This window comes from Gluconobacter vitians (genome assembly GCF_015244565.1).
GTDB classification, from domain to species: domain Bacteria; phylum Pseudomonadota; class Alphaproteobacteria; order Acetobacterales; family Acetobacteraceae; genus Gluconobacter; species Gluconobacter vitians.
In genome coordinates this window covers 1-115343 of record NZ_JABCQG010000004.1, presented here as the reverse complement: position 1 = coordinate 115343, position 115343 = coordinate 1, and the positions used below count along the sequence as shown (strand labels likewise).

Sequence of the window (115343 nt, the reverse complement as noted above, 5' to 3'; positions counted from 1 at the left end):
AAGCCGTTCTCTATCGGTGTGCGGATCGAGCATCCGCAGTCGGTGATCGACGTAGCCCGTTTTGGGGCGAGCGCCGGGCATGAAATGCTCGGAGCTGCGGATTACAAGCTCGTCCATCATGCGTCGAATGGCCGTGCGGTCTATTCGTTCTGCATGTGTCCAGGAGGGCAGGTCGTGGCGGCGACATCCGAGGAAGGACAGGTCGTCACCAACGGCATGAGCCAGTATTCGCGGGCCGAGCGCAATGCCAATAGCGGCATCGTCGTCGAGGTGAAGCCGGAACTGGATTTTCCGGACGATGTTCTGGGTGGTGTGGCTTTTCAGCGGAAATGGGAAAAAGCGGCGTTCGTCGCGGGCGGCAGCAACTACAACGCGCCGGCCCAGAGGGTCGGGGATTTTCTGGCGGGCCGTCCCTCCACGTCTCTTGGGGCTGTTGTGCCGTCATACCAACCGGGTGTGACGCCGACGGATCTGACGCAATGCCTGCCGGCTTTCGTGACGGATGCCATCCGCGAGGCCCTGCCGCAGTTCGAGCGCAAGCTGCGCGGATTTTCGATGGAAGATGCGGTCATGACCGGCGTGGAAACGCGGACGTCGTCTCCGATCCGCCTGCGTCGTGACCGTGAGGGGCAGAACCCGACACTGCGCGGTCTGTTTCCGGCCGGTGAGGGCGCAGGATATGCCGGAGGCATCGTTTCCGCCGGGATTGATGGCATCCGGGCGGCGGAGTGGCTGGCAGCCTCCCTTTAAGAGGCCGTTTCGTCGCCTTCCATGTGTTCGCCCGGAAGTTCTTTCGGGCGGATGAGGGCGATGGCGCCAGTCACAAGGCTGGTGCCCAGCACGAAGATCTCGGCTGACAGCGGCAGGGTGAGGGCTGTGGGCCCGAACATGGGCACGAATTTCTGTGCCATACCCTGCCCGATGGAGCCGAGCGCATAGCCCAGCCCCATACCGAAGCTGCGTGTGTCGGACGGGAAGCGCTGGGCCAGATAATACGGGACAAGGGCAAAGATACCCGAAGCGGCTCCTCCCATGACGAAGGCGGCGACCAGCAGCATGGTCCAGCCCGGTGCGCTCAGGAATGGCCAGATCGCCAGCATCACCACGACCAGCGCACTGATCATGACGCGAAGCTCGCCGAACCGCTCGGCCAGCCAGCCGCAGAGCACCTTTCCGCTGAATGATCCGAGGCAATAGAGCGTAACCGGCCAGAACACCGCCTGCTGTGTCAGGTGATGGCTGCCGCGCAGGATCGTTGGGTAATAGGTGTAGATCGCTGCTTTCTGAAATTCGAGAAAGCTCATGAATGCGATGGCCTGAAGCGCGGCCCCTGTCAGGCGGAATTTCGGACGCAGCTTTGGCTGGACATGTTGCTGACGCCCCTGTGCCAGCCGGACTTCGCGGTTGCGGAGCCAGACCGGGCTTTCCGGCACGCCGATCCGGACGAACAGTGCCAGCAGGGCCGGGGCCAGACCGATGAAGAACAGCACGCGCCATCCATAATGCGGTAGCACCAGAGCCTGTACGCCGGCTGCGACAAAATACCCGACTTCATAGCCGGACATCATGAGTGCGGAGGCCATGGGGCGCGTCCAGGCGGGCACACTTTCCATCAGAAGCGCGGCCGAGGCGGTCCATTCTCCGCCAAAACCAATTCCGAACATGAACTGCACGGCCATGAGCACATAAAAGTGATGGGACAGGCCTGTCAGGGCGGAAAAGAGCGCAAACCACACCACGCCGAGCATGAAAGCCGGCTTGCGACCATAGCGGTCGGCCAGCCAACCCCAGCCGGTATTGCCGACGGCCCGGCCGATGGACTGGCCCATCAGGACGGCCCCCAGATCGGCGATCGTGCACCCGAAATCATGGGCGATATCCGGCAACGTGAACATGAGCGTCGTCTGGTCGAAAGCATCCAGGAACCAGCCCAGAAAAGACGCAAAAGTGACCTGCCAGTAGGGCAGGAGAGCACGCAGGGAACCTTGGGAAGAGGGCGATACGGCGGAGCGGGTCGCAGCATCCGTCATGCAGAATGGTCCTGTCCCGGCCACGGAAAAAAAGCCGCGCCGAAGGGGTGTCACAGGCCCGGAAGAATGTCCGGACACGAAACCGTAACAGCTTTGTCCAAATTGATCGAACGAAGAGTTTGAACGGAAAGGCCAGAATAGGCCGGGCGGGTATGAGACGGCGTCTGCCGTTCAAAGCACATCAGAAAAACCTGCCGCTATTAAGGAAAAATTAGGCTGTTGGCCGCCATTGTCCCTGTCATGAAGAACGGAGGTGTCCGCATTGGATGATCTAGGACAGGGAGCGACTTCGGTGCCGGCAGCCCCTCAGAACCTGCATGCCGGCCGGACAGTCATGGCAGATGGGCTGTCCGAACTGCCAGAAAGCAGCACCGGCTACGCTACGCCCATGAGCGCGTCGAGTGCAGGAATGTTTGCCACGACACTGCGAAGCCGGAGGGCGCGCCAGAAGAGCGCGCTGCCGCCGTTGCGATGGCTGCCACGTTTTATGGTGGGCCGCGGTGGCATGGACAAGGTGATCGGGGCGCAGGTGGATATGAGCCAGCTCTGGCTCTCGGTGCCACGACGGACCCTGCGCAAAAGCCGGCGTAAGAGTCTCGGTCAGCAGCAGCGGGAGTTTGACTCGGATCTGTTGGGGAATGCCTGTTCGCAGGCGGTGACCTGGCCGGACGGTATGCGTCTGATGGTGTCTCTGGAAGACGATCAGGCACCGGATGGCGATTTCAATGGCCGCCTCAATGCTGTTCTTCAGACCAGCGGTTTTCCGGTCAGCCGGCTTGATCTTGTCTTTCAGGAAAGCGGACTGGCGCAGGACGACAAGGAAACCTGCTACACCCTGTCCGCACTGCGTGATCAGGGATGCCAGATTTTTCTTGGAGGATTTGGCAGTGCGCCATCCAGCCTGAGTCTGCTGCGCGAGCGGGCCATGGGTGGTCTGCTGGATGGGGTCCAGTTTGACGTCTCCATGCTGGCACCGTCTGGCATGTCTTGGCAGCAGTCCGGGAATGCGCCGCTTCTCGATGAAAGCGCCATGCTTTTTTATCGGGCGGCTCTGGAAGCGGTCAAAGCGCTGGGACTCAAGGTCCGGGGCATAGGGGTGGACTCGCCTGATCTTCTGGCCTTCGTGCAGAAGGCTGGATGCGTCGAGGCTTCAGGAACGGTTCTTGCCACGCCTGAGACGACGGCACAGATTACCGAGCGTTTCGAAGAGACGGCAGGACGCCCACGTCGCCGACGCATGGCAAGAACGGCGGAAGGCCTCTAGAGGGGCTTTCCGCCGTTTCCATAAGGGTGATCTGGCATCGGCCGTTCAGTTGATCTTACACTGATAACTGAAAAGTCGTTCCGGATTTTCCCGAAGCATGGAGGCGAGCATCGGAAGAACCTCGGTCAGCGCATTCTCGACCGCCTCGGGCGACTGACCGGTTTCTTCACAGATATGGTTCAGGCGCCTTTCTCCCATCAGGTCTTCGACCTGTTCCGGTGAAAGGGGGGTGGAGGGGGGAAGCCGGATTTCACTGATCGCCGTGGCCAGCTGGCAGTCTTCTTTCATCATCTTGATGGTGACTTCTGTCATGCCGGAACGATCCGTACTTGCACCACTCAGCCAGTCGCCGAAACGGATAAAAACGGATGTTGCAGCCTGGGCTTCGGTCTGGCCGGTGCCAGAGGCCGGAGACTTGGATGTGAATGTGTTCTGAGCGGTCATTGTCAGGCTCCTTTCGTCAGGAGAAAACGGGCCTCTGCCGGGCTGGTGGCCCTGCATCCAGAACGTTTTTCCTGACCAAAGGGTGCCGGCATCTGGCAACACCTTTCTGTGTTGTTTGTCACAGGAAATGGGCGTGTTGTCACACTTCTGATGCAGGCCCGGTTCAACGCAAAGCGGCGCTTTCCACCAGAACAATTTCTGCATCTTCCCGCGCGGTGAGGGTAATGCTTTCCACGTCGCTCAGGGCCGCGCCGTCCCTGTGTCCGACGATCTGACCATCGATCTCCACGCTGCCGGTCGCCGGAACGAGATAGGAGAACATGCTCCGGTCCGTCTCGAAGGTCAGCGTTTCACCGGCCTTGAGGGTCGCGCCCAGAACGCGGCCACGGGTTCGGATGGGCAGGGCGTTGTCTTCCGGGAAACCTGATGCGAGCGGGACGAACCGGCCGTTGCGTTCATGGCGCGGAAACGGACGTGTACCCCAGGACGGCTTGCCGCCTGTGCCATCTGGGATCAGCCAGATCTGGAACAGTGTTGTGGCGTCATCATCCCTGTTGAACTCGGAATGGACGATGCCGCTGCCTGCGGACATGACCTGCACGTCGCCCGCTTCGGTCCGGCCACGGTTGCCGAGGCTGTCCTCATGCGTGATGGCGCCGGTGCGGACATAGGTGATGATTTCCATGTCGCGATGGGGATGGGCGCCAAAGCCGTTATGGGGTGCGATGCGGTCGTCATTCCAGACGCGCAGGCGGCCCCAGTGCATACGGTTGCGATCGTGATAATCCGAGAAGGAAAAATGATAATGGGCGTCGAGCCAGCCGTGATCGGCATGGCCGAGAGAAGCGAACGGTCTGATGTCCAGCATGGGATCATGCTCCTGAATTGATGTCTTGTTGCAGATAATGGGGTAGGGAGGTCATGAAGAAAATGGAAAGGATGGAAATGTGAAGTTTCCAGAAACCACATGACCGGTCTGCCTGATCTGGAAGGCTGGGCTGTGTTTGCGCGGGTGGCGGAAAGCGGTTCCTTTGCCGCGGCTGCACGTTCTCTCGGGCTTTCGGCGCCGACTGTTTCCAAGATCATGGGGCGTCTCGAGCATCGGCTTGGGACGACGCTGTTCCAGCGCAGTGCGCGCCATCTTTCCCTGACGGCAGAGGGGGCGGAATGTCTTGAGCGAGCGCGCCGCATCCTTTCGGAAGGTGAAGGACTGGAAGCCGAATTGCGGGAAGGAACGGCCACGCCGCGTGGTCTGATCCGGCTGGCGGCGCCCATGACGTTTGGGCATGAGGTGCTCGGGCCCGCCTTGCCCGGATTTCTGGAACGCTATCCGGATATCACGCTGGATATGGATCTGGATGACGGGGTTGTGGATCTGCTAGCGGGGCGGTTTGAAGCGGCTGTCCGGATTACGTCCGGGTTGCTTCGCCCGGCCGTATCGGGGCAGGCGTTTCTGCTGTGCCGGTCCGTGACGCGGCTTGTCTGTTCGCGGCAGTTCCACGGGACGCTGACGCAGGTGGACAGTCCCGAGGATCTGGCCGGACAGCCGGGGCTTCTTTATGCCAATGCGCCAGTTCCCGATTTTCTGCGTCTGAAACATGAAGACGGCCGGCAGGCTTCTGTAAGACTGAAAGGGCGTGTGACCGCCAATAGCGGGGATATGCTCCTGCCCGCCATTCGATCGGGTCTGGGGATCGCGCTTCTGCCGGAGTTCATGCTGCGGCCGGATCTGGAAAGTGGTCGGATCGTGGAAGTGCTGCCCGGCTGGACAGGGGCCGAGCTGTCCGTCTGGTTCATTGTCACGGGGTGTGGGGCCACGCGGACGCAGATGTCAGCCCGGCTGCGGGTTCTGCTGGCTTATCTGGAGAGAGTGCTTGGCGAGATCGTGTCACAGGATTACAGTGCCGGGCAGGAGAAAACGCGATGAACTATGATGCGATGTTTCAGTCCGCCCTTGACGGTCTGCATGCGGATGGCAGCTACCGTTATTTTGCGGATCTGGAACGCCGGGCCGGTAACTTCCCCAAGGCTTTCCATCATGGCCTGGGCCGTGATGTCACGGTCTGGTGCTCGAACGACTATCTTGGCATGGGGCAGCACCCCGAAGTCCTGACAGCCATGCATACGGCACTGGACGAAACGGGCGCCGGAGCAGGCGGAACCCGCAATATTTCGGGCACCAACCACTATCATGTGGAGCTGGAAAAAGAGCTCGCCTCCCTGCATGGCAAGGAAAGCGCGCTGCTCTTCAATTCCGGTTACCTGTCGAACTGGGTGACGCTCGGGACCATCGCGGGGCGTCTGCGCAACTGCGTTGTGCTGTCCGACGAGCTCAATCATGCGTCCATGATCGAGGGCATCCGTCATTCCCGCGCCGAGAAGCAGATCTTCCGTCATAACGATGTTGAGGATCTGGAGCGTCGTCTGAAGGAGCTGCCGGCGGATGTTCCGAAGATCATCGCTTTCGAGTCTGTCTATTCGATGGACGGCGATATCGCCCCGATCGAAGCCTTCTGTGATCTGGCCGACAAATATGGCGCCATGACCTATCTCGACGAGGTTCATGCCGTTGGCATGTATGGCGATCATGGTGCCGGTGTGGCCGAGAAGCTGGGCCTATCCCATCGCCTTACGGTGATCGAGGGCACGCTGGGCAAGGGCTATGGCGTTGTGGGTGGCTATATTGCTGCATCTGCCGCGCTCTGCGACTTCGTCCGTTCCTTCGGGTCCGGCTTCATTTTCTCCACGGCGCTTCCGCCGATGATTGCGGCTGGTGCCCTCGCCAGCGTGCGGTACCTGCGGAACAGCAGTGCCGAGCGTGAAGGCCAGCAGCGGGCCGTGGCCTATCTGCGGCAGGCTCTGGACAAGGCCGGCATCCCGCATGTCATGAACCCGAGCCATATCGTCCCGGTCATGGTGGGTGAGGCGGAACTGTGCCGCAATCTGTCTGACGAACTGCTGAACCGGTTTGGCAACTACATCCAGCCGATCAATTTCCCGACTGTCCCGCGTGGCACGGAGCGTCTGCGTATTACGCCGACGCCGCTGCACACGAACGGGATGATCGACGAACTGGTCGAGGCTTTGGCAACCTTGTGGCAGGAGCGTCAGCTCAAGACGTCCAAGTCCGCCGCAGCCTGAGAAGGGGGAGCTTTAACGGCTCCCGTCATCTCTGCTGCAAAGCGAATAAAAAAGGCAGACCCTTTTCGGGGCCTGCCTTTTTTAGTGTCGGTCTACTGTGCAGACAGTGCTCAGGCCGCAGCTTTTGTCTGAACGCCGTGAGCGAGGATCTGGAGGCTGAGAATGCCGCCGGATGTTTTCAGCAGTGAACCAAGGTCGAGGCGGGCATTGCCGCCGGTCCAGCGCGCATGGCTGCTTTCGATGTTCCACCATCCATCGGCATACGGGTCCGAAAGATGATCCGAAAGACGATGCGTCCGCTCACCGGACCAGAGGGTGGCTTCACCGACCAGGAGGCCGAGTTTGCGGCGATCATCCACGAAGGGGCCGATCTGGTCTGTCGGACGTGCGGCGGAGCTCATGATCCGGACAGACTGGCAGTCTTCGGGAAGCATGAAGACGAACTGCTCGCCGCTGGTGCGGATCGGCTGCAGGGCCGTGCCGTCTTTCAGCAGAAGATGGATGTCGCTGCCTGTTGCCGATACCGGCGCCTCGGTTTCCGGACGGGTGTAGCCAAGGTCAGCGGCCCTGAGCGCCAGTGCTGCAAACAGGGGCTCGACATGGGCGCGGTCCGTCACGAGCGGAACAGCTGCATCCTTCTCCCAGGTGAGGGCGTGCAGACGGGCCAGCGCGTTGCCCTGCATGAGGGCATCGGAGCGATGGCCGGCATCCAGGAAGCTTTCTGACAGGGCTCCATTGGCGACCAGAACGGAATGCTGTTCGGTTTCCACATGGTAATAGTCATAGGCCGTGATCGAATGGTCATAGGCAATGGTCATGCCATTGACGAGCATCCGGACCGGAATGAACGTGCCTTCGAGCATCATGCAGTGCTCGGGTGTGACCAGCAGATCGCGGTTCGGAATACCGTCAGCCAGAGCGTTGGCGCGGATGCGGACAGGAACGGAGTCCAGATCCGGCGCGCCGGTTTTCCCGGTTGTGGCATGGGCATGGCCGACGCGCGTGATCGTGCGCGTGGTGGTCGTGCCGTTTTCATAGACCGTGACCAGATCACCAGGCTCGAGCGTTTCAATGGCGCGTTCGCCGTCTGGCGTAAGCAGCATGGTGCCTGCAAGGTAGCAGATCAGTTTGGAGCCGTTGATAACACTCCAGCTTCCATCTGCATTCTGCACGACTGTTGGGGTGCCTGCTTCATAGTTCGTGCCGAAAGTGATGTTTGAAAGCTGGATTTTGTTCCACGGGTCGAACATGATGTTCAGCGAATAGGTTCCATCGCCATTGCTCTGGAAACTGGCGCTGATCGGCGCGCCCTGCTGCTTCTGGCCCGCAATGGTGATCACGGAGGTTGCGTCATAACCCGTGATCTTCGTGCTGACCGTCTGGTCGTAGTCCTGCAGAATGATCTGGTTATAGGCGCCATTTGCAGCATCGCTGCCGAAGACGATTTCCTTACCGGCAACGGCGTTGTTGACGTACAGGGACGCCCCGTTCTGCAGCACGGTCTTCAGCGACGAACCCATCTGGAACCAGGCGTTCGTGCTGCCCAGTGCTGATCCGTCCAAGATCAGGGTGCCGCTGCCGTCCATATTGTGGCTGCTGATCGCGATGGCCGGATTGCCACTGATCTGCAGGGTTCCGTTGACAACTGTATTGCTGCCGAGGTCCACGGCGCCGGACGTGGCGACGTTCATCGTCCCGCCCTGGTTGACCGTCAGCTGGTTGGTTCTGAAAACCGTGGCGCCGGCGTCAGAGGAGGTTGCCGTGACGTTGAGCGTGGCATTGGCATTGACTGTCAGCGTGCCGAAATTTGTTGCATTCGCCTGTGCAGCAGTGATCGTGACCGTCCTGTTATCGGACGTGCCGGCCACCACATTGTCCCAGCCATAGTTCTGGGGGACTTTGGTTTCGCTCCAGTTTGCGGCAGCGAACCAGTCGCCAGTTGCGCCACCTGCCCAGTAGTTTGTCATTTCTTTGAGTCCTGATGAGGCAAGAAGCCGTTCCCCCGGAAAGGCGGAGCGTTTCATGACCTGACTTGTGACGCGTTGTCTCACGTGAAGAGTTAATTATTAGGTAATTTGAGTGCAAGATCATTCGCGTTTCAGAAATGAAAACGTCCATGACAAAATATTAAACTGTTGTTCTGCAATGACTTGCCGGAACGTGGTTTGCAGTTCCCGAATATGTGAATCGGTACTGCAGAGGTGTTTTTCAAGAATAGAGACGTCAGGACCGTGTCAGGAAAAGATGGGGCCACCGGGTTGCCTGTCAACGGTCTTCCGCCCATCATGTTGCGATGGCATCACAGGAAAAATCGGTTCCTTTCCGGAAGAACCGGAAAGCCACGAAGCTTTCACAGCGACTGGGGGTCGCCGGAGCCTCCTGTGTGCTTGATGTCATGATCAATGACCGGCCGGCCCTTGTGCGGGACAGTGCAGCGTTCATTGTGTTTCTGGAAAGAATCTGGAAGGCGCGCGATATCGATGCCACGCTTGTCTGGGAAGAACTCGACGAGCGTATCCGTCTGGCGGACGAGTTGCGCGCCAATGGCATCCGTCCCTACAAGGGGGGCCGTTTCCGCTCGACGAAGCTGCCGTGACATGCCGCCCCTGCCAGACCTGTCCCATATCAACCCCGACGATCTGACCCGTCTCGACATCGCAGCCCTGGTCATCATGGGGCTTTCGGCGCTGTGGGGATTGACTCGGGGTTTTGCGACCGAACTGGCCGGACTGCTGGCCTGGGTCGGGGCGATTGTCCTGACCTACCGGTTCCATGGACTGCTCGAACCCTATCTGGAGCCTTATCTGCATCAGGCCGCGCTGGCTGGCAGCGCGAGTACGGCGATTCTGTTCGTGATTGTGCTTCTGGTCTTCACCATGATTGGCGCGCGGGTCGGTACGGCGGCGCGGGGTGTACTGTTCGGGGGCGTGGACCGTATTCTGGGTGCCGTGTTTGGGGTGGCGCGCGGTTATGTGGCCCTGATCGTGCTTTATCTTCTGGCGGGGTCTTTTTTCGGGTCCTGGATGACCTATGTGATGCAGGGAAGCCTCATTGGGCCTTACATCGCCGCCGGGGCGACCCATCTGACAGGTTATCTGCCTCATTTCCTGCAACCACATCTTGCGTCTCCGGCCACAAGCGGCCATGACGCGTCCTTGTAAAACCAGTCCGGAAAGGCCGCAGCCGCATGACCCAGTCCGACAGTCTCAACCGCCCGTACGAAGAGTGTGGGGTTTTTGGCGTCTGGGGTGTGCCTGATGCATCGGCCCTGACAGCTCTGGGCCTGCATGCCCTGCAGCACCGCGGACAGGAAGCCGCCGGTATCGTCAGTTTCGATGGCGAACGGTTCCACCAGCACAAGGGTCTGGGGCTGGTCGGCGATGTGTTCGGGGACAGCCGCGTCATGGCGACGCTGCCCGGCACGGTGGCCATCGGTCACAACCGCTATGCCACGACGGGCGGCACGCATGTCCGCAATGTGCAGCCGCTTTATGCCGATTATGAGTTCGGCGGTCTGGCTGTCGCGCATAACGGCAACCTCACCAATTCCGCGACGCTCAAGCAGGCGCTGGTCAAGCGTGGATGCATTTTCCATTCCTCAACGGATACGGAAGTCTTCATCCATCTGATCGCGATTTCGCTCTACACGACCGTACTCGATCGCTTCATCGACGCCGTTAAGCAGGTGAAGGGCGCGTATTCGCTCATCACGCTGACGCCGGATGACGGCCTGATCGGCATGCGCGATCCGCTGGGTGTGCGTCCGCTCGTTCTCGGCCGGATGCCGGGGTATGAACACGGGAATGGCGGCTGGGTGCTGGCGAGCGAGACCTGTGCGCTTGATATCATTGGTGCGGATTATGTCCGGGATATCGAGCCCGGCGAGATTGTCGTCATCAATAATGACGGCCTGCGTTCCCTTCGGCCTTTCGGGGACAAGGGCGGCCGGTTCTGCGTCTTTGAATATATTTACTTTGCGCGGCCTGATTCCGTGCTCGAAGGGCAGCCGGTTTATGAAGCCCGGCGGCAGATTGGCTGCGAACTGGCACGGGAAAGTGCGGTCGAGGCTGATGTTGTCGTGCCGGTGCCGGATTCCGGCGTGCCGTCTGCGATCGGCTATGCGGCTGAGAGCGGGATTCCGTTCGAGCTTGGGATCATCCGCAACCATTACGTGGGCCGGACCTTCATCGAACCGACCGACCAGATCCGCAATCTTGGCGTGAAGATGAAGCATTCCGCCAACCGGCCGGTTCTGGCGGGCAAGCGCGTCATTCTGGTGGATGATTCGATCGTCCGTGGCACGACGTCACGTAAGATTGTGGACATGGTGCGTGCGGCCGGGGCGACGGAAGTGCACATGCGCATCACGTCTCCGCCGACGAAACATGCGTGTTTCTATGGCATCGACACGCCGGAAGAGAGCAAGCTGATGGCGGCGACGCATACGCTTGAGGAAATGGCGCAAGCGATTGGTGCGGACAGTCTGGCCTTCGTCAGCTTTGACGGGCTTTACCGGGCGCTGGGTCATGCTAACCGGGCCGAGGGTGCGCGCCGTTACTGCGATGCCTGCTTTACCGGGGATTATCCGATTGAACTGGTGGACAAGGAAGGCAATCTGGTCGCGTAAGGCCGCTTCCTGATCGGGATATGAAAAAAGGCGCCGGACCAGAGGTCGGGCGCCTTTTTTGTATCCGAAGACCAAAAGTGTCTCAGGGATACGGGTAGGGGATCTGGGACAGTGCGGCTTCCGTACTGGCATCGGCTTCCGTGGGAAGCACTGAGTCCAGCGGCAGGGTCATGACGGCTTCGAGGCCCGGGTTCAGGGTTGTGTAGGTAAGTGTGCCGGCGAGACTGCTGACCACGGCATTCATCATGCGTGTGCCAAAGCCCGTTCCCTTGAGCTGGGGCGTGCATTCTCCCTGGTCCGAGACTGTCAGGATCAGGCGGTCGCTGGTCTGGCCCAGGCCGACATGGAGCGGGCCGGCCTTGCCGTCATAGGCGTACTTGCTGGCATTGATGACCAGTTCAGTCAGGACGAGGCCGATATTGATCGCACGGTCTGCTGAAATCATGATCGGGAAGAGAGCGAGATGCAGCTGCTCGTGCCAGTCCTCGCCGAGCGATGAGCACAGCTCTTCCATCAGTTCTTCAAGATAACGCCCGAGATCCACGACACCGAAATGTTCGTCGCGGTACAGGCGACGGTGCACGAGACCGATGGCCGCGATACGGTGCTGCGCTTCGGTCAGCGCGGTTGTGGTTTCCTCGTTTGCGGCACTCCGGGCCTGGAGCTTGAGGAAGGAGGCAACCATCTGCAGGGAGTTCTGCACGCGGTGATTGACCTCCCGGATCAGGAAATCCTTCTGGCGCAGCAGATTTTCGCGCTCTTCCAGCGTGGCGGCCAGTGTGGCGTTGAGTTCGCGCAGCTGCTGGGTCTGGTAATCCGCGATCAGGACGCGGCGCAGGCGACGGGCGGCCTGTTTCTGTTCATTGGTCCAGCGCAGGCTGTGACCGCGGATGGTCTGTTCCCAGGTCTTGAACGAGGTCCGTGGACGCAGCACGCCGTCGTCATCCTCATCGCCCTTGTGCGGATTGCCGGCCCATTCGATGGTCTGGATGATTTCGACCCGGCTCCAGATAAGGCACATCGGTGTCCGGAAGGGGAGCGTAATAGCCAGGATACCGGCAGAGCGTTCAGGCCAGTCAGCCGCGGGCGGGTAGTCCTTGCCCAGCATGGCGCTGGTGAAAATGCCACCATTGGTGCCCATTCTCAGCCAGTCATGCAGCTTGTGCAGGTTCTCGCTGTCCGGCAGGACACCGGTAGCCGTGATGGTCTCTCCGCTGATGACGGCAAAGCCGTTACAGGAGAACAGGGACTGCAATTCGCCCATGAAGCTGCGCAGATTGCTCTCGATGGGGTGGCGCACGTCGAAATGGGACGTGACGAACTCCATCGTATTGCGCAGGCGCAGACGCTCCTGATAGGTGACCAGCTCTTCCTTGTTCCGCAGCTGGCGTGACATGACGCCCGCCAGCGTGCGGCAGGCGGCGCGGACGTCCTCGGAGAGGCGACGCGGCGTCGCATTGTGGCAGGCGATCAGGCCCCACAGGACACCATCCACGACCAGCGAGACGGAGGCCGAGGCCCGCACGCCCATATTGGCCATGTATTGCAGATGGATCGGCGAGACGCTGCGGAGCTGGACGTCGCTGAGGTTGAGCCCCGCAAGCCCGGCTTCGGGCGGGCGGATGGGGGCGGCCTCGTAGTTGATGTCCGGGATGACGCGGATGCGGTTGCGCAGATAGAGCGCCCGGGCCTGCGCGGGGATGTCGCTGGCCGGGAAATGATGGTTCATCAGGGATGGGAAGGCGTCGTTGCGGCTTTCTCCGACAACGCGGCCGGTGCCATCCTCCATGAAGCGATAAACCAGAACCCGGTCGAAACCGGTGAGGCGCTGGAAGATCGCGGCGCCCTGACGGCAGACGGATGCCGTATCGGGGCAGCGTTCGAAACGGTCGGCCGTGCGGTCGATCTCGCCGAAAATATCCCAGGTCAGCAGGTTATGCGGTTCGACCGGTTCGAGTTCGATGAGAATATGCGTGTCCTGATCATGTCGCAGGACGCTGAAGGTCTCGCCTTTCAGGCCCGGTACGCGCAGATCGGACAGGGAGGGGTGTTTTTCGTCGTGAAAACGGCTTGTCGGGACTTCCAGGATCGCGGGGAGCGGACGTCCCAGCCAGTCGGGTGCAAGGCGCCCTTCGATATCGCCTGCGCCACCGATGATGGTCAGGGTCGTGCTGTCTGCGATCAGCAGCAGGCCATAAGGCTGGATGGCATCAGGACGGTGGATCGGCTCACGGTCACAGGAAGTTGTGACGGCGTGTTCCAGCGAGTAGCCCGGCTCGGAGGCGGCAGTGCGCTGGACGGTCAAGAGGAGGTCCGCCTGAAAGAGGAAGAGACTGTCCGCAGGGCAGACTGTCTGCAATCAGCAGGGGCAGTTTGAAGAGCAGCGGACATAGGGGGCACTCGGTTTGTGGATGCCTTGCGTGCTCGGGCAGGCCCGACCAGCGGAGGTCCAGATATCGTTCTGTCCATTATCTGTTCCTCCACCGGGGCTGTCAATTTATGACGTTCTGTTTCAGGGCTGTCGGCTGTCAGCCTGGATCCAGGAGGCGACATCCGCAGAGAGGGCATGGCGGCTGGCCGGGCGCGTATAGAGCATGTGGCCACCCTGATAGAGATGCAGGGACACGCGATCCGCACCCACCGTCAGGTGATCCTTCATCCAGCGTGCGGTTCCGAAGGGGCAGGCCACGTCGTAATAGCCATTGGCCACAAAGACGCGCAGGCCGGGATCGAGCGCCAGCAGGCGGTTCAGGACCGGGATCTGGTGGATTGGCGAGGGGCCACCCGAACTCCACTTCCAGCTTCCGTTCACCTTAAGGGAGAGCAAGTCGTAGGTCAGCGGGGTCTTGAAGCCGAGTTCATTGGCCGCGTAGCCGGAGAAGGCGTTGCCATAGGCGCGGCCGAAGCCGAACAGCGTCGGATCGGGACTTTCGTCCAGACCGTCGGCCGCGGGGTCGGCGATGGACTGGGTGAAGTCGTACAGCCCGTACAGGCGGCCGTCACGGGACATGATGTCATGTGAGCCGATGGCCGGGATACCGTGCTGGCGGGCGATCACGTCCTGCGGCAGGCCGGTCCGCTGGGCGATTTCGGCATAGAGCGCCTGACCTTCTGTACCGGACGGGAGCTTGCCGGCGATTTTCGGCAGATAGGTGTTCAGGGACCACTGATAGGCGTCTTCGGCGGTCTTTTCCGTCACGTTCGGGCTCTGATGCGATGTGATCAGGCTCGGCATCATGAGGGCGGCGGAGAGCGGGTTTTCGTCCGTGTCGAGCAGGGGCATCTCGATGGCCGGGGAGATCATCACGATGCCGTTGAGCAGGATGCCCTGTTCCATCTGCAGCGCATTGGCGACCTGGATGGAGCGGATACCGCCATAGCTTTCGCCCACGAGATAATGCGGCGAGGCTTCACGACCGTTTGCCGACGTCCACAGGCCAATAGCCTTGGCGAAGGCGCTGGCGTCCTGCTTGACGCCGTAGAACTGGTCGCCGGCCTTGGCCGTGTCGGCGGGGCGGGAATAGCCCGTTCCCACGGCGTCGATGAAGACCATGTCGGTGACGGGGAGCCAACTGTCGGGGTTGTCACCCATCGTGGCGTGCGTGCCGTCCGTCGGGTCTTTGGCGGGCATGGTCAGGGCCTTGGGACCAGCAGCACCGAGGTTCAGATAGGCCGTGGCCGCACCCGGACCGCCATTGAAGAAATACGAGACCGGGCGGGTTCCGGCCGGAACGCCGTCCTTCGTGTAGGACACGTAGAACATGCGGGCAGTCGGTTTGCCGTCATGGTCGCGCAGGATGAGCGTGCCTGCATGGGCGGTATAGGCGATGCCGCCCAGATGATGATGCGTAACGGAATCCGCGGGAAGGAGCGCTGCTTCGCCGGTCAGGGTATCGGACGGCTTGGCAGTTTCGGTCTTGGGAGCGTCGGCCGCCGCGGCCGTACAGACGGGGGAGAGGAGCGTTAAAGCGAGCAGGGCTGCGCGGCGGGTCATCATCTGACGGGCATCTCCGGGAAAAGAAACAGGAATATTCCGCCGTATCAGTCCTGAGACGCAACGGCTACCGCTGCCGCATGAAGTTTTCGTCATGCGGCAGCGCGAGAGGCCCAAGACCGGTCAGGCTTTGGGCGGCGTGATGTTGGGGCGCAGCATCAGGCGCGGATCGGCGAAGCGGTCATACTCTTCAGATGTCATGAAGCCGAGTTCCAGCGCGGCTTCACGGGGGCTCAGCCCCTTTTCCATGGCGTGATGCGCAACCTTCGAGGCGCGGTCATAGCCGATGGCGGGGGACAGGGCCGTGACGAGGACGAGCGAGCGTTCCAGATCCTGCTTCAGCTTGTCGGTATTGGCCTTCGTGCCCTCGACGAGGAAGCGGCGAAAGTTCTCCGAACCGTCATGCAGAAGGGTGATGCCCTGCATGATGTTGTGGATCATAAGCGGCTTGTAGACGTTCATGTCCAGCATGCCGGCAGCACCGCCAAGGCCGACGGCGACATCGTTGCTCATGACCTGAAGGGCGAGCATGGCCAGTGCTTCGGCCTGGGTCGGGTTGATCTTGCCCGGCATGATGGAAGAGCCGGGCTCGTTTTCCGGCAGGTGCAGTTCGCCCAGACCGGCGCGCGGGCCGCAGGCGAGCAGGCGGATGTCGTTGGCGATCTTGAACAGGCTGCCTGCTGTCGTCCGCAGTGCGCCGGACAGATGCACCAGCGCGTCATGGGCACCCTGAAGCGCGAACTTGTTCTCGCCTGCCGTGAAGCCGAGGCCGGTCAGGCGGGCGATTTCCGCGCAGGCGCGACGGTCGAAGCCTTCATCCGTGCTGACGCCGGTGCCGAGTGCCGTGCCACCGAGGGCGAGGGGAAACAGACCATCGCGGGCCTGTTCCAGCCGGGCGATATTGTCCGTCAGCATGCCGGCATAGCCGTGCCATTCCTGACCCAGCGTGATGGGAACGGCGTCCTGAAGATGGGTGCGGCCGACCTTGACCAGATCGCGCCATTCCTCGGCCTTGGCCACCATGGCGTCACGCAGGCGCGTCAGGGCGGGGATGAGGCGGCGATGCGTGCCGAGGACGGCCGCGATGTGCATGGCGGTCGGGAAGTTGCAGTTGGTGGACTGCGACATGTTGACGTGATCGTTCGGGTGCAGCGGTGTCTTGCTGCCGAGCGGATTGCCGGTGATCTGGCAGCCGCGGTTCGCAATGACCTCGTTGACGTTCATGTTGAACTGCGTGCCCGAGCCCGTCATCCAGACATGAAGCGGGAACATCCGGTCATGCTCGCCCTTCGTGATTTCGTCGCAGACGGTGTGGATCAGATCCGCGCGCTCCTGCGACAGACGGCCGCTGGCAGCGTTGGCCGTGGCACAGGCGCGCTTCATGATCGCATAGGCTTCGATCATTTCATGTGGCATCAGTTCGCGGCCGATGCTGAAATATTTTAGGGAACGCTGGGTCTGCGCGCCCCACAGCACATCGTTAGCAACTTCGATCGGGCCCATGCCATCGGTTTCGGTACGGCTCATTGTCTGTTTTCGGCTTTCCTGCGGGTGATCCGGCTCATTCCACGGGGGAAATTATCGCACAATCGCCGCGGGACAAAGGAAGACAGCCATAGAAAATCCGGATGCCGTCACAGGGAGAATGCCGTTCAGGATTCAACAGTTTGGGCGACAGGATGGCGTCCGTAAGTGTTGGTCAGGATCACGCCCGCCATCACGATTGCCCCGCCGAGCAATGTGCGCAGGGATGGGACTTCGCTGGTGAGGATATAAGCCAGAACCATTGTGACGGGCGGCAGAAGATAGAGCAGGGCGGCTCCCCGGGATGCGCCGAGATGGCCGATTACGAAGCCCCAGGCGGCGTAGCCGAAAGCGGCCGGGAAGATGCCGAGTTCGAGCACGGAAACCTGTCCCTGCCATGAGGCGTGCGCGAAGCTTTCCAGACCCTGTGGAAGCCAGGGCGCAAGAAAAACTGCGCCGGAAATCAGCACATAGGCAATTGTGGGGAGTGCGCCGTAACGGTGAATCAGGCGTTTTTGCAGGATCGTGTAGAACGCTGCGCAGACGGCGGCGCCGAAGACCAGTGTTGCGCCTGAACCAAAGGCCAGGCCGCCGCTCTGTCCCATGGCGATCAGGGCAACTCCGCTGAAACTCAGGAGTGATCCGACCCAGCCCCATGGCGACATGCGCTCTCCGAGAAACACCATCGCCAGAAGCCCGGCCATCAATGGCGCGGCACTGATGACGAAGCTGGCAGCGGCGGAGGAGACGGTCATTTCGCCGCAGTTGAAAAGGATATTGTAGAGCGTGATCCCCAAGATTCCACAGACGAGGATTTGCGGAATATCCCGGGTCTGCGGGAGTGGCGGGCGTTTCCAGCACAGCCACAGGGCGGCCATGACCGCTGCCACCGCATAGCGCAGCGCCGCCAGTGGGATGGGTGCCAGATCATGCAGCGCAATCCGGACGACAGGGTAGGCGCTCGCCCATGACAGGATGGCCACGGCGACGAAGAACGGCAGGAAACGCCCGGAAGAATGTGTCATGACTGCCCATTATCAGGAATATTTCCCGAACGGGAGACGGAGTTTATGCGGGGCTTCAGAATGTATGTTCGAAGGCCAGCGTCCCGATGACCTGACGGGTTGTGTCGCGGCCTGAAAGGGTCAGTCCGACGCCGCCGAGAATGGAGGTGCTGGCGTTCCAGTTATATTCGATGGCCGGTGCGGCGAACCAGTCGTCTTCCGCGGGTGTGTTGAATGACAGGTTCTGGGCGGCTGGTGCAGTCTGGAGGATCTGGCGTCCCTGCACATGGGAGCCGCTGGACCAGTCCCGGATCATGTCCAAGGCGAAAACGAGGTGACGGGTCAGGGAAAATTCGACCGAACCGCCGAAATTGCCGAAGGCTTCGGCATGGGCGCGACCGGAAAATCTCGTGCCGGTCCCATAGACGCTCTGTCCGTTCAGGGATGTCGATGCGACGGGCTGGATTCCGGTGGCCCAGAGGCGGACGCGAAAGGGGCGCATATGGCCGAATTTGAATCCTGTCTGGTCGATCAGGCCATAGCGGAAGGAATAGACGCCCGATCCGCTACTATCCTGCGGCCGCGACAGCCGGTCATGGCTTCCCGTTGGAAAGTTCATGCCGAGATCGACGGTCAGGGTCGTGTGCTGCCAGCTTCCGGGCCAGAGCCTGCTTTGTCGATCCAGTGCCACGCCTTGCAGCACGAATGGCAGATCCGTGAATTTTAGACCGGACGGTGTTGCGGAGCGCTGCCAGGAATACTGGACCTGTGGCGTGATGTAGACCGAGATGCGGTTGGTGATGCCGTATTTCAGGATGACGAGTGAGCTGACGGAGCGCTGGACGCCGGGTAGGGGGTGATAGTCACCCTGTGAGCCGAACTGTCCGATGGGCGAGCCGACATAGAGATAGGGTTCGACATAGAATGCGCCGGCTTTTGGCAGTGGCGTGGGCGGTGAGAACAGGGAGCCTGAATAGGCCTGTTCATCTCCCGGAACGGCATGGGCACGGGAAATGGGTAGCAGTACGGCCGCGGTTATGGGCAGGCACAGGACAAGATCCAGCGGAAAGCGCACGGCTTCACAGACTTCCAGACAGTGACGGATGAAAGGGAAACGATCGTTTTCCCTTTCGGGTTCACCGAATCTGGTCGTCTGTTTCTGTCTGGATGTCTGGTGTAACCCCTGATCCGGGGCTGACGGGAGGCTATTTCAGCCAGCGATCGCCGCTGAAACGGTTGTGGGAGAACAGGAAACCGGCCACGAGCCCGATGGCGGCGAACAGGATGGTCCACAGCGAAATCGGCAGCAGCAGGGTCGAGATTGCTGCAAGCAGGACCATGCCGGCAAAGGCGCAGACGGCGGATTCGATGATCCTTGGGCCGTAATGACGCTCGGCACCGCAGTTCGGGCATTTCTCCGATGTCGGACGCATGGGCTGGCGGCAGACGGGGCACAGCGCAATGGCGTTGGCTTCGGGTTTTCTCACTGGCCGTTATTCTCCTGATGTTCGCCAACGGCGATACGCGCTTCTACAGCCATGCGCCAGGGCGCGTCAGCCGGTGCCGCAGCCAGGGCACGGCGATAGAGGTCAAGGCTTTCACCAGAGATATGGCTGCCGTTGCGACTTTCAAGCTCGGCGAGGCGGATGGCAAGCTCGGGCTCGAAATGGGTGCTCAGGGCGGCCTTCCAGTCCCGGATCGCAGCATCCGTCATGCCGGATTTTGCTTCGACCTGTCCCAGCAGGAAATGTCCGGTCGCATAGGTCTGCGATCCGGGAGGAATGGTGGCCACTTCGGTCTGGAGTTTGTGGATCATCTGCAGACCCTTTGCGTCCGGCCCGGCCTGACGCTGGCTCAGGGGCTGGGGCGGCAGAGACGGATGACCGTTGACGATATAGAGCGCAAAGGCGAGCACCGGGATACCAAGCCCAACGGCTGCGACCGGCAGAACGCGGTTGCGCTTTGGGGGCTCTGCGTTCAGATCCTCGACGGCGGCTTCACCATCCGTGGCCAGCAGGCGGCGCTGAACTTCCAGACGGGCGGCCTGATATTCCTCGTCATTGATGAGGGCGAGAGCGTGGTCGCGCTCCAGATCGCCAAGCTGTCCGCGATAGAGGGTGAGGGCGGAGTCACGGGCGTTCACACGCCGGCGCAGGGTACGCAGCCCCAGAAATGCGGGACACAGGGCCACCGCCGCGATTATCAGGATTCCCAACCAGAACAAAAAGTCTACTCCCGGCCCGAAAGGGCATCCAGACGCGCGCGCTCGTCATCCGTGAGCGGCGCAGGCGTGACGACGGTGCGGCGTCTGGTCGCACGCCATGCAATGACAAGTCCGGCCACCAGAGCGAACGCCGGCATCAGCCAGAGCAGGGCGGTGGACCATGAAAACTGTGGGGCCAGACGGATGAATTCGCCGTAGCGTTCGGTCATCCAGTCCATGATCTGCTGATCGGATTTTCCGGCCGAGACCTGCTCGCGCACGACCTTGCGCAGATCGCGGGCGAGGGGCGCGCTGCTGTCCTCGATGCTCTCGTTCTGACAGACGAGGCAGCGCAGATGGGCACCGATGGCTTCGGCGCGCTTTTCCTGTGCCGGGTTTGGCAGCATCTCGGCTGGATCGTCCACGGCGAGGGCTACGCCGCCGCCGATCAGACCAGCGGCGAGCAGCAGCGCTGGAAAGCGTCTGGACACCTTCATAGTCCGGCCAGCCTCGGGCGGATTTCCGCCTCGTAGATCTGGGGATCGAGGGCAGCACTTCCATGCCAGATGATGCGTCCGCCGGGAGCGACCAGAAAGCTCTCGGGTACGCCGGTCACGCCCCAGTCGATCGCAACACGGCCATGACGGTCGGAGGCGACGCGGGCATAGGGGGACCCGTCGCGCTGGATGAAGGCGCTGGCGTTCTCGGGCTTGTCCTCATAGGCGATGCCCCAGATCGGCATGTTGCGCGAGATGGCGCGCAGGCCGGGCATTTCCGCCACGCAGGGGATGCACCATGAGGCAAAGAAATTGACCAGAACCGGTCGGTGCTGGGCCTTGAGTTCCGCATCGGTGAAGCCGTCGCCGAGGCCGGGAAGGCCGGGCATCGCGAAGCCCGGGATGGGCTTGCCGACATTGGGGTTCTTGATGGCGCGTGGGTCGAAGGCGCCGCTGCGCATGTCGCTCAGCATCCGCCAGAAGCCGACGCCGAGAACACCTGCGCCGATGATGGGAACGGCCGTGAGGATGCCGCGTCGTGTTACGTTCATGTCCCTCTCTCCTCAGGCACGGGCCATGTTGCGGGCAGCGGCGCGCTTGGGGGCCCCAATCCGCATCCGGCGGTCAGACAGCGAGAACGCGCCGCCAATCGCCATGACCAGTCCGCCCAGCCACATCCAGGGTGCGAGCGGGTTGCGGTGCAGGCGCAGGACATAGGTCGTGTCCTTGCCCGTGCCGTGCCGGTCACCGATCACGCCGTACAGATCGGTGATGAAATTGGTGTGGATGGCGACTTCGGTCGTGGTCTGGCTCTGCGTTGTGAAGTCGCGCTTTTCGGGGTGCAGGATCGTCACGAGCTTGCCGTTGTGACGGATGGCGATGTCAGCCTGCATGGCCTTGTAGTTCGGGCCGATATAGTCGTGCACATCCAGCAGGGTCCAGTCGTCGCCGGCCAGCGAGCGCGTCTCGCCGATATGGACTTCGACGATGGCGTGCTGTGCCTGAGACATGCCGCACAGGCCAAGCACGGTGATGCCTGCGCCGATATGGGCGAGGGCGGCGCCCCAGCTTGAGCGCGGCAGGTGCTTCATGCGCTCCCATACGCCCTGTGCGGAGGTATGGCCAATGCCGATCCGGCGCAGAACGTCGGAAGCGGATGCTGCGATGACCCAGATGGCGAGCGCACCGCAGGCGATGGGCAGGACGCCGGAGAGCTTCCAGAAGCACAGAACCAGTCCGATCGCGGCGATGCCGGCGGCGGCATAGAGATGCGAGAAGGTCCGGGCGAGCTGCGCACGTTTCCACGGCAGGGCGGTGCCGACACCCATGGCCAGCAGGAGCGGCAGGGTCAGCGGGATCGTGGCGGCGTCGAAGAACGGCTTGCCGACGGAAATGGTGCGTCCGGCCAGAAGCTGCATGAAGGGCGGGTACATCGTGCCCGTCACGACCACGGCGCAGATCGAACAGAGCAGGATATTGTTCAGGACCAGTGAGCCTTCACGCGAAATCGGCGAGAACAGGCCGGTCGAGGTGAGGGACGGGGCACGCCATGCGAACAGGGCGAGCGAGCCGCCGATGACGATGGCAAGCAGGGCCAGAATGAACACGCCGCGTGCGGGATCGTTGGCGAAGGCGTGGACCGAGTTCAGGATGCCCGAGCGCACGAGGAAGGTGCCGGACAGCGAGAACGAAAACGTCGCGATGGCCAGCAGGACCGTCCAGATTTTCAGGCCTTCGCGCTTTTCCACGACGATGGCGGAATGCACGAGCGCCGTGCCCGTCAGCCAGGGGATGAGGGACGCGTTTTCCACCGGGTCCCAGAACCAGTAACCGCCCCAGCCCAGCACATAATAGGACCACCACGAGCCGAGCGCGATGCCGCAGGTCAGGAAGCACCAGGCCGCCACGGCCCAGGGACGGACCCAGCGGCCCCATGCAGCATCGACGCGGCCTTCGATCAGGGCGGCGACGGCGAAGGCGAAGGGGACGGCGAAACCGACATAGCCGGTGTAGAGAATGGGCGGATGGAAGGCGAGGCCCGGGTCCTGAAGGAGCGGGTTCATGCCCTGACCGTCCATCGGCGCGGGGAAGACGCGGTCGAACGGATCGGATGTCAGAAGGCAGAACATCTGGAACCCGGCGGAGACGCCGCCGAGAATGGCCAGAACCCGTCCGCGCAGGATGTCCGGCAGGTTGCGGCCGAACAGCGAGACCGCGCCGCCGCAGACGGCGAGGATCAGCGTCCAGAGCAGGACGGAGCCTTCATGGTTTCCCCAGACGCCTGTGATTTTATACAGGAGCGGCTTGGAGACTGCGGAGTTGGCTGCGACGTTCTGGACCGAGAAATCGTCGCTGACGGCGCACATGACGAGGCACAGGAACGAATAGCCCAGTGCAATGAGTTGCGAGACCGCGAGATAGGGGGCGAGCCCCACGAGACGGGCATCGCGGCGGTTTGCACCCCAGAGCGGGACAGCGAACTGCACGAGGGCAAGCACGCAGGCGAGAGCCAGGGCGAAATGGCCCTGTTCAGGTCCGAACATCAGGCGGTCAGCCCCCTGCTTTCTTTGCGGTCATGGTGTCCCAGCTCGATGCGTCCGGAGCCTTGCCGAAGCGCGGGTCCCATTTGCCGGTGCGCTTGAGCTCGTCCGCGACTTCCTTGGGCATGTAGGTCTCGTCATGCTTGGCGAGGACTTCGCTGGCTGTGAAGCCACCGTTCTTCTGAACGGTGCCGAGGGCCACGACGCTCTGCCCTTCGCGGAACAGGTCGGGGAGGATGCCGGTGTAATGGACCTCGACGGCGGCCTGTCCGTCCGTGACTTCGAAGGCGTTCACGGGGGTGCCGTTCTCGTTGATGCGGTGCAGGCTGCCGGCCATGACCATGCCACCGAGGCGGATGGTGCGATCGGATGAGGGCGGATTGGCCTTCACCTGCGACGGCGCCATGAAGAACACGATGTTGGACGAGAACGCCCGCAGGGTCAGGGCGGCGGCGGAGCCGACACAGGCCAGACAGGCGATGACGATCCAGAGGCGACGGGTCTTGCGGGTCATAATGCTGACCTTTCACGACGGCGGGCATGGCCTTCAACGGCGGCCAGACGGGCCTTGGATTTCCGCAGGCGCAGGGCGGCACCGATACCAAGGATGAGCGAGCAGCCCAGCGTCAGGCCGTATGAGGCCGCGATGTAGGGCCAGTGGTTCGGAAGATGCATCATGCGACTTGGCTGTCCCTGCGGTCGAGGCGCGAACGGGCCAGAAGCTGGCGCGCGCGGCTTTCATGGATGGCGGCGCTGAGCCGGGTGAAGATGACGGCCGCGACACCGAGCGTGAAGCCGATCGTGCAGATCAGCAGCGGCCAGAGCATCATCATGGACATGGTGGGGGCGCCGGTCAGGGTGATGCTGTCGGGCTGGTGCAGGGTATTCCACCACTGGACGCTGAACTTGATGATCGGCAGGTCGATCACGCCGGCCAGGGCGAGGATCGCGGCGGCGCGCTGGCCCCGGGCCGGTTCATCGAAGGCACGGATCAGGGCGATATGGCCCAGATACAGGAAGAACAGGACCAGCATCGAGGTCAGGCGCGCGTCCCACACCCACCACGTGCCCCACATGGGCTCACCCCAGAGCGAACCGGTAATCAGGCAGAGGGCTGCGGCGCAGGCGCCGACGGGGCCGATCTCGATGGCGGCGAGATCCGCCAGCGGATGGCGCCAGACCAGTGAGAGCACGCCGCAGACTGCAAGGCCCAGGTAGCAGGACGAGGCCAGCCAGGCCATCGGGACATGCACATACATGATGCGGACGGTGTCACCCTGCTGCCAGTCGGCCGGAGCGATGAACAGGCCCCAGATGACGCCGACAGTCAGAAACAGGATGGCGCCGCTGCTCAGCCAGGGCAGGAGCGCATGCGCCAGACGCAGGAACTGCCCCGGATTGGCATAGCGATGGAGCAGGTTGGGGGTAGGGCGCACAGGGACACGGACCTCGGCAGATTGGTAACGCGGCGATTAGTTCCCTATTGAAATAGTCCGAAGCAATCATATTCGGAAGAGGCGCGTTGTCCCATTGTTCCGATCACTGTTATCACGTTTCACGGAATTGAGCGTTAAATGCCCATGCGGCAGGAGTGGACCGTGGCGTACTGGCTGGTGAAATCGGAGCCCGAAGCGTTTTCGTGGGCGGAGCAGGTCCGGAACGGCGTCGAGCCCTGGACCGGGGTGCGTAACTATCAGGCGCGCAACAATCTCTCGGCCATGAAGACCGGCGATCTGGCGCTTTTCTACCATTCGGTGAGCGAAAAACGCATCGTGGGCGTGGTGGAGATTGTGCGGGAAGCCTATCCGGACCCAACGGCGGATGATCCGCGCTGGGTCTGTGTGGATGTGAAGGCGAGGGGGGCGTTTGCCCATCCCGTAAGCCTGGCGGACATCAAGGCTGATCCGGCTCTGGCGGAGATGGCGCTGCTGAAACATTCCCGACTGTCCGTGGCGCCGGTGACGGATGCGGAGTTCCGCCACCTGACAGGGATCGGAGGGTGGACGCGCCCATGAGAACGCGTGTCGTCAGTGGATGGCGGAGGAGTCGCCGTTCACGAGCATGTTGGTCTGGCCGTTGACCGGATGGCCGGCATAGCTCGTCGGGGAATCTTCGTCTTCATAGGGTGACTGGACCGGTGCGTTGAACTTCACCGGCATGCCGAAGATCGAGAAATGGGACGGCAGGTTGTTGGGGCCGTTGGTCTTCTGCTGGGCGTTGGTGCCGGGCATGCCGACCGGAAGATGGGTACGGACGCGGTCGCTGTAGCTGGCGAGGGCGGCTTCCGAGTCTTCCACTTCCGTATAGCCATGTGGCGGCGGTGGTGCGCCTTCGTCTGGCAGGGCGGCCTGCTGAGCCGGGGTCAAGGGTTTGGCAGGTGCGCCGACGATCTGGCCTGCGCTCGGGCCCATCTGCGGAAGATTGGCCGTGCCGTGCGATGCGTGATGGCGGGTATGGGTCGTGGCGGCATGGGCCGAAAAACCGGCCGGGATGAGGAGGCTGGCTGCCAGCGGAGCAGACAGGATCCAGCGCGATAATACGGTCATTGTTGTAATTCTCCTCACCCTACCAGTGGCCTCATGGAGCCGATATCCCCATGATGGCGCCATGTTAGGATATGAAACCTGCTATCCGGTAAACGGTTTCGGGTCTTACGAACAGGAGTTTTGATCGTCATGACCGCAGTGAATGACACGCAGCTTCCGACCAGCGAATTCGCTTCGATGGCGCTGGACGGGGATTCCCTTGCCCAGCTTCAGTCGGTTCTCGAAAAGGTGGAACAGGGCCGCGGCGTGCTCGTGCGTCTTGCAGACCTGATGGGCGGCGCCGTCGGACAGGCCACGCGACTCGGTATGCAGGGGCTGGGACTTGCGCCTTCGGTTCAGGAGAAGTTCCACAAGACGGCGGAAGTCGCGATCGAACGCGCTTTCAAGGTCGCCATCCTGGGGATCGACAATGATGCGCCCGCCGTCCGCGATCCGTTACGTGAGAATATGGGGCAGGCTGCCGTGGCCGTCTCCGGTGCGCTGGGCGGGTTCGGAGGGATCTTCGGTCTGGCGCCGGATGTCGGCTTCACCACGCTGACGATCATGCGCGAAATCGCGCGCATTGCCCGTGAGGAAGGCGAGGACCTTCGAAACGAAGATACGCGTCGCGCCTGTCTGGAAGTCTTTGCGCTGCGCAGCTTCCCGGCGCGTCAGAATGATGATGAAGGCGAACTTGGGTTCTTCTCGGCGCGGGCGCTGCTGCGGGGACGGCCGATCGTGATGCTGATGGCCGAGGTGGCTTCGCATTACGGGATCGGACTGTCGCGCAAGTTCGCGCTGCAGATGGTGCCGGTGGCGGGTGCGCTGTGTGGGGCGTCGCTCAACGCCGCGTTCCTTGCACATTATCGTGCGCTGGCGCGGGCACATTTCACGATCCGCCGTCTGGAACGCACGCATGGACTGGCCGTTAAGGAAGCGGCCGCCGACCTGCGTGCAGGGGGAACAGGCACATCTGAAACATTTTCCTGATTTTCAGGAACTTCCGGGGAAAAGCCCATGCCGATTGGTCTTGTCTGGCTTGGATGGACACTGGTGCTGGCAGTTGTCCAGCTTTTCCTGACCGCCGCGGCCTGCCGCCAGCAGGACGGTCTGCAATGGGCGAGCAGCAACCGCGACGGTGATCCCCCACGCTATACGGGGATGGCGGCGCGTCTGAAGCGTGCGCAGGCCAATCTGGCGGAGACGCTGCCGATCTTCATAGGCGCCGTGCTTCTGGCCTGGGTATCGGGCCATTACAGTCCGCTGACGGGCTGGGGGGCGGGGATCTATTTCCTGGCCCGCGCCATTTATATCCCGGCCTATGCGTTCGGCTGGGGCCCAATCCGCAGCCTGATCTGGGGCATTTCTATGGCTGGGCTTCTGCTGGTGCTGATCAGTCTGCTGTAAACGAGGCCTCTGTCATGGACGGAGGCTCGCTTCCTTCGCGCATCATCCACAGATCCACGAGTGCCGAGATCACGAGACAGGTGGCGCTGATCTTGGCCAGGATCATCAGAAGGCCATGTGCTTCCGGCATCGCAAGGCGCAGGACGCCAAGGATGGCAAGAATAATGACGTAAATGAAGGCTAGCGGCACTGGCGGTCTCCCTGTCGATGGTCCACGTCTATCATGTCCGCTACCAGTGCGGCCATGTTTTCCCCTGCGGTTTCGCATCAGGCTCCACGTAAAGACTGTACCATCATGGACGAGATAACTCCGGATCTTCTGCTTCAGGCCTATGCCGCGGGGATCTTTCCCATGGCGCCCGATGCCAAAAGCACGGAACTGGCCTGGTATCTGCCGGAAGAGCGCGGGATCATGCCGCTCGACGGGATGCATGTTCCAAAGAAACTGATGCGACTGGTCATGTCGGGGCGGATGATTGTGACGGCGGACCAGGCTTTTGATGAGGTCATGCTGGCCTGCGCCGAGCCTGCGCCGGGGCGGGAGACGACCTGGATCAGCGAGCGGATCCGCAGGCTTTACGGTGCGCTTCACCGGCAGGGAAACGCTCATTCCATCGAGGTCCGGGATGGCGGAAGGCTGGTTGGCGGGTTGTATGGTGTGTCCCTGCGGGGGGCTTTTTTCGGCGAGAGCATGTTTTCGCGCGAACGTGATGCTTCTAAGGTGGCGCTGGTCCATCTTATCGCGGGGTTGCGCAAGGGGCGGTACACGCTGCTGGATACACAATACACGACGCCCCATCTGACGGGGCTGGGCGGTATCGGGATTCCGGCGGCGAACTATCAGTCCCTGCTTCATCAGGCGCTGACCGTGCGCGCGGTCTGGCCTGAGAATTTCAGCCTTCAGGCCCTGCGTGAGTCCATTGCGTCAATGCGCGCGCCTGCCGGAGATCCGCCATGACTGTTTTCTCGCGCCCCGCTTTCCTACACGCCGCGCTTGCCGTGCCACTGGCCGCGGGGCTGTGGGCGGGGGCTTTGCCGGAACAGGCCCATGCGGACGATCATCCTCGTCTGACGCCGACGCGGGATGTCACGGTCGTCTATCAGCTTTCCACGCCGTCGAACACGACCAGGGGTGGTCCCGATACGGTAAAGGTCGCGTTCTCGGGCGCGGGTGATCTGCTGCGGATCGACTCGCAGGATGGCAATGGCGTGACCATTCTCGATCGTCCGGCGCAGCAGGTGACGCTCGTGATGATGAAGCAGCAGGTTTATACGCGCCTGCACCCCAACCATGGGCTGCATAATCCGTTCATGCTTGATCTGGACATGCAGTACACGGCGGCAGGTCATGAAACCGTGGCGGGCGTGGCCTGCGAACGCTGGAACATCCAGAGCAGTCACGGCAAGGCGACTGCCTGTGTGACGGATGACGGCGTTATTCTGGCGGAAAATGGTGTGGATGCCGATGGTGTCGAAGGCTCCATCAAGGCCGTTTCGGTGACCTATCAGGACATCCCGGCCTCGACGTTCGAGCCGCCAGCGGGGTTCCATGTACTGGAACCGAAAGCCCGTCCCGCCCATCAGAGCGAAGCGGGCAGTGCAACGCCGTCTCCTGTTCCGGAGGCCTCAAGCAGCGATACGAAGACCACGACGCCTGCGCCGACATCGCCTGACAATTCGGACACCGATAATTCTGTCATCGGCAGCCACGACACGCCAGCACCCGAAACGGCAATGCCGGGTCCTGCCGCGCCTCTGCCGGGCCAGCCTGTGCAGCCGGATACGACGCAGCCTTCCGTTCCGAACGATTCTTCGGGAGATGGGTCCGTGTCTGCTCCGGATCAGCCGCCTAGTGGCCCTGCGGATGGAAACCGGAAGTGAAGATGCCGTTTGTGCGTGTCGTTGGTGGTGCGGTCTGTGTTCTGCTGGGCGCCGTCTGCGGACCTGCGGCGAAAGCGGATGTGCCGTCAGTGACGCCGCCTCCGGTTCAGGCTCCGCTCGTAACACCGCTGCATGACGCCGATATCGTCTATGTTCTGACGGGACCTAACGGGCAGCATCTGCATCAGCGGATGCGCTGGACCTCCGCGTTGTGGCGTCAGCGGGTGGAGCCGGAAGGCTCGGCGACGATCATGCTGACGGATTACCGCACGCATACCCTTATGGTGCTGGACAGTACGAACCATACGGCGACCGTCACAGCCGCACCGGGCAGCGAAAGCTTTGCAACACCCGGCACGCCTGCTGCCGGGTTCTGGCGCAATCTGGGGCAGGGCAGGATTGCGGGGGAGGCCTGCACGATCTGGGAAAGTGCGGACAGCGACAGCCAGACGACTGCTTTCTGTTACACGGATGACGGGCTGATGCTGGGTGCGACGCATGGTGGCCGACCGGTCCTGGAGGCGGTGTCCGTCAGCCGCGCGCCGCAGCCCATCGAGATTTTCGATCCGCCGCCGGGCTATCACCGGGTCGATCCGCCACGCTGAAATCAGCGGGCGGGAATGTTACCGGGCGCTGTTACAATTTGTCCGCCTCCTGCCATGATTGACGCCTCTTGCTGCCATTTTCAGCGGGCATGATCTTTCTCATGGACGAAAGGAGTTCCTGTTCGCGGGGGCTTCTGGTCCATGTGTTTTGAGGAGAAAGATGCCATGCGTCGCATCACACGTGCAGTTCTTATGGCCGCTCCCCTGCTGATCGGCTCCGCCATTGTTCCAAATGCCATTGTGCCGCAGGCACAGGCGCACTGGCATGGGGGCGGGCGTGGTCCGGGATATGGATACGGCGGTCCGCGCGGAGGCTGGCATGGCGGGTACCGCGATCATTCCGGCGCGATTGTCGGCGGGATTCTCGGTGGGCTGGCACTCGGGGCCGTGGGTGGTGCGCTTCTGACGCAGCCTTATGCCCCTCCGCCGCCGCCGCCGCCTCCGCAGGTGGTTTATGCTCCGCCGCCTGTTGTTTACGCGCCCCAGCCGCGGGTGGTTTACGGCCCGCCGCAGCCGGTTCCGGCCTATCCGGGCATGTATCCGGGGTACTGATCTCGGGATACTGAACGGTTTCCGTCCGGTTTGCCTTGATCGTGCCGGACGGGTCAGGCAATCATGCCGCTCATGACAGCCACTTCCCAGCCATCGGGCCTTCAGCCGGGCGATCGCGCGCCAGATTTTACGCTTCCAGCTTCGGGTGGCCGCACTGTCAGCAGCGCGGAGCTGAGTGGGAAGCCTTATCTGCTGTATTTCTATCCGAAGGCGGATACACCGGGCTGCACGACGCAGGCTTGCGGGTTGCAGGAGGTTCTGCCGAAGTTCGAGGCGGATGGCCTGTCCATTATCGGTGTCAGCCCCGACCCGGTGGCGAAGATCGAGAAATTCGCCACGAAATACGGTCTGGAGTTTCCGCTGGCCTCGGACGAGGACCATGCCGTGGCCGAGGCTTACGGAACATGGGTTGAGAAATCCATGTATGGGCGGACCTATATGGGGATGGAGCGCAGTTCGTTCCTGGTCGATGGCGAGGGCATCATCCGGCATGTGTGGCGCAAGGTGAAGCCTGCGACCCATGCCGAACTGGTGGCGGAAGCTTTCCGGGATCTCTCTTCAAAAGCCTGACGGCTTCATCTGAAAACTTTTTACGAGGGAGACTGGCCGGAAACGCGCCGATGACCGTCTATGGCCGTCCCCGACTTCCCGCGCCCTCCTCACAGGCGTTTTCGTCCGTTCCGGCCGGGGCCCCACATGCCCCGGCATTTCCATATCGCGCGCTGGGTTGCGCTGGTCTGCATGACGCCCGTTGCACTCGCGGCTGCTGCGGGCAGCGTGTTTCTGTGGGAGCTGGCGCATGGACCGGTGGATATCACCCGCGTCTCCCGCCTTGTGGAGCCTGTGGCGATTGCGGCGGGCAAGCGTCCGGGGCATCCGGCCGGTCGGCTGAGCTGGGAGACGCTGCGCATCCAGTGGCAGCCTTCGGCCGGAGGCGTGCCTGCCGGGCTGGTGCTGATGGCGCGCGGGCTGAAAGTGACCCGATACGATAACCTGATTGCAGAGCGGGCTGACGAGGCCGATGCCGTCCTGTCGCTGAGCGCCCTGTTCAAAGGGGTGATCGCGCCCCACACGCTGCGGCTTGAGAACGCCACGCTGGCCCTGCGACGCCTGCCTGATGGCGATGTGGACATGGACCTGCCGGAGCAGAAGCGCGGTGGGCGTGGTGTTCCGACACGGCTCGATCGTCTCCGCGCTGTTGATGTTCATAACGTCGCCATCACGCTTGCCGGTCTGCCACAGGACCGGACCGCCGTGATCGGGCCCGTGGAAATGCATGCGCGCCGCCTGCGTATGGCGCCGCATGGACAGGATTTCGTCTGGACGGGAACGGGGCAGGCCGGTGTCATGCTCGACGGTTTCCAGACCACGCTAACGGCGCAGGCACGGCAGGTCAGAAAACTCGGCGAACTGCATCTGAACAGCACGCCGTTCGAGCCCGCACAGCTTGGTGCTTTCAATCCGCTGGCTGCGGACTGGCATGTTCCGGTGGCGCTCGACGCGCGGGCGATATTCGTGCCTCAGGGTATGGACGAGCAGCCTTCGGACCTCGTGCTCAAGCTGTCACTGGGTGAGGGGCAGGTTTTCCAGAAAACCGCCGATCCGATCCATCTTCATGCGGGGCAGGCGACAATGCATCTGCGGATGGACCGTCCGGGTGTGCAGGGGGGCGCCACGGTTGAGGTACCGTCCGCCGGGCTTGATGTGGCCGATAGCGGGGGGGCTCTGACGCATGTTCATGCCTCGGCCAGTCTGAGGCTGGACGATTTGCAGAAGCCCAAGGTCATGGACGGGGATGCCGAGGCCGGGCTGGATGGCATCCGCTTTGCCACGCTGGGTTCCATCTGGCCGGCTGCCATCATCAAGGGTGGCCGGCGCTGGATCTCGAAGAACATCACGGACGGGACAGGGCGCGATCTTGAGGTCAAGGCCCATCTGCATAGCGATAAGGGTCCGGATGGAATCATGCCGGTCTCGGTTCAGGGGCAACTGAGTGGACATGGCCTGACGGTGCACTGGCTGCGGCCCGTTCCGCCTGCGACAGGGCTGGAGGCATCGCTGCATTTCGATGGGCCGGATACGCTGGTCATTGATCTGGGCAAGGGCGTGCAGTCTACGGGCGTGAAGGAAAACGTGCTGCTTCCGGATGGGGAGATCCGGATTGGCGATCTGTATGCCAAGGACCAGACCGGGGATATTTCCACGCATCTGACGGGGCCGTTACAAGGGTTCATGTCCGCGCTGGCGCATCCGCGGCTGCATCTTCTGGCGCGGCATCCGCTGCCGTTCACGCAGCCTTCGGGCATGGTGGACGCGCATGTCCGTATGACGCTGCCGCTGGTCGCCAATATTCCGGACGGGGCGCTGCATGTCTGGACGCAGGCTGCCTTTTCCGGCGTGCATCTGGGGAATGTGCTGATGGGGCAGCCGGTGGACGGGGCGTCGGGGACGATGTCCGCCACCGAGGATGCGCTGGATCTGACGGGGGACGGGCGCCTTGCGGGGATTCCCACGCATGTCGTGCTGCATGAAAACTTCGAGGGCGGGGCGCCGTCTCGGGTGTTGCAGACGATTGATGCGCGCTCGGTTCTGGACCCGGTGTCTGCTGCGAAGGCCCGGATTGCGCCGGGCGGCCTGTTTGACGGGCACGCGGTTCTGAATGCGCATTTCGTGCAGCAGGCCAATGAGACGTCCGATCTGAAGCTGTCGCTGGATATGGCCCAGGCGGCACTGACCGTGCCGATCTGGGCCAAGCCGCTGGGTGAGCCTGCAACGGCCATGGCGCATATCGGCTTTCAGAACGGCCGGATGGCGGTTCTGGACGGATTGCAGGCGCATGGGACCGGGCTTTCGGTCGCGGGACGCGGTGTCACACGCGCGGGCAAGCTGACGGGGATTGTGCTTGAGGGCTTCCGGATCGGCCGGACGGAGGGCGATGCTCGGATTGCTCTGCCGCAGAGTGTGGAGCAGCCGATCGGAGTGACGGTCGATGCCGATCCGCTGGATCTGGCGCCGATGTTCGCACCGCATCCCCAGACAGCGGCAACACCTGTACCGCCGGGCGGTGCGAAGGCAAAGGGCGCGTCGATGGGAGACAACTGGTCCATCAGCCTGAATGCGCCGCATGTCTATTATGGGCCCAAAGCGCAGGTCGGGGGTGTCGTCTCGCAGATCGAACTGCGGAACGGGCATCTGACATCGGGGCGCTTTGCGCTGGATGCACCGACGCGGGTCCGGGCCGTTCTGGCCGATACGGGACGTGAGCATCCGTTCGTGCTGGATATTGATAATCTGGGAACGCTGCTTGAGGGTCTGGGGCTGTATGACCGTATCCGGGGCGGACAGACGCATCTGGACGGGGTGTTCACGCCGGATGAGACGACAGTGCGGAAGATTCCGGAAGGACGGAATACGAAATCGGCCGGGCTGTGGGGCGGGCTGCCACCATTCCGCGGGCATGTGGAAATGGGACCGTCGCAGTTCCTGCGGCCGCCGCTGAGCCTGACGGCGGTGTCGGACCTGTCGCCGCTGCACTGGCTGACCAATCATCTGGACCGGTTCGAGATCGGTCATCTGGCCACCCGGCTCAGTCTGGCGGGGAACCTGCTGGTGCTGCATGACGGGGTGATCGGCAATCAGGCGCTCGGGGCCACGATGGAAGGGCCGATTGACCTGACGACGTCTAAACTGAACCTGAACGGGACGATCGTCCCGCTGTTCGGGCTCAATGCGCTGCCGGGACGGCTGCCGGTTCTGGGGCATCTGCTGTCTCCCGAGAAGGGTGGCGGGCTGCTGGCGGCGACGTTTGAACTGCACGGGACGGTCGAGAAGCCGGATCTGTCGGTCAATCCGCTATCGATGCTGCTGCCGGGCGTGCTGCGGCGTATCCTTCATTAAGGCCGCGGCCGGGGTTATGCTCCGGGAACGTGAAGCCGGGGATTTTCCTGACCGGCCGGGCTCCCTATCTTGGAGGGGCAGACCTTCTGATGATGGACCGGGGAGCGGGAGACGCCAGTGACCGACATGACAGATCTTTTCGGCGGCGCTCCGGAAGCGAACCGTGCTCCGGGACAGGCTTCAGGTCGTGGGCCGTCCCGTGCGCCGGAGAACATGCGGCAGCAACGCCCGATTGAGGCACCTCAGGTGCAGCGTCGGCCGCCGTCGCGGACACAGCCTCTGGCGGACCGTCTGCGGCCGAAGCGGCTGGAAGACGTGCGGGGGCAGGATCATCTGCTCGGGCCTGAGGGCACGCTCACGCGGATGCTGGCGCGGGGCACGCTGTCCAGCCTGATTCTCTGGGGCGGTCCGGGATGCGGCAAGACGACGATCGCGCGGCTTCTCGCCGGGCAGGCAGGGCTGTTCTATTCGCAGATTTCGGCCGTTTTTTCCGGTGTTGCGGATCTGCGGCGGGCGTTTGAGGAAGCGGACAAGAAACAGGCCGCGACGGGCAAGGGGACGCTGCTGTTCGTGGACGAGATCCATCGTTTCAACCGGGCGCAGCAGGACGGGTTTCTGCCCTATGTGGAGCGCGGGACGGTGGTTCTGGTGGGCGCGACCACGGAGAACCCGTCCTTTGCGCTGAATGCGGCGCTGTTGTCGCGGTGTCAGGTTCTGGTGCTGAACCGGCTGGATGATGCGAGCCTTGAGAGCCTGCTGGTGCATGCGGAAGAGGAAGTCGGTCGTCCTCTCCCGCTCGACCCGGAAGCACGGGCCAGTCTGCGGGCCATGGCGGATGGGGACGGGCGGTATCTGCTGAATATGGTCGAGCAGCTTGTGGCGCTTGATCCGTCAAAAGTTCTGACACCGCGTGATCTGGCGGCGATCCTGTCGCGTCGGGCGATCCTGTATGACCGGGATCGGGAAGAGCATTACAATCTCATTTCCGCTCTGCACAAATCGCTGCGGGGCAGTGATCCGGATGCGGCCCTGTACTGGTTCGCGCGGATGCTGGAGGGCGGGGAAGACCCGCGCTACATCGCTCGGCGTCTGACGCGGTTTGCGGCCGAGGATGTGGGGCAGGCCGATCCGTCCGCACTGCCGATGGCCGTGGCAGGATGGCAGACCTATGAACGTCTGGGTTCTCCGGAAGGGGAGCTGGCGCTGGCTCAGGTTGTAGTGCATCTGGCGACTGCGCCGAAATCCAATGCGGTCTATACGGCCTATAAAGCGGCCCGGGCTCTGGCGCGCGATACCGGAAGCCTGATGCCGCCGTCGCATATCCTGAATGCGCCGACGTCTCTGATGAAGGATATTGGGTACGGCAAGGGCTATGAATACGACCACGACAGCGAGGATGCGTTTTCGGGTCAGAATTACTTTCCGGACGGGATGCCCAGAGCATCCCTTTATCATCCCACGGACCGCGGACATGAGGGGCGTATCAGAAAACTTCTGGACATGCGGGCCGCCAAGAGGGCATCCCGCGAACCATGACAGTTACCAACCGCATCGTGACCGAGGATGAGGCCGATATTCGCCTCGACCGCTGGTTCAGACGTCACTACCCCAATCTGACGCAGGGCGCGCTCCAGAAACTGTGCCGCAAGGGACAGATCCGCGTGGAGGGAGGGCGTGTGCAGACCAATACGCGTCTGATCCCCGGGCAGAGCGTTCGCATCCCGCCGCTGCCGGACGTGGACAAGCCCGCGCCCCTGCCGCCGCCGGATCCGATACTGGCGCGCGAGATCCAGAAGATGGTGATTTACGAGGACGAGCATCTGCTGGTTCTCGACAAGCCATCGGGCCTTGCGACGCAGGGCGGTCCGGGCATTACCAAGCACGTGGACATGATGCTCGATGGTCTGCGGACCGAGGGCGGGGACCGGCCGCGTCTGGTGCATCGGATCGACCGTGATACGTCGGGCATTCTGCTGATTGCGCGGACGCCGGGTGTGGCGGCGAAGCTTGCGGCGGCGTTCCGTGGGCGCGATGTGGAGAAGACGTACTGGGCCGTGGTCGTCGGGCGGCCTTCGCCGGAATCCGGCATTATCGATCAGCCTCTGGCAAAGATCGGTGCGGGTGGCGCGGCTCTGGTGATTGCGGCGTCACGTGATGAGGAAGATGCGGCTTCGGCCAAGACGGAATATGAGACGCTCGATGCGGCCGGCAAGAAGCTGAGCTGGCTGAAGCTGTCTCCGCTGACCGGGCGGACGCATCAGCTTCGCGTGCATACCGAATCCATCGGGACACCGATCGTCGGTGATCCGCGCTATGGCGGGAAGGCCGCGCATCCGGAAGGGTTCATCGACCGGCTGCATCTGCATGCGCGCCAGCTTGATATTCCGCATCCTGCAGGCGGACGCCTGATCGTAACCGCACCGCTGCCGCCGCATATGCGCGAGACATTCCGCACGCTGGGTTTCGTGCCGGGTGAGACGCCGGCGCCCAAACGTGTCCGGGGTGGAAGCAGCAGCAAGGGCCGGGGGCCTGCAAAATGAAGAAGCTGACCGGCGTTCTGATTGCCGTCATCGTTGCCATTGTGGGTGTGAGTGTGGCCACGCATGTCCTGATCGATCAGGACGCGCTGCGCGAGCGTGTGGCTGTGGCGCTGAAGCACCAGACGGGGCTTACGATGCAGGTCCGTCATTCGTCGGTGCAGCTTCTGCCCTGGCCGGCGTTCGAGGCCTCCGACGTCGTGCTGACACGCGATGGGCAGACGCCGGTTCTCAAGGCTCATACGATCCATGCCGGGATCGCTGTTTTTGCCCTGCTGCATCGTGAGGTCCGGTTTCAGGATTTCGTGGTCGAAGGGGCGACAGTCAGTCTGGTGCGCGGTCTGGATGGGCAGGCGAACTGGTCCCTGACGCCGGATCGTGAGAACGAGGATGCGTCCCTACCGGTGCATGGTCAGAGCGGGCAGCGGATTCAGGCGCACTGGGATCTGTCGCTGGACGGGCTGCATGTCGCGCAGGCTGCGGTGATCTGGAACGATCGTCTGACCCGCACGAGCGGTTCGTTCGGTCTGGATACGCTGGATCTGGCAGGGCTGCGCAGTTCCAGCCCGTGGATCAGCCTTCAGGGCCATCATGCGGGCACGCCGTTCACGCTCAAGGGGCATGTCGGCAATCTGTCGCAGATCCGTGGGACAGAACCCTGGGCGTTCAGCATCGGGACGACGCTGGGCGATGGCGAAAAGCGCGACTGGCTGAATCTGGACGGGCGGATCGGCAATCCGTCGCGGATGGAAAACGTGGTGCTGACGGCGCAGGGTGAGTGGCCCAACCTTCAGGACGCGCATCGCCTGTTCCCGCATGCCAATCTTCCGAATGTCCCGGCACTTGGCGGGGATGTTGCAGTTCAGGGCAGTCCCGGGCCGCTGACAGGGCTGACCGGAGATGCGCTGCTGCATCAGGTTCTGGGCAGCATGACGCCGACGCGGGTACATCTGCATGCCGGCTATGTCGGGCTGCGGCAGGGCGCGTTGCAGAACCTGCATGTCGATGCGACGGGGCCGGATGCGGCACTGACCGTCACGGCGGACACGCAGTGGCGGGACACGGCCTGGCATGTTGAAGGCGGAGCGGGGACGATGCAGCAGGCGCTTGTGGCCTGGCGCGACGGGTTGAAGACCGCTGTTCCGCTGACGGTGCAGCTGCGGAGTCAGACGACGCTTCTGTCCGGTGCGCCTGCGCTCAATGCGCAGGACAGCGCGCGTTTTGCTCTTTCGGGGACGATCGGTGCGGAGAACGGGCATCTCGTGGCGGAAGGGAGCAGCAAAACGCTCCATCTGCCGGGTGCGGTTCTGCATGACGTCAGTCTGCATGGCACGCTGGACGGACATGACCGCGAGAACATGACGCTCGACGGGTTGCAGTTCAGCAGTCAGGAAGTGGCGCTGGACGGCGCTCTGGCGCTGGTTCTGGGACATGACGTGCCACCGGTTGTGAGCGGGAAGCTGCATTCTGCGCGGATGGATCTGGATGCGCTCAAGGGGCTGTGGCTCCAGCCTGCGCCATCAGCCATGCCGGCTCCTGCAGCGCCAGCGGCACTTCCGGGAGCGGGCATTGCCGTGCCAAAGCCTGTGTCGCCGCAGGATGATAGCGCGGTTCCAAGCACGCCGGATCATTCGTCCGTCGCACCGGGCGCTGCAGCCAATCCTGATCTGACACCGTCCTGGGTCCGGCGGCTTCGGGCGCAGGATCTGAACCTGAATCTTTCGGCGGACAGGGTGGTCTATGCGGGCCGTGAATACACTGATCTTGCAACACGCCTGACGCTGTCGGGCGGGCATCTGCGTCTGGACCCGATTTCAGGTCAGGCGCAGGGGCTGCCACTTTCGGGTATGGCGGAACTGGATGCCAGCGCGCTTCCGGTGACGGGCAGCGTAACGTTCCAGCCGCTGATGCTGCCGGCCGGGCTGCTGGAGAAACAGCTGGGGATGCCGCAGCTGCTTCAGGGGCCTGTGCAGATCGTGGGGCAGCTTTCAGCCAGGGGAAACAGTTCCGACGAGCTGCGTCGGTCACTGGACGGGCATCTGGGTGTGTCGCTTGTGGATGGTCAGGTGCAGAGCGAGCTGCTCGGGCAGCTGGCCGGGTCTGCGGCGAGTGTGGTGCTGGGGAAAGGCGCGCGGTCGCTCCGCTGTCTTGGGCTGCATATGAATATTGCCGACGATGTGGCGCATCTCGATACTCTTGGGCTTCAGTCCGGCCGGTTCTCCACATCGGGGAGTGGCACGGTGGGGCTTGGGACGCAGGCTCTGGACCTGCACCTTCTGCCGGTGGTGGATTTTGAAGGCGCCGGGGCCTCCACGCCGGTTGTGGTCACGGGGACGCTGGATGCGCCGCATGTCGAACAGGATCGTGATGCGGGCGGGCGCTTTCATGTGACAATCGGCGGGGACAGCAATGCGGCCGATCCCTGCACCGCGCCACTGGCTGCGGCACGGGAAGGGCAGGCGGGTCCGGCTCCTGCGGCGGTCAAGGTTCATCATTCGAAGGCCGGGGATATCCTTCGGGCTCTGGGAGTTCTGCATTGAGCGGGCACAAGCGTTTCTGGAAAGCGGTTTCGGTCGCGCAGGAGAACGGGCTGTTCGAGCCGCGTCTGGATGGCCGTCCGATCCGGCTGCCGCAGGGAAAGGTCCTTGCCGTGCGTTCTTCTGCGCTGGCCGAGGCCATTGCGGGGGAGTGGGGGCAGATCGCGGAAGGGGCATCCTTCACGCCGGACTCGCTGCCTCTGACCCGGATGGCCGGGACGATGATCGAGCGGATTGCGCCTGATCCGCAGACCACGCGGGACATGCTTCTCGGATTCGGGGTTGATGACGGTCTGTGCTACTGCGCTGACGGCATCAACCCGGTTGCAGAGCAGGTTTTTGCCTGGCTTTCGGGTTACGGGATCCACCCGAGTGTAACGGATGGTCTCATGCCGGTTGTGCAGCCTGAGGGCTATCTGGAGGCTGTAGGGCAGCTTCTGGCGACGCAGGGCGATCTGGACCTCGCGGTTCTGGGCGTTCTGGCGCAGGCGACGGGCAGTCTGCTTCTGTCGCTTGCGGTCGTGGGCGGGGCTGTCAGCCTCGTGGATGCGGTGCTCTGGGCCAATAATGATGAAAAATCCCAGCTTGCAACCTGGGGGCAGGACGATGAACTCGTCCGCACCATGGAAAATCGCGAGAAGGATATTCTCGATGCAGGCATGTTTCTGACACTGGGGCGGCAGGTTTCGATCTGAGAGGAAAATGCCCTGAATGGGGCATGATCTTGCCATATTCGGGGATCATTGAAGCTCCTGCCATGTGACAGAACGAGATGATTGGTGACTCGCCCCGGCCGGGGATCGGGCGCTATCTCCGGATCTGTCGAACACTGTCAGATTCGAGGAAGATATGTCCGTATCCGTTCGTAAGCCCCTGCTGCGTCACATGGGTACCCGTGTTGTGAAGACCTGCTCCATCGGGGCATGGCTCTTTCTGGCTGCAACGCCACTGATCGTAGTGGTCTGCGCCATTCACGGCTGAGCCTCGGCATCATCAGACATGAAAAAGCCCGGCCTCCTTTGGGAGTGCCGGGCTTTTTTGTGTCTTCAGAGCTGGAATGTTCAGTTCCGGGGGCTGAGTGCGGGTTCGGGAAGGATCGGGGTGGCCCGGTCCGGAGAGGTCAGCCAGTTCTGCCAGAGTTCGTAGGTTCGCTCTTCCGTAAGTTTCAGGCGGCAGGACAGTTCCATGGACGTCCTGATCGTCCCGTCTGACCAGCGGTCTGCAACCGCCTTGCACTCTGCCTCACGGAAAGCCCACCAGGCTGATTCGGCTTTGTGGAAGTCCGTCTGTGTCCGGGCCGCGATGCCCGGACCCTGCATCCGCCGCAGCGCCGCTTCCGTATAGCGCTTCAGTTGCGCCTCGGCCTGGGCCAGACGGGAGCTGAAGCAGGACTGGATTTCTGGCGTTGTTTTGCCGGAGCAGACCGGGGCCGCCAATGCCGGCTGGGCCAGCAGCAGGGCCGTGACGCAACAGACGGGCAGGTGGCGGATCCTCATGGCGGTGCTCCGCATATGGGCATTGAAATGAAGGTCAGGCTTCTCCGGTATCGGGAACCATAATGCTCACTGTGGCGGTGGCGGCAATCCCTTCTTCGCGGCCCGTGAAGCCCAGACGTTCGGAGGTCGTGGCCTTGACCGAGATGCGGCTGACGCTGACCTTGAGAAGTTCGGCGAGGCGGTTGCGCATGGCTTCGGCGTGCGGGCCGATCTTGGGACGTTCGCAGATCAGCGTGACGTCGGCGTTCACGAGGAAGCCGCCGCGCTCGCGGATGCGCTCGCCGGCATGGACCAGGAAGCGGGCCGAATCCATGTCCTTCCATTCGTTGTCGGAAGGCGGGAAGTGGCGGCCGATATCGCCTTCGGCCAGCGCGCCGTAAATGGCGTCGCACAGCGTGTGGATGCCCACATCGGCGTCGGAATGTCCGGCGAGGCCCTTCGTATGGGGCACCTCGATGCCGCACAGGATCAGTTTGCGGCCTTCCTCGAAGGCATGGACGTCATAGCCCAGTCCGACGCGGGGCAGCAGGTTCCGGTCAATCACACCTTCAAGACGCATCAGGTCCTCCGCAACAGTCAGTTTGATATTGTCTTCCGACCCTTCGACGATCGCAACCGGATGGCCAGCCTGTTCGAGCAGGGCGGCATCGTCGGTGCGGGCATCGCGATGGGTGCGGTGAAGTTCGAGCAGGGTGCCGAAGCGGAAACCCTGCGGGGTCTGGGCGCGCCACAGCCCGTCACGCGGGACGGTATCGACGATGATGCCGTCTTTGGCCTTCTTGATCGTGTCGATGACGGCGACGGCCGGAATCACGCCCTCATGAGTTTTCAGCGCGTTGATGACGTTCTGCACCACTTCAGCCGGGACGCAGGGGCGGGCGCCGTCATGGACCAGCACCAGATCGGGCGGTTCAGGCAGTTTCGCCAGGGCTTCGAGGCCGTTGCGCACGCTGTCGTGACGTTCCGCGCCACCGCTGACGGGCGGCAGGATATCCAGTCCTTCGAGGCTGTCGGCCAGCAGGGGATCATCCCCGACCGGCAGGAGCACATCGACATGCGGCAGGAGGGCTTCGGCAGCGCGGCGGATGACGGGTTTGCCCCGCAGCATCCGGAACTGCTTGGAAGAATTTTCCCCGCTCTGCGAGGAGGCGTCAAAGCGCCGGCCACGACCGGCAGCAAGAAGGAGGGCAGCGATACGCATGGGGGAGGAATGGGCCGGGACGGCGGGAACGTCAAGCTTGTGTGACGGTTCCTCTGCCTGTCCGTGCGGCCCGCCCACGGCCGGTCAGTGCACCAGTGTGCTGTCGTGGGGGCTGTCGAGGCTGAAAACGGGGATGCTGACGTCGAAGCGGTGGCCCGAGCGGGGCTCGACCATGTGATAGGTGCCGCGCATGAAGCCGGTCGGCGTCGTGAGCATGGCGCCGGACGTGTAGTCGAACTGTTCGTTAGGCGCGATCACGGGCTGTTCGCCGACGACGCCATCGCCGTGGACGTGTTCTTTCCGTCCAAGCCCGTCCACGATTTCCCAGCTGCGTGAGAGAAGCTGGAACGTGTCTTTCCGCTCGTTCTCGATGCTGATGTGATAGGCCCAGGTGTATTGATGGTCTTCGGGATGGGACTGGTCGTCCAGCCAGAAGGTCCGGACCGTGACCGTCACGTCGTCCGTGGTTTCGCTGAAGCGGGGTGCGCTTTCCATGGCTTCGGCGAGTGCCGTCTCGGGATCGGCGTGCAGATGGGGGTGGGATGACTTGTCAGGCATGATGCCATTGTAAAGCCATCCCGGGGATTTGTCAGGAAAACTTATGCGAGGGCCGCGACAGCTGCCGCACCGCGCTTGAGATCGTCGATCAGGTCTGCCGGATCTTCCAGACCGACGGAGAGGCGGATGGCGCCATCGGTGATGCCGAGACGGGCGCGCTCCTCCTCGCTGACGCGCATATGTGTTGTCGTGGCGGGGTGGGTCGCGAGGCTGCGGGCGTCACCGAGATTGTTGGAAATCGCGATGATTTTGAAGGCATTCATAAAGGCGAATGCACCCTCACGGCCCTTGTCCACGACAAATGCGACCATGGAGCCTCCATTGTTCATCTGGGTTTTGGCCAGCTCATGTTGCGGATGGTCGGCACGGCCCGGATAGCGGACCTGAACGATTCCCGGCAGCTCGGCCAGCGCATCGGCTACAGCGGCGGCATTGCGGGCCATGGCATCCGTGCGGAGCTGGAGCGTTTCCAGACCCTTGAGCAGGACCCAGGCGTTGAACGGCGACAGGGCGTTGCCGGTATTGCGGGTAAAGGGCTGGAGCGTCTCGCTGATCCATTTGCTGGAGCCGAGCACCGCACCGCCGAGGACGCGGCCCTGTCCGTCGATATGTTTCGTACAGGAATAGACAATCACGTCCGCGCCGAGCTTGAGCGGGGACTGGCCGAGTGGGGTGGCGAAGACGTTGTCCACGATCAGCAGACCACCGGCCTTGTGCGTCAGTTCGGCGACACGGGCGATGTCGAGGACATCGAGCATCGGGTTGGATGGGCTTTCGATCAGAACCGCGGCTGTCGGCTTGGACAGTGCGCGCTCCCAGGCGTCGTAATCCGTGCCATCCACCAGTTCGGTCTCGATGCCGTAGCGGGGCAGGAGGTTGGTCACGATCCAGTAGCAGGAACCGAAAATGGCACGGGACGCCACGACGCGGTCACCGGCCTTTACAGTCGACAGGATGGCCGAGGAGACGGCGCCCATGCCGGTCGCTGTGGCGACGCAGGCTTCCGCACCTTCGAGCAGGGCGAGGCGCTCCTGAAGCGTGTCCACGGTCGGATTGCCGAAGCGGGAATACTGGAAGTGCTGGACGTCGCCCGTGAAGGTGGCGGCGGCCTGTTCGGCGCTGTCATAGACGAAGCCGGATGTCAGGAAGAGTGCCTCGGACGTTTCGCCGAACTCGGTGCGGTTCGGGGCTTCGTGCAGGAGACGGGTGGCTGTGCGCCAGTTTTCTGAAGACATGATGTGTCCCTCCATAAAACGCCCTGTTTGTGCAGGGCGCATGTGGCGGGCCGTGGAAGTCCTGGAAATCGTTCGATAACGACGCAGGGCCTCTTTAGCGCAGTTCTTTAGCCTCGCCGCAAGCCGGCCGCTCAAATCACGAGGGTCAGGCACGCCATGACGTTTCTGACGGGCAGGACTATGAGCCGTATTTCGGTTTTGCGTCAACACCTTGAAGGCGGATTGCGAAGGGATCGCAGAGCGGTTATGCTCGGGGCCGTTAGCGGGCGTAGTTCAATGGTAGAACGGCAGCTTCCCAAGCTGCATACGGGGGTTCGATTCCCCTCGCCCGCTCCAGACTTTCCTGAAAAATCAGTGGTTATTTGGGCATCGGCGGTGCGCTGAGCGTGTCCTGATATTCCTTGCCGTTCCAGACCCAGCGGTCATTCGGGCTGACCAGCAGGTCATGCATGCCCTTGTGGCGCGTGGGCAGCACGGAAATATCGCCGTTCACGGAGTCCAGGACCGTATTCCAGGTGTCATTGTGCTTCAGATAGACGGATGTCGTGCAGCCTGCGGAACCGCAGAGGCGCGCGGACTGGAGCTGTACGAACAGGGCTTCGTCATTCTTGCCCGAAGACAGCGGGGCGGAGCCGACGAGCACGACCGGCTGGTCATGGTGCTTGGCGGCATCCTGAAGATCGTCTTCGTTCAGCTTGCGGGCGTCTTCATCCAGCTTCGTGCCCGGATGGGCCGTGAGGATGACAGGGGCCGCACCGGCATTGGCGGACTGCGCCGTATGCCGCGTGTGATGGCGGGTTTTGCCTGTTGCGGCATCGGCGCTGGTGAGCGCTGCCGGAAGCAGGAGAGACAGGGCCAGAACCGCCGCAGGGCGGGAAAGAATCTGCTGGATCGACATGAGACCTGTCATAACACGAAATTGAAGAAGAACATCTGTGAAGCTTCGGGTGTCATTCGTGACGCAGCGTCACTACCAGCACGTCCCGATAGGCGGGCTGTGAGGGATCGACGGGCTGGACGGCCGTGACGCCATGATAGACGCGGTGATCGTCCACGATCGCGGCGTCTAGCGGGTTGGTCAGCGTGAAAGAACCGAGCGGTTCCTTGCGCATGTCGTGGATCGTGGTGACGCCCTGTTCGACGTTGTGGCGGGCGACCATCAGCACGAGAACCCAGTCCACACCATCGCGATGCAGGCCTTCCGGCGTGGGGCGGCCTTCAGTATCGGGCCGGGCCTCGATGCGGAACTGATGGACTTCCACATGCCAGACCGGCGGTTTTTCCTTGGGAGGCGTCAGGGAATCCGCAATCTGGCTGATCGTGCGGATTGCGGCTGTCATGGCCGGATGTGTCGCAATGGAGTCAGCGACGGCCGGGAACCAGCGCTCGACGCCGCCATTGAGCAGGTTGTAATCCCGGCTCTGATAATGGGGCTGGTGTTTCTTGCGGGTGATGGTGTCAGCCGAGACGGCGAAGGTCGCATAACGGCGCCGGCGGTAGCGGCCGCCATCCGCCATATAGCGGTCAAGACCCAGATGGTTCCAGCTCTCGGCGAAGCCCTGCCAGTCGGTCAGGCCTTCATGTTCCAGGAGGGGACGCGTGACGTCGGCCTCAAGAAAGGAAAAACCCTTTTCCAGCAGCGTGTCTTCGATGCCGGTCAGAACCCTGTCAAAGGGAAGGGGAAGATCGGTAGGGCTCATGAGTTCTCGAACCAGAGGGCGCAGGATCCGGTGATGCTGCGCCCCTTATTTCCCTTTTGGCAAGGCTCTGAAACGGATTTCAGGCACCCAGATCGGGTTTGACCGGCGAAAGATGTTCGCGGAGCGTGCTGTAGGCTGTGGGCGCCACACCAAGGATGCCTGCGAGATGTTGGCGGTACAGCCCTTCATGGATCAGGCGTGCAGCCAGACCCGACAGAACGCCGCCACCGAAGCTGCGCTTGGCGTCCAGCATGCCCCAGCCATTGTAATCTCCAAGGGCCACGACGGCACCGCGGTCGTTATAAGCGAACGGAGCAGGCGTCTTGCCGGCGATGATTTCCGGCAAGGCGCGGCCGATATACTGGCCCTGCTGACGCGCGGCCTGTGCCGTAGGAGCAATCGGGGCGGCATCAATCCGGGAGCAGTCGCCGATGGCGAAAACGGTCGGGTCCTGTGTGGTCTGAAGTGTTGTGGTGACGCCAAGCTGGCCGGAGCGTCCACGCTCCAGACCTTCAAGAAGGTTCGTAGCATCGGAAGCGCGCACGCCAGCAGCCCAGACACGGAGGCTGGCGGGAATGTGCTCGCCGGATTTGAGGTTGAAGCCAGTCTCATCCGCGCCGACCACCATGGCGCTGGTCCGTACGGAAACGCCAAGCTTTTCGAGCTGCTGTGTCGCGGCTGTCGAGACTGCCTCGGGGAAGGCCGGAAGGATGCGGGGACCGGTTTCGATCAGGACGGCATCCAGCAGGGACTTGCGGACGGCCGGGCCGAGACCGCGGGCATCATCAATCGATTTGCACAGCTCGGCAATCAGCTGAACGCCGGTTGCACCACCACCGACAATGCCAACGGAAAGCTTCTGGCCAGCGGCACGGGCTTTCTGCACGGCGTCGCGGAACGTGGCGAACAGCGCATCGGCGTCCTTGAGGCTGTCGATGAACATGCAGTGATCGACAATGCCCGGAATGCCGAAATCATTCGCACGGGAGCCTAGAGCGACCACAAGGTAATCGTACGGGAGCGTCTTACCGTTCTCGAGCGAGACGGTCTTGGCTTCGCGATTGACGGCGACCGGGCTGGACTGAACAAAAGTGAAGCCGAATTTGGCGGCTGTATCGGTAAAGGGAATGCAGTTGCCCTGATGCTGCATGGTTCCTGCAGCGAACTCATGAAGGGACGGCTTCCAGTAATGGACAGGGCTGCGGTCAACGAGGGTCAGGGAAATGTTCTGGTGACGGCCCAGCGCGGCGGCAGCTTCGAGCCCTCCAACGCCACCGCCAAGAACAAGCACGCGAGCTGCAGCAGACATGGACTTTTTCCTCATATCAAGTGCGAAACGGCACCGTAGTTCTGCTAACGGCAGAGGCGGGGACGCACAAGCCCCGCTCTCGGTGACGTGTTGGGGCGGTCAGCTGCGATAAGAGCCGTTGATGTCGATGTAGCCATGCGTCAGATCGCAGGTCCAGACACGGGCCTGTCCGTCACCCAGGCCGAGATCGACGGCAATTTCGATCTCCTGACCTTTCATGTGGGCAACCACGGGAGCCTCGTCGTAATTTTCGACAACGCCGCCATCTTTCGCGATCCATGTGCCGCCAATGGCGACGGAAAGACGGTCGCGGTCAGCAGGCTCGCCGCTTTTGCCGACCGCCATGACCACGCGGCCCCAGTTGGCGTCCTCGCCAGCAATGGCGGTTTTGACGAGCGGGGAATTGGCGATGCACAGGGCGATGCGGTGTGCCGAGAAATTCGATTCAGCCCCTGTCACGGCGATGCGGACAAGCTTTGTCGCACCTTCGCCATCACGGACCACCATCAGCGCGAGTTCCAGCAGGAGATCGTTCAGCGCCAGGGTAAACTCGGCGAGAGCGGGGTCGTTGACGTCGTCGATCTCGGGATTGTCAGCCAGACCGGTCGCGAAAATCATCAGCATGTCCGAAGTGGACGTGTCCGAATCGACGGTAATGGAATTGAAACTCTGGGTGCAGCCGGAGGTCAGCAGGGACTGCAGCACGTTCTGGGGCAGCTTCGCGTCCGTTGCGACATAGGCCAGCATCGTGGCCATGTCGGGAGCGACCATGCCCGATCCCTTGGCGATGCCCTGGATGCGGACAGGCTTGCCGCCGATCTTTACGTCACGGCGTGCGGCCTTGGGGAAGGTGTCCGTTGTCATGATGGCGCAGGCTGCATTGGCCCAGCCATCTTCGCTCAGCCCGGCCTTTGCGGCGGGAAGGGCGGCGATGATCCGGTCCTGGGGCAGTTTTTCGCCGATGACGCCCGTGGAGGCGAGAAAGACGTCCTGCGAGGGGCAGTTGAGAAGCTGTGCGGTAGCATCCGCGCAGTCTTCGCAGGCCTGCATTCCGGCGCGGCCGGTAAAGACGTTCGCGTTGCCTGCATTGACGAGCAGGGCGCGGGCATAGGGCGTTGTCAGCGCCTCGCGGCACCACAGCACCGGAGCACCGGGACAGGCGTTCTTTGTATAGACGCCTGCGGCAATCGTACCGGGGACGAACTCCGCAAGCATCAGGTCCGTACGGCCCTGATAGCGGATGCCCGCGGCAACGGCGGAAAGCCGCACGCCCGCAATCGTTGCAAGGTCCGGAAGCGGACGAGCGAGCGGAGAGACGGGGAGCGGCTTTGCCATGGACTTACTTCTTTGCAGGTGCGGCAGCCGGAGCTGCATTCGGGATGGCCTTGCCCTGTGCGTCGTAGTGAACGACCTTCACCTGGGACTCAGCGTTCTGAACGATGTCACGCACCTTGTCGCGGATCAGCTCCTGACGGACCTGGTCGTGAACCTGATCGAAGGTCGGGATCGGGGCCGTGCGGGTCGCGAGGACCTGGATCACGTGCCAGCCATACTGGGTGTGAACCGGGGTCTGGGAGATCGTGTTCGGCTTCATGGCGAAAGCGGCTGCGGAGAAAGCCGGCAGCATGTCTTCCTTCTTGAACCAGCCGAGATCGCCACCATTCGCACCGGCGGAACCCTTGTCCTTGGACAGCTGGGCAGCAAGCTTGCCGAAATCAGCGCCCTTGCCGAGCTGGGCAATGATGTCCTTGGCCTGGGCTTCGCTGTCCACGAGGATATGGCGGGCGTGGATCTCTTCTTCCGGCTTCTTGTTCGCATAATGCGACTGGTAGAAGTCATGCATTGCGGAATCGGTGACCAGCGGGCCGACCTTCTCTTCGAGATAGGCGTTCTGCAGGGCGTTCGCGGCGGCGGCGTCCATGGCAGCCTTCACGTCCGGCTTGCGGCTCAGGCCTTCCTTGTCGGCGGCGATCTGCACGGCCTTCTGGTCAACGAGCTGGTTGACGATCAGCGGGACCAGGACGGACGGCTGGATCTGGCGGGCCTGTGGCGGCAGGTTGCCTGCTGCGCGCTGCACGTCACCGAGGGTGATCTTCGCACCGTTGACGGTGGCGATCAGCATGTCCGGGTTGGGAGCGGCGGCCGGAGCGGCTGCACCGGGAGCTGCTGCGACAGGGGCCGCAGGGGCTGCAGCCGGAGCGGCGAAAGCCGTGGATGCTGCAACCGACGTACCGGCCAGAAGGGCGGCAAGAGCGAAAGTGGAGCGGGAAAGCCGCATGTGGGAACTACCTCGGATGTGACCTGAAAATAAGGATGGCCTGCACCATGACAAAGGCTGGTCCGCCCTGCAAGGGTGCGGTCCGTTACCATTCCGTCACGCAGGGCGGCCCAGGTCGGAAAGCGGGGCATGGATGTAACACCACGATGACAATGAGGACATTTCATCGGGGTTCGCGACGGGCTCTCCATTGACCCTTCGCGGCCCGGGTCCTATCTCCAGCAGACGTGAAAATCCTGACGGCCCGGTGTGGCGGGTCTTTCCGGTGGTGGAAAGAGCTGGCGCTTCGGGTTTTCGGCATCTCAAGGTTCAGCATGTTCGCACGCCTCGCCCGCGCCCTTTTCGGTTCTGCCAACGATCGCACGCTCAAGGCGTATCAGCGCCGTGTGCCCGAGATCAATGCACTGGAGCCTGCGGTCCAGGCCCTGTCTGACGAGCAGCTCCGGCACAAGACGACCGAGTTCAAGGAGCGGCTGGAAAAGGGCGAAACCCTCGATGGTCTGCTGCCGGAAGCCTTTGCGGTCTGCCGAGAAGCGTCGCGCCGTGTTCTGGGCAAGCGCCATTTTGATGTGCAGCTGATCGGCGGCATGGTTCTTCATGCCGGGCGGATCGCGGAAATGCGGACCGGTGAGGGCAAGACCCTTGTCGCAACGCTGGCGGTCTATCTGAATGCTCTGAGTGGCAAGGGCGTGCATGTCGTCACGGTGAATGACTATCTTGCGCGGCGTGACGCGGAAGAGATGTCTATCCTCTACAGCTTCCTCGGGCTGACGACGGGTGTGATCGTTCCGAACCTGTCGGACGGGGAGCGTCGCGAGGCTTATGCCGCAGACATTACCTACGGCACGAACAACGAGTTCGGCTTTGATTACCTGCGCGACAACATGAAATATTCGCTCGCCGACATGGTGCAGCGTCCGTTCAACCACGCAATCGTGGATGAGGTGGACAGCATCCTGATCGACGAGGCGCGGACCCCGCTCATCATTTCCGGCCCCGCAGATGACAGCTCCGACCTGTACCGCTCTGTCGATGATGTGGTCGTGAAGCTCGTGCAGGAGCTGGATGTCTATGACAAGGACGAGAAGCTTCGTTCTGTCACGCTGACCGAACATGGCTCCGACCGGATCGAGGCGCTTCTGGCTGAAGCCGGCGTGCTTCAGGAAGGCGGACTGTACGACATTCATAACGTTGCCGTCGTTCATCACGTCCAGCAGTCCCTGCGGGCGCATACGCTGTTCACGCGGGACGTGGATTACATCGTGCGTGACGGCAAGGTCGTCATCATCGACGAGTTCACGGGCCGTATGATGGATGGTCGCCGGTATTCGGATGGTCTGCATCAGGCGCTGGAAGCCAAGGAGCATGTGGAGATCCAGCAGGAGAACCAGACGCTCGCCTCCATCACGTTCCAGAACTATTTCCGTCTTTATCCGAAGCTGTCTGGCATGACCGGTACGGCCATGACCGAGGCTGATGAATTCGCGGAAATCTATCATCTCGACGTGGTGGAAATCCCGACGAACCTGCCGGTCAAGCGGATCGATACGGATGATGAGGTCTATCTGACGGCGGCCGAGAAATTCAACGCCGTGGCTGATCTGATCCGGGATATTCACAAGACCGGACAGCCCATTCTCGTGGGTACGACGTCGATCGAGAAGAGCGAATATCTCTCGCATATCCTCACGCAGCGCGGCATTCCGCATAATGTCCTGAATGCGCGCCAGCATGAGAAGGAAGCGATCATCGTGGCGCAGGCGGGTGCGCCGGGAGCCATTACGATCGCGACGAACATGGCGGGCCGCGGAACGGACATCAAGCTTGGCGGCAATATCGAGATGCTGGTCAAGGCCAGCACCGAGGGCGTCGAGGACGAGGCGCAACGTGAATCCGTTGAGCAGAACATCCGCGCGATCGTCGAAGAGCATCATGACGAAGTTCACAAGGCGGGCGGTCTGTATGTGATTGGCACGGAGCGGCATGAAAGCCGCCGCGTGGATAACCAGCTTCGTGGCCGTTCGGGACGTCAGGGTGATCCAGGCAATTCGCGGTTCTTCCTGTCGCTTGAAGACGATCTGATCCGCATCTTTGCCAGCGACCGCATGGGCGCGATGATGCAGAAGATGGGGCTCAAGGAAGGCGAGGCGATCGTTCATCCCTGGCTGAACAAGGCTCTGGAAAAGGCGCAGAAGCGGGTCGAGGCGCGCAATTTCGACATGCGCAAGAACACGCTCAAATATGACGACGTCATGAATGACCAGCGCAAGGAGGTTTATGCCCAGCGCCGGGAATACATGGCGACGGATGACCTGTCGGGCGTGATCGCCGAACTGCGCGAGCATACGATCGAGGATCTGGTGCATGCGCATATTCCCGAAAAATCCTTTGCCGAGGCCTGGGATACGGAAGGGCTGACGAAGGAAGTCTCCCGCATCCTGAACCTGGATCTGCCGATTGCGGACTGGGCGAAGGAAGACGGGATGGATTCCGAGGGCGTGATCGAGCGGATCGAGGCGGAAGCCGCGAAGGCGCAGGCAGCACGGACGGCCAATATGGGCCCCGAACTGATGCGTCTGATCGAAAAGCAGGTCGTGCTGACGACGTTCGATGCGGTGTGGAAAGAGCATCTGCACGGGCTAGACCAGCTGCGTCAGGGCATTGGTCTGCGGGCTTATGGTCAGCGCGATCCGCTGAACGAGTACAAGCAGGAAGCCTTCCAGATGTTCACGGCGATGCTGGATGACATGCGTATCCGCGTGACGGAAACGATGTGCCGCATCCAGGCCGTGTCTGAGCCGCCGCCGTTCCCGGTTATCAATACCGAGACGTCCGGTCCGTCCGAAGAACCTGCGGGACTGTTCGCGCAGGGAACGACGGGAGGCGATATTCCGGCGCCGCAGCCGATGGCGGGTTTCCCGTCCGCTGCTCCGATGCCGCCACGTCCGCAGCCCGTTCCGACGGGTGCGGAGCCTGATGCGGCGACGCTTCAGCGCTGGTATGCGGAAACGCCGCGCAACGCCCTTTGCCCGTGCGGATCGGGTCTGAAGTTCAAACACTGTCATGGCAGGCTCGCCTGAGCCTCTGACACGACGATAGAGGAAGGAGCGACCGATGGCCGGTCATTCACAGTTCAAGAATATCATGCACCGCAAGGGTGCGCAGGATGCCAAGCGCGCCAAACAGTTCGCCAAGGTCCTGCGTGAGATCACGGTTGCGACGCGCTCGGGTCTGCCTGACCCGGCGTCCAACCCGCGTCTGCGTGCCGCGATTTCCATGGCGCGTGAAGTCAACATGCCCAAGGACAATGTCGAGCGCGCCATCAAGAAAGCCTCCGGTGCTGCCGGTGGGGACGACTATGTGGAAGTCCGTTACGAGGGCTATGGTCCGGCCGGTGTTGCGCTGATCGTCGAAGGTCTGACGGACAACCGTAACCGGACGGCAGGTGAAGTCCGCGCGGCGTTCTCCAAGCATGGCGGGTCACTGGGTGAGACGAACTCGGTGTCCTTCATGTTCCAGCGCCTGGGCGTGATCAGCTACCCGCTGGATGTGGCTTCCGAGGACGAAATGCTGGAAGCCGCGATCGAAGCCGGTGCGGATAATGCCGAGACGACCGAAGAAGGCCACGAAGTGACCTGCGCGATGGAAAACTTCTTTGCCGTGCGTGATGCGCTGGAGAGCCGTTTTGGTGAGGCGCAGTCTTCCAAGCTCGACTGGCGTCCGGAAAACAGCGTGACGCTGGACGAGGACAAGGCGCGTTCGGTCATGAAGCTGATCGACGTGCTGGAAGACAGCGACGACATCCAGGCCGTCTATGCGAACTTCGATATTCCTGACGACGTGGCTGAGGCGCTGGCTGCTTGATCCGTCTGATGGGCATTGACCCCGGCCTGCGTTTCATGGGCTGGGGCATCATCGACGTGAACGGCAATCACCTGAAGCATGTGGCCTCGGGTGTGATCGGGACCGATGGGTCCGAATCCGTGCCCCTGCGTCTGTGTGAGCTGCATGGCGCACTCAAGAAGCTGATCCGTGAATATGCTCCGGCCGAGGCAGCTGTTGAGGAGACTTACGTTAACCGTAACGGCTCCTCGACGCTCAAGCTCGGCTATGCGCGTGGAGTGGCTCTGCTGACGCCCGCCTATGAAGGGCTGCCGGTTGCGGAATACGGGGCGATGACGGTCAAGAAATCCGTTGTCGGGACCGGGTCTGCGACCAAGGAACAGGTGACGATGATGGTGAAGCGGCTTCTGCCGGGGGCGGAGATCCGCAAGGCCGACGCCTCCGATGCGCTGGCCGTTGCGATCTGTCATGCCCATCATCGGGCAAGTGCGGCCCATGTCGTGGCCGGAAAGCGCATGGCATGATCGGACAACTGACCGGACTTGTCGGGCAGATTGAAGGCGAGCGCTGCATCGTGGACGTCAATGGCGTGGGGTATGTGGTTTCGGCCTCCACCCGCACGCTCGCGGCGCTGCCGCAGCCGCCTTCGGTGGCCCGCGTGCTGATCGAGACGATCGTGCGTGAGGATGCGATCCAGCTTTTCGGCTTTGCGACGACGGATGAGCGGGACTGGTTCCGTCTGTTGACGACCGTGCAGGGTGTGGGCGCGAAAGTGGCGCTGGCGATCCTGTCGGCGAACAGTCCGGGCGAGCTTCTGCTGGCGATCAATGCCGGAGACAAGGGCTCGCTGACGCGGGCGGCCGGTGTCGGGCCGCGTCTGGCGGACCGGATCCTGAGCGAGCTGCGCAACAAGGTGGCGAAAATGCCGGGTGGCGGCGGGACTGTATCTGCTCCGGGCGTTGTCTCGGGGCCGAGTGTCGAGAATGATGCGCTGCTGGCGCTGGCGGGGCTTGGGTTCCGTCGGGCAGAGGCCTGGCCTGTGCTGAGCAAGGTGCTGGCCGAGAACGAGAATGCGACGCTTGATCTGGCGATCCGGCTGAGCCTGAAGGATCTCGCGCGATGAGCGACGACTACCGCGAAACCGATCCGGCCCGTCAGCCCGAGGATATGGGCGAGGGCAGTCTGCGGCCTGAAACGCTTGCGGACTTTACGGGCCAGAAGGCCAGCCGTGAAAATCTGGCGATCTTTATCGAGGCCGCCCGGGCCCGGAATGAAGCACTGGATCATGTGCTGCTGCACGGCCCTCCGGGTCTGGGTAAAACGACGCTGGCGCAGATTGTGGCGCGGGAACTGGGTGTGGGGTTTCGGGCAACATCCGGGCCGGTTATTCAGCGCGCGGGCGATCTGGCGGCGATCCTGACGAATCTCCAGCCGCGCGATGTGCTGTTCATTGACGAAATCCATCGTCTCCAGCCGGCGATCGAGGAAGTACTCTATCCGGCGATGGAAGACTTCCAGCTTGATCTGATCATCGGCGAGGGGCCGGCTGCGCGATCCGTGCGGATTGATCTGGCGCCATTCACGCTTGTGGCGGCGACGACGCGGGCCGGTCTGCTGGCGACGCCTCTGCGGGACCGGTTCGGAATTCCGCTGCGGCTGGTGTTCTATACGCCGGAGGAACTTCGGGCGATCGTCTCGCGCGGGGCTTTGAAGCTCGGGATGCGCCTGACGGATGACGGGGCGGAAGAAATCGCCCGCCGGTCCCGCGGGACGCCGCGTATTGCGGGGCGTCTGCTGCGCCGGGTGCGGGATTTCGCGCTCGTGTCGAAGCATGCGGTCGTGGACCGGGCGCTGGCGGATGCGGCTCTGGGGCGGCTTGAGGTCGATGAGCGCGGGCTGGATGCAATGGACCGGCGCTATCTCAAGCGGATTGCCGAGCATCATCATGGTGGTCCGGTCGGTGTGGAAACGCTGGCGGCGGGGCTTGCCGAAGCGCGCGATACGCTGGAAGACGTGATCGAGCCCTACCTGATCCAGGAAGGGCTGGTTCTGAGAACGGCCCGCGGGCGGATGCTGGGTGAGGCGGGATGGCATCATCTCGGTCTGACGCCGCCGGCGAGCCAGGTGGATCTGCTCTCCTCGCTGGAGCAGGACGATTCCGCGCCCTGAAAGGCCCTGAACACGGTTCGGGGTCCGGGCGCACCATGACTGGAGAAACAGTATGGCCACGCACAAGATCAGGTTCCGGGTTTATTACGAAGACACCGATGCGGGCGGTATCGTCTATCACGCGCGCTATCTGGGCTTTGCCGAGCGTGCGCGGAGCGAGGCGATGCGGGATGCGGATGCATCCGTCACCGAGCTTCTGAACGATTTCGGACTGGTCTTCGTCGTGCGTCAGGCCGCACTCCGGTATCGCTCGCCGCTCCGACTCGATGACGAGATGGAAATCGAGACGGCGCTGGAGGCCATGACTCCGACACGGCTGAAACTTTGTCAGACCGTCCGGAATTATTCCGGGGGTGGCGAAACGGCTACGGTTATCGACGTTGAGCTGGCCTGTCTGAACGCTGCGGACATGAAACCTGCCAAAATTCCGCCCCGGTGGCGTGATGCAGTAAGAAAACTGGAGGCAGGAGAGGTCTGACCCACTTTCCTGTTTCGTCATGAAGTGCAATGGAGAGTCCTGACCCGCAAGGGACAGGATCTGTACAGGAGAGAACAGTGGATCATGAGGTAAGTTCGAGTGCGCTTGGGGCGGTCGGTGCGGCCGGTCTTTCGCCTCTGGACCTGTTCCTGCACGCCTCCATCGTTGTAAAGCTGGTGATGCTGGGTCTGCTGCTGTGCAGCGCCGGCGTATGGGCGATCATCGCGGAAAAAATCATTCTCATCCGTCGCGTCAACCGTGAGGCGACCGAGTTCGAGGACCGTTTCTGGTCGGGCGGATCGCTTGACGATCTCTACGAATCCGATGGGGCGCGTCCGACGCATCCGATGGCGGCCGTGTTTGGTGCGGCCATGGGTGAGTGGCGCCGTTCGGCCCGGATTGGCGGAATTGACCTGTCGCGGGGTGGCGTGCGTGAGCGCGTGGATCGCGCGATCGACATCACCATCATGCGTGAGAACGACCGTCTGACGCGCCGTCTGATCTTCCTTGCGACGATTGGTCCGGTGGCACCGTTCGTCGGTCTGTTCGGAACGGTCTGGGGCATAATGCATTCCTTCGCGTCCATCGCGCAGATGCACAACACGAACCTTTCGGTCGTGGCGCCTGGTATTTCCGAAGCCCTGTTCGCGACGGCGATCGGCCTCGTGACGGCCATTCCGGCCTATATCGCCTATAACGGTCTGAGCAATTCCTTCGAGAAGTTCGCTGACCGCATGGAAGCCTTCGGCACCGAGTTCGCGGCCATCCTGTCGCGTCAGTCCGAGGAACGTGCGGACGATACGACCGGCGGGAAGGCCTGAACCATGGGAATGTCTGCGGGAGGACGGGCTGGAGGTGGCGGACGCCGTAAGCGTCGGCCCGCGTCGGAAATCAACGTCACGCCACTGGTGGACGTCATGCTGGTGCTGCTCATCATCTTCATGGTGACGGCGCCGATGCTGACCAGTGGTGTCAATGTGGATCTGCCGAAGACGGATGCCAGCCCGGTCAATTCGGATTCCAAGCCGATCACCGTCTCCCTGAAGACGGATGGATCGCTTTATCTGGGGGACCAGCCGGTCACGTCCGACCAGCTGATCGACCAGCTCAAGGCACAGTCGCAGAATGATCCGACCCACCGTATTTTCGTCCGGGCCGATGCGCATATCGACTACGGGCAGGTGATGCAGGTCATGGGACAGATCACGTCGGGTGGCTTCACGCATGTTGCGCTTCTCGCGCAGCAGCCCCAGAGCGGCCAGTAAGAGGCCGCTGCCGTGGTGCGTCCACGCCGCTCTGACAACAGGCGCTTTCGTCATGCGCTTTACGGATCAGCCGCCATTCACCTGGGGCTGATCGCGTATCTGCTTGTGCAGCTTCCACCCGAAAAACCGCCCGAGCCTCCTGAGCCTCCCACGGTTCAGATGGAATTCGAGCAGGCAGGTCCGCCGACCCATCCGGTCAAGGGCGATCATCCGGCGCCTGCGCCCGCTCCGGCACCCGCACCTGTAAAAAACGAGGCACCTCCCGCCCCGACGCCACCTCTGAAGGCGCCGACGGAAGAGCCGCCTCCGCCACCACCGCCGCCTCAGCCCGTGCCGCCTCCGCCGGAGACGCCGCCGCAGAAACTGCCGGACATCAAGCTGCCGCCGAAGATGACGGATGAGTCGCCCGAGCCTGTGCCGGCGTCGCCGCCCAAGCCGTCACCGCCGTCCAAATCGACGATGGTTGCACCGCCGAGCCCGCAGACGCAGAAGGCCGACAAGCTGCCGGATATGCCGAAATTCTCGCATATGACGCAGCCGAATGCGGCGAAGAAAACCGAAGCGGACAGTCATTCGCTGCTGGCGACGCTGGATAATTTCCGCGCTGACCAGAAGCAGACCCATGCGCCGACCGCGAAGGCCAATCCGCCGCAGGGTGGGGCGCCGAACGGGGGCGGGGTGCCGAATGGTGACATCACCAAGTCCCTGTCCATGGCGGATCAGAAGGCCATCGGTGGCTCCGTGCGCCGCTGTTATACCGAAGACACCGAAGCGCGGAACTATGCGAGCTTTGTCGCGCATATGGTTGTGACCGTTGACGCGACCGGCGAGGCGCGGATTGTCAAATTTGCGCCTGAAACGGCTGCGAAGATGGCGTCCGACCCGTCCTATCGCGTTCTGGCGGAGCGGGCGCGGGATGCGGTGTTGAGCCCCACCTGTGCCCATCTGCCGATCCCCTCCAAGATGCTTGGTCAGACGCATGAACTGCGTTTTGTCTTCAGGCCGTAATCCACGAGGAAGTCTCATGTCCTTCATTCCCGATACCGAAGCCGAGGCCCTGAGCGCGCTGTTCTCGCGCCGCTCCGTTCTGGGAGCCACCGCCGCAGGTGGTCTTCTGGCGACGCCTCTGGCGGCCTTTGCCCAGTCCGGTGCGGCCTCCGGCCCCGGTGAAGCCGAAATTACCGTCGATCAGGCCCGTCAGGAGCCGATCCCCATTGTCATCCCGAATTTCGGCGCGGGACTGGGTGAGCAGATTTCCGGCGTGATTACGTCCGATCTGAACGGCACCGGTCTGTTCAAGGTCATGAGCGGCAGTGTACCGCCGGGCTCTACGCCGGATTTCAGCGCGCTCAAGGCTCAGGGGGCCCGTGCGGCTGTGGCTGGTCAGGCGATCGGTTCGGGCAGTGTGCGCGTCGAGATGCGTCTGTGGGACGTGCTCTCTGGCCAGCAGCTTCAGGGCACGGCCTATACGGCTTCGACGTCCAACTGGCGCCGGATCGCGCATATCATTGCTGACGTGATCTATGAGCGGATGCTGGGCGAGAAGGGCTATTTCGATACCCGCATCGCCTATATCGCCCGCACCGGCCCGCGCCATCACCAGATCACGCGTCTGGCCCTGATGGATCAGGATGGCGCCAACGAGCGCATGCTGACGGGCGGCGAGTGGCTGACGCTGACGCCGCGTTTCAACCCGGTGCGCGATCAGATCGCGTTCATGTCTTACGCTAACAACCGTCCGCGCGTGTATCTGTTCGATCTGGCCTCTGGCCGTCAGCAGATTCTGGGCGAGTTCGCGGGCATTTCCTTTGCGCCGCGCTTCTCACCGACGGGTGGCTCGGTTGTGTTGTCGGCAACACGTGGTGGCGGGTCCGATATCTTCGTTGTCGATCTGGCGTCTCGTGCGAAGCGGCAGCTCACCAACTCCAATGGCGCGATCGACACCAGCCCGTGCTTCAGCCCGGATGGCAGCCAGATCGTATTCAACTCCGATCGTGGTGGCAGCCCGCAGCTTTACATTATGAGCGCGTCCGGCGGGGCGGCGAAGCGGATTTCCTATGGCAGTGGCCAGTATGGATCCCCGGTCTGGTCCCCGCGTGGAGACCTTATCGCCTTTACCCGGATCGGTGGCGGTGGCTTCTCGCTGGGTGTTATGAATCCGGACGGCACGGGCGAGCGCATTCTGACGCAGGGCTTTACGGTGGACGGTGCGACGTTCTGCCCGAACGGCCGTGTACTGGCGTTCTGCCGTCAGAGCGCATCGGGTGCGGGCGGTGCAGGGTTTGCCTCTGGTATCGGTACGATCGACATCACGGGCTTCAACGAGCGTCCGATCCGGATTTCCACCGGGGCGTCCGACCCAGCCTGGTCTCCCCGTAACGGATAAGGTCATGGTCCGCGCTTCCGGTCCGGGAGCGCGGATTTGCAAAAGGGTGGGGAACCCTTTTTCCTGTAAGGCGTCGCAAGGACGGTTTTGACAGGAGAATTCCCCATGTCCCCTCAGGAGACACGGCAGTGGCGCCCGCTGCTGCACTACGCCCCGGCCCGGAACTGGATGAACGATCCGAACGGGCCGATCCTGATCGACGGGGTGTATCACCTCTTTTACCAGCACAATCCGGTTGAGCCCGTCATGGGCTATATTTCTTGGGGGTATGCCACCAGCCGCGACCTTCTGCACTGGGAAGAACAGCCGATTGCGTTGCCGTCCACGCCTCAGGAGCAGATCTATTCCGGTACGGTGATTTATGACCGTGACAATCGCAGCGGACTGGGAACGCCGGAAAGACCACCGCTTCTGGCGCTTTATACCAGCGTGTTCCGCGACATGCCCGGGGTGCAGGAAGACGGAACGCAGGCGGTTTCAGTCGCTTTCAGTCTGGATGGAGGGGCGAACTGGGCGCGCTATGGGCACAATCCGGTTCTGACACTTGATCCGGCCTCGCAGAATTTCCGTGACCCGGCGCTGTGCTGGTACGAAGAGGGTGGCTACTGGGTGCTGACGACGGTTGAGGCCGAGCAGCAGGTGGTCAAGCTTTTCCGCTCCACCGATTTCCTGAACTGGGAATTTCTGAGCGATTTCCGTCCTCCCGGGTATCATACGCCGGATATGCTCTGGGAGGTGCCGGTTCTGGTGCGTCTGCCTATTGAGGGTGAGGGCGGGCGTACCGGCTGGGTGATGATCGTCAGCGTCAATCCCGGCGGTCTGACAGGAGGATCGGGCACGTTCTATTACGTGGGTGATTTTGACGGCACTGTCTTCACGCCTGCGCATCAGCCTTCGGCGACGGATGATCCCTGGCAGTATCGCTGGATGGATTACGGGCCGGACAATTATGCGATTGTCTGCTTTGCGGGCACGCCGCAGCCGCTCAGCATCGGCTGGATGGGAAACTGGAACTACGCCAACCATGTGCCGACGTCGCCATGGCGGGGACAGATGGCCCTGCCGGCACATCTGTCGCTGGCCCGGCAGTCGGATGGCACGCTTGTCGTGAGACAGCAGCCGATCAGTCTGGGTACTCCGGAAGAAGTCTTTGCGGCAGGTGAAATCCGTCCCGAGGAGGGGAAACCCTGGGTTCTGCCTGATGGTGTCATGGACTGTACGGATTTCGCAAATGCTGTTCTCGATCTGCAACTGGTCATCGAGCCAGGGACGGATGCGGCGGTCCTGACCGTTGCTGCAAGTGCAGACGGCCGGTTTGGTACGGAAATTCTTTACGATCCGGGACGGCAGGAACTGGTCGTGGATCGCAGTCGTTCTGGCGTTCCGGTGCCTGACGAAACCTTCACGACGCGGCATGTCGCGCCCCTTTCAATGGTGGAGGGGCGGGTGCGCCTGAGGGTGATCGTGGATCGCAGTTCGGTCGAAGTTTTCGCCAGTGATGGCCTTGTGAGGATGACAGAGGTCATCTTTCCACCTTCTCATGCCACGACCGTGACGCTGGGCTGCTACGCAGGCAGCGCATGTTTCAAAGGTGTGAAAGCGCAATGGTTCCGATGATATGGCAGAATTCTGCCACATTCGTCAGGACATCTGTGACATTTATGCCGAAATTTCTGGTTCCGAATATGAATCGAACTTTTCGCACCTGAGCGGCGTTAACACGACACTTGACCCATGATTTGAGTCATGAGTATGGGCGCTTATGGCCACTGTTTTTCAGGGGATGCACCGCAGGATCGCAACCGATTCCTGAGTGTTTCGATCTGGAAGGAAGTGGTCCGGAATAACGCGGCATTTTCCGCATTCGGTTCCAGTTGTGGGGCCGTTCTCAGGATTGAGACACATGAAGTTCAAGGTATTTGGCGCGCTCGGTCTGGCGCTTGTTCTCGCAGCCTGTTCCAACGGCAACACCAACAAGGGTGACAGCAACGGCGCAGGCGCCGTCGCTCAGGAAGCTGGCCCGACGCCCGGCAGCGAAGCCGATCTGGTCGCTAATGTCGGTGATCGCGTCTTCTACGAGCTGAACCAGTCCCAGCTCTCCGAAGAAGCTCGCGCAACGCTGGACAAGCAGGTTGCATGGCTCGCCAAGTACCCGCAGGTCAGCATCCAGGTTGCTGGCAACTGCGATGACCGCGGCACGGAAGAGTACAACATTGCTCTCGGCCAGCGTCGTGCAAACGCAGCCCGCGACTATCTGGTCGCCAAGGGCGTGAGCGCTTCGCGCATCACGACGATCTCTTACGGCAAGGACCGTCCGACCGCCGATGGCGATGACGAGCAGTCCTGGTCGCAGAACCGTAACGCCATCACGTCCGTTCGCTGAACCGACGTTTCGGCCCGTACGGACTGAGATGATGAGCGGCCGGGGGATTATCCCCCGGCCGTTTCTGTTTTATGACTGGGCCATGTTGCGCGCAAAACCTGCCTGCGTGCCCGTGACTGCGAGTCTGTCTCAGGAGATCCGTTATGGTGCTGTCCCGTTCCCTGCGTGCCGTCTTTCTGGGCACGGCTCTTTCCGTCCTGTCACCTGCCGTTTCGGTCATGGCTCAGGACGCGCCTGACAGCGGGGAAATCTCCTCACGCGAAGCCATCGCCCTGCAGGACCAGATCGCCTCCCTTCGTCAGCAGCTTTCGCAGGTCCAGAATGGGGCGGGCAATCTGGGCGCGCCGAGTGCAACGGCACTGCCTCAGGTTTCTGTCGGAGACGGCAATCTGACAGCGCAGCTTCTGGAACGTGTTTCGGCTCTGGAAGAGCAGAACCGCCAGATGCGTGGCGAACTGGATCAGCTCAGCAACTCGGTTCGCGACAATCAGGCCAGCGTGTCCAAGCAGATCTCCGACATGCAGTTTGCATCGCAGAATGGCGGTGGTTCGGCACCGGCTGCGGCGGCCGCTCCGGCCAAGGCGGCACAGGACAAGGCTCCTGCTGCTGCATCCGACACATCGGAACAGCCGAAAACGGCTCTGGATGCTCTGAAGACCGGAAATGCGGCTCTCAAATCCGGCAACTATACGGATGCAGAGAGCAATGCGCGCTTTGCTGTCAAAACAGCGCATAGCGTGTCCGGCAAGATGGATGCCCAGTTCCTGCTGGCGCAGTCTCTGGCAGGGCAGAAGCAGTATCGTCAGTCAGCCGTGGCCTATTATGATGCCTATACGAAGGCTCCCAAATCCCTGAAGGCTCAGGACTCGCTTCTTGGTGTGGCCGCTTCGATGCTGGCGCTCGGGGACAAGGGATCGGCCTGTCAGGCTCTGGACAAGCTCAAGACGGAGTTTCCGACGCCGGCTCCGCGGGTCAAGACGGCCGAGACGACGTTCCGGAGCCGCGCTGCCTGTCATTGACGCCCGTTTCAGTAGGATCTGATCCCGCTCTGCCTGTTGGAGAACGGGAGTTCGCCGGACTGATGGCAGTTCTGGGGCCTTGGGTTCCGGATGTTTCAGACGCTCCGGTCGGTCTGGCCGTCTCTGGGGGTGCCGATTCCATGGCGCTCGCGTTTCTGGCCCGACGCTGGCGGCGCAATGTTGTGGCCTTCGTGGTCGATCATGCGTTGCGGCCTGAATCAGCCGCCGAAGCCCGTCTGACAGTTGGGCGCCTTGCCAAAATGGGTGTGACGGCGCGGCTCCTGACGCTGGCACCTTTTCCGAAAGGGCGGTTGCAGGAGCGGGCGCGGCAAGCCCGGTTTGAGGCGCTGGAAGAGGCCTGCGTCGTTGCGGGATGTCTGGATCTGCTTGTTGCGCATCATGCCGGCGATCAGGATGAGACGGTATGGATGCGCAGTCTGCGTGCGAGCGGACCAGCAGGTCTGAGCGGTATTCAGCCCGTTTCCGTGCGCGGACGGATCAGGCTTGTGCGGCCGCTTCTGTCGCTGTCCAAGGATCGGCTGCGTCAGACACTGAAAGCGGAAAACCTGCCCTGGATCGAGGATCCGTCGAACGCCAACCGGCGGTTCGAACGTGTGCGCTGGCGGCAGGATCTGACGTCTGAGCAGCGACGTGAGGCTGCGTTGCTGCGGACCAATGCCGTGCAAGAACGCCAGCGGCTTGAAGCGGAACTGGCCATCAGCCTTACACGTCATGCCGTCTGGCACTCTGAGGGCTGGGTGTTTCTGGAGCGAAGCGGAGTTCGTGAAGAGACGCTGGCGGCGCTGATCCGTCTGGTTTCGGGCGGTTCCTATCGCCCGGCCCGCGACGCCCTGCTGCGACTAATAGAACAGGGTGAGGGTACATTATCGGGCGTGCACGTAAGGCCAGCGGGACGGTTCGGTGACGGGATGATCCTGGTTCGGGAAGAAAAAGCGGTGACGGGACCGATCTCTGCCAGGGTAGGCGTAGTCTGGGATGGGCGCTGGCGCCTGCTGACGCCAGATGTTCCGAGCGCAAGTCTGGTCGGCGCTCTTGGTGATGCGGTCCATGCGCTCGATCTTCGCAGGCTGGGGGTTCCGTCTGCGGCGGCACGGTGTCTTCCGGGCGTGTGGCATGAAGGGCGGCTGATTTTGTGGCCCCGGATCGGAGAAAAGGCCGGCGAAGCCGGGTTTGTCTGGGCGGCCGGGGTACCTGTGACCGGAGAAAATCGTCTGGGAACGTAAAAAGAGCCTCAAAAATGCAAGAAATGCGTTTTCCTGCCTGTGATGGGGTAGGATCGCGGACGCGGAAGCTTATGTTATGAAGTCAACGCAGAATGTGACCGGTCGGCCAGTTGTGACGGGGGACCCCGGACTGCATCTGACGGAACAGTCTGAAGGACGACAGAGAGCGAGATGAACAATTTAGGCCGTAACGTTGCGATCTGGGTGGTCATCATCGTGGTCGGAATGGCAGTGCTGACAGCCTTCCAGCCCGGTGGCGGCCAGCATGCAGCCCAGCAGATCGCCTATTCCGATTTCATTCATGACGTGGACCAGCATCAGGTCCGTTCGGTCATGATCCAGGAGCAGAACATCTCCGGGACGCTGACGAACGGGACGTCTTTCGACACCTATGCGCCGCTTGATCCGAGTCTTCCGTCCCGTCTGACCGCTGCTGGCGTCGAAGTGACGGCCAAGCCGATGGAGAGCGGGGAAAGCCCGATTCTGCGTTACGTCGGGGCCTATCTGCCGGTTCTGATCCTGGTGGGTCTGTGCTTCATGGTTTTCCGCCAGATGCAGGGTGGCGGCGGCCGGGCCATGGGTTTCGGCAAGTCCCGTGCCAAGCTGCTGACGGAGAAGACCGGTCGTGTGACGTTTGAAGACGTCGCCGGTATCGACGAGGCGAAATCCGAACTTCAGGAAATCGTCGAATTCCTTCGTGATCCGCAGAAATTTACCCGTCTGGGCGGCAAGATCCCCAAGGGTGCGCTTCTGGTCGGACCTCCGGGTACCGGTAAGACCCTGCTGGCGCGTGCCATTGCAGGCGAGGCCAATGTGCCATTCTTCACGATTTCCGGTTCGGACTTCGTTGAAATGTTCGTCGGTGTCGGTGCGTCGCGTGTGCGTGACATGTTCGAGCAGGGCAAGAAGTCTGCGCCCTGCATCATCTTCATCGACGAAATCGATGCCGTGGGTCGCCATCGTGGCGCCGGTCTTGGTGGCGGCAATGACGAGCGCGAGCAGACCCTGAACCAGATGCTGGTCGAGATGGACGGGTTTGAAAGCAATGAAGGTGTCATCCTGATTGCCGCGACCAACCGTCCGGACGTTCTGGATCCGGCTCTGCTGCGTCCTGGCCGTTTCGACCGTCAGGTTGTCGTGCCGAACCCGGATGTGGCCGGTCGTGAAAAGATCCTGCGCGTTCACATGCGCAAGGTGCCGCTTTCCTCGGATGTTGATCCGAAGGTTATTGCACGCGGCACGCCGGGCTTCTCGGGTGCGGATCTGTCCAATCTCGTAAACGAGGCTGCACTGATGGCAGCCCGTCAGGGGCGGCGCACTGTTGGCATGGCGCAGTTCGAAGAAGCCAAGGACAAGGTCATGATGGGGGCGGAGCGTCGTTCCATGGTCATGACCGAGGACGAAAAGCGTTCGACGGCCTATCACGAATCCGGTCACGCCATCTGCGCCATCTTCACGCCGGGTAGCGATCCGATCCACAAGGCGACCATCGTGCCGCGTGGCCGCGCTCTTGGCCTGGTCATGACGCTGCCGGAGAAGGACAATATTTCTTACAGCCGCAAATGGTGCCTAGCCCGTCTGGTCATTGCCATGGGTGGTCGCGTTGCCGAGGAAATCATCTTCGGACGTGAGGAAGTCAGTGCCGGTGCTTCGGGTGACATCAAGAGTGCAACTGATCTGGCACGCCGGATGGTTACCGAATGGGGCATGAGCGACAAGCTCGGCATGATCGCTTATGGCGATAACGGGCAGGAAGTGTTCCTTGGTCATTCGGTCACGCAGAGCAAGAACATTTCCGAGGAAACCGCGCGGGAGATCGACAAGGAGGTCAAGGTCCTGATCGATACGGCCTACAAACAGGCCCATGATCTGCTGACGGAACACCTCGATGACCTGCATCGCCTGACAGCGGCACTTCTGGAATATGAGACGCTGACGGGTGACGATGTTGGTCGCATCATGCGCGGTGAGGCCATTGAGCGCACCTCGGACGATGAACAGATGCCGGATAACCGCCGTGCCTCTGTTCCGACCACACGCCCTGGCGCGTTTGATCCGGCGCCTCAGGCAGGTTAATCAGGCAGCAAATCGCACCAGCGGGCGCGTCATTGAGGAGAACATCCTCGGTGTCGCGCCTTTTTCATTTCTGGCAGACAGGCAGGATTTTTCATTATGGTCAGCAAAAGGTCTCTGTTCGGTACTGATGGCATCAGGGGAACGGCTAATACCGCGCCCATGACGGTTGAGGTTGCACAGAGACTGGGGCAGGCGGCCGGGCTGTACTTCATGCGGAGCCAGAACCGTCGCCACAGTGTCGTTCTGGGCAAGGACACGCGTCTTTCGGGCTATATGCTGGAATGTGCGCTGGTTGCAGGGTTCCTGTCTGCCGGAATGGACGTCATTCTGGTCGGACCACTTCCGACCCCGGCAATTGCCATGCTGACGCGGTCCCTGCGGGCCGATCTGGGTGTCATGGTCTCGGCTTCGCACAATCCTTTTACAGACAATGGCATCAAGCTTTTCGGGCCGGATGGTTTCAAGCTCTCCGACGAAGTTGAGGGCGAGATCGAAGACCTGATGGCGCAGGATCTGTCTGGCCGCCTGGCCTCTCCGGCGCAGATTGGCCGGGCGTCGCGTCTGACAGATGCAGCCGGGCGGTATATCGAGAATGCAAAAGCGTCTTTTCCGCGTGGCCTGCGTCTGGATGGCCTGAAAATCGTCATCGACTGCGCCAATGGATCGGCCTATCGCGTGGCACCCACGGCCTTGTGGGAACTGGGGGCGGAAGTCATCAAGATCGGCTGTTCGCCTGATGGTCTGAACATCAATGATGGCGTGGGATCGACGCATCCTGAAACTCTGTGTGCAGCCGTCAGGGAACACGGGGCCGATTTTGGCATTGCGCTGGATGGTGACGCGGACCGTGTCCTGATTGCGGATGAGAATGGCAATCTTGTCGATGGGGACCAGATTATTGGCCTGATCGCGGCTTTCTGGAAGCAGCATGACCGGCTGCGTGGCAACACGGTGGTGACGACGGTCATGTCCAATATGGGACTGGAAAAGGCTCTGGCCGAGAACGGGCTTGAACTTCAGCGCACGGCAGTCGGTGACCGTTATGTTGTCGAGCGGATGCGGGAAATCGGTGCCAATCTTGGAGGCGAGCAGTCCGGACATATGGTTCTGTCAGACTATGCCACCACGGGCGATGGTCTGATTGCTGCTCTGCAGGTTCTGGCCGTGTCTGTTGAGACCAAAAGGCCGGCCAGCGAAATCTGCCGTTTCTTTACGCCTTATCCGCAGCTTCTGAAAAATGTCCGCTATTCAGGCACCAGCCCGATGGGAAGTCCTGACCTTGCCGCAGCCAAGGCTTGGGCGGATGAACGTCTGGCCGGAAGCGGCCGCCTTGTCCTCCGTGCCAGCGGTACGGAGCCTCTGATCCGTGTGATGGCAGAAGCAGAGGATGAGGCTCTGGTGAATGAGGTCGTAGATCATGTCTGTGACGTCATTCGCGCGATCGCTCACGTCTGAATCTGTCTGACGACAGAAAAGGCGAGCGCCCGGCATAAGCAGGGACTTGCCTGATTTCAGAGAAATCAGGCAGTCGCAGCGATGACCGGAGAATTATGCCGGGGGGCGGTCTCCGGAAGAGGTGCCGAGGTCGGGCTGTCGTCTTCACGCAGGATGTAGCCGCGGCCCCAGACCGTGGCGATCAGGTTGCCTGCACCGACATTCTGGAGCTTGCGACGCAGCTTGCAGATGAAGACGTCAATGATCTTCATTTCCGGCTCATCGATGCCACCATAAAGGTGGTTGAGGAATGCGTCCTTGGTCAGCACCGAGCCTTTGCGGATGACCAGAAGCTCAAGGATGGCATATTCCTTGCCCGTCAGATGCAGCGGCGCCCCATCGACGGTGACGTTCTTGCCGTTCAGATCCAGTTCCAGATTTCCGACGCGCAGTTTCGGTTCGGCAAAGCCGCGGGAGCGGCGCATGACGGCCTGAAGACGGGCGATCAGCTCGCCGGCGTCATAGGGCCTGGTCATATAGTCGTCTGCACCCATCGAGAATGCCCGGATCTTGGCCTGGGGGCGCAGCAGGGCAGACAGGACGAGAATAGGGGTCGTGATGCGGGCCGTCCGGACGCGCCGGATGACTTCATACCCTTCAAGGTCGTTCAGCATCAGTTCAAGCACAACCACGTCATAATCATAATGACGGAGCATCTCGATGGCCTCTTCGCCAGACGGTGTGTGGTCCACGGTAAAGGAGGCGGTCCGCAGGATCTGGGACAGGCTGGCGGCGGCGGACTGATCGCTATCGACAAGAAGAATACGCATGTTCTCAACTCCCGGCTTGGTGAACCAATGGTTACTACCCAAGGTTGTATCTGTCGATAGACATGGATCAAAAATCGTAAATTTGTCATTATTTTTCTCGTCATGGGGGAACATTAGGGATGTTTTAACGAGAAGGTTGTAGGTTCTGAGGATGGGATCAAACCGCAGAATACGGCGAGAAACTGGCACTATGAGCAACTATAACAGGCTTCTTGCAGCGCTTTCCGATATGACCTGCACCTGGGTGACGGGAAGTGTGAAAGACGTTGTGGGTCTGTGCGTGACTGTTATCGGACTCGAGGGATTCGTTACGATTGGGGACCGAGTCGCTATAAAGTCACGGAATGGCCGGTCCGTACAATCCGAGGTTGTAGGGTTTCAGGGGGACGTGGCACGCCTCATGTCTTTTGGCTCTCTGGAAGGGATTGGTCCGGGATGTGAGGCGAAGGTGCCGCTGAATCGTCGTGATGGTGGTCTGAATGTGAGTGATGGCTGGCTGGGACGGGTTGTTGATCCGCTGGGACAGCCGATTGACGGGAAGGGGCCGCTGCTGCCGTCATTCAAACGGCAGCCGATCCAGTCTCCTCCACCGAATGCGGCCAGCCGTGCCCGTCTTGGTGAGCGTATCGATCTTGGGGTGCGTGCCCTGGATACATTCACGACCTGCCGTCGTGGCCAGAGGCTCGGGCTTTTTGCCGGATCGGGCGTCGGGAAATCGACTTTGCTGTCCATGCTGGCGAAAGGCGCGGAATGTGACGTTGCGGTGATTTCGCTGGTTGGCGAGCGGGGACGTGAGGTCCGTGAGTTCATCGAGGACGATCTCGGTCCGGACGGGCTGGCCCGCAGTGTGCTGGTGATCGCCACTTCTGACTCCCCGCCGCTGATGCGTCGCGAAGCCGCATTGTCCGCCATGGCGATCGCGGAATATTTTCGGGACAGGGGCAAATCCGTCCTGCTACTGATGGACAGCGTGACCCGCTTTTGCATGGCGCTGCGTGAGATCGGTCTGTCTGCCGGAGAACCGCCAGCGACCCGTGGCTATCCGCCGTCAGTCTTTGCCGAGCTTCCACGACTTCTGGAAAGAGCTGGGCCAGGATATCCCGATCAGGGGATGATTACGGCGCTGTTCACGGTTCTTGTGGAAGGCGACGATCAGAACGAGCCTGTCGCCGATGCTGTGCGAGGCATTCTGGACGGTCACATCATTCTCGACCGCAAAATCGGGGAACAGGGGCGTTATCCTGCCATTGATATCCTACGCTCCCTCTCGCGTGCCGTCCCACGGTGCAATTCGGCGGAAGAAAATGCCCTCACGCGACGGGCGCGTGCCGCCATGGCGACGTATCAGCGCATGGCGGACATGATCCGGCTTGGTGCCTATAAGGCCGGCACGGATCAGGAAGTGGATGAAGCCATCGCACTTATGCCACGGCTGAACGCGTTTCTGTCTCAGGATCGGGATGAACGCTCCACGCGTGCGGAGGCCTTCGAACAACTGGCGCAGATCATGCAGGTTGTTCCGCAGAACGCTCCCTTGAATGCAGCATGAAGGATATCTCACGATGGAACGCTCGCCTCTCGATACACTGATCACCCTGCGGGAGCAGGAACTTGACGTTGTGGAACGAAATTTTGCCGATGCAGTGGCGCGTGAGGCAGCTGCGGAGGAGAAACTGGCTGCGGTTCAGGAAGAAATTCTGAACGAGCAGCGGATCGCCTCCAGCCCCACGGCGGGGGATGGTGCTGTTGAGGCATTCAGCCGCTGGCTTCCACTGGGGCGAAAGGCGGTGGCGGACGCTCAGGCGCGCTGTCGTGAGGCCGCGCTAGACCGCGAGACCGTGCGCTCGGCGCTGATTGCGGCCAGAGCAGCTATGGAGGCCGTCAAGACGCTGCGGGACGAGCAGAAAGAAGAGGAACGACAGGCCGGTCTCAGGAAAGAACAGAATGTTCTGGACGAGCTCGCGGTCCGTCAGTTCGGTCGGTCTTGAGGAGATCCGTGCCCGCGTAAGGCTGCTTCGATCTGGGCTGCCGTGCCGATCAGGGCGCAGGCGACAGGATGCGTATTGTCGCGGACGAAAGCCAGAACGAGGTCCGGATCGCTGGGAAAGAGATCACTCGGTATTGTGAGGACCGGTGTCATTTCGCCATTGCGCGAAGCGGCTTCTGCGGCGTGTGACAGGATGCGTGCAACGGCTTTTTCAAGTGCCGGAAGAAGCACTGCATGGGAGGCATCGTGCTGATCGGCATGTGTCGCCGTCAGTTCATCCCAGCCAGCACGGGTCACGAAAGCCGGGATGCCATTTGGTGGCGTTTCGCGTTCGGCGCGCAGTAGAGCGCCTGACTGTGCCATGCCGAGAATATCCAGGGCAGGCAGGATCGCGGGGTCGAGTTTGATGGACATTCTGATCTTTGGTTCGCGGGTGAAAGAGGCCGGGCCATTCCGCGGAAGGCGCGGCCTCTGTGCCGTTTTCAGTGCGGCGGGTTGCCCATGGCCTGCATCAGGGCCGTGACCTGTCCGGGCTGCGCCTTGAACAGGGCGACATTGGACGGGTTGGGGCTTGGCATTCCCGTCGGGAGCTGACCGTTGCTGGCGGCGAGCGTCATGCCAAAGGCCGTCATGCCCATGACGAAGGTCTCAGGTGTGAAGCCATGGCTTTGCAGGACGGGTGCCAGACCCGGAACCTGACTGATCTGCCGGATCGTGTCCCCAAGGCTCGTGCCGTGGGAGTTGGGGGGCTGGATATTCCGGGCCTGGAGTTCGGCGATCGTCGCTGCGGCCCGGGTCATGAAGTCGGGCGGCAGCGGGTAGTGCATGGCCCGTTCCGTATCGGCGCGGACCTGTGGTGAGACCTGCGGGGCCTGCTGGGCCTGAGCACCCTGAACGGGGGCACTTCCGTCGATCTGGGTCTGGCTCTGGCTCGGGACGCCGCCCTGATAGGCGGGTGGCGGGTAGGTCTGCGCCTGTACCACCAGTGGCAGCATTGCAGCGGAAACGAGAAAGGCCGAGAGCCCTGTCATGCGGGGAAATGTCATGTCTGCACCCATTCGCCAGCGCGCATCAGCGGCACGCGGTTGCCATTCTTGAGACCATCAAGGTCGATCTTGTCCGAACCGATCATCCAGTCAATGTGGATGAGAGAGTCGTTGACGCCTCGCTCCAGCAGTTCTTCCGGTGTCAGGCCTTCGATATCGACCATGCACTTCGTATAGGCCTGACCGAGAGCGATATGGCTGGATGCATTTTCGTCGAACAGCGTGTTGCGATACAGGATCTTGCTGGCCGAGATGGGCGAGGAATGCGGGACGAGCGCTACTTCACCGATCCGGGCGGCGCCTTCATCGGTGCTGAGGATGCGCTTGAGCACGTCTTCGCCATGGCTTGCGGATGCTTCGACAATCTTTCCGTTTTCAAAGCGGACCGAGATGTTGTCGATCAGCGTGCCCTGATGGAAAAGCGGCTTGGTGCTGCTGACCCGGCCATCGACCTTGCCGCGATGGGGGGTCGTGAAGATTTCTTCCGTCGGGATATTCGGGTTGCAGACAATACCGTTGCCCGATTTTTCCGAGCCGCCTGCCCAGAGATGGCCATCCGCAAGGCCGACCGTCAGATCGGTGCCGGGGCCGCTGAAATGCAGGGCCTCGAAGCGGCTGTCATTCATGTATTTCGCCCGGGCGTGCAGGCGTGCGTTATGGGCTTTCCACTCGGCGACCGGGTCGGCCACATCGACGCGGGACGCCTTGAAGATTCCGTCCCACAGGGCGGCGAGAGCTTCGTCGGCGGGAAGTTCCGGGAAGACCTGTGCAGCCCAGACCGGGGTGGCGCAGGCGATAATGTTCCAGTTCACGGCGAACTGCGTGATGATTTCCATTGCCGGGCGGTTGGCCTTGGAATTGGCGCGGTTGGCCCGGGAAATGCGCTCGGGATCCTGACCTTTCAGAAGGGTCGGATTGGCGCCCGTGATGGCCATGCGGGCTGCGCCTTCACGGAAAGCGCGTGCCATGCCGTCAGCCAGCCATGTAGGGGCGACGTCGAAGGCCTCGTCCGGGGCGTGGATGAAGCGGGCCAGCGTGGTCTCGTCATCCGCATACAGCGTCGTCACCAGGGAGGCGCCAGCCTTGTAGGCGTGTTCCGTCACGCGGCGGACCAGCGGGACGGCGGCCAGGGGTGCTGTGATGAGAAGCTGCTGGCCCGGCGCGATGTTCAGGCCAACGCGGACAGCAACCTCGCCCAGGCGATCAAGCAGCTGTTCGTGCGAAAAGGTGGAAGGAGCGGACACGTTGGACTCTTTCGCAGTGATCATTATGTCCGTCATGGTGTGCCCTGTGGCGGCGAAGTGCAAGAGAGCAGCGCGGGCTCAGGCTGTGACGTGACAGGTCTGCGGACGCGCAGTATCGTCGCCGGCATGGAACCCGGACTTCACATTTTCGCCGATGCCGGCGAACCAGACCAGCAAGCATTCGATGTTGCGGTCGTCATGCCGAGCCTGCTGCGACCGAGTATCGTCCGGGCACTTCAGTCCATCTTTGCGCAGCAGGGCGGATTGCGGGTCCAGATCATGATCGGTCTGGATTGCGCTCCGGGAGAGGGTGCTGACGACCTGATGCAGCGCGCTGTCGAAGGACGGCCGGTCGGCTGGGTCGTAGAAGTGCTGTGGCCCGGCTATTCCACGTCCCAGAGGCATGGGGGGTTTGGTCGTGCAAAAGATGGGGGCGTGTTGCGCAGCGTGCTCAGTCAGCTCTCGAATGCACCGCGGATTGCTTATCTTGATGACGACAACTGGTGGGCGCCGGATCACCTGTCTTCCCTGCTGACGGCGATCGAGGGGCAGGACTGGGCCTGGGCCGGGCGCTGGTTCGTACATCCGCGAACACTGATGCCGATCTGCGAGGATCAGTGGGAGTCTGTCGGGATCGGGGGCGGGATTTTCCGGGAAAGCTATGGCGGATTTGTCGATCCGAACTGTCTGATGATCGACCGGACGCGGGTGCCGGAAGCTCTGGAGATGTGGAACCAGCCTCTGGCTGGAGACGGGACGCAGATGACGGCGGACCGGAATGTTTTCAGGCTGTTGAAGGACAGGCCGGGCAGGCCGACCGGCGAATATACGGCGTATTATGTGCTGACCGAGACTGACGGTCTTCATCCGGCACGGCTGCGGCTGATGGGGCCGACGGCGTGGGATGCGGCATCGCGGGAAACGGTCGAGCAGGACGCCTGATGCAAAACGGCCGGTGCAGAGGAAAACTCTACACCGGCCGTTTCAGCTGCCATTACATGGAGCGGATCGTGTTGCGACGCTGCGGGCGGCGCTGGCGGTCGGACTGGACGTCTGGGTTGGCGGCCTTGGCAGCCTTTTCGCGCGCGATGGTGCGCAGTTCGACCTCCAGTTCGCGGATGCGGCGCTGGATGCTCTCCTTCAGTGTCGGAGAGGTGTGGGACTTCATGGACGCGATCGTCTCCTTGAGGTCCCGGAGCTGTTTTTCCTTTTCGGCCTGATTGCGGCGAATAGGCTGATTGTCGGACATCTGTCCCTGGAATGCACGCATGTGTTCTGTCTTTCCGCATGAAACATTCACAGGCCTCCCGCTCATCCGAGGGATTGCGGGATGGAGCATACGAAAGCATGCCCGGCTGGCCCTGTCTGGCTCATGATTATGGGGGACGGAGTATTACCGTCCGGTTAATTCAGGATCGGGGAGAGAGGATGTCCCGCAAAGCGTCTGTCAGGCGTATGCAGGCCTCGTCCGTTCCGATCGAGATGCGCAGCCAGTCCTGGATGCGCGGGGTTGAGAGATGCCGGACCAGGATCGCCCGCTCGCGCAGTGCGGCGGCGATGTCTCCGGCCCTGTGCTCCGTGTGGTGCACGAGAACAAAGTTGGCACAGGATGGCAGGACTTGGAAGCCAAGATTTTCAAGCTCCGGGACCAGCCTGTCACGGCTGGCGATAACGCGCGCCGTGATATCCGCAAGCCAGTCGGTATCCTGGATCGCGGCGATGGCCCCGGCCTGTGCCGGGCGGGAGAGGGGATAGGAATTGAAGCTGTCCTTGACCCGGATGAGACCTTCGATCAGTTCCGAGGAGCCGATCGCAAAACCCACACGCAGCCCTGCCAGGGCATAGGACTTGGACAGCGTCTGCACCACCAGAAGATTGTCATACCGGTGTGTCAGTTCAATGGCGGACTGCGCCCCGAAATCGACATAGGCCTCATCGATGATGACGGTGCGGTCCGGATGACGCTTCAGGAGCGTCTCGATCTGCTCCAGCGGCAGGGCAATGCCCGTGTTTGCGTTGGGGTTGGCGACGATGATGCCGCCGCAGTCGCCGGTATAGGCGTCGATGTCGATCGCAAAATCGTCATTGAGCGGGATATGACGGAACGGCTGTTCGAACAGGCCGCAATAGACCGGATAGAAGCCGTAGGTCACATCCGAGAACAGGACCGGCGCGTCATCGTGGAACAGGGCGCGGAAGGCATGGGCCAGCACTTCGTCCGAGCCGTTGCCGACGAAAACGCGGTCCGACGTTGTGCCAAAGCGCGTGGCGATGGTGTCGCGTAGAACTACCGCCGTCGGGTCCGGATACAGGCGCAGATCGTCGGATGCGGCGTTGCGGATGGCATCGAGCACTTTCGGGCTCGGGCCGTAGGGGGACTCGTTCGTGTTGAGCTTCAGCAGGTCCGCGACTTTGGGCTGCTCGCCCGGGACATACGGGTGCAGGTCGCGGACACGGCGGTTCCAGAAACGGCTCATGCGGGCGTTCCGGTGAACAGGCCGGTCATGAGCTGGCGTTCGGCGAGGTCGCGGGCAGAGACACCGTCCGCGTCCTTCAGATCCGGGTTTGCACCAGCCGCCAGAAGCTTTCTGGCCATGTCTTCACGGTTGAACATGATGGAAAACATCAGCGGCGTGCGGCCGGCATGATTGGCGTGATCCACATGTGCGCCGTGATCGAGCAGAAGTGTTGCGATGTCGGTCAGGCCCTTGAAAGCCACGCCGGACAGAGCCGTAGCGCCCTTGAGATCGGTGGCTTCCGTATCGGCGCCACGGTCCAGCAGCAGGCGCGTGGCGTCCGCATGGCCGTTATAGGTGGCGACGATCAGCGCGGTGTAGCCGCGGCTGTCGGGCGTATCGATGGCCATGCCGGCGTCCAGAAACTGGGTCAGGAGGTCGGTATCGCCTTCACGGGCCGCGTCGATGAACAGGGCGGTGATCTGGTCTGACGTGAAAGTGACGTTCTGGGCGTTCATGACGGTTTCCACATGGCGGTGTCCCCTTGCGGGGTGTTGTCGGAGGAGAGGTTAGCTTTTTGTGTCAGCGGGCGGAAGGGTGAGGCTTTCACCGTTCTCCAGTGCCCGGAAAGGACGTCCGGCTCCACGGCTGGCGAATTCCAGACGGGTTGGGGGCTCCAGAATGGCCTCGTCGGTCAGCTGGAAGGTCCCGAAATGGATGGGCAGCCCCTGTTTTGCCCTGAGTGTATCGAAAGCCATGAGGGCTTCTTCAGGTGACATGTGGACGCGCCGCATCAGGTCGCGCGGGTCATAGGCCCCGATGGGCAGGATGGCGAGATCGATATGTGGCCAGCGGCGGTGGATCGCGTCAAAATGTTTGCCCCAGGCCGTATCGCCCGCGAAAAACACCGTGTGGCCATCCGCCTCGATCGTAAAGCCGCCCCAGAGCGCACGGTTGGCATCAAACGGCGTGCGGGCGCTGCCATGCAGGGCCGGGGTGGCCGTGATGCGGGCGCCGTCATCGCTCGTGCTTTCCCACCAGTCCAGCTCGGCAATGCGCGGCAGACCGGCCTTTTCCAGATGGCGGCGGTTGCCGGGCAGGGACAGACAGAGCGGGTCGTCCCGTTCGGCCAGGGCGCGCAGGCTCGGCAGGTCCATGTGATCGTAATGGCAGTGCGAGACGAGGATGATGTCGATGCGGGGTAGGGCATCGAAGGTGATGCCGGGCGGACGGGCGCGACGGGGACCGAAACTGCGGAAGGGGGAGCAGCGTTCGGAGAAGACCGGGTCAGTGATGATCCGCAGGGGCGCGCGTCCTGTGCGGCCAAACTGGAGCAGAACGGTCGCATGACCGATGAACGTAACGCAGCATTCCCCCGGAGCGGGCGTAACCTGCGGGTAGGCTTTCTGGGGTGGCAGGGCATCCGGCCAGCGGGGACGCAGCCCCATCTGCCATCTGAAGATGTTTCCGATCCGCTGGGATGTCTTGCGGGCCATGCGTGTCTCGTCGGGACGCCAGGCCTCTGGGTTTCGGTAATGACGCCCGTCGAAATGTGGCAGGTTGTCATCAAGCACAAGAGCGTGTTTCACAATATGGTTTACCAATCAGCCATTGCGTCCGGCGCGACTTCGCGTCATGCCGTGGCAGCAGAATGTACGGGAGATATCGTTGCGTTTCTTCCCGTCAGTCACAAGCCGGAGACCCCATTCCGATGAGTACGCTTCCCCAACTCGCCATCAATACGATCCGTACCCTTTCGATGGAAGGTGTCGAACGTGCCAATTCCGGCCATCCCGGCACAGCCATGGCGCTTGCACCGGCAATGTATGCGGTGTGGCAGCATGACCTGAAATATGATCCGGCCGATCCGTGCTGGCCGGCGCGTGACCGTTTCGTCCTCTCGGTCGGTCATGCCTCCATGCTGCTGTACTCCACCCTGTTCCTGACGGGCGTGAAGGACATCCAGGACGGCAAGGTTGTCGACGCCCCCTCCCTGACGGTGGAAGACCTCTCCCAGTTCCGCCAGCTGAACTCCAAGACGCCGGGACATCCGGAATACCGCTTTACCGCTGGAGTCGAGACCACGACCGGTCCGCTCGGGCAGGGCTGCGGCAATTCCGTTGGTATGGCCATCGCGCAGAAATGGATGTCCGCACGGTATGACCGTCCCGGCTTCAAGCTGTTCGACTACCATGTGACGGTGTTCTGTGGTGACGGCGACATGATGGAAGGCGTGGCCTCCGAAGCCGCTTCCACGGCCGGGCATCTGGCACTGGGCAACCTGACCTGGATCTATGATTCCAATCAGATTTCCATCGAAGGTTCGACGGATCTGGCCTTCACGGAAAATGTCGGCAAGCGCTTCGAGGCCTATGGCTGGCATGTGCAGACCCTGACGGACGGCAATGACGTCGATGCCATCATCGCTGCGCTGAAGGCCGCCCGCGCGGTGACGGACCGTCCGAGCATGATCGTTCTCAAGACGGTCATCGGCTATGGTGCGCCCAAGAAGGCCGGTACGGCGTCTGCGCATGGCGAGCCGCTGGGTGCGGAAGAGCTCAAGGGCGCGAAGAAGGCCTATGGCTGGCCGGAAGATGCTCCGGACTTCTATGTGCCGGACGGCGTGAAGGAGCACTTCGCCGAGGGCCTCGGCAAGCGTGGTGCGGAAGCCCATGCGGAATGGCGCGAGCTGTTCTCGTCCTATCGCGAGGCGCATCCGGAGCTTGCGGCTGAAATCGACTGCATCATCGAGCATCGTCTGCCGGAAGGCTGGGACAAGGACATCCCGACCTTCGATGCGGATGCGAAGGGCATTGCCTCACGTGCAAGCTCGGGTCAGGTGCTGAACGCGGTTGCGAAGAACCTGCCCTGGATGATCGGTGGTTCTGCTGACCTGACGCCGTCCACCAAGACGGACATCAAGGGTGGCGGCTCCTTCCAGCCGGAAAAATGGAATGGCAACTATGGCGGCCGCAACATCCATTTCGGTGTGCGCGAACATGCGATGGGCTCCATCTGCAACGGCATCGCGCTGTCGGGTATCCGCGCTTATGGCTCGGGCTTCCTGATCTTCTCCGATTACATGAAGGCCCCGATCCGTCTGTCGGCCATCATGGAACTGCCGGTTCTGTACATCTTCACGCATGACTCCATCGGTGTGGGTGAAGACGGACCGACGCATCAGCCGATCGAGCAGCTTGCCCAGCTGCGCGCGACGCCGGGCATCATGACGATCCGTCCGTCCGACGCCAATGAAGTGGCCGAAGCCTGGCGCACCCTGATCCCGATGACGCACAAGCCGGCCGTGCTGGCCCTGAGCCGTCAGAACCTGCCGACGATCGACCGCACGAAATATGCGTCCGCCGCCGGTCTGGCGAAGGGTGGCTATGTGCTGGCGAGCTGTGACGGCAAGCCGGATGTGATCCTGATTGCTTCGGGTTCGGAAGTCGGTCTCGTGGTTGCGGCTTACGAGAAGCTCACGGAAGAGGGCGTCAGGGCCCGCGTCGTGTCCCTGCCGAGCTTTGACCTGTTCGAAGAGCAGAGCCAGGAATACCGCGATTCCGTGCTGCCGCCGGATGTGATCGGTCGCGTGGCGGTCGAGCAGGCCGCGGCCTTCGGCTGGGATCGTTATGTCGGTCTCGGTGGCGCGATCATCGCCATGAACACGTTCGGTGCGTCGGCTCCGGCCTCTGCACTTCTTACGAAATTCGGTTTCACGCCTGAGGCAGTCTATGACGCGGCAAAGCGTCAGGCTCTGCGCGGCAAGTAAGGGAGAGATCCTGTGGCAGACACAATCTCCAATACCGGTCTGAACGAAGTCGGCAGCGTGCTGCGCGACCTTGAGAAATACGGGCAGTCTCCCTGGCTGGACTTCATCCAGCGCAGCTTCACGGAGAATGGCAGCCTCCGTAAGCTGGTGGACGAGGACGGCCTGCGTGGCGTGACGTCCAACCCGGCCATCTTCGAAAAGGCCATCGGTCACGGCACGGAATACGATCCGCAGATCCGCAAGCTGCTCGAAGGTGAGGGGCTCTCTCCGGGCGAACTGTACGAACATCTGGCGATTGACGACATCCGTGCAGCCTGCGCGGTGCTCGATCCGGTGTTCGAAAAGACCAAGGGGATGGACGGCTATGTCAGCCTTGAAGTCTCGCCCTATCTGGCTTTCGACGCTCACGGCACCATCACCGAAGCGCGCCGTCTGTGGAAAGCGGTCGGGCGCCAGAACCTGATGATCAAGATCCCGGGCACGGCAGAAGGCACGGGTGCCATCCGCGAGGCCATTGCGGACGGCATCAATGTCAACGTGACGCTGCTGTTCTCGCTTGAGGCCTACAAGGCGGTTCTGGAAGCCTATATTTCCGGCCTTGAAGCCCGTGTGGCCCGTGGCGAGGACGTCTCGCGCATCTCCAGCGTGGCCTCGTTCTTTGTCAGCCGTATCGACGGCAAGATCGACGCGGAAATTGACCGTCGCGTTGCAGCGGGTGATCCGGAAGCCGAAGCCCTGAAGGCCATTCGCGGCAAGGTTGCGATCGCCAATGCGAAGATGGCGTATCAGTACTATCTGGAAATCCGCAACAGCCCGCGCTGGAAGGCATTGGCCGAGAAGAACGCCAATCCGCAGCGCCTGCTGTGGGCCAGCACCGGCACCAAGGACAAGGCCTATTCCGACGTCCTGTATGTCGAGGAGCTGATCGGTCCCGAGACGGTCAACACCATTCCGCCAGCAACGTTCGACGCCTATCGCGATCACGGCAAGTCCCGTGCAAGCCTGACGGAGAACGTCGATCAGGCGCGGCATGTGATGGCTGAAGCCGAGCGTCTTGGACTGGGTCTGGACGGGATCACGGCCAAGCTGGTCAAGGATGGTTGTGCGGCATTCAGCGTTTCGTTCGATACGCTGCTGACGGCCGTTGCCACCAAGCGCGAGGCCGTGCTGGGTGATCGTCTCCTGCGGGTCAGCGCCGACCTTCCGCCCGATCTGCGCGATGACGTCGCAGCGGCCGAAAAGGACTGGAGCCATAGTGGCGGTCTGCGTCGCATCTGGAAGAAGGACCCGTCCGTCTGGACGAACGGTCCGGAAGCCGGGTGGCTGAACTGGCTGACGGTCGTGCAGGATCGTCTGTGGCATATCGAGGAGCTGGAAGTTCTGGCCCGCGATGTCCGCAGTCGCGGCTTCAAGGACATCCTGCTTCTGGGCATGGGTGGTTCGAGTCTTGGTCCCGAGGTGCTGGCTGAGACGTTCGGAAAGCGCGAAGGCTGGCCGAAGCTGCATGTGCTCGACAGCACGGACCCGCAGCAGGTTACGGCATTCGAAAAAGCCATTGATCCGAAGAACACGCTGTTCATCGTGGCCAGCAAGTCCGGCGGCACGCTGGAGCCGAACATCCTGTTCGCCCATTTCTGGCAGGTCGCGGGGCAGGCTCTGGGCAAGAAGCCGGGTGACAGCTTCATCGCCATCACCGATCCGGGCTCGCACATGCAGAAGGTCGCCGAGGAAAACGGCTTCTGGCGCATTTTCTACGGCGATCCGAAAATCGGCGGCCGCTATTCGGTTCTGTCCAACTTCGGTCTGGTCCCGGCAGCTGCGAGCGGCATCGATGTCCGCAAGCTGCTGACGGTCACGCGCCTGATGGTGGAGTCCTGTGACGGAAGCGCACCGCCTTCCGCCAATCCGGGTGCGGTTCTGGGTCTGATCCTGGGACATGCCGCGCACTGCTTTAATCGTGACAAGGTCACGATCCTGGCGTCCGAAGGCATTGCCTCACTTGGGGCTTGGCTGGAACAGCTGATCGCCGAGAGCACGGGCAAAAAAGGTCTGGGCCTCATCCCCATTGATGAGGAAGAACTCGGCACGCCGGAGATGTATGGCACTGACCGTGTCTTCGTGGACCTGCTGCTGGGTGATGATGTGCCCGACAGCCGCCTTGGCGCCCTGCGTGCCGCCGGTGCGCCGGTGGTCACCATCCGTCTGGCCGACAAGGCCCAGATCGGGCAGGCCTTCTTCCTGTTCGAGTTTGCCACAGCTGTGGCAGGCGCCGTTCTGGGGATCGACCCGTTCGATCAGCCGGATGTGGAATTCAGCAAGCTCGAAACGCGCAAGCTGACCTCGGCTTATGCTGAAACAGGTTCGCTGCCGCCGGAAACACCATTCGCCAAGGACGGTCCGCTGTCCTTCTATGCGGATGAAAAGAACACGGAAGCCTTTGCAAACAAGAGCGATGCGGTTTCCATCCTCAAGGCGCTGTTCGATCGCGTGAAGGCTGGTGACTATGTCGGGTTGCTCGCCTATATCAGGCGCGACCAGCAGACACGGGACTGGGCACAGTCCGTTCGCATGGAGCTTCGGGACGCGCTGAAGGTGGCGACAGCTGCCGAATTCGGACCCCGGTTCCTGCACTCGACGGGCCAGGCCTACAAGGGCGGACCCGATAGTGGCGTGTTCCTGCAGGTCACGGCGACGGATGCGGCAGATGTGCCGGTTCCGGGCCATGGCTTCAGCTTCAGTGTCGTGAAAGCGGCACAGGCGCGAGGCGATTTCGAGGTGCTCGCGGCCCGTGGTCGTCGTGCCCTCCGCGTTCATATCGATGGACCGCTGGAGGACGGGCTGAAGGCTCTGGAAACGGCGATCCACAAAGCACTGGCAGGAGCATAAGTCATGCGGATCGGAATCATCGGACTGGGACGGATGGGCGGCAATATTGCCGTCCGTCTGACCCGGCATGGACATGATGTCGTCGTGCATGACCGCACGCCGGAAGTGACCACCTCGGTCGTCGGACGGTGTGAAGCCGGGCGTGCAACGCCTGCCGACACGCTGGCCGACATGGCGAAGCTCCTTGAAGGCGACGAGCACCGTGTGGTGTGGGTCATGCTGCCGGCCGGCGCCATCACCGAGGACTGCGTCCAGCAGCTCGGTGGCCTTCTGGGTCGTGGCGACATCATCATCGATGGCGGCAACACCTACTACAAGGACGATGTCCGCCGTTCGGCCGAACTGGCTGAAAAGGGTATTTCCTATGTCGATGTCGGGACTTCAGGCGGTGTCTGGGGTCTGGAACGCGGCTACTGCATGATGTTCGGCGGCACGAAAGAGACCGCCGAATACATCGATCCGATCCTCAGCGCGCTGGCGCCGGGCATCGGGGATGTGACGCGTACGCCTGGCCGTGATGAGGCGGGCCATGATCCGCGGGCCGAGCAGGGCTATCTGCATTGTGGTCCCGCCGGTTCGGGCCATTTTGTGAAGATGGTCCATAACGGCATCGAATACGGTATGATGCAGGCCTTCGCCGAAGGCTTCGACATCATGAAGAGCAAGAACTCTCCGATCCTTGCGGAAAAGGACCGGTTCGAGCTCAACATGGGCGACATTGCGGAAGTCTGGCGTCGCGGCAGTGTCGTGTCGTCCTGGCTGCTCGACCTGACGGCCGAGGCCCTGACCCGTTCGGAGACGCTCAACGAGTTCTCCGGTGAAGTCGCGGATTCCGGTGAAGGTCGCTGGACGATCGAAGCCGCTATCGAGGAAGACGTGCCGGCCCCGGTCATGACGGCTGCGCTGTTCACACGCTTCCGTTCGCGGTCGGGTAATAATTTTGCCGAGAAAATTCTCTCGGCACAGCGTTTCGGTTTCGGCGGACACGTCGAGAAGAAATAAGCCTGCGCCCCTCATGGGCAATGACTGGCTGGCAGGGTATGGTTTTGCCATTGATGACCAGCCAGCCCCCGCAAAGACTCTGACGGGGGTTTTTACAGGGGCTCCTATGTCCGTTGACCTCGACGCCATCCATGCGGCTCTCCCGCCACTGCCACAGACCATCAAGATGGTCGTGTCCGACATGGATGGAACTCTCCTGACGCCAGACAAGACCATCGCACCTTCGACGGTGGCCATGGTCAAAGTGCTTCAGGAGCGCGGGATTCCCCTTTGCCTGGCCAGCGCACGGCCACCCGCTGCCATGATTCCCTATATCGGGCAGCTCGGCCTGACCGGGCAGAATGCCGGCTTCAATGGTGGCATCATTTTCAAACCCGACGGCACCACCTCCGTCAGCCGTGTTCTGTCCCCGGATGTGCTGTCGATCGTGCATGACATGCTGCACCTGCACGGGATCGAGACCTGGTTCCTGCGCCAGTCCTACTGGATGGTGAAGGACGCCTATACGCCCTTCGTGCAGCACGAACAGGGCATTACCGGCCTGACGCCGCATCAGGTTCCCGATCTTCGCAAGGAGTTCGAAGGGATCGGCAAGGTGATGGGCGTGAGCAGCGATACCAGCCTGCTTCAGGACGTCGAGACCGAGCTTGGTGCCATGCTTCAGGGCGATGCGAGCGTGCGGCGCTCTTCCGATATTCTTCTCGACGTGACACCGGCCCTGGCCAACAAGGGCGAGGCTATTCGCGAACTGGCGCTTGCCCATGGCATTGCGCCACATGAGGTTGCCTGTCTTGGCGATGCCCATAACGACCTGCCGATGTTTTCGGTCGCGGGACTGGGCATTGCGATGGGACAGGCCGAAGACGATGTGAAAGCCGCCGCGCAGGTTCTCACAGACACCAACGAGCGCGATGGCTGGGCCAAGGCCGTCGAGCGCTACATCCTGCCGAGAGTTCCCAATCCATGACCACCGACATCCGTGCCGCCACGCTGGAAACCCTCCCTGATTCAGAAGCCGTTGCCCTGCGGATGGCCGATCTTCTCGTCGAAGGGATCCAGGCCAAGACGGATGGCCCGTTCCGGGTCGCCCTGTCCGGCGGTTCCACGCCCAAGCGTCTGTTCGAGATCCTGGCCACGCCGTCCCGCGCAAAGCTGATCCCGTGGGAGCGTGTCGAGATTTTCTACGGCGACGAGCGACACGTGCCGGAAGGTCATGCTGACAGCAACCACACGGTCGGTCAGTCCGTACTGCTGTCCCGCGTTCCGGTGCCGGCGCAGAATGTCCACGCCATACCGACTGGTGGTACGGCGGAAGAGGACGCGAAGGCCTACGAAAAGACCCTTCAGATGGCTTATGGCGCAACGACGCTCGATCCGGAGCGCCCGCTGTTTGATCTGGTTATGCTTGGGCTGGGCACCGATGGTCACACGGCCTCGCTGTTTCCGGGGCAGCCGGTTCTGAAGGAGCGGACGGCCTGGGTCGGAACGGCTGCACCGTCCACAGCACCTTATGAACGTATCACGCTGACCTATCCCGCCATCCAGTCCAGCGCGTTAGTCGTGTTCCTCGTGACGGGAGCCTCCAAGGTCGAGATGCTGGAGCGTCTGGTCGAGGGCGACAGTTCCATCCCGTCTGCGCGGGTGACGAGCGAAGGACGGATCGTCATTCTTGCAGACCGCGCTGCGGTGGGAGAGGGCGCATGAGCGGAACGGATATGAACGTTCACAAGCGCACGGCAGCGCGTGAAGCTGCGGACATGGTCAAGAGCGGCATGGTCGTGGGTCTCGGCACGGGTAGCACAGCGGCTTACATGATTGAGCGTCTGGGCGAGCGTGTTAAGGAGGGTCTGGAGATCTTCGGCATCCCCACCTCCGATGACAGCGAGGACAAGGCGCTCAAGGCCGGGATTCCGCTGACCGATTTCGGGGCGCATCGCCGGATTGATATTGCCATTGATGGTGCGGACGAGGTCCAGCGCGGTTCGCTCAACCTCATCAAGGGGCTGGGCGGGGCATTGCTACGCGAGAAGATCGTGGCGCAGGCGGCCAAGCGGTTCGTGGTGATCGTGGACGGCACCAAGCCCGTGGATCTGCTGGGTGAACGGGCGCCGGTGCCGGTGGAAGTCATTTCCTTCGGCTGGGAATGCACGGCAGAACGTCTGGCAGCCTGTGGAGCACGTGGCGTGAAGCCGAGGACGGACCGGGCCGGATCGCTGTTTGTGACCGATACCGGCAACATGATTCTGGACTGCCATTTCGGTCCGATCGAGGAGCCTGAGAAGCTGGCCGAGAAAATCGACCGGATTGTGGGTGTCGTGGAACACGGCATGTTTCTCAACATGGCGTCCGAAGTTCTGGTGGCGACACCAGACGGCGTGGAGCACTGGGAGCCATGAAGATGACGGAACACGAAACACAGATGGGACTGAAACCACGTTTTCTCGTGGTCATGGGCGTGTCGGGGACAGGCAAGACAACGGTTGCAACCGGGCTGGCCACGCGGCTCGGCTGGCATTTTCAGGAAGGCGATGCACTGCATCCGCCGGCGAACGTCAAGAAAATGAGCACCGGCCAGCCGCTGACCGATGCGGATCGTGCCCCCTGGCTTGCGCTCTGTCATGACTGGCTGCGCGAACAGGTGAAGGCCGGACATGGAGCGGTGTTGACCTGTTCCGCGCTCAAGCGCTCCTATCGTGAGCAGCTTCGCGGTGACGATCTGCCGATCGAGTTCGTGCATATCGACACGTCGGCCGAGGAACTTGCGGACCGGTTGCAGCGCCGGGAAGGGCATTTCATGCCGGCGAGCCTGCTGCCCAGCCAGCTTGCGACACTTGAAGTTCCTGGCGACGACGAGCCGGTGATCCGGGTTTCGGGCGAGAAGCACCCCGATGTGGTGCTGGAGGAGCTGATCCGGCATTTTCAGGCGGAGGACTGATCCATGGCCGAGACCACCCAGCTTCTGGTGGATGCCGATGCGTGCCCGGTCAAGGATGAGATCTACCGGGTCGGGGCACGCTACGGCCTTAAGACGATCATTGTCGCCAATAGCTGGATGAACATTCCGCAATCGCCGCTGATCGAGCGCATCGTGGTGCCGGAAGGGCCGGACGTGGCGGATGACTGGATTGCGGAACAGGTAACGCCTGCGGATATCGTCATCACCAATGACATTCCGCTCGCTGTGCGCTGTCTGGCGAAGCAGGCTTCCGTCCTGCGCCCTAATGGCGAGGAAATCGACGAACGCTCTGTCGGCATGGTCTCGGCCATGCGCGATCTGATGCAGGATCTGCGCGAGACGGGGACGGTCACGACCTATAATCCGTCCTTTGGGAAAGCCGATCGGAGCCGGTTTTTATCCGCACTCGATACACTCATCGTGCGACTCCGCAGGAAAGCTGCCCTGGCCAGAACGGTCCCCAGTTCTTCCCAAACAATCCACAGGCCCTTCCCCGGAGATGTTCCCTGATTCTGGGGATATGTTTTTCCGGCGGATGACTTTTCCCCGCTGAGGACTCCCCATGAATCCGCTCCGTCTTGCCCAGATTGAAATGTTCTGTGCCGTCGTGGAGGAGGGGACGGTCATCGCGGCCTCCCGCCGGCTGAACTGCGTGGCGTCCAATGTGACGGCACGGCTCAAGGAACTGGAACTTCTGGTCGGGCAGGAATTGTTCCTGCGCGAAAAGGGGCGTCTGATCCTCACGCCGGAGGGGCGGCTCTTTTACCGGCAGGCTCTGCCGGTCGTCTCCGGGGCGCAGTCCCTGACAGATCTGTTCGCCGAGGGCAGTCCCCGCGGGATCCTGAATATTGGCGCGCTGGATGTGGCGCTTGAAGGCTATCTGCCGAAGATCGTACCGGATTTTCTGACGGCCTGTCCCGGCGTGGAACTGAAGATGTTCCTGCGCCCGACCTACACGCTGGAGCGGATGCTGGCGGATGGGGAGATTGATCTTGCGCTGACGGACGGGCCGATCGTTCATCCCCTGATGGAAAGCCGCTTTGCCTTTCGCGAGAAACTGGCTCTTGCCATGCCGGAAGGACAGAAGGGCGCGCGGGACGGGCAGCACGTTTTCCTGTTCAACACCGACTGCTTTTACCGGCGCTATTTCGAGACCTGGCTTGAGCGGCATGGCGTCTCGAATGCGATTATCCACACGGTCGAATCCTATGACGTCATCCTTGCCTGCGTTCAGGCGGGACTGGGCATTTCCTGCGTTCCGCACAGTATCCTCTCGCAGGTGAAAAGACGGCGCCGTGAAGGGATCGTGTTTGCGTACCCGGAAGATCTGAAGGGCAGCGAGGTCTATTTCATCTGGCGTGAGCCGGGAATGAATGATCTGGGGCGGAGATTTCTGGACCATGCGCCAACACATCCGGACACTCACAAAAAGTGAGTCCTGAGCTTACGAATCATCACTTTTTATTATGGAAGAATACCTGCACCTTACGGTCATCGAATGAACTGCTGGTTGGCTGATGCGTCTGTTTCATCACGGAGCGCATGGTCGCCACACAGAAAATGCAGGAACCTTCATGACTGAGAAAAACAATCTCTTCATCAATGGAAGCTGGGTCGCACCGAAGGGCGGAGAGTGGATCAAGGTTGAAAACCCGGCCACCAAAGCCGTCGTCGCCGAAGTCGCCAAGGGCGGTCAGGCTGATGTGGATGCGGCTGTTTCCGCTGCAAAATCGGCTTTCATTGGCTGGAGCCGCCGTACGGCAACCGAGCGTGCCGATTACATCCACGCGCTCAAGGATCTAGTGAAGCGCGACAAGGAAAAGCTGGCCGCCATTATAACGTCCGAAATGGGTAAGCCGCTGAAGGAAGCCCGGATCGAGGTGGATTTTGCGATTGGTCTGCTGCGTTTCTCAGCCGAGAACGTGCTGCGGCTTCAGGGTGAGATCATCCCCGGCAGCTCTCCGGAAGAAAAGATCCTGATCGACCGTGTGCCGCTGGGCGTTATTGGCGCGATCACGGCCTGGAACTTCCCGCTGGCCCTGTGTGCCCGCAAAATCGGCCCGGCTGTGGCCGCGGGTAATACGATTGTCGTCAAGCCGCATGAACTGACGCCGCTGGCCTGCTTGCATTTGGCGAAGCTGGTCGAGGAAGCCAAGATTCCGCATGGCGTCATCAATGTCGTGACGGGTGATGGCAAGGATGTCGGTGTGCCGCTGGTCGCGCATAAGGACATCAAGCTCATCACGATGACGGGCTCGACCCCGGCCGGTAAGAAGATCATGGCCGCTGCGTCCGAGACGCTGAAGGAAGTCCGGCTTGAACTGGGCGGCAAGGCACCGTTCATGGTCATGGAAGATGCCGATATCGACCGTGCAGCCGATGCCGCAGTCACGGCGCGCTTCAACAATGCCGGTCAGGTCTGCACCTGCAACGAGCGCACCTATATCCACGAGGCCGTTTACGACAAGTTCGTCCAGAAGGTCCGCGAGAAGATCGAGGCTCTGAAGGTCGGCCTGCCGACGGATCCGTCCACGGATATGGGCCCGAAGGTGAGCGAGGATGAGCTCAACAAGGTGCATGAAATGGTTGAGCATGCTGTCCGTCAGGGCGCACGTCTTGCCATTGGTGGCAAGCGTCTGACGGGCGGCGTGTATGACAAGGGCTATTTCTATGCCCCGACGCTGCTGACGGATGTCACGCAGGACATGGACATCGTTCATAACGAGGTGTTCGGTCCGGTCATGTCGCTGATCCGTGTGAAGGATTTCGATCAGGCGATCGCCTGGGCCAATGACTGCCGCTACGGCCTGTCGGCCTATCTCTTCACCAATGATCTGAGCCGGATCCTGCGTATGACCCGCGATCTGGAATTCGGTGAGGTCTATGTGAACCGTCCGGGTGGTGAGGCGCCGCAGGGCTTCCACCACGGCTACAAGGAAAGTGGCCTGGGCGGCGAGGACGGACAGCACGGTATGGAAGCCTATGTCCAGACCAAGACCATCTATCTCAACGCATAACTCTTTGACGGGCGGCGGCCTTTCCGTCGCCCGCATTCTCTGAAAGGACCGCAATCATGGTAAAAGTCGCTGCACTGGCCACTGACGGCCTCGAAGAAATCGAACTGACGGGCCCGCAGGAAGCGCTGGAAAAAGCCGGTGCGACCGTCACGGTCATTTCCCTTAAGGCAGGGGAATTCCAGGCCGTGAACAAGGACATCTATCCGTCCAACAAGATCCGCGCCGATCTGGCAATTGCCGATGCAAAGGCCGAGGATTATGACGCGCTTCTGCTTCCGGGTGGTCTGGCCTCTCCGGATGCGCTACGGATGAACAAGGATGTCGTGGCATTCGCCCGTGCTTTCGTGAAAGCGAACAAGCCGATCGCCGCTATCTGCCACGGCGCGCAGACGCTGATTGAAGTGAATGAACTGAAAGGTCGGACCGTTACGTCCTGGCCGGCTATCCGGACGGATCTGGAAAATGCCGGCGCATCCTGGGTGGATAATGAGGTCGTTGTTGATGGACCTTATGTTTTCTCACGCTGCCCGGATGATATTCCGGCTTTCAACAAGGCGATCATCAAGCATTTCAAGATCGCCTGAGATTTCTGTCAGGTCACGAAAAAGGAGGCTCTCCCGGTCAGAGAGGCCTCCTTTTTTTTGTGGGGCAACAGCTTTCAGATCGTGCCCTTCACGGCAATGCGTCCCAGTGCGGGATCATCCGTAAAGAAGCCGTCGATCCCCATATCCAGATAGCGGCGGACTTCCGCGATCATGCCTCTGGGGTTGCGGGCTGCGTCTCCGGCATCGCTGCGAAGCTGGGCCGGGAGGAAGTGGTTTTCCGGCCGTGCCGTATAGGAATGGACCAGCAGTCCGGCCTTATGGGCATCCGTTACGAGCGTGGAAGGCTCAAGCCAGGCTCCCTTGCTGTCACGCGGGATCAGGTCCGTGTTGGAGGGACCAATCACGTCGGCATAGCGGCGGATTTCCTTGAGGCCTTCCGGCGTCATGAGATCCCCGAATGTCGTGCTCTTGCCGGCTGCCAGAAGATCCGGCGGGACGTCCTTGCGCTCGCCCATAAGCAGCATCAGACGCGCCTGCGGGTTGATGGACAGGACGTCCGCCCGGATGCGGCCCAGATTGCCGGTCTCAAAAGACTGGAGCTCCAGCGGGGCCTGCCGGGTGTAATCATGGGCGGCGATGGTCCGCAGGAATGCGGCTTCGGGGTTCAGGCCGAGGCTGTTGAAATGCGTGGAATGCTTGATTTCCGGCACGAGGCCAAAGACCTTGCCCGTCGCAGCTGACTGAGCGGCGACCTGCTCGATGACTTCCTCGAAGGTCGGGATTTCGAAATGGTCGTCATAGCGGGTGTTGTGGACCCGGATCGTGGAAAGACGCTCGCGGGCACGAAGGGTCTTGAGTTCGGCCAGTGTGAAGTCTGTGGTGAACCAGCCGGTTTCATTTTTTCCGTCGATCTTCAGCGTCCGATGACGGGACGCGAATTCCGGATGGTCCGCCACGTCCGTTGTGTCGGCGATGTTGCTCTCATGGCGGACGACCAGGTGGCCGTCCTTTGTCATGACAAGATCAGGCTCGATGAAATCCGCACCATCCATCATGGCTCGGGCATAGGAGGCCAGGGTGTGCTCCGGACGCAGGGCCGAGGCCCCGCGATGGGCGAACACGAGGGGCTTGGGCGCCAGTGACGGCGCCGCCTTCGCCCGCAGGTGGAGAGCGGGAACTCCGGCAGTCAGCAGGCCCAGTGCGCGGCGGCGTGACAGCATGACGGAACTCCTTACAGGGCGGCGCTGATGCTCAGGAAGAACATGCGCGGCGCGATGGGATAGGCCGAGAACTGACCCGAAGTCTGGGTCGCGTTGATCGTGGACCATCCCTTGGTGTTTGTCAGGTTGGTAATGTTGCCCTGCACTTTCAGGGATGCCAGATGCGGGATGTTTCGGAAGGTGTAACCCGCATTCAGGTTGAACTGGGCGTAAGGCGCGGCCCACATGTCGTTGGTGTAGGTCGCATAGCGCTTGCCGATGACATCACCGATGAACTGGCCATAGGCGTTGCCCCAATTGGTGGTGAAGACGAACTTCTCCGACCAGTCCGGCATTCCGACGACGTTCTTGCCAGCCGTATGGATGATGCTGGAGCCCGTGCTGTAGTTATCGTTGTAAACGGACTTGTTGTAGGACAGCGCGTTATACAGCGAGAAATGCGGACCGAAATGGGTGGTGAAGGAGAAGTCCATACCATCCGTCGTGACCGAGCCCACATTTGCAAGTGTGGTGGCCGAGCCGATGATGGACGACAGCGTCTGCGTCGTCGCAACAGCCAGAAGACGGTTCGAGAAGTGGACGTGATAGTACTCGACCTGACCTTCGATCGCCGTCAGCGGGCCGAGATGGATCTGGCGGTGCTCACGCAGGCCGGTCTCATACGTCCATGAGGTTTCGGGCTTGCCGTTCTTCTTGAATTCTTCGAAAGCGGCCTGGCTGGTGGCGCCCCATGGGGTCGCGTTGCCGTAACCTGCGTCCTGGAAGGAACGCATGTTTTCCTGGATGTTGGCGAACCACTGTTCATGCTTCGTGATGTCCCAGACCGCGCCGAAAGCGGGCAGGAACGGCTTGGCGGCGTCGATCTCGCCACCCGGTGCCGTCACGGCATAGGACGGGGAGAGCGAGCCCGGCTTTGCAGCGACCGGCAGGGTGCCGTTCGTATAGACCAGCTCGGACTTGAAGCCCGCCATCAGGGAGAAGTTTTTCGAAATCTGCCAGTTGTCCTGCAGATGTGTGACGAATGTGTTGGTGTAGAAATTGTTGGTGTACTGGTCGATCAGGGCCTTCTGCTGGCGCTCGTAAGGTGTGGTCGGGTTGTTGGCGTCCAGCGGATACCAGCGACGGGCCTGCGTGTTGTTGTTGCGCTCATACCAGCCACCCAGTTCGATGGAGTGCTTGCCGAGATGGTAGCGCAGCGTGGACATCAGGCCACCGCGGTTGTCCCAGTATTCCGTGGTCCGTGTGGCGTATCCCGAACCACCGAAGACGGTGTTCAGATCCTGACCCGGATAATAGGCAGCGAACAGCGTCGGCAGACCGGCGGCAGAAATCGGACCGGCCACGACACCTTCACCCAGATCATGGTGATAATAGATGCTGTTATCCCAGTGCAGGTTTTCGCTGAAATCATGCGTCCACTTGGAATAGGCGAGGAAATCCTCGCGCTGGGCCGCTGAATAGTAATTGCGATAGTTCAGGCCGACCGCATTGGCGTTGGCCTTGGCATAGTTGAAATTCGGATAGGTGAACGGACGGACATAGATGCCGTAACCCTGCGGCAGCGTAACGCTGTCTTCATTGGGTTCGACCTTCTGGGACCAGTCGAAGAAGGTCGAGAAGTGATCGTGCTCGCTGTTGTGCACGAACTTCGCATTGACCTGATAGCCACCCTGATGACCGGCAAAGTCCCAGGCGCGGGCATCCTGACGGGAGAACGAGACATAGGCCGAGTTGCCGTGGCCGAACTCACCCGTATCGAGGCGGGCGAAGGTCCGGAACGTGGACCAGCTGCCGAAAACCTGTTCTATCTGCGCGCCACGCTTTCTCAGCGGGTCCTGCGTCGTGAACTGGAGCGTACCACCAAGGTTGGACGTGGACGCCGTGCCAAGCGCACCGGCACCCGAAGAGACCGACGCCGAACCGATGTTCTCGCTGATGGCCGCGCGCTGCGGGGACAGGCCGTTATAGTTGCCATAGGCCTGATCGCCGAGGGGAATGCCGTCGAGCGTGTAGCCAAGCTGGTTCTGGTTGAAGCCGTGGACGTAGAGCGAGGAGTTCTGCTCGTTGTTGCCCCAGGGATCGGCGTTGTTGAACACGACGCCCGGCAGGATTTCGAGCGCCTTGACCGGGTTCACGCCCGGCAGGATCCGCTGGAGCTGCACACGGCCCAGAGCCTGTTCGGAACGGGTGCGGCGTGCAGTGATGACGAGCTGTTCGCTGCCACCGGCGACGGCTTCAGCCTTGGCCCTGTGTTTGGCATCATGCCGGGCAGCTGTGGTTTTCTTTGCGGCTGCCGTTGCTGCATCGGCAGAGGGGGAAAAAGCTGCAGCCAGCGCAAATGGCGAGCAGAAAACGGTCAGAAGCAGGCGGGAACGCAGCAGGTTGCGTGGCATTGAAAGTCTTTCCGGAAGGAGAAGAGATCGAACGCGGCGAAAACTAATCTTTCCTTAAAGAACTGCGTGTGAAGCTCCTGTGAACGTGGCGTGACAGAATGATGACAGTCAGGCTGTCTGCCATCCCAGCCCGACGATCGCCACGCGACGGCCCAACGGCGTATCCTGAAGGACGATGACTTCGCGCTCCTCCAGATAGTTCAGTTGCCGGCGGGCGCGGCCCAGCGAGTGCGTGCCATAGGCGCGGGCCAGAGCCTCGTCGCCCGGGCAGGTTTCGCCGTCCAGCGCCGTGCGGGCGAGGAGCAGGAAGACGCCTTGCACGTCTTCAGGCAGGGTCGCAGCGATGGTTTGAGCCTGCTTCCAGTCATCGCTCTCGGAACGCTCGCGGTTCAGCCCGGCGCGGATGGTGGCCAGCATCCGGTGAAAAGGGCCCAGTTCCAGCACATTGCGCGACAGACCCTGAATTCGTGCCCGGAGCTGGAAGTCCTGATACAGCGTGGCCAGCGGCTTGTAGTCCGAGCCTTCACCGCCCACGACCTCGGCGACCAGTTCCCAAAGCTGATCGGGATCAGCCTCTACTGCAGCTGCTGCGGGAGCGGGTTCTTCGGCCTCGCGCTCGGCCCCATAAGCATCGAGCTGTGCCAGAAGGTCCGGCGGGGGCGGGCGGGAGTCTCGGCGGGGACGGGGCGTGAATTCCTGAACCGGTTCGAGAATGATGTCCCGCAGGTCTTCGGCCGAGACCGGTTCGAGCGGTACGAGAACCGGGCCGGTGGCATGGCTGGCTGTCGTGACGGGACCGATGGTCACGAGCTTCGGACGGCGGCTCAGGGCCGGTCCGAGTGCCATGAACTGACCGCGCGCCAGATCCCGGAAGGACTCCGCCGCCCGGCGCTCCATGCCCAGAAGATCGGCCGCACGCGCCATGTCGATATCAAGGAAGGTCCGGCCCATCAGGAAGTTGGATGCCTCGGCCGCGACGTTCTTGGCCAGCTTGGCCAGACGCTGCGTTGCGATCACACCGGCCAGCCCACGCTTTCGGCCACGGCACATGAGGTTCGTCATGGCCCCGAGGGACAGGCGTCGGGCTTCGTCGGACGTGTCGCCGCCCGCGACAGGCGCAAAAAGCTGGGCTTCATCGACCACGACGAGAACCGGATACCAGTGCGCGCGCGGGGCCTCGAACATGCCGTTAAGGAACGCGCCGGCTGCCCGAAGCTGCATTTCCGCTTCGACCTGCTCAAGGTTCAGCACCACGGACGCGCGATGGGCGCGCACGCGTTCGCCGGCAGCGCGCAGACTGGCTTCGGACTGGTCTTCAACATCGATCACCAAATGGCCGTAATGGTCGGCCAGGGTAACGAAATCGCCTTCCGGATCGATCATGACCTGCTGGACGAGGGTGGCCGTCTGCTCCAGCAGGCGCCGCAGGAGATGCGATTTTCCCGAGCCGGAATTGCCCTGGACCAGCAGGCGCGTGGCCAGGAGTTCCGGCAGATCAATGCAGGTGTCGGAGCCGTCGCGGCCCTGTCCGAGAACGATGGATGTCATGGCGTCAGGCGATAGCGGAATTGGACGATTCTAGCCACCCAAGGACGCCATTTGCCGCAGCATGGGTCGTGGAAAAACACCCCTGAAGCAGATAGCCGCCCGTGGGCGCCTCCCAGTCCAGCATTTCGCCTGCCACGAAAACACCGGGGCGGGATTTCAGCATGAACCGCTCGTCCACGGCATCCTGACGCACGCCGCCGGCTGTGGAGATGGCGCGATCAAGCGCGTCCATACCGATCAGTGGCAGGGGAAGGACCTTGATTGTCTGAGCAAGCTGGAGCGGGGTAGCGTCTTTCGGGGTGGCGGACTTCAGAAGGTCGCGGGAGGGGGCATCCAGCGACAGGGCCTTGCGTAGCCGGTTGCTCTGGCTCTCGCGCTCCCGCTGGGCCAACAGGCGTTTCAGAATGTCGTCCACTGAAAGCGTGGGGCGCAGGTCGAGCGTAAGAACTGCGCGTTTTTCGATCGTGATTTTGTCCCGTAGATCCGCCGAGAGCACGTAGAGCGCCGAGCCTTCCAGCCCGCGGGATGTGATGGTCAGGTCGCCACGGGTCTGGCGCGTGCCGAAGTTTAAACCCACGGAATGAAGCACGCTGCCTTCGTGCCGCGCCGCGAAATCGGAGGGCCAGTCGGGCAGGAAACCACAATTCGCGGGAGCGAAAGGCGCTGTCTCACCCGTCATGAAATCCGCCCAGCGTCCATCCGAACCCAGCCGGGACCAGCTTGCGCCTCCCATTGTCAGAATGGTCGCATCCGCTCTGACGGATATCTGACCGTCCGCCGTCTCGAACAGCAAACTTACGCCATCCCAGCCCCTAAAGCGATGTCGGGTGTGGATCTGGACGCCCTGTTCCGTCAGCCGCTGGAGCCAAGCGCGCAGCAGGGGAGTGGCTTTCATGGCCGTAGGGAAGACACGTCCTGAGGAGCCGGAAAAGCAGGGCTGTCCCAGTCCTTCGGCCCATTTTGTCAAAGCGGATGGCGGAAACGCGCGGATGGCAGGTTCGAGCCAGTTCCGTGCTTTGCCGTAGCGGCTCAGAAAGCGGTCCAAGGGCTCCGAATGCGTCAGGTTCAGGCCGCTGCGTCCTGCCATGAGGAGCTTGCGTCCTACGCTCGGCATCCGGTCGAAAACCTGCACCCTGCATCCCCGCGCGGACAGGATTTCTGCCGCGAACAGTCCGGCGGGACCGGCTCCGATAATAGCAACGGATGGGGAAGGGGGAGCAGCATTCATAAGCGCCTGATTGCCATGTGGAACAGGGTTTGTCAGGCTCCGCGCCCGCAGTTCTGGCGGGAAAGGGACATGATATGCAGGTTTTTGAGACAATCGGGGCATTTCGTGCAGCGCGGACGGCTTATCCGACCTTGGGTTTCGTTCCGACCATGGGATTTCTGCATGAAGGCCATCTCGGGCTGGTCCGGCGGGCGAAGGCGGAAAATGGCGCGGTGGCTGTCAGTATTTTCGTCAATCCCACGCAGTTCGGCCCGAATGAGGATTATGCGTCCTATCCCCGTGATCCCGAGCGTGATCTGACCCTTCTGAAAGAAGCCGGGGCTGATCTGGTGTTTCTGCCGACGCCCGATGTGCTCTATCCGCCCGGTTCTGTCACCCGGATTGAAGTCGGCGGCGTTGCGGATGAACTCGAAGGCCAGTCCCGCCCCGGACATTTTTCCGGTGTGGCGACGGTGGTGACCAAACTGTTTAACATCGTCCAGCCGCAGCGGGCCTATTTCGGGCAGAAGGATGCCCAGCAATGCGCGGTTGTGCGCCGCTTTGTGGCGGATCTGGATATTCCGGTTGAAATCGTGGTCTGCGATATCGCGCGTGAAGCGGATGGGCTTGCGCGTTCCAGCCGTAATGTACGCCTGACAACTGAAAACCGCCAGAAAGCGCCAGCCCTGTTTCAGGCTTTGCAGAAAGCCGCGCGCCTGTTCCGCAATGGCGAGCGTGATGTGGACATTCTGGAAAATGCCATGCGCGCGGTCCTGACCGAAGCCGGACTTCCGGATATCGACTATGCGACGGTTGTGAACGCAGACACGTTCCGCCGCGAACAGCCCTGTTCCGATAACGCGCTGGCGCTTCTGGCTGTGCAGGCCGGGGAGGTCCGGCTGATCGACAACATGCCGCTTTGAGTTGCTCACCCTTCGTGCGGTATAAGCATGCACTGCTGACGTACGGAGGATTTCAGGCATGCAGAAAACCATCATGCGTCGCGTGGCCCAGGGGCAGGGCCACGAACCCGCCGATCTGGTCATCCGGAACGTCCGGCTGTTCGATCTGGTCACGGGCGATCTCATCCCGACCGATATCGCCATCTGTGGTGACAGGATTGTCGGGACTTACGGTGAATACGAAGGCGTGCAGACGATTGACGGCGCAGGCCGGATTGCCGTTCCGGGCTTCATCGATACCCATCTGCACGTGGAATCCTCGCTCGTCACACCCTTCGAGTTTGATCGCTGCGTCCTGCCGCATGGCGTGACGACAGCCATCTGTGATCCGCATGAAATGGCCAATGTGCTGGGACGTGCGGCGTTCGATTATTTTCTGGCCGCTGCCGAGCGGACCATCATGGATCTGCGCGTCAATCTCTCAAGCTGCGTGCCGGCTACGTCCATGGAAACATCGGGCGCGGTTCTGAACGTGGATGATTTGCTGGCTTATCGGGACCATCCGAAAGTGATCGGTCTCGCCGAGTTCATGAACATTCCAGGTGTTCTGAATGGTGATCCGGGTTGCGTGGAAAAGCTGGCCGCTTTTGCGAACGGGCATATCGACGGTCACGCACCGCTCATGCGCGGCAAGGCCCTGAACGGCTATCTGGCAGCCGGTATTTCAACTGATCACGAAGCCACGGCTGCAGACGAAGCGCTGGAAAAAATCCGTAAGGGCATGGCGGTCCTGATCCGGGAAGGATCGGTCTGCAAGGATCTTGAAGCACTGGTGCCGTTGCTGAATGTCGCGACCTCGCCGTTCTTCGCGTTCTGCACTGATGACCGCAATCCGCTTGAAATCGCCCATGAGGGGCATCTGGATTTTCTTATCCGCCGGGCGATCGAGCTTGGCGTTGAGCCGCTGGCTGCCTATCGGGCTGCGTCACTGTCTGCCGCAACGGCTTTTGGTTTGAAGGACCGGGGACAGATTGCTCCGGGAAAGCGCGCGGATATCGTCCTGCTCGATGATCTGGAGCGCTGTCAGGTGTCGGACGTCATTTCCGCCGGACGTCTCGTGAATGATGCGCTGTTTGCCGGTCGTGAGATCATATCGCCTGTCGGGTTGGAAAGCGTGAAGCTGCCTCACCCTGTCACGGCGCAGGACATGCGTATCGAAGGGAACGGTGCAGATCGCCCGGTTATGGGACTGATTCCGGGGCAAATCATCACGGATTTCCTGCGTCTGGATCTGCCGGAAAAAGATGGATGTGTTCTGGCCGATCCCGCTCAGGATATCGCCAAGGTGTGCGTCGTGGCGCGGCATGGACATAACGACAATATCGGGCGGGGTTTTGTGCGGGGTTTTGGTCTGACAGACGGGGCGTTGGCCTCGTCCGTAGGCCATGACAGCCATAATATCTGCGTCGTTGGAACTAACGATGCCGACATGGCCTGTGCGGTGAACCATCTGGAGAAAACCGGTGGCGGTTTCGTCGCGGTTCGCGATGGTAAGATACTGGCAGAACTGCGTCTTTCGGTGGCCGGCCTGATGAGTGATGCGCCTTACGAACAGGTACGGGACGATCTCATCGTTCTGCGGAAAGCGGCCAGGGACATGGGGGTGGTTCTGGAAGAACCATTCCTGCAACTGGCGTTTCTTCCACTGCCGGTTATTCCTCATCTCAAGATCACGGATTTTGGGATGATCGACGTCCGGACCATGACCATCGTGTAAGAAATGGCTGCCGTCAGGCAGTCATTTCCAAACACAGCAGGCTCTGGTCGCTCAGGCGCTCAGAGCCTGCGTCAACTGGCCTTCTGACGCGAGCAGATACGGGCCACCGTTGACGATCTGAAGACACAGAACACCACTTCCGGTCGGTTCACGATATCCCAGAGGCAGGGTTGCCGAGCCTTTGGTCCATCGCAGGGAGGGATGTTCCTGCGGGTGCCATCCGGGCAGGTCTGCATTCAGATGTGTGTCGATGCCACGGCTTTCCCGTGAATCCCAAAGTTTTACATGCCCGATGAGAACGCCAAGAGTGCGCCGGTCATCACAGAACGGACCGACGACATCGCAGGGCCGGGACGTTCGGGACCGGATCGTGACGGTTTCGATCCCGGGAGGCAGTTCGAACAGGAACTGGTCACCGGTGTGACGCATGCAGCGCAGGCGCTGTCCTGAAAGTGTGAAGACTTCAAGTCCGGGGTCGGTCGTCGTGGCCTGTATGACAGGACGACCCATGCCCAGCCGCTCTGCGCGTTCACACAATCGTTCATAAACAGGCTGAACCTGATCCTGTGCGACTTTCAGAGGGGCGACGGCATCGTTCCAGGATTTTTCGGGCACAAAGAGCGGAGAGACACCGGTCGTGAAACTTTGCCTGTTGCCCGTGTCGAGATAGCTTTCCGAAGGAAGATTTTCCGCCAGAACAATACTATGCCTGTCGGTTTCGAAATGGTGATACCGATAATGTGTAATGGAACGGTCGTAAAAAATGCTGGTCCCGTTCACAAGCATTCGGGCCGGGATAAAGCCGCCATCGATATAGAGACAGTGCTCAGGCGTAACAAAAAGATTACGCGCGGGCTCGTGATTTCCAAAGGCATTGGCCCGGATACACACGGGATAACCCGCTTCTTCATTGTACTCCGACGTGCTTACACTCGTATCGCGATGCCCTGTCCAGATAATGGGACGGAATGCTTTTTCATCGTTAAGCACAGCCACCTGATCGCCGATCTGCAGATCTTCAACCGGCACATCGCCACGGTTGGTACGGATCAGGGTACCGGTCAGAAAACAGGTGTCCTGTCGCGCGGTCGAGATGATCCAGTCTCCATCGGGGAGCTGGGATACATCTGCCGTCGCTGCCGGGGTAAAATCGTTGGCGACCTGAATATCACTGAAAACCAGAGTGCTCCCGTCTGAGCGTGTGATTGTCAGGGTGTAGCTTCCATCGTCATTGAGCGAATAGGCTGCGGAAACCGGAGTATGATTCCAAGGAAGAGTGCTCTCATTGTTAATGATAAAAGATGTTTTGGAGCTGACGTTCTGGAAGGAAGCCGAGATCGTATTTTCGTTTCCGTCAAAAACGACTGTATTTGAGCTATTATCAAAAATAACATTATCTGGAAATGAGCGGGCTTTGAAATAGACAGTGCTGTTCTGCTGGATATTAAGCGTTGAAACAGAAAGCCCGACGGGAATGTTTTCTGATCCAAATGTCGAATTTATGACATCTATGGTGCCTCCGCCGGACAGACCCTGCGTATCAAGGATGACATTTCCCTGATTGTTTTCGATTTTCATTGTACCTTCGATCTGGACGCTTTCGCCCAGTTCCACGCCCGAAGGTGTATCGATGGTCAGGGTGCAGCCGCTATAAATTGACGTGCTTGCAGTGGCAAAGGCGTATCCGGAACCAGAAGTCTTTGCCGAAATCAGGATGTCAGCATTGCCCGAGAGGGTAAAACTGGCAATCTGGACTGAATTGGCCTGGGAAATGACGCCATAGACGACTGCCTTGTCATAGGTGTCAAAATTATCCGAGTTTGCGGGACTTTCCCATGGCGTTGTTTTCAGTTCCCAATTGGAACTGTCTGCGTAATCGGCCCGATTATCCGCAGTAGTGGCTGTTGCCGGCCAGAAGTGATTGGTATTTGGGATGTGGGTGTTATCGTAATTGGCGGCCAGTCCTGCGGGAGCGGTATTGGTCGTATCTGTAAACGGAGCAGCGCTCGCAATGGTACCGGAATCCGAGGCATTGCTCTCGGTGAGGATGTAGTTACCAGCGCTGTCCTGACTGAAGGTGGCGGTTCCGGGTATGAAACCACTGGCTGTATGGACGTCTTTGAGCGTTACGATTGTGCCTGTGGCCGAGTTGATCTGAACCGTCCAGGAAGCGGTGTCGGGATTCTGGTTCCAGACAGTAGAGACAGGAACAACACCGTCCGCAGCACTTATGGCAAAAAGGGATTTATCGGAAACGCCATAGAAAGCCGTGCCGACTGTTCCGCCTCTATCGTCCAGAACCAAGGTGTTTAGGGTGTTCGTGTCGAAAGTGACCGATCCGGTGCTGCCTGCGAGACTGGCATAGAACGTGGCATTATCCTGCAGGACAACCGCAAGGTTTCCGGCCACTGCCACTGGATGACTGACTGTACCCAGCTGAGAGCCGATTAAGTTCAGTGTTCCATTTCCGGAAATGGAATCGTTATCGAGAATTGACTGCGCGTTATCAAGGATCGTCAGTGTGCCATCGACTGTGCAGCTTGCGCCGAGTTCGACCGGTGCCGCAGTATTGATGACAACCGTTCCTTTGGAGGTAATGTCCAGAGAATGCGTTGAGAAGACATATCCGGCGGCGGAGGATGTCGAAGCTGCAAGAATTTCAAGTGTGCCGTAATCGCCGACTGTCAGATCAAGGATCTGCCTGACAGTTGGCTGGCTGGCGACCGCAGTGGCCGGGGATTCTGCAGTCCCGCTAATGACGACAGTCTGTCCCATGGTAGCCTGCGGGATGGAGTTGTCGCTCCAGTTCGACTGGCTTCCATCAGAATTCATACCGTAAAAATCGTCTGATACGGCACCAGTCCAGTAAACGGTCGTCATGCTTCAAGGCCTCTCTGGGAGGGGTTTGGAACTGACAAGCAAGGGCGGCGCGATGTCTGCCGCGATCTTATCGCCAGCTTGCGATGGGCATGACGGATATTTATTTGCGGCAGGTTTATAAAAGGTTAAGCGCAAGTCCCGCAGGGGGCTTCAATGCGGATGCTTTGTCTATCGCATAATATTTCCGGTTACTGTTCCGCAATTGCATAGCAATGGCTACATGCAGGAGCGGGCCATCTGCGTTCTTTGCAGTATGGCGGAGCGGGATACACAATCCGCTGTCGAGTTTTGTGTGATGGTGGACCTGACGCAACTATATAAACCCATGTAAAACAGTGGGTTATCGCGTCAAACCGTCAAATATCTACAACGGAAAGTCAACGCACGAATCGTCGGAGTGTCAAACCTAAATCTTGGCTTCTGGCAGCGGATTGCAGCTGAACTCATCAGCATTTCTTGCAAGTTCAGACATTGAGGATCGCTCGATATTTGACCCTGACCATTTTCGCCATGTCCGGGAAATGGTGTCCGCGAGAGATATAGACCTTTTCAATAAAATCAACCGGTTACAATGTAAAACACTTGATTTGCCACCACCTAGAATCAATGACTTAGGACACTTTTGTAAAACAATTTGATGTCAGATCGCATGATGTAAACCTACGAATGGGCGTTCAGGCGCCGATATGCAGCTGTCATTGTGCCCTGAAATAAGCAGCCCCACATGTGCGGCCAATTCCTTCCGGTCAGCTTCGATGCGCTGCCCCGTCTCAGCCCTGACTGCATCACTCTGGCCAAGTAAGCCCCCAGCATAGCCGACCTGCCGTCCAGCCTCTGCTGCTGGCAGGGCAGATAACGGCATGAACTCAACCGGCACATTCAGGTTCTGGCCTTTTGACCGGCTGGCATCGGCCTGCAATCCAAAAACAGGGGTAAGACTTGAGGCCGAGACGGAGAACTGGCCTGACTGGCTGAAGCTCCCGGACAGATCCATCGTCACCGGACCAGCAATCATCGCCACGACCGGGTCAGACGTATGCTGGGCGCACTGGAGCGCCCGTACGTTGGCATCGAACCGGGCAGCCTGATCAGCTGTCCAGTTTTGGACTCCGGACACACTGACGACGCCAGCTTTCGTAAGGTCCGCCTGTACGCCAGCGATGGCCTGACTGATCGTGACGGGCGCAACGGATCCGGCCGAGCAGGCCGAGAGAGCCAAAAGCCCGCAGAGTGCCAGCGCTCTCATGCCGCCTGCACTTCCGCCAGCAGGGCGTCGAAGTCTTCACCGGTTGGAGCCGTGCCAGGGACGCCCAGCCAGTTCTCCCGCGACAGCAGGCCATAGGCTTCGTCTGCGATCCGCGTGAAGGTCGCCCAGGGCATGAAGGTGCGAGCGCCCCAGGTGTTGAAGAACACGCCGTCCGCGTTATAGCCCACGAGTGCGATGGCATGGCCACCGGCTGGCGTATGGTCTGAGATGGCATCCCAGTCCCATGTCTCTCCCAGACCGAGGTCAAGGAAGCCTCGTGGCACCTGAACCCCTGCCAATACGCCGCCGAGATAGGCGATAGCGCGCTTGATGCCCTGCACATCGGTCGTCATGATCGAGCCATAGGCCGTCAGGTAGTCGAGTGTCTGACCCGGTCGATGCAGACCATTACGGCGCCAGGCGTTCAGTTCGTCCAGAAGAATGGTGCCACCATCATTTGCACCCGTGACCGGATCGAAACCCGTGACCTGCGCATAGTTCTGCAGCACGGTTTCGGTCGAGAGCATGACCAGTCCCTGCGCTGCCTTGGTCCAGGTCGCCACCAGGGCAGCGTGCGCGGCAAAGGCACAACAGCCGAAGCGGTCATTGCCCCACATCTGATAGGGCACGTTCTGCGACCAGTCGCGTTCGGCCGGAACGGCTGGCAGACGCACGGCCAGTACCCGGCCGAGGCGATAGGTGCGCGGGTCATGTTTGGGGGCACGCTTGCCCAGGCGGCGGTCGCCGACAAAAGGTGCACTCATGTGCGGGATCTCCGGAAACAAAAAAAGAGGGGAGCAGCCGAAGCCGCTCCCCTTTTTCGGGACGTAGCGAAAATGGTCAGACGCCCTGATAGATCCGGGCGCGGATCAGTTCCGGAGACTGTGCCGGCGCGGCATACGGAGCGGCCGTGACACCGGCCAGCGCCTCGACCAGCGGGATCATCGCCTGAACGGTGCTCATGTAGGTGGCAGCGGACGGCGAATAGGCCTTCACGATCGGCGTGGCGATCGCCAGCAGGGTTTCGAGATCCGTGCCGAGCGACTTGGCCCAATCCTTGCCGGTCGCCACCGTGATGGATCCATTCGAGTTAGCCGCCACCTGGGCCGTCACGCTCTTGATCTGCGCGACCAGGTTGTCGAACTTGGCCTTGTCCGAGGCCGACAGGTGGCTTTCCAGATCCGGAATGCTCTCGATCGTCTGGACGGCATAGGCGATGGCTGTGGCGTCATTATTGAGCGCGGCCGTGTTGAAGCTGGCCGTGGTCGGGGTCGTGGTACAGGCGGCCGTGGAACCAAGAAGGACGGCGCCGAGGCCGAGTGCAAGGAAGCGATTGCGCATGATGTCTCCAGACATAAAAAAACCGCCTCAGGGGCGGCATGAAAAAAAACGGTCTGACAGGCGGGGCCTGTCTCCTTCGGATCAGGCGGCCTTGGGAGGATCACCTGCTTTCGGATGGGTGGAGGCTGGATCGAGGCCAAGCCTGACGGCTGCCGCCGTACGATCAGCATCGGCCGAGATCATCAGGGCCTTGGCATCGGGCTGGTAGGCGTTGGTGTTCCAGCCCTTGGACTGGGCCAGCTCTGCAACGGCCTTGTAGAGCAGCGCGAGCTTGCTGCCGGCTGCAGGCGGCTTCCAGAACCGCATCGCCAGAGCGGCTGCGGCGATCAGGAAGGTCAGAAGCGAGACGAGATCACCCGCATACTGCGCAGGCAGATACGGCAGGACCGTCTGGAACAGGGAAGTCCAGTCCATTTCAGTTCTCCAGATATGAGAAAACCGCCTCGAGGGCGGCATCATAAGTCAGGCAGGCAAGAGATCAGCCGTGAGCACAGATTGCCTGCCCAGGAACACGTCCCGCTCACAGGCGCGACGTTTGGTAAGCCCTGCCAGCTCGACCAGATGGCCGTTGACGGTTGCCTTGTCCCAGCGCAGCAGCTCGTCAGCTGCGCCGGCATAGTCGCCCGCGTTCAGCTTCCGCAGCAGCGTGGAGCTTTCCACGGCCGGGGCACCGACGTTGTATTGCCAGGACAGCAGGGCAGCCCGCTGGACGTCTGACAGCGGAACATGGACCAGGCGCGACAAGCTGACATCACAGGCCATGACCGCATGCAGTAGCAGGCTTGCCGCATCAGCCTCGCTGATGGGCGACGTCCTGGCTGTGACGGGCTGCCCTGATTTCAGCCACCGGCTGCCATAGCCAATGGTCCAACATCCGGCCGGACAGATATAGGGCTTTGACCGGAAGCCCTCGAAGCCAGGGCGCTTGAGGAGTGCTGTGGCCAGCACGACAGCAGTTTCGTGCATAGCGCCTTACTTCCCGATCGAGACGACCATATGCACGACCCCAGAGCCGAGGATCGAGGTCAGCAGCGTAATGGCGGCCGTCACCACGGCCCGCGCGCCAAACAGGCGATCAAGCTTGCCGTTGATCTGGCGGTTGCTGTTTTCCATGGACTTCGACAAAGCCTCGATCTCACTCCGCAGCGAGGCGATTTCATGCCGCATCTCTGTCCGCAGGTCGGACTGGTTGCTGTCGACGCTGGAGAGCCTGGTCTCCAAAGTGAGGCATCGGTCTTCGAGAACCCGGATCCGCTCTGCAGGCGGGAGAGATGCAGGCAAGCTTGCGACCGGAGCGGCCGTTTGTGTGTCAGGCATGGTTTTTCCATAAAAAAAGCCGCCCGAAGGCAGCTGTCAGAAAGGTCAAAAGCGGAGCAGGAAATGATCAGACCATGATTACATCAGGCCGCGCCGGCAGAGCCGTGCTTGTCGTATCGGATCCGTTTGCGATTGCCTGGATGGCTTTGACGTAGGATCTCATGGCATCGGTGAAGGTCTCTCCCATGGACGATGCCAGGGACGCCTGCTGGTTGATCCAGGACATCTCCTCCTTGGCCTGCGTTGCCAGAGGAACAACATAGGTCATGGCGACAATCGCACCATTCTTCACACCGACGCCAAGGGCGGCATGCACGGTCGGATCGTTCCACTGGTCTTCAGTGACGGCCAGCAGCGATGCCGCAGGAGGGACGCTCTCGATATTTCCCATATCCCAGGTATCGTACCAGTGCGTGATGTATCCTGTACTGTCGCTCTGGACATAATATCGGGCCGGGTAATCTGTTTTTACGTCCGCCATTATTTGTCGCCGATCGCAAAGTAAGTGATGTCAGTTGAACCGCCATTGTTGATGTGCAGGGTAAATCCCCCAGTATCCGTTGTGGCCGTGTGGCAGTTGGCATCACCCGTTCCGAAGTTCTGTGCAATGACTTTGGGAGGCGAAGAAAACGAGGATGGAAAGTTGACCCGCCCGCCCGCAGCAACCCCCGCGACCTGGTCGAAGATGATCTTCTTGCTGCCGTCCATGGGCAGCGAGTCCAGAAAGGCAAAACTCTGTCCGTTCCAGTTGATGGCGCTGCTGCTGACACTGAAAACAGGCGTGTCCCCGGAATACAGAACAAAGGTCCCATCGTCCTGGAACTGCGCTTTCATCGTCCCGTAGCTGATTGCCATGCGGGTCGCTGTCCCATCCGTAGCATTCAGCTTGGTATTGAGTGCGCTTTGAGCCCCCGAAAGGGCTGCATTGGCAGTCCCTTGGGCGCCGCCAGCTGCTGAAAGCGCTGATGATGCCGTGTCGGAGACGGTTTTGAGGGCGCCGTTCGTCGCATAGTCGCCGCTTGGCTGAAAGGTGAACCACGTCTCATTCGCCAGAGCCGCCAGGACACCGCCACTGCGCACGGTCATCTGATCGATATAGGCAGCCTGCGGATCAGCGTATCGGCGAATGTATCGTCCATCCGCATCAGCAGCGCCGACAGCTTTCTGCGCGGTCCAGTCATCCACGGGCGGGACGATCATCTTGGCCGTGACGGTCATGGTACCGAGCGTCAGGCTGCCATCATTGTCCAGAACCGGGGTGAGCTTTGCCGGCAGGAAGGAATAGACCCGGATCGTGCCCGTGAAATTCAGGGCCTGTGTCGTGTTCTGGGTCGTGCCAATCACCGTCTGGCGGGAGAGCGTATTCGGGCTCCCAGGTGTCAGGACGCCAATACCCCATTCAGCCTGCGTGCCATCATCCGCATAATAGCAGACCTGACCGCCAGCAGGAGCGGCTGCTGCAAAAGAGCGACGATCGGCAACGGCACCATTGAGCACGAAGGAAGACGTTCCCGGATTGGTCACTGTCTCCAGAACCATATCGAGAAGTTGTGGAGCTGCCATGATCATAGCCTCTCTGTCAGTGTGAAGGTCTGGGCGTGTCGGTCAGTCGGGCCGTAAGGGTTGGACAGATCCCCGCCCGCGAGGCGGCCGAAAACTGCCTGACTGGCCAGATCTGCCGGTGCCTGGGACGGGTCGGGCAGAAACAGGATGTTCTGCCCGCTGGCTGCCGCCTGCTGGATCTGCCGCAGGACAGTAACGTCAGCGTCACCATAGGACTCGTGGACGATCGAGAGACCACGTTGGACGTAACGGGCATCGACGAATTCGGCGCCGTTCAGCATGGTCGTGCTCTGCTGACCGAGCGTCAGACTTTCCGTGCTGCTGGAGGCATAGTTGCGCTGCGGCTGCCAGAGCGGGCCAACATAGGCCAGAGGCAAGGAAATAAAGCCATCCGGGTTGCTGACGTTCCAGACCGTGATTTCCACGGTATTTCCTGCGACTTCAGCTGGAAGGACAAACAGGCACTGCCCGTTGCTTACATGGCAGGGCATGTTCTGATCAAAAACGACGGTCGTGTCGTTATGAACCTGGATCCGCCATAGCGCTTTAGACGACAGGTTTGTTCGGTGCAGGCTGATCACCCTGATCGGCAGAACAGACGGAAATCTAGCCGTGAAATCCGCGCTCCAGCCCGATCCTTCCCCCGTGATGCGCCATGCCAGACTTGCTGCGCCCTGCTGGTTTTGCAGGTTGCTGACGGGCAGGCTGGACACGCCATTGCCGGTCAGCGTGGCGGACAGAAGATAATTCTGCCAGCCGAAACCACAGTTTTCCATTGATCAGACCAGTATTGTGAGGGTGGTGGTGTTTGCCGAAGACGTCACATGCTCGCTGACGACAATGCCTGGAACGCCCGTTGCAGCTCCCGGTACAGGTGCCAGAAGCTGGACCGGCTGGCCCAGATCGACCTGCAGGGCAATGGCTTGCGGGACATCCACTGCCCAGAGATGGCGGCGCTTTCCCCAGAGCGCTCCATGCAGGTCTGCGACAGCCTGGCCGTCAGCCTGGTTGGCCAGCGCCGTGGTGATCAGGGCCGGGTCATTTGGAACCCGCCATGATCCTTTGACCGCTGTATCAAACCAGATCGAAGCCCGGTCGCTTTCTGCAATCAGGGACTGTCGATCAGCCGAGACCTGCGGGTGGAGATTGGAGCCCGAGGTCTGGACTGTGAAGTTGTGCTGCCATCCAATCCGCCAGCGCCATGTCGGGGGATCAAGGCTGCTGTCCAGCGCTACCGAAGAGATCGACGAGATCACGTCAGCAGTGAGGGTGAGGACCGCGTCGCCCGCACTGGCCGGATCTGACATGCGGATCGGCAGGAGAGTGCCTGTCCGCGTCGGAACCATTGATATCCCGAGCCCGGACAGCATGGTGGTGATCGCCTGCCGTCCCGTCACGCTGTCTGATCCGTCCCAGTACCAGCCGGCCGGGTAAGGCAGTTTCTGCGAAACAGCCGACCAGCCGTCGTCCACATAGGCCGCAGGCAGGGTCAGATCCTCGATCAGCATTTGATAGAGGACATCCAGGACATTGATGGGTGTTGCCCCTGACCGGAAATGCCCTTCTGCATCGACCGTGATGCCGTAAACCGGTTTTGTACCAAGCCGGACCCATGTGCCCGTCCCGGACGACTGCACGACATAGGTGCCGGGATCCGGAGAGGCCGCATAGAGGTCATCGACCGCGCCGGCATAGACGATGCCGCCAGAGAAACCGCCTTCATACAGGGCACTGATTACGGCTGGCGCATCAGAGACCTGATAAACGTAGTTCGTGCTGTCGATCAGAAGCGGCGTGATGTTGCACGCCCTGCCGCGCAGACGAGGCGTATCCCGGCCCGCGACGTTGCTGTCTCCATCGAGCCCGCCCGTCCCACCATAGACCTGGGTGGGCATGGTGACATCGAGCCAGTAGGTGGCATCGAGCAATGTCACGGAGACGCTGTTCAGCCCTGGCTGCCAGTTCTTCCCCAGGCCGGCAAACACCGGCCGCATCACGCTGGAGGCAGGATCAAGCCAGATCTGCCGGTCTGCATCCCAGGTCTTCACACCCTCACGGATACGGACCGGCAGATGATCGTTCACACGGGTCTGGAGAAGCCCGTCCAGCACGCCGTTTGGATTGGTCAGGGTCAGGATCCCGATCGAGTAGGATCCGCCCATGGCATCGGCTGACAGGGTCAGGGACCGTGTCAGATCGAGCGCCTGGGTCACATAGGGCGGATAGGCGACATGTGTTTCATCCACATAACCACCATCCGAGAACCGCAGGGTCTCCTTTGATTCCGGATAATCAGGAAGCTGGGTCAGCGCACCCCATGGAACGCTGCCCCAGCCCGGAACCGTGCCAGGCTGAACGACAGCCGGCAGCACGATGTCCATTTCGACAGCCCGGAACCTCATGCAGCCCTCGGTCGGGTTGCATCGGTGACAGCCTTCAGCTGCATCTGTTTCTGCATCGTTGCCACCGTTTTTGCGAGATCTCCAAGCTGGTCCGACATGCCCTTCATGACGTCCATGCTCTGCTGGGACAGCTTCGTGACCAGGGAAGCCGTCAGCTTGTCCGTGTCGGCCTTGCCCAGAGCGCTCAGGATGTTCGAAACCTGCGAAAAGTCATTCGCGTATCCGACGCCAGATCCCTGATAGGTTTTCGACTCAGTCAGGAAGGTGCTGGAATCAGACTGGATCCGTGACAGGGCATCATAATCCCCACCCATAGCCGCCTGATAATCGCTCATCAGGTTGTCATTGGAGGCCTGATACTGCGCCTGGGCAGACAGCGGCGATGCGTCAGACGTGTTCAGTCCACGGGCATAATCTGTCAGGCTGGAGAAAACCGACGTGAGGGATTGTTCTGCCTGGTCCTGGTACTGTTTCATCTGGGCAATCGAGGTGCCGTTATACTGCGCCTGGATCTGCAGACGTTCAGCCGCGAGGGTCTTTTCCAGATCGGCCGACTGGTTGATGTATTCCTGCTGGGACGCATAGGAATCCCCGAGAAAGCTTTTCCAGTTGTCGGCCAGCTGCTGACGCTGCTGGTCGGCACTGAGGTCGAAACTTGTCAGTGCCGAGCCTTCATCGTCACCCGTTGCAGTCTGATAGCGCGCCTGGACGGACAGATCGCTCTGCCGGAGCGTGGTCAGCTGGTCATTGAAGCCCTCCTGATACAGGCTGTTGAACTTCGCGTTGATGGCAGAACCATCGAGCCCGTAGCTGGCCGCCTGTGAGCCTGCCGCGTCATAGGTTGCCCGAAGCGCCGTCATCTGCTCGACCCAGGACTGCTGTCCCGAGACCGTAGCACTCAGAAGCCCAGGCATGGTCGTGTTGACGAAGGTGGTGATGGTGGAGATCTGGGTCTGGAGATCTGAAGTCGACAGCGTCTTGCCATCGAGCGCGGTATCCAGTGCCGTTTTGAGATCTCCGGTCGCCTGGGTGAAATTGCTGACCGTGACCGTGCCGTCCGAATTGAACTTCGAGACGGCCACGCCCAGTTGATCGACCGTGTCAGCCATGGTCTTCAGATTCTGGATCGCGGTTGTGTAATCCGACACCGAGGTCGCATCACTCGGCAGTCCCTGCTGCAGGGCCTGCTGGAACGTGGCGTCCGACGTGCTGTAGGTCGCCTGTTTCAGCAGATCCGTGAGCGAGACGGACTGAAGGGACTTGTCCTTGTTGTTCTTGTCATCGCGGACCGTTCCCAGCAGCCCGCCATCGCCGCCGCCGATGCTTACTCCCTCGGCAGACAGAACCTTGTTGAAGGACGAGATGTCCGACTTGAGCTGTTCCGTGATCTGATCGGTCTGGGCCTGATTCCAGGTCTTTCCGAGCGAGAGCGAACCACCCGTCGTCATGACCTGGTCGATCGTGTACGGGTTTTTGGCGTGGCCACCGAACAGGCTACCAGCACCGCCGCCAATAAGTCCCCCGATCAGACCTCCAATGACTGTTCCGACACCGGGAATGATACTTCCAATCGCGGCACCCGCAGCTGATCCAACGGCACTTCCAACAGTCGATCCCGTTTTATGATTGCTGTTGATCATCGAGCCGACAGAAGATCCCAGCGCCATACCCCCGCCAATCCCAGCAATCGAGTTGCCCACCGTGGCAGTCCCGAACAGGTTGGTCTTGAGCCCCGAAGACAGCCAGGACGTCGAACCGCCAAGGCTGCTGGCAGAACTGGTCGAGGATCCGGCCGAGCTGACCGGATTCCAGCCCCAGCCTCCGGAATAGGCGCTGATCGCATTCGAGCTGGTGACACCCGAAGCGGATCCACCCGAGAGAATGGACGAGACATCGCCCAGTGTCGTCCGGCTTTTGCCATCGATTGCCGTCAGCAGTGGATTGATCAGCGCCAGCTTGGCGACCAGGGAAATGATCTGGCTTTCCACGCCCTGCATGGCGGACTTGAACGTCACCCCGCCATTCGAGGCGTTGACCAGGGCCTGCGTGAAGCTGCTCGACAGCGTATCGGCCGCCGAAGAGATATCGCTGGTCAGTTCGTTAAGCGTGTCCTGCTGCTTCTGGTAGGCGTTCGTGGCCGTCTGGATCGCCGCGACGTTCTCTAGATCGGTCTGCGAGGCCTTGGACGTGAGATCCGCGCCGTTCTCCAGAAGCGAGTTACGCTCTTTCAGGACGGCCATCTGCACCGAGACGGCATCGGAATCCTGTCCGATCGCATCCGTCTCAGCCTTGATATAGCTGAGATCGAGGCTCTGGCTGTAGGCCTTGCGGGCGGTCGTGATGTCCACCTGCGCTGCGGCTTGCCGCTTGAGTGCGTCCGTGAGAACGGCCGTCTGACGGGCCTGTTCCTTTGTACCCGCGATCGAAGTTGCCTGGACCGTCTCGGAGGCTTCAACGGAGCGCAGATAGTCGTCCAGGCTGCCCTTGCTGGCATCATAGGACGACAGCAGCGTGTTCTGGGCCGCCGTTTTGCGATCCATGGCATCGATGCCGCTATTGAACTCGCCCGTCAGGACCTGCTGTTCGTTGGACTCCGCTTCCAGCATCTGCGTTGCCGTGGCATGGGCCTGACCCATCTTGCGGGCGGCTTCCTCGACCTGCTGGTCGACCTGGACCATGGCTTTCTGTGCAGCCGTGCCAGCCCAGGCGGCATCGGTCGCCTGCTGCTGCTGGTGCGCCAGCTCCTGCATCGGATCCCGGAGCTCGTTCAGCGCGCCCTTGTGTGCCATCAGGCGCTGCGTCAGATCCTGCGTTCTCGCCGCATAATCGGTATCCGACACGGCGCCGGCCTTGTGCAGCGTATCGAGCGCTTCCTGGGCAGACGTCAGCTGCTTGATGGCATTGGTCTGATCCGTCACCTGGGACGCCGTCGAACTGTCCGAGGTCTTCAGAGCATCATCGACCTTGCCCTGCATGGCCGCCGTCGTGGTCGCGCCATAGGTCTGACCGCCCGTCACCTTCTGGGCATAGTCCTGCACGGACTGCGGCACCGTGGCCTGCCCTTGCAGGTATTTGTCGACGTTCCCTTCGCCCCAGTTATAGGCCATGGCGACCAGCTGCTCATTGCCGCTGTATTTGGAATACAGGCGGACCAGCAGACGTTCGGCTGCCGTGACGTTTCCGGTCGGATCCGTCAGGTCATTGCCGGCCGCGTTGGACGGCATGACCTGCATGCCACCGATCGCCCCGGCCGAGGACGTCACGACCGCGCCATTGCGATCATACTGCCCCGTCGAGCTCTCGACTGGCTGGATCCGATGCGCCAGGGAGATGACGTCCGAAGGCGCGCCAATCTGCTGGCCGACCGTATCGATCAGGCCAGACATGCCCGAGCTGCTGCCCTGCTGGATCTGCTGCTGATGGGCCTCATAGGCGACATGGTCCGGCTGGAAGCTATCCATCCATTTTTTGACGGATTGCAGACTGGAGCCCATGGACGCCAGGGCATTGATGCCCTTGGTGGCAGCCGCGACAATCCCGTCACCGATGGCGGATGTCAGTTGCTTGGCCCCCTGGATCGGACCGTCCCAGGAATCCTTCAGGTTGCGCAGCGCCTGCTGGAACGGCGTCAGGCCCTGATCGGTCGCACCCTGCGTTGCGGATCCGAGCTGCTGCATCAGCAGCTGCCAGGCCTGCATCCGGTTGCCACTGTCCTGGAGATCCTTGACCTGCGTGACCAGACCTTGATGCACGCCCAGCAGACCCTTGTCGGCAAAGTCCTGCGCAGCCTTGGCAGGATCAGCATAGGCATCCGCCATTTCCTTGGCAGCTTCCGGTACGGTCTCGCCCATGACTTCCGCGAGATCCCGCGCCTGCTGCGACAGGGTGGTGAGGCTGGAGCTATCGATCGTCGGCACGGCCGCAAAGGTCGTGGTGACGCTGCGGCTGTCATCGAGCGACAGGCCGCTGCCGGCAGAGAGCTGGCGCGCCGCCACCTCGGCTGCGTTCGCCATGGCTGTGTAATCGTCGCGGGCGGCCCGCAGGTGCTGTGACAGCGTCGCCAGTTGTTCCTGCTCGGCCTCGGCCGAGGATCCGACCTTATAGACGGCAGCGGCGGCTGCCGCGCCCGCCAGCGCCAGACCAGCTGGCCCGACCAGGAAGCCCGTGACCATCTCGACCGCGCTGCCAAACCCGCCCATGACCTGGACCATGTTCGGCACCTGGTAGAAGGCTGCCTGGAACGCTGATCCGCCTGCCATGATCTGGTCGAAGAACTTATGCGCTTCGTCTGCCAGGATGCCCATCTGCTGGCTGGACATGCGGGCCGTTTCTGTCGTCTCGGCCACGGCCGCCGTAGCACCTTTGGAAGACTGGACCGCCGCCTCATGGGCCTGCGTCAGCTTCTGGACCTTGGCAGCCTGCGCATCGATCGTGCGTGTCGCTTCTGCCTGTGTAATCTCACCGCGGCGCACACCGTCGGACACGGCCTGCTGGACCTCGACCAGCTTGTTCTGGGCATTCTGCAGAGCATTGGCAGATTTCGTGACCGTATCAAGGCTGTTACGAAATCCGACAGCACTCTTGGTGCTGCGCTGGATCCTCTCGTCCGTCACCTCGGCACTGTCGGCCACCTTGTCCAGGCCATCCGCCACCGCATCGAGCGCTGCGGCATCAGCCTGGGCTGGCGAGGCGATCTGGCTACGGTAGGAAACCTCGATCTCTTCAACCGTTGCCATGGTCGCGTTCCTTCAGATTCGTTTTGTCAGGATCATGGCCGGATAGGTCATGGATGTGCCGGCTGCCCGGCTCTTGCTGCGCCCCGCACTGCGCCGCAGGACATAGGGCGCGTTTTCCATCAGGCCGGAGGGGATGGTCACAAAGGCGCGGGCCGCGTTCACGGTCGGGAACTTGCGCTGGACCAGCTTGCGGACCGCATCGACAATGCCTGGAGGCACCGACATGTTTTTCATCGCACCCGTATCGATCTTGCGCGCATAGGGCTGCGGATTGACGATCATGACGGACACGCCTTCCGGGATGTCCGCCACGTCCTGCGTCAAGGGCCTGCCATCAACCACTACCGTCCAGCTGTCGCGGTAGCGCCCCGATCGCACCGGAGAGCGGTCCTTGCACAACTGGAGCGCCGCTTGGGCCGCCAGCCCCATAACGTTGAACTTGTAGAGAATGAAGCCATCCGGCTGGACAGACGTCTCCGGCGCACCCTGCCGGCCATCCACAATCGTCACCCAGTGCGGCGGTGCGTCGCCGCTCCGGACAGCCTGATCCCGCGCCTTGATGGCAACGGCCGCCAGTCGTGCGGACTGTGCGGCCGGAGACAGCGCCTGATCCCGGAACAGGCGGATATTGCGGGCCACACTGCGCGGAGACGCCATGTCACTTCCTCATGAGAGTCTGCATGTCCTGGGTGATCGCCTGATTGCGATGTCTCAGGAACACGGCATCCAGCGCACGGATCAGGTCATGGACGTAAACCCGGTCTTCGTCCGACACGCCGTTGGCTTCACACCAGCGATCGATTGCCAGCCAGGAGATGGGCCCTGGCCGGGAGACGACACGGATCATGCCCATCGATGCGCCGAGCCCATCGATGGTCCAGGCGCGGTCATGCTGGAGCTCATGCCACGCCCGCCAGGGAACTTCATTCCACGGATCAGGAAGGACCCGGTATTGCAGGGCCGTTTCCCTAATATCCGGATGCTCGTTTTCGCCGGCGAAGGCGCTCCACTCCAGTTCCCACTGGAGCGCCGCGATCAGTTTCCCGCTGCAGCCTGGGCCTGTTTGGCGCGATCGCTGCCGACGCGGCCAGCCGCCATGATGGCGAGCGTGGTCAGGGCCGGGTAGTTGCCACTTTCCAGCATGTCGCGGAAATCATCGACGTTCACCGGCTGGTCATCCGCGCCATCGAGTCCGCGCACACCCAGAACGCACTGGCGGGCGATTGCCTTGCCCTGGCAGACGTCATCCGTGGTCGGTGGTAGGGCATCCGGCGTGTAGAAACCGGCACCAGCACGCTGCGAGCGGTTCAGGTCGCGGGCAGCTTCCAGGCGCAGCGCATAGAGCGTGTCGCGGTATGCCGGCGTGAAGCCGCGTGTGGTGATGAAGAAGGTGTTGTCTTCCGGACCGACTTCGATTTCCTCGCCTTCGGAAACCTTGGCGAGATCGCGCGAAAAGGCTGACAGCTTGGCCATGTTAATTTTTCCAGTATTTTTTGAGAGAGTTTTGGCAGGATGTAGTCCCGCCGAAGATCAGCTTGTCGGCAGTCAGAGAGACTTGCCGTATTTCTTGCCCCAGGACTGCAGCAGAGACTGGACGGATGACAATTCCGTATCCGGCAGGGCGTAGTCCCAGATCCCCGTAAAGGCATGCTGCACTGTGCCAGTCTGGGCAGCGGTCTTGCCTGCCTGGGCCCCCGTGTTACAATTTGGCTGGCCACCGATCCAAAGAGGAACGGTTCCCATCCCGGCATTGATTCCAGTTCCGGAACTGACCGCGGAGGTGCCCAGAG

Annotated in this window: 109 protein-coding genes, 1 tRNA gene and 1 riboswitch (1 of these 111 running past the window's edge); of the genes, 54 read left to right on the top strand and 56 right to left on the bottom strand. The window is 61.5% G+C overall.

Annotated elements, in window-relative coordinates; genetic code table 11:
- On the top strand, positions 1-750 hold the 3' end of the coding sequence (locus HKD24_RS04615; protein WP_194259215.1) for an NAD(P)/FAD-dependent oxidoreductase. 858 nt of this gene lie to the left of the window's left edge; only the last 750 of its 1608 coding nucleotides appear in the window; the start codon falls outside the window, past its left edge; its stop codon occupies positions 748-750.
- On the opposite strand, the gene HKD24_RS04610 is transcribed toward HKD24_RS04615, so the two are convergent.
- A complete protein-coding gene (locus tag HKD24_RS04610) occupies positions 747-2030 on the bottom strand; it encodes an MFS transporter (protein ID WP_194259214.1) in 1284 nt (427 codons plus the stop codon). The genes HKD24_RS04615 and HKD24_RS04610 overlap by 4 nt on opposite strands.
- Before the next feature lie 292 nt (positions 2031-2322).
- Here HKD24_RS04610 and HKD24_RS04605 point away from each other — a divergent pair, with 292 nt between their 5' ends.
- Positions 2323-3294: an EAL domain-containing protein gene (locus tag HKD24_RS04605; RefSeq protein WP_194259213.1), complete on the top strand. Its 972-nt coding sequence runs from the start codon at positions 2323-2325 to the stop codon at positions 3292-3294.
- 45 nt (positions 3295-3339) lie between these two features.
- Here HKD24_RS04605 and HKD24_RS04600 read toward each other — a convergent pair whose 3' ends face one another.
- Together HKD24_RS04600 and HKD24_RS04595 are read right to left on the bottom strand one after the other, a co-directional pair.
- Positions 3340-3738: a YidB family protein gene (locus HKD24_RS04600; RefSeq protein WP_062507363.1), complete on the bottom strand. Its 399-nt coding sequence runs from the start codon at positions 3736-3738 to the stop codon at positions 3340-3342.
- A gap of 163 nt (positions 3739-3901) precedes the next feature.
- Positions 3902-4606: a pirin family protein gene (locus HKD24_RS04595; protein WP_062507365.1), complete on the bottom strand. Its 705-nt coding sequence runs from the start codon at positions 4604-4606 to the stop codon at positions 3902-3904.
- A gap of 99 nt (positions 4607-4705) precedes the next feature.
- Here HKD24_RS04595 and HKD24_RS04590 point away from each other — a divergent pair, with 99 nt between their 5' ends.
- Both HKD24_RS04590 and hemA read left to right on the top strand, forming a co-directional pair.
- Complete coding sequence (locus tag HKD24_RS04590) at positions 4706-5665, top strand: LysR family transcriptional regulator (protein ID WP_194259212.1); 960 nt, start codon at positions 4706-4708, stop codon at positions 5663-5665.
- A complete protein-coding gene (hemA, locus tag HKD24_RS04585) occupies positions 5662-6879 on the top strand; it encodes a 5-aminolevulinate synthase (RefSeq protein WP_194259211.1) in 1218 nt (405 codons plus the stop codon). The genes HKD24_RS04590 and hemA overlap by 4 nt, the downstream gene beginning before the upstream one ends.
- A gap of 110 nt (positions 6880-6989) precedes the next feature.
- On the opposite strand, the gene HKD24_RS04580 is transcribed toward hemA, so the two are convergent.
- Positions 6990-8846 (bottom strand): Hint domain-containing protein, encoded by a 1857-nt coding sequence (locus HKD24_RS04580; protein ID WP_194259210.1) that lies wholly within the window; start codon positions 8844-8846, stop codon positions 6990-6992.
- 416 nt (positions 8847-9262) lie between these two features.
- On the opposite strand from HKD24_RS04580, the gene HKD24_RS04575 reads away from it, so the two are divergent.
- The 3 genes from HKD24_RS04575 to purF are packed head-to-tail and all read left to right on the top strand — an operon-like array spanning position 9263 to position 11506.
- On the top strand, positions 9263-9475 hold the full coding sequence (locus HKD24_RS04575) for a hypothetical protein (protein WP_228124167.1): 213 nt from the start codon (positions 9263-9265) through the stop codon (positions 9473-9475).
- Position 9476: 1 nt separating this feature from the next.
- Positions 9477-10040: a CvpA family protein gene (locus HKD24_RS04570; protein WP_194259208.1), complete on the top strand. Its 564-nt coding sequence runs from the start codon at positions 9477-9479 to the stop codon at positions 10038-10040.
- Positions 10041-10066: 26 nt separating this feature from the next.
- Positions 10067-11506, top strand: a complete 1440-nt coding sequence (gene purF, locus HKD24_RS04565) for an amidophosphoribosyltransferase (protein ID WP_194259207.1) — start codon at positions 10067-10069, stop codon at positions 11504-11506.
- Between the two features lie 82 nt (positions 11507-11588).
- Here purF and HKD24_RS04560 read toward each other — a convergent pair whose 3' ends face one another.
- From HKD24_RS04560 to HKD24_RS04500, 13 genes are all read right to left on the bottom strand, one after another.
- Positions 11589-13811 (bottom strand): histidine kinase dimerization/phosphoacceptor domain -containing protein, encoded by a 2223-nt coding sequence (locus HKD24_RS04560; RefSeq protein ID WP_228124166.1) that lies wholly within the window; start codon positions 13809-13811, stop codon positions 11589-11591.
- Between the two features lie 207 nt (positions 13812-14018).
- Positions 14019-15503 carry a S10 family peptidase gene (locus HKD24_RS04555; protein ID WP_194259206.1) on the bottom strand — a complete coding sequence of 495 codons (1485 nt, stop codon included), beginning with the start codon at positions 15501-15503 and terminating at the stop codon, positions 14019-14021.
- Between the two features lie 120 nt (positions 15504-15623).
- A complete protein-coding gene (locus HKD24_RS04550) occupies positions 15624-17027 on the bottom strand; it encodes a class II fumarate hydratase (protein ID WP_194259205.1) in 1404 nt (467 codons plus the stop codon).
- A gap of 125 nt (positions 17028-17152) precedes the next feature.
- Positions 17153-18049 carry a DMT family transporter gene (locus HKD24_RS04545; protein ID WP_194259204.1) on the bottom strand — a complete coding sequence of 299 codons (897 nt, stop codon included), beginning with the start codon at positions 18047-18049 and terminating at the stop codon, positions 17153-17155.
- Positions 18050-18104: 55 nt separating this feature from the next.
- Positions 18105-19103 carry a hypothetical protein gene (locus HKD24_RS04540; RefSeq protein ID WP_194259203.1) on the bottom strand — a complete coding sequence of 333 codons (999 nt, stop codon included), beginning with the start codon at positions 19101-19103 and terminating at the stop codon, positions 18105-18107.
- A 130-nt stretch (positions 19104-19233) separates the two neighbouring features.
- The gene (locus HKD24_RS04535) at positions 19234-19515 is read right to left on the bottom strand and encodes a hypothetical protein (protein ID WP_194259202.1); all 282 of its coding nucleotides are present in this window, start codon (positions 19513-19515) and stop codon (positions 19234-19236) included.
- A complete protein-coding gene (gene ccmI, locus HKD24_RS04530; RefSeq protein ID WP_228124165.1) occupies positions 19512-20243 on the bottom strand; it encodes a c-type cytochrome biogenesis protein CcmI in 732 nt (243 codons plus the stop codon). The genes HKD24_RS04535 and ccmI overlap by 4 nt, the downstream gene beginning before the upstream one ends.
- 14 nt (positions 20244-20257) lie before the next feature.
- Entirely contained in the window at positions 20258-20728 is a 471-nt protein-coding gene (locus HKD24_RS04525) for a cytochrome c-type biogenesis protein (RefSeq protein WP_194259200.1), read from the bottom strand.
- Positions 20725-21279 carry a DsbE family thiol:disulfide interchange protein gene (locus HKD24_RS04520; RefSeq protein WP_194259199.1) on the bottom strand — a complete coding sequence of 185 codons (555 nt, stop codon included), beginning with the start codon at positions 21277-21279 and terminating at the stop codon, positions 20725-20727. The genes HKD24_RS04525 and HKD24_RS04520 overlap by 4 nt, the downstream gene beginning before the upstream one ends.
- 12 nt (positions 21280-21291) lie before the next feature.
- A complete protein-coding gene (locus tag HKD24_RS04515) occupies positions 21292-23271 on the bottom strand; it encodes a heme lyase CcmF/NrfE family subunit (protein ID WP_194259198.1) in 1980 nt (659 codons plus the stop codon).
- 7 nt (positions 23272-23278) lie between these two features.
- Positions 23279-23782 (bottom strand): cytochrome c maturation protein CcmE, encoded by a 504-nt coding sequence (gene ccmE / locus HKD24_RS04510; protein WP_194259197.1) that lies wholly within the window; start codon positions 23780-23782, stop codon positions 23279-23281.
- On the bottom strand, positions 23779-23946 hold the full coding sequence (locus HKD24_RS04505; RefSeq protein ID WP_194259196.1) for a hypothetical protein: 168 nt from the start codon (positions 23944-23946) through the stop codon (positions 23779-23781). The genes ccmE and HKD24_RS04505 overlap by 4 nt, the downstream gene beginning before the upstream one ends.
- Positions 23943-24704 carry a heme ABC transporter permease gene (locus HKD24_RS04500; RefSeq protein WP_194259195.1) on the bottom strand — a complete coding sequence of 254 codons (762 nt, stop codon included), beginning with the start codon at positions 24702-24704 and terminating at the stop codon, positions 23943-23945. Before HKD24_RS04500 ends, HKD24_RS04505 begins: the two co-directional genes overlap by 4 nt.
- Positions 24705-24866: 162 nt before the next feature.
- Here HKD24_RS04500 and HKD24_RS04495 point away from each other — a divergent pair, with 162 nt between their 5' ends.
- Complete coding sequence (locus HKD24_RS04495) at positions 24867-25283, top strand: EVE domain-containing protein (RefSeq protein WP_194259299.1); 417 nt, start codon at positions 24867-24869, stop codon at positions 25281-25283.
- Positions 25284-25295: 12 nt separating this feature from the next.
- Here the strand turns inward: HKD24_RS04495 and HKD24_RS04490 are convergent, their stop codons facing one another.
- On the bottom strand, positions 25296-25814 hold the full coding sequence (locus tag HKD24_RS04490; protein WP_062507402.1) for a hypothetical protein: 519 nt from the start codon (positions 25812-25814) through the stop codon (positions 25296-25298).
- A 129-nt stretch (positions 25815-25943) separates the two neighbouring features.
- Here HKD24_RS04490 and HKD24_RS04485 point away from each other — a divergent pair, with 129 nt between their 5' ends.
- Both HKD24_RS04485 and HKD24_RS04480 read left to right on the top strand, forming a co-directional pair.
- A complete protein-coding gene (locus tag HKD24_RS04485) occupies positions 25944-26783 on the top strand; it encodes an EcsC family protein (protein ID WP_062507404.1) in 840 nt (279 codons plus the stop codon).
- A gap of 27 nt (positions 26784-26810) precedes the next feature.
- Complete coding sequence (locus HKD24_RS04480) at positions 26811-27200, top strand: MAPEG family protein (protein WP_194259194.1); 390 nt, start codon at positions 26811-26813, stop codon at positions 27198-27200.
- Here the strand turns inward: HKD24_RS04480 and HKD24_RS04475 are convergent.
- On the bottom strand, positions 27187-27390 hold the full coding sequence (locus HKD24_RS04475) for a hypothetical protein (protein ID WP_194259193.1): 204 nt from the start codon (positions 27388-27390) through the stop codon (positions 27187-27189). The two genes, HKD24_RS04480 and HKD24_RS04475, sit on opposite strands and share 14 nt — an antisense overlap.
- 105 nt (positions 27391-27495) lie before the next feature.
- On the opposite strand from HKD24_RS04475, the gene aat reads away from it, so the two are divergent.
- The 11 genes from aat (at position 27496) to HKD24_RS15445 (ending at position 40190) form a co-directional block, all read left to right on the top strand.
- The gene (aat, locus tag HKD24_RS04470; protein WP_228124163.1) at positions 27496-28158 is read left to right on the top strand and encodes a leucyl/phenylalanyl-tRNA--protein transferase; all 663 of its coding nucleotides are present in this window, start codon (positions 27496-27498) and stop codon (positions 28156-28158) included.
- Positions 28155-29081 carry a DUF4412 domain-containing protein gene (locus HKD24_RS04465; protein ID WP_194259191.1) on the top strand — a complete coding sequence of 309 codons (927 nt, stop codon included), beginning with the start codon at positions 28155-28157 and terminating at the stop codon, positions 29079-29081. Before aat ends, HKD24_RS04465 begins: the two co-directional genes overlap by 4 nt.
- Positions 29082-29083: 2 nt before the next feature.
- Complete coding sequence (locus HKD24_RS04460) at positions 29084-29686, top strand: hypothetical protein (protein ID WP_194259298.1); 603 nt, start codon at positions 29084-29086, stop codon at positions 29684-29686.
- Positions 29687-29851: 165 nt separating this feature from the next.
- Positions 29852-30238, top strand: coding sequence for a hypothetical protein (locus tag HKD24_RS04455; protein WP_194259190.1), 387 nt, complete (start codon positions 29852-29854; stop codon positions 30236-30238).
- A 63-nt stretch (positions 30239-30301) separates the two neighbouring features.
- Positions 30302-30808, top strand: coding sequence for a thioredoxin-dependent thiol peroxidase (gene bcp, locus HKD24_RS04450; protein WP_194259189.1), 507 nt, complete (start codon positions 30302-30304; stop codon positions 30806-30808).
- Between the two features lie 126 nt (positions 30809-30934).
- Positions 30935-34135 carry a DUF3971 domain-containing protein gene (locus tag HKD24_RS04445; protein WP_228124162.1) on the top strand — a complete coding sequence of 1067 codons (3201 nt, stop codon included), beginning with the start codon at positions 30935-30937 and terminating at the stop codon, positions 34133-34135.
- A gap of 126 nt (positions 34136-34261) precedes the next feature.
- A complete protein-coding gene (locus HKD24_RS04440; RefSeq protein ID WP_194259297.1) occupies positions 34262-35671 on the top strand; it encodes a replication-associated recombination protein A in 1410 nt (469 codons plus the stop codon).
- A complete protein-coding gene (locus HKD24_RS04435; protein WP_194259187.1) occupies positions 35668-36675 on the top strand; it encodes an RluA family pseudouridine synthase in 1008 nt (335 codons plus the stop codon). The genes HKD24_RS04440 and HKD24_RS04435 overlap by 4 nt, the downstream gene beginning before the upstream one ends.
- Complete coding sequence (locus HKD24_RS04430) at positions 36672-39212, top strand: AsmA family protein (protein ID WP_194259186.1); 2541 nt, start codon at positions 36672-36674, stop codon at positions 39210-39212. The genes HKD24_RS04435 and HKD24_RS04430 overlap by 4 nt, the downstream gene beginning before the upstream one ends.
- Entirely contained in the window at positions 39209-39904 is a 696-nt protein-coding gene (locus HKD24_RS04425) for an ATP12 family protein (RefSeq protein WP_194259185.1), read from the top strand. Before HKD24_RS04430 ends, HKD24_RS04425 begins: the two co-directional genes overlap by 4 nt.
- Positions 39905-40058: 154 nt before the next feature.
- On the top strand, positions 40059-40190 hold the full coding sequence (locus HKD24_RS15445) for a hypothetical protein (protein WP_265589045.1): 132 nt from the start codon (positions 40059-40061) through the stop codon (positions 40188-40190).
- Positions 40191-40270: 80 nt separating this feature from the next.
- Here the strand turns inward: HKD24_RS15445 and HKD24_RS04420 are convergent, their stop codons facing one another.
- The 4 genes from HKD24_RS04420 to metZ form a co-directional block, all read right to left on the bottom strand.
- Entirely contained in the window at positions 40271-40705 is a 435-nt protein-coding gene (locus tag HKD24_RS04420; protein WP_194259184.1) for a lysozyme inhibitor LprI family protein, read from the bottom strand.
- 34 nt (positions 40706-40739) lie between these two features.
- Complete coding sequence (locus HKD24_RS04415; protein WP_194259183.1) at positions 40740-41906, bottom strand: bifunctional 2-C-methyl-D-erythritol 4-phosphate cytidylyltransferase/2-C-methyl-D-erythritol 2,4-cyclodiphosphate synthase; 1167 nt, start codon at positions 41904-41906, stop codon at positions 40740-40742.
- Between the two features lie 84 nt (positions 41907-41990).
- Positions 41991-42464: a Co2+/Mg2+ efflux protein ApaG gene (gene apaG, locus HKD24_RS04410; protein ID WP_194259182.1), complete on the bottom strand. Its 474-nt coding sequence runs from the start codon at positions 42462-42464 to the stop codon at positions 41991-41993.
- Positions 42465-42505: 41 nt separating this feature from the next.
- Positions 42506-43699, bottom strand: coding sequence for an O-succinylhomoserine sulfhydrylase (metZ, locus tag HKD24_RS04405; protein ID WP_194259181.1), 1194 nt, complete (start codon positions 43697-43699; stop codon positions 42506-42508).
- A gap of 73 nt (positions 43700-43772) precedes the next feature.
- Positions 43773-43852: riboswitch (SAM riboswitch) on the bottom strand.
- A 109-nt stretch (positions 43853-43961) separates the two neighbouring features.
- Between metZ and HKD24_RS04400 the strand changes: the two genes are divergently transcribed.
- Positions 43962-44035, top strand: a tRNA-Gly gene (locus HKD24_RS04400).
- Between the two features lie 22 nt (positions 44036-44057).
- Here HKD24_RS04400 and HKD24_RS04395 read toward each other — a convergent pair.
- The 5 genes from HKD24_RS04395 to HKD24_RS04375 form a co-directional block, all read right to left on the bottom strand.
- The gene (locus HKD24_RS04395; RefSeq protein WP_194259180.1) at positions 44058-44597 is read right to left on the bottom strand and encodes a hypothetical protein; all 540 of its coding nucleotides are present in this window, start codon (positions 44595-44597) and stop codon (positions 44058-44060) included.
- Between the two features lie 52 nt (positions 44598-44649).
- Positions 44650-45399, bottom strand: a complete 750-nt coding sequence (locus tag HKD24_RS04390; RefSeq protein ID WP_194259179.1) for a 2OG-Fe dioxygenase family protein — start codon at positions 45397-45399, stop codon at positions 44650-44652.
- A 79-nt stretch (positions 45400-45478) separates the two neighbouring features.
- Entirely contained in the window at positions 45479-46708 is a 1230-nt protein-coding gene (locus tag HKD24_RS04385) for an NAD(P)/FAD-dependent oxidoreductase (RefSeq protein ID WP_194259178.1), read from the bottom strand.
- A 99-nt stretch (positions 46709-46807) separates the two neighbouring features.
- Positions 46808-48043, bottom strand: coding sequence for a bifunctional glutamate N-acetyltransferase/amino-acid acetyltransferase ArgJ (gene argJ / locus HKD24_RS04380; protein ID WP_194259177.1), 1236 nt, complete (start codon positions 48041-48043; stop codon positions 46808-46810).
- A gap of 4 nt (positions 48044-48047) precedes the next feature.
- Positions 48048-48986, bottom strand: coding sequence for a peptidylprolyl isomerase (locus HKD24_RS04375; protein ID WP_194259176.1), 939 nt, complete (start codon positions 48984-48986; stop codon positions 48048-48050).
- Between the two features lie 314 nt (positions 48987-49300).
- Here HKD24_RS04375 and secA point away from each other — a divergent pair, with 314 nt between their 5' ends.
- From secA to glmM, 16 genes are all read left to right on the top strand, one after another.
- Positions 49301-52066, top strand: coding sequence for a preprotein translocase subunit SecA (gene secA / locus HKD24_RS04370; protein WP_194259296.1), 2766 nt, complete (start codon positions 49301-49303; stop codon positions 52064-52066).
- Positions 52067-52100: 34 nt separating this feature from the next.
- Positions 52101-52850 (top strand): YebC/PmpR family DNA-binding transcriptional regulator, encoded by a 750-nt coding sequence (locus HKD24_RS04365; RefSeq protein ID WP_062507445.1) that lies wholly within the window; start codon positions 52101-52103, stop codon positions 52848-52850.
- On the top strand, positions 52847-53353 hold the full coding sequence (gene ruvC / locus HKD24_RS04360) for a crossover junction endodeoxyribonuclease RuvC (RefSeq protein ID WP_062507447.1): 507 nt from the start codon (positions 52847-52849) through the stop codon (positions 53351-53353). The genes HKD24_RS04365 and ruvC overlap by 4 nt, the downstream gene beginning before the upstream one ends.
- Positions 53350-53952 carry a Holliday junction branch migration protein RuvA gene (gene ruvA, locus HKD24_RS04355; protein ID WP_194259175.1) on the top strand — a complete coding sequence of 201 codons (603 nt, stop codon included), beginning with the start codon at positions 53350-53352 and terminating at the stop codon, positions 53950-53952. The genes ruvC and ruvA overlap by 4 nt, the downstream gene beginning before the upstream one ends.
- Complete coding sequence (ruvB, locus tag HKD24_RS04350) at positions 53949-54998, top strand: Holliday junction branch migration DNA helicase RuvB (RefSeq protein ID WP_194259174.1); 1050 nt, start codon at positions 53949-53951, stop codon at positions 54996-54998. The genes ruvA and ruvB overlap by 4 nt, the downstream gene beginning before the upstream one ends.
- Before the next feature lie 52 nt (positions 54999-55050).
- Complete coding sequence (ybgC, locus tag HKD24_RS04345; protein ID WP_041111982.1) at positions 55051-55476, top strand: tol-pal system-associated acyl-CoA thioesterase; 426 nt, start codon at positions 55051-55053, stop codon at positions 55474-55476.
- A 29-nt stretch (positions 55477-55505) separates the two neighbouring features.
- Positions 55506-56297 (top strand): protein TolQ, encoded by a 792-nt coding sequence (gene tolQ, locus HKD24_RS04340; RefSeq protein WP_172492883.1) that lies wholly within the window; start codon positions 55506-55508, stop codon positions 56295-56297.
- A gap of 3 nt (positions 56298-56300) precedes the next feature.
- Entirely contained in the window at positions 56301-56741 is a 441-nt protein-coding gene (tolR, locus tag HKD24_RS04335) for a protein TolR (RefSeq protein WP_062507451.1), read from the top strand.
- Positions 56742-56753: 12 nt separating this feature from the next.
- A complete protein-coding gene (locus tag HKD24_RS04330; RefSeq protein ID WP_141306739.1) occupies positions 56754-57749 on the top strand; it encodes an energy transducer TonB in 996 nt (331 codons plus the stop codon).
- A 16-nt stretch (positions 57750-57765) separates the two neighbouring features.
- Complete coding sequence (gene tolB / locus HKD24_RS04325) at positions 57766-59127, top strand: Tol-Pal system beta propeller repeat protein TolB (RefSeq protein WP_194259173.1); 1362 nt, start codon at positions 57766-57768, stop codon at positions 59125-59127.
- 105 nt (positions 59128-59232) lie between these two features.
- On the top strand, positions 59233-60744 hold the full coding sequence (locus tag HKD24_RS04320; protein ID WP_194259172.1) for a glycoside hydrolase family 32 protein: 1512 nt from the start codon (positions 59233-59235) through the stop codon (positions 60742-60744).
- Positions 60745-61030: 286 nt separating this feature from the next.
- Complete coding sequence (pal, locus tag HKD24_RS04315; RefSeq protein WP_194259171.1) at positions 61031-61510, top strand: peptidoglycan-associated lipoprotein Pal; 480 nt, start codon at positions 61031-61033, stop codon at positions 61508-61510.
- A gap of 143 nt (positions 61511-61653) precedes the next feature.
- On the top strand, positions 61654-62529 hold the full coding sequence (locus HKD24_RS04310) for a tetratricopeptide repeat protein (RefSeq protein WP_194259170.1): 876 nt from the start codon (positions 61654-61656) through the stop codon (positions 62527-62529).
- Positions 62530-62591: 62 nt separating this feature from the next.
- Positions 62592-63773 (top strand): tRNA lysidine(34) synthetase TilS, encoded by a 1182-nt coding sequence (gene tilS, locus HKD24_RS04305; protein WP_194259169.1) that lies wholly within the window; start codon positions 62592-62594, stop codon positions 63771-63773.
- A gap of 171 nt (positions 63774-63944) precedes the next feature.
- Entirely contained in the window at positions 63945-65849 is a 1905-nt protein-coding gene (gene ftsH, locus HKD24_RS04300; protein WP_194259168.1) for an ATP-dependent zinc metalloprotease FtsH, read from the top strand.
- Positions 65850-65945: 96 nt separating this feature from the next.
- A complete protein-coding gene (gene glmM / locus HKD24_RS04295) occupies positions 65946-67304 on the top strand; it encodes a phosphoglucosamine mutase (RefSeq protein WP_194259167.1) in 1359 nt (452 codons plus the stop codon).
- 65 nt (positions 67305-67369) lie between these two features.
- Here glmM and HKD24_RS04290 read toward each other — a convergent pair whose 3' ends face one another.
- Positions 67370-68113, bottom strand: a complete 744-nt coding sequence (locus HKD24_RS04290; RefSeq protein ID WP_194259166.1) for a response regulator transcription factor — start codon at positions 68111-68113, stop codon at positions 67370-67372.
- Positions 68114-68303: 190 nt separating this feature from the next.
- On the opposite strand from HKD24_RS04290, the gene fliI reads away from it, so the two are divergent.
- Both fliI and fliJ read left to right on the top strand, forming a co-directional pair.
- Positions 68304-69662 carry a flagellar protein export ATPase FliI gene (gene fliI / locus HKD24_RS04285; RefSeq protein WP_194259165.1) on the top strand — a complete coding sequence of 453 codons (1359 nt, stop codon included), beginning with the start codon at positions 68304-68306 and terminating at the stop codon, positions 69660-69662.
- Positions 69663-69675: 13 nt separating this feature from the next.
- Positions 69676-70101, top strand: coding sequence for a flagellar export protein FliJ (gene fliJ / locus HKD24_RS04280; protein WP_194259164.1), 426 nt, complete (start codon positions 69676-69678; stop codon positions 70099-70101).
- On the opposite strand, the gene HKD24_RS04275 is transcribed toward fliJ, so the two are convergent.
- The 3 genes from HKD24_RS04275 to HKD24_RS04265 all read right to left on the bottom strand — a co-directional run bounded on the left by HKD24_RS04275 (position 70083) and on the right by HKD24_RS04265 (position 72426).
- Positions 70083-70514 (bottom strand): hypothetical protein, encoded by a 432-nt coding sequence (locus HKD24_RS04275; RefSeq protein ID WP_194259163.1) that lies wholly within the window; start codon positions 70512-70514, stop codon positions 70083-70085. The genes fliJ and HKD24_RS04275 overlap by 19 nt on opposite strands.
- A gap of 68 nt (positions 70515-70582) precedes the next feature.
- On the bottom strand, positions 70583-71146 hold the full coding sequence (locus HKD24_RS04270) for a hypothetical protein (RefSeq protein ID WP_194259162.1): 564 nt from the start codon (positions 71144-71146) through the stop codon (positions 70583-70585).
- Positions 71143-72426: an aminopeptidase gene (locus HKD24_RS04265; protein ID WP_194259161.1), complete on the bottom strand. Its 1284-nt coding sequence runs from the start codon at positions 72424-72426 to the stop codon at positions 71143-71145. The genes HKD24_RS04270 and HKD24_RS04265 overlap by 4 nt, the downstream gene beginning before the upstream one ends.
- A 54-nt stretch (positions 72427-72480) precedes the next feature.
- Here HKD24_RS04265 and HKD24_RS04260 point away from each other — a divergent pair, with 54 nt between their 5' ends.
- Entirely contained in the window at positions 72481-73332 is an 852-nt protein-coding gene (locus HKD24_RS04260) for a glycosyltransferase family 2 protein (protein ID WP_322783275.1), read from the top strand.
- A 52-nt stretch (positions 73333-73384) separates the two neighbouring features.
- Here the strand turns inward: HKD24_RS04260 and HKD24_RS04255 are convergent, their stop codons facing one another.
- The 4 genes from HKD24_RS04255 to HKD24_RS04240 all read right to left on the bottom strand — a co-directional run bounded on the left by HKD24_RS04255 (position 73385) and on the right by HKD24_RS04240 (position 76420).
- Positions 73385-73660 (bottom strand): hypothetical protein, encoded by a 276-nt coding sequence (locus HKD24_RS04255; protein WP_194259160.1) that lies wholly within the window; start codon positions 73658-73660, stop codon positions 73385-73387.
- Positions 73661-73799: 139 nt separating this feature from the next.
- Positions 73800-74867, bottom strand: a complete 1068-nt coding sequence (hisC, locus tag HKD24_RS04250) for a histidinol-phosphate transaminase (RefSeq protein ID WP_194259159.1) — start codon at positions 74865-74867, stop codon at positions 73800-73802.
- Complete coding sequence (locus HKD24_RS04245) at positions 74864-75364, bottom strand: ankyrin repeat domain-containing protein (protein WP_194259158.1); 501 nt, start codon at positions 75362-75364, stop codon at positions 74864-74866. Before HKD24_RS04245 ends, hisC begins: the two co-directional genes overlap by 4 nt.
- 51 nt (positions 75365-75415) lie before the next feature.
- Positions 75416-76420, bottom strand: coding sequence for an MBL fold metallo-hydrolase (locus tag HKD24_RS04240; RefSeq protein WP_194259294.1), 1005 nt, complete (start codon positions 76418-76420; stop codon positions 75416-75418).
- A gap of 137 nt (positions 76421-76557) precedes the next feature.
- Here HKD24_RS04240 and tkt point away from each other — a divergent pair, with 137 nt between their 5' ends.
- The 11 genes from tkt to HKD24_RS04185 all read left to right on the top strand — a co-directional run bounded on the left by tkt (position 76558) and on the right by HKD24_RS04185 (position 89060).
- Positions 76558-78615 carry a transketolase gene (tkt, locus tag HKD24_RS04235; protein WP_194259157.1) on the top strand — a complete coding sequence of 686 codons (2058 nt, stop codon included), beginning with the start codon at positions 76558-76560 and terminating at the stop codon, positions 78613-78615.
- 12 nt (positions 78616-78627) lie between these two features.
- The gene (locus HKD24_RS04230) at positions 78628-81501 is read left to right on the top strand and encodes a bifunctional transaldolase/phosoglucose isomerase (protein WP_194259156.1); all 2874 of its coding nucleotides are present in this window, start codon (positions 78628-78630) and stop codon (positions 81499-81501) included.
- Between the two features lie 3 nt (positions 81502-81504).
- A complete protein-coding gene (gene gnd, locus HKD24_RS04225) occupies positions 81505-82503 on the top strand; it encodes a phosphogluconate dehydrogenase (NAD(+)-dependent, decarboxylating) (protein WP_194259155.1) in 999 nt (332 codons plus the stop codon).
- 106 nt (positions 82504-82609) lie between these two features.
- Complete coding sequence (locus tag HKD24_RS04220) at positions 82610-83470, top strand: Cof-type HAD-IIB family hydrolase (protein WP_194259154.1); 861 nt, start codon at positions 82610-82612, stop codon at positions 83468-83470.
- Positions 83467-84207, top strand: coding sequence for a 6-phosphogluconolactonase (gene pgl / locus HKD24_RS04215; RefSeq protein ID WP_194259153.1), 741 nt, complete (start codon positions 83467-83469; stop codon positions 84205-84207). The genes HKD24_RS04220 and pgl overlap by 4 nt, the downstream gene beginning before the upstream one ends.
- Positions 84204-84899, top strand: coding sequence for a ribose-5-phosphate isomerase RpiA (gene rpiA, locus HKD24_RS04210; RefSeq protein WP_174787384.1), 696 nt, complete (start codon positions 84204-84206; stop codon positions 84897-84899). The genes pgl and rpiA overlap by 4 nt, the downstream gene beginning before the upstream one ends.
- 2 nt (positions 84900-84901) lie before the next feature.
- The gene (locus HKD24_RS04205) at positions 84902-85438 is read left to right on the top strand and encodes a gluconokinase (RefSeq protein ID WP_194259152.1); all 537 of its coding nucleotides are present in this window, start codon (positions 84902-84904) and stop codon (positions 85436-85438) included.
- Positions 85439-85441: 3 nt separating this feature from the next.
- Positions 85442-85969, top strand: coding sequence for a YaiI/YqxD family protein (locus HKD24_RS04200; RefSeq protein ID WP_194259151.1), 528 nt, complete (start codon positions 85442-85444; stop codon positions 85967-85969).
- Positions 85970-86021: 52 nt separating this feature from the next.
- Positions 86022-86894, top strand: a complete 873-nt coding sequence (locus tag HKD24_RS04195) for a LysR family transcriptional regulator (RefSeq protein ID WP_194259150.1) — start codon at positions 86022-86024, stop codon at positions 86892-86894.
- A gap of 139 nt (positions 86895-87033) precedes the next feature.
- On the top strand, positions 87034-88476 hold the full coding sequence (gene aldA, locus HKD24_RS04190; protein WP_062448626.1) for an aldehyde dehydrogenase: 1443 nt from the start codon (positions 87034-87036) through the stop codon (positions 88474-88476).
- Positions 88477-88532: 56 nt separating this feature from the next.
- The gene (locus tag HKD24_RS04185; protein WP_062508571.1) at positions 88533-89060 is read left to right on the top strand and encodes a type 1 glutamine amidotransferase domain-containing protein; all 528 of its coding nucleotides are present in this window, start codon (positions 88533-88535) and stop codon (positions 89058-89060) included.
- Between the two features lie 74 nt (positions 89061-89134).
- Here HKD24_RS04185 and HKD24_RS04180 read toward each other — a convergent pair whose 3' ends face one another.
- From HKD24_RS04180 to HKD24_RS04165, 4 genes are all read right to left on the bottom strand, one after another.
- Positions 89135-90241, bottom strand: a complete 1107-nt coding sequence (locus HKD24_RS04180; RefSeq protein ID WP_194259149.1) for a glycerophosphodiester phosphodiesterase — start codon at positions 90239-90241, stop codon at positions 89135-89137.
- Between the two features lie 11 nt (positions 90242-90252).
- On the bottom strand, positions 90253-92634 hold the full coding sequence (locus HKD24_RS04175) for a TonB-dependent receptor (RefSeq protein ID WP_194259148.1): 2382 nt from the start codon (positions 92632-92634) through the stop codon (positions 90253-90255).
- A 108-nt stretch (positions 92635-92742) separates the two neighbouring features.
- Positions 92743-94182: an ATP-binding protein gene (locus tag HKD24_RS04170; RefSeq protein WP_194259147.1), complete on the bottom strand. Its 1440-nt coding sequence runs from the start codon at positions 94180-94182 to the stop codon at positions 92743-92745.
- Between the two features lie 4 nt (positions 94183-94186).
- Positions 94187-95410: a TIGR03862 family flavoprotein gene (locus HKD24_RS04165; RefSeq protein ID WP_194259146.1), complete on the bottom strand. Its 1224-nt coding sequence runs from the start codon at positions 95408-95410 to the stop codon at positions 94187-94189.
- A 74-nt stretch (positions 95411-95484) separates the two neighbouring features.
- Here HKD24_RS04165 and panC point away from each other — a divergent pair, with 74 nt between their 5' ends.
- Positions 95485-96312 (top strand): pantoate--beta-alanine ligase, encoded by an 828-nt coding sequence (panC, locus tag HKD24_RS04160; RefSeq protein WP_194259145.1) that lies wholly within the window; start codon positions 95485-95487, stop codon positions 96310-96312.
- Between the two features lie 58 nt (positions 96313-96370).
- A complete protein-coding gene (gene ade, locus HKD24_RS04155) occupies positions 96371-98068 on the top strand; it encodes an adenine deaminase (protein WP_194259144.1) in 1698 nt (565 codons plus the stop codon).
- 51 nt (positions 98069-98119) lie between these two features.
- On the opposite strand, the gene HKD24_RS04150 is transcribed toward ade, so the two are convergent.
- The 16 genes from HKD24_RS04150 to HKD24_RS04075 all read right to left on the bottom strand — a co-directional run.
- Positions 98120-100900, bottom strand: coding sequence for a Hint domain-containing protein (locus HKD24_RS04150; RefSeq protein ID WP_194259143.1), 2781 nt, complete (start codon positions 100898-100900; stop codon positions 98120-98122).
- A 688-nt stretch (positions 100901-101588) separates the two neighbouring features.
- Positions 101589-102194, bottom strand: coding sequence for a hypothetical protein (locus tag HKD24_RS04145; protein ID WP_194259142.1), 606 nt, complete (start codon positions 102192-102194; stop codon positions 101589-101591).
- The gene (locus HKD24_RS04140) at positions 102191-102958 is read right to left on the bottom strand and encodes a C1 family peptidase (protein ID WP_194259141.1); all 768 of its coding nucleotides are present in this window, start codon (positions 102956-102958) and stop codon (positions 102191-102193) included. The genes HKD24_RS04145 and HKD24_RS04140 overlap by 4 nt, the downstream gene beginning before the upstream one ends.
- 76 nt (positions 102959-103034) lie before the next feature.
- Positions 103035-103535, bottom strand: a complete 501-nt coding sequence (locus HKD24_RS04135; RefSeq protein WP_194259140.1) for a hypothetical protein — start codon at positions 103533-103535, stop codon at positions 103035-103037.
- Positions 103536-103616: 81 nt separating this feature from the next.
- Positions 103617-103949 carry a hypothetical protein gene (locus HKD24_RS04130; RefSeq protein WP_194259139.1) on the bottom strand — a complete coding sequence of 111 codons (333 nt, stop codon included), beginning with the start codon at positions 103947-103949 and terminating at the stop codon, positions 103617-103619.
- 48 nt (positions 103950-103997) lie between these two features.
- Positions 103998-104501 carry a lysozyme gene (locus tag HKD24_RS04125; protein WP_194259138.1) on the bottom strand — a complete coding sequence of 168 codons (504 nt, stop codon included), beginning with the start codon at positions 104499-104501 and terminating at the stop codon, positions 103998-104000.
- Positions 104502-104507: 6 nt separating this feature from the next.
- Entirely contained in the window at positions 104508-104852 is a 345-nt protein-coding gene (locus HKD24_RS04120) for a hypothetical protein (RefSeq protein WP_194259137.1), read from the bottom strand.
- Between the two features lie 67 nt (positions 104853-104919).
- Entirely contained in the window at positions 104920-105333 is a 414-nt protein-coding gene (locus HKD24_RS04115; RefSeq protein WP_194259136.1) for a hypothetical protein, read from the bottom strand.
- A complete protein-coding gene (locus HKD24_RS04110) occupies positions 105333-106415 on the bottom strand; it encodes an H-type lectin domain-containing protein (protein ID WP_194259135.1) in 1083 nt (360 codons plus the stop codon). The genes HKD24_RS04115 and HKD24_RS04110 overlap by 1 nt, the downstream gene beginning before the upstream one ends.
- Before the next feature lie 2 nt (positions 106416-106417).
- Positions 106418-107191: a hypothetical protein gene (locus HKD24_RS04105; RefSeq protein WP_194259134.1), complete on the bottom strand. Its 774-nt coding sequence runs from the start codon at positions 107189-107191 to the stop codon at positions 106418-106420.
- A 3-nt stretch (positions 107192-107194) separates the two neighbouring features.
- Entirely contained in the window at positions 107195-108817 is a 1623-nt protein-coding gene (locus tag HKD24_RS04100; protein ID WP_194259133.1) for a hypothetical protein, read from the bottom strand.
- On the bottom strand, positions 108814-113553 hold the full coding sequence (locus tag HKD24_RS04095) for a transglycosylase SLT domain-containing protein (RefSeq protein ID WP_194259132.1): 4740 nt from the start codon (positions 113551-113553) through the stop codon (positions 108814-108816). The genes HKD24_RS04100 and HKD24_RS04095 overlap by 4 nt, the downstream gene beginning before the upstream one ends.
- A 12-nt stretch (positions 113554-113565) precedes the next feature.
- Positions 113566-114210 carry a hypothetical protein gene (locus tag HKD24_RS04090; protein WP_194259131.1) on the bottom strand — a complete coding sequence of 215 codons (645 nt, stop codon included), beginning with the start codon at positions 114208-114210 and terminating at the stop codon, positions 113566-113568.
- Between the two features lies 1 nt (position 114211).
- Entirely contained in the window at positions 114212-114400 is a 189-nt protein-coding gene (locus HKD24_RS04085) for a hypothetical protein (RefSeq protein WP_194259130.1), read from the bottom strand.
- Positions 114401-114588: 188 nt separating this feature from the next.
- Positions 114589-115026 carry a hypothetical protein gene (locus tag HKD24_RS04080; RefSeq protein ID WP_194259129.1) on the bottom strand — a complete coding sequence of 146 codons (438 nt, stop codon included), beginning with the start codon at positions 115024-115026 and terminating at the stop codon, positions 114589-114591.
- Between the two features lie 72 nt (positions 115027-115098).
- The coding region (locus HKD24_RS04075; protein ID WP_228124161.1) for a hypothetical protein at positions 115099-115343 on the bottom strand (245 nt) is incomplete at its 5' end.

Coding starts and splice junctions, on each gene's coding strand:
- HKD24_RS04320 (WP_194259172.1), top strand. CDS start 59,233: ATGTCCCCTCAGGAGACACGGCAGTGGCGCCCGCTGCTGCACTACGCC.
- ybgC (WP_041111982.1), top strand. CDS start 55,051: ATGGCCACGCACAAGATCAGGTTCCGGGTTTATTACGAAGACACCGAT.
- tolB (WP_194259173.1), top strand. CDS start 57,766: ATGTCCTTCATTCCCGATACCGAAGCCGAGGCCCTGAGCGCGCTGTTC.
- tolQ (WP_172492883.1), top strand. CDS start 55,506: ATGGAGAGTCCTGACCCGCAAGGGACAGGATCTGTACAGGAGAGAACA.
- HKD24_RS04525 (WP_194259200.1), bottom strand. CDS start 20,728: ATGAAGGTGTCCAGACGCTTTCCAGCGCTGCTGCTCGCCGCTGGTCTG.
- HKD24_RS04145 (WP_194259142.1), bottom strand. CDS start 102,194: ATGAGAGCGCTGGCACTCTGCGGGCTTTTGGCTCTCTCGGCCTGCTCG.
- HKD24_RS04580 (WP_194259210.1), bottom strand. CDS start 8,846: ATGACAAACTACTGGGCAGGTGGCGCAACTGGCGACTGGTTCGCTGCC.
- HKD24_RS04105 (WP_194259134.1), bottom strand. CDS start 107,191: ATGGAAAACTGTGGTTTCGGCTGGCAGAATTATCTTCTGTCCGCCACG.
- secA (WP_194259296.1), top strand. CDS start 49,301: ATGTTCGCACGCCTCGCCCGCGCCCTTTTCGGTTCTGCCAACGATCGC.
- HKD24_RS04165 (WP_194259146.1), bottom strand. CDS start 95,410: ATGAATGCTGCTCCCCCTTCCCCATCCGTTGCTATTATCGGAGCCGGT.
- HKD24_RS04375 (WP_194259176.1), bottom strand. CDS start 48,986: ATGCGGCTTTCCCGCTCCACTTTCGCTCTTGCCGCCCTTCTGGCCGGT.
- HKD24_RS04135 (WP_194259140.1), bottom strand. CDS start 103,535: ATGCGCAATCGCTTCCTTGCACTCGGCCTCGGCGCCGTCCTTCTTGGT.
- HKD24_RS04310 (WP_194259170.1), top strand. CDS start 61,654: ATGGTGCTGTCCCGTTCCCTGCGTGCCGTCTTTCTGGGCACGGCTCTT.
- glmM (WP_194259167.1), top strand. CDS start 65,946: ATGGTCAGCAAAAGGTCTCTGTTCGGTACTGATGGCATCAGGGGAACG.
- HKD24_RS04545 (WP_194259204.1), bottom strand. CDS start 18,049: ATGACACATTCTTCCGGGCGTTTCCTGCCGTTCTTCGTCGCCGTGGCC.
- HKD24_RS04270 (WP_194259162.1), bottom strand. CDS start 71,146: ATGACATTTCCCCGCATGACAGGGCTCTCGGCCTTTCTCGTTTCCGCT.
- apaG (WP_194259182.1), bottom strand. CDS start 42,464: ATGCCTGACAAGTCATCCCACCCCCATCTGCACGCCGATCCCGAGACG.
- HKD24_RS04275 (WP_194259163.1), bottom strand. CDS start 70,514: ATGTCCATCAAACTCGACCCCGCGATCCTGCCTGCCCTGGATATTCTC.
- argJ (WP_194259177.1), bottom strand. CDS start 48,043: ATGGCAAAGCCGCTCCCCGTCTCTCCGCTCGCTCGTCCGCTTCCGGAC.
- metZ (WP_194259181.1), bottom strand. CDS start 43,699: ATGTCTTCAGAAAACTGGCGCACAGCCACCCGTCTCCTGCACGAAGCC.
- fliI (WP_194259165.1), top strand. CDS start 68,304: ATGAGCAACTATAACAGGCTTCTTGCAGCGCTTTCCGATATGACCTGC.
- HKD24_RS04515 (WP_194259198.1), bottom strand. CDS start 23,271: ATGTTCGGACCTGAACAGGGCCATTTCGCCCTGGCTCTCGCCTGCGTG.
- HKD24_RS04420 (WP_194259184.1), bottom strand. CDS start 40,705: ATGAGGATCCGCCACCTGCCCGTCTGTTGCGTCACGGCCCTGCTGCTG.
- HKD24_RS04595 (WP_062507365.1), bottom strand. CDS start 4,606: ATGCTGGACATCAGACCGTTCGCTTCTCTCGGCCATGCCGATCACGGC.
- HKD24_RS04435 (WP_194259187.1), top strand. CDS start 35,668: ATGACAGTTACCAACCGCATCGTGACCGAGGATGAGGCCGATATTCGC.
- HKD24_RS04445 (WP_228124162.1), top strand. CDS start 30,935: ATGCCCCGGCATTTCCATATCGCGCGCTGGGTTGCGCTGGTCTGCATG.
- HKD24_RS04570 (WP_194259208.1), top strand. CDS start 9,477: ATGCCGCCCCTGCCAGACCTGTCCCATATCAACCCCGACGATCTGACC.
- HKD24_RS04520 (WP_194259199.1), bottom strand. CDS start 21,279: ATGAACGTAACACGACGCGGCATCCTCACGGCCGTTCCCATCATCGGC.
- ftsH (WP_194259168.1), top strand. CDS start 63,945: ATGAACAATTTAGGCCGTAACGTTGCGATCTGGGTGGTCATCATCGTG.
- HKD24_RS04555 (WP_194259206.1), bottom strand. CDS start 15,503: ATGATGACCCGCCGCGCAGCCCTGCTCGCTTTAACGCTCCTCTCCCCC.
- tolR (WP_062507451.1), top strand. CDS start 56,301: ATGGGAATGTCTGCGGGAGGACGGGCTGGAGGTGGCGGACGCCGTAAG.
- HKD24_RS04120 (WP_194259137.1), bottom strand. CDS start 104,852: ATGCCTGACACACAAACGGCCGCTCCGGTCGCAAGCTTGCCTGCATCT.
- HKD24_RS04125 (WP_194259138.1), bottom strand. CDS start 104,501: ATGCACGAAACTGCTGTCGTGCTGGCCACAGCACTCCTCAAGCGCCCT.
- tkt (WP_194259157.1), top strand. CDS start 76,558: ATGAGTACGCTTCCCCAACTCGCCATCAATACGATCCGTACCCTTTCG.
- HKD24_RS04090 (WP_194259131.1), bottom strand. CDS start 114,210: ATGGCGTCTCCGCGCAGTGTGGCCCGCAATATCCGCCTGTTCCGGGAT.
- HKD24_RS15445 (WP_265589045.1), top strand. CDS start 40,059: ATGTCCGTATCCGTTCGTAAGCCCCTGCTGCGTCACATGGGTACCCGT.
- ruvA (WP_194259175.1), top strand. CDS start 53,350: ATGATCGGACAACTGACCGGACTTGTCGGGCAGATTGAAGGCGAGCGC.
- HKD24_RS04245 (WP_194259158.1), bottom strand. CDS start 75,364: ATGAACGCCCAGAACGTCACTTTCACGTCAGACCAGATCACCGCCCTG.
- tilS (WP_194259169.1), top strand. CDS start 62,592: ATGGCAGTTCTGGGGCCTTGGGTTCCGGATGTTTCAGACGCTCCGGTC.
- hisC (WP_194259159.1), bottom strand. CDS start 74,867: ATGAGCCGTTTCTGGAACCGCCGTGTCCGCGACCTGCACCCGTATGTC.
- HKD24_RS04200 (WP_194259151.1), top strand. CDS start 85,442: ATGGCCGAGACCACCCAGCTTCTGGTGGATGCCGATGCGTGCCCGGTC.
- HKD24_RS04140 (WP_194259141.1), bottom strand. CDS start 102,958: ATGAGTGCACCTTTTGTCGGCGACCGCCGCCTGGGCAAGCGTGCCCCC.
- pal (WP_194259171.1), top strand. CDS start 61,031: ATGAAGTTCAAGGTATTTGGCGCGCTCGGTCTGGCGCTTGTTCTCGCA.
- HKD24_RS04170 (WP_194259147.1), bottom strand. CDS start 94,182: ATGACATCCATCGTTCTCGGACAGGGCCGCGACGGCTCCGACACCTGC.
- HKD24_RS04440 (WP_194259297.1), top strand. CDS start 34,262: ATGACAGATCTTTTCGGCGGCGCTCCGGAAGCGAACCGTGCTCCGGGA.
- hemA (WP_194259211.1), top strand. CDS start 5,662: ATGAACTATGATGCGATGTTTCAGTCCGCCCTTGACGGTCTGCATGCG.
- HKD24_RS04610 (WP_194259214.1), bottom strand. CDS start 2,030: ATGACGGATGCTGCGACCCGCTCCGCCGTATCGCCCTCTTCCCAAGGT.
- ccmE (WP_194259197.1), bottom strand. CDS start 23,782: ATGACCCGCAAGACCCGTCGCCTCTGGATCGTCATCGCCTGTCTGGCC.
- HKD24_RS04185 (WP_062508571.1), top strand. CDS start 88,533: ATGGTAAAAGTCGCTGCACTGGCCACTGACGGCCTCGAAGAAATCGAA.
- HKD24_RS04430 (WP_194259186.1), top strand. CDS start 36,672: ATGAAGAAGCTGACCGGCGTTCTGATTGCCGTCATCGTTGCCATTGTG.
- HKD24_RS04390 (WP_194259179.1), bottom strand. CDS start 45,399: ATGAGCCCTACCGATCTTCCCCTTCCCTTTGACAGGGTTCTGACCGGC.
- HKD24_RS04220 (WP_194259154.1), top strand. CDS start 82,610: ATGTCCGTTGACCTCGACGCCATCCATGCGGCTCTCCCGCCACTGCCA.
- aat (WP_228124163.1), top strand. CDS start 27,496: ATGGACGAGATAACTCCGGATCTTCTGCTTCAGGCCTATGCCGCGGGG.
- HKD24_RS04590 (WP_194259212.1), top strand. CDS start 4,706: ATGACCGGTCTGCCTGATCTGGAAGGCTGGGCTGTGTTTGCGCGGGTG.
- ruvB (WP_194259174.1), top strand. CDS start 53,949: ATGAGCGACGACTACCGCGAAACCGATCCGGCCCGTCAGCCCGAGGAT.
- HKD24_RS04205 (WP_194259152.1), top strand. CDS start 84,902: ATGACGGAACACGAAACACAGATGGGACTGAAACCACGTTTTCTCGTG.
- HKD24_RS04550 (WP_194259205.1), bottom strand. CDS start 17,027: ATGAGCCGTACCGAAACCGATGGCATGGGCCCGATCGAAGTTGCTAAC.
- HKD24_RS04180 (WP_194259149.1), bottom strand. CDS start 90,241: ATGCTGTCACGCCGCCGCGCACTGGGCCTGCTGACTGCCGGAGTTCCC.
- HKD24_RS04455 (WP_194259190.1), top strand. CDS start 29,852: ATGCGTCGCATCACACGTGCAGTTCTTATGGCCGCTCCCCTGCTGATC.
- HKD24_RS04480 (WP_194259194.1), top strand. CDS start 26,811: ATGCCGATTGGTCTTGTCTGGCTTGGATGGACACTGGTGCTGGCAGTT.
- panC (WP_194259145.1), top strand. CDS start 95,485: ATGCAGGTTTTTGAGACAATCGGGGCATTTCGTGCAGCGCGGACGGCT.
- HKD24_RS04600 (WP_062507363.1), bottom strand. CDS start 3,738: ATGACCGCTCAGAACACATTCACATCCAAGTCTCCGGCCTCTGGCACC.
- HKD24_RS04085 (WP_194259130.1), bottom strand. CDS start 114,400: ATGATCCGTGTCGTCTCCCGGCCAGGGCCCATCTCCTGGCTGGCAATC.
- HKD24_RS04115 (WP_194259136.1), bottom strand. CDS start 105,333: ATGGCGGACGTAAAAACAGATTACCCGGCCCGATATTATGTCCAGAGC.
- HKD24_RS04465 (WP_194259191.1), top strand. CDS start 28,155: ATGACTGTTTTCTCGCGCCCCGCTTTCCTACACGCCGCGCTTGCCGTG.
- HKD24_RS04415 (WP_194259183.1), bottom strand. CDS start 41,906: ATGCGTATCGCTGCCCTCCTTCTTGCTGCCGGTCGTGGCCGGCGCTTT.
- HKD24_RS04080 (WP_194259129.1), bottom strand. CDS start 115,026: ATGGCCAAGCTGTCAGCCTTTTCGCGCGATCTCGCCAAGGTTTCCGAA.
- HKD24_RS04395 (WP_194259180.1), bottom strand. CDS start 44,597: ATGTCGATCCAGCAGATTCTTTCCCGCCCTGCGGCGGTTCTGGCCCTG.
- HKD24_RS04110 (WP_194259135.1), bottom strand. CDS start 106,415: ATGGCAGCTCCACAACTTCTCGATATGGTTCTGGAGACAGTGACCAAT.
- purF (WP_194259207.1), top strand. CDS start 10,067: ATGACCCAGTCCGACAGTCTCAACCGCCCGTACGAAGAGTGTGGGGTT.
- pgl (WP_194259153.1), top strand. CDS start 83,467: ATGACCACCGACATCCGTGCCGCCACGCTGGAAACCCTCCCTGATTCA.
- bcp (WP_194259189.1), top strand. CDS start 30,302: ATGCCGCTCATGACAGCCACTTCCCAGCCATCGGGCCTTCAGCCGGGC.
- HKD24_RS04505 (WP_194259196.1), bottom strand. CDS start 23,946: ATGATGCATCTTCCGAACCACTGGCCCTACATCGCGGCCTCATACGGC.
- HKD24_RS04385 (WP_194259178.1), bottom strand. CDS start 46,708: ATGTCTGCTGCAGCTCGCGTGCTTGTTCTTGGCGGTGGCGTTGGAGGG.
- fliJ (WP_194259164.1), top strand. CDS start 69,676: ATGGAACGCTCGCCTCTCGATACACTGATCACCCTGCGGGAGCAGGAA.
- rpiA (WP_174787384.1), top strand. CDS start 84,204: ATGAGCGGAACGGATATGAACGTTCACAAGCGCACGGCAGCGCGTGAA.
- HKD24_RS04460 (WP_194259298.1), top strand. CDS start 29,084: ATGCCGTTTGTGCGTGTCGTTGGTGGTGCGGTCTGTGTTCTGCTGGGC.
- HKD24_RS04265 (WP_194259161.1), bottom strand. CDS start 72,426: ATGACGGACATAATGATCACTGCGAAAGAGTCCAACGTGTCCGCTCCT.
- HKD24_RS04490 (WP_062507402.1), bottom strand. CDS start 25,814: ATGACCGTATTATCGCGCTGGATCCTGTCTGCTCCGCTGGCAGCCAGC.
- aldA (WP_062448626.1), top strand. CDS start 87,034: ATGACTGAGAAAAACAATCTCTTCATCAATGGAAGCTGGGTCGCACCG.
- gnd (WP_194259155.1), top strand. CDS start 81,505: ATGCGGATCGGAATCATCGGACTGGGACGGATGGGCGGCAATATTGCC.
- HKD24_RS04255 (WP_194259160.1), bottom strand. CDS start 73,660: ATGCGTGCATTCCAGGGACAGATGTCCGACAATCAGCCTATTCGCCGC.
- HKD24_RS04175 (WP_194259148.1), bottom strand. CDS start 92,634: ATGCCACGCAACCTGCTGCGTTCCCGCCTGCTTCTGACCGTTTTCTGC.
- HKD24_RS04100 (WP_194259133.1), bottom strand. CDS start 108,817: ATGAGGTTCCGGGCTGTCGAAATGGACATCGTGCTGCCGGCTGTCGTT.
- HKD24_RS04290 (WP_194259166.1), bottom strand. CDS start 68,113: ATGCGTATTCTTCTTGTCGATAGCGATCAGTCCGCCGCCGCCAGCCTG.
- HKD24_RS04130 (WP_194259139.1), bottom strand. CDS start 103,949: ATGGACTGGACTTCCCTGTTCCAGACGGTCCTGCCGTATCTGCCTGCG.
- ade (WP_194259144.1), top strand. CDS start 96,371: ATGCAGAAAACCATCATGCGTCGCGTGGCCCAGGGGCAGGGCCACGAA.
- HKD24_RS04485 (WP_062507404.1), top strand. CDS start 25,944: ATGACCGCAGTGAATGACACGCAGCTTCCGACCAGCGAATTCGCTTCG.
- HKD24_RS04095 (WP_194259132.1), bottom strand. CDS start 113,553: ATGGCAACGGTTGAAGAGATCGAGGTTTCCTACCGTAGCCAGATCGCC.
- HKD24_RS04195 (WP_194259150.1), top strand. CDS start 86,022: ATGAATCCGCTCCGTCTTGCCCAGATTGAAATGTTCTGTGCCGTCGTG.
- HKD24_RS04365 (WP_062507445.1), top strand. CDS start 52,101: ATGGCCGGTCATTCACAGTTCAAGAATATCATGCACCGCAAGGGTGCG.
- HKD24_RS04150 (WP_194259143.1), bottom strand. CDS start 100,900: ATGAATTCTGATGGAAGCCAGTCGAACTGGAGCGACAACTCCATCCCG.